The organism is Actinomycetospora sp. C-140 (assembly GCF_054796175.1).
On sequence record NZ_JBTWNF010000005.1, the window covers coordinates 1 to 109,674 of the forward strand.

Here is a 109,674-nt window from a genome sequence, read left to right on the forward strand (position 1 = left end):
ACGACACCCCGGACAGGGCCTCCGCCAGCTCCGCGCCCGACATCGACCCCGAGCGCGCGTCGACCTCGACACCTTCGGCACGGAACGCTTCCGCCGCCACCGGATGGATGTTCTCCAGGAGCAAGACCTTCACACCATGAGCGTAGAGCCTCGGTGACTCCAGTCACATACTGCAGCCCGGTTCACGTCAGTACGGCAAACCGGTGAACCGACCGCCGGCGACGGATCCCGCAGGGGTGCGGGATCCCTCGCCGAGGCGTCAGCCGAGCAGCGGCTTCACCTTGGTGCCGAAGTCGTGCACGCCCTGCTCGAAGTCGTCGAACGTGAACATCATCCCCTGCACGCCGGGCATCTTGGCGACCTCGTCGATCTGCCGCGCGACCGTCTCGTACGACCCGACCAGGGTGGCCATGTTGAAGTTGACCGCGCCCTCGGGGAGGTTGATCGTGCGCGCGGTGCCCCCGCCGTCGGCGGTCTTGTCGGCGCTGCCCTCGTCGCTCATGTAGCCGAGCGCGCCGGCGTCGGCGCCCTCGTTGTAGGAGCGCCACTTCGCCTGCGCCTCCTCGTCGGTGTCGGCCATGATCGCCATGAACAGCGGCAGCGACTTCACGTCACGGCCGGTCTCCTTGGCGAACGACGCGAGCCGTTCGGTGGGCTGGCGGTAGACCTCGGGGTCGTTGACGCCCGGCGAGAGGATGAAGTTGTAGTCGCCGTACTCGGCGCAGAAGCGCATCCCGCGCTCCGACTGCCCGGCGCAGACGATGTCGACCTTGCCCGACGGCCGCGGCGAGAGCACGCAGTCGTCCATCTGGAAGTACTGCCCGTCGAGGTCGCAGCGCCCGGTCTCCCACAGGTCGCGCAGGACCTTCACGTACTCCGTGGAGTAGTCGTAGCGGTAGCCGAAGTACTCGTCGCCGGGCCAGAGGCCCATCTGCTCGTACTCGCCCTTGGCCCAGCCCGAGACGATGTTGACGCCGAAGCGCCCGGGTGCGATCTGGTCGATCGTCGACGCCATGCGCGCGACGAGGGCGGGCGGCAGCGTCAGCACGGCCGTCGACGCGTAGAGCTTGATCCGGTCGGTGACCGCCGCGAGCCCCGCCATCAGCGTGAAGGACTCGAGGTTGTGGTCCCAGAACTCGGTCTTCCCGCCGAAGCCCCGCAGTTTGATCATCGACAGCGCGAACGCGAAGCCCTGCCGCTCCGCCTCCTGCACGACGTTGCGGTTGAGGTCCCACGTCGGCATGTACTGCGGGGAGTTCTCGGAGATGAGCCAGCCGTTGTTGCCGATCGGGATGAAGACGCCGAAGTCCACGGGGGGCCGCCAATCCTTGGAGGGTCAGGAAACGGGGACGGGGAGCGCACGCAGCGCCGGGACCACCTCGCGGGCGAGGAGGTCGAGGGAGGTCCGCGCCGCCTCGACCGGCATGCCGGCCCAGTCGGTGCGGAACACGAAGTGGTCGACGCCGAGCTCGTCGCGCCACGGGAGGAGTGCGGCGGTGCAGTCCTCCGGAGACCCCACCACGAACCGGTCGCGGGAGAGGTCGTCGTAACCGACCCGGAACGACTCGGTTCCGGGCATGACACGGTCCTGGCCCCAGTCCGCGTAGACCTCGTACTTCCGGCTGAGGTGCGGCATGGCCAGCTCGAGGGCCTGCTCCCGGGTGGGGGCGCAGAACACCTCGCGGATCAGGGGGAGCTCGGCGACGGGGCCGCGCCCGGCCGCCGTCCGCTCCGCGTGGAACAGGCCCAGCTGCCGGGCGACGGTCGCCCGGGTGGCGTGCGGGTTGATCATCCACGTGTCGGCGAGACGGGCCGCCCGCCGCACCGCGCCGTCGGCGTTGGCCGCCATCCAGATCGGGGGGCGGGTCTCGCCGTCGGGCCGGGCGACCGGCCGGAACGTCGCCCGGACGCCGTCGAGCCGGCACCACGGCAGGTCGGCGGAGACGGCCTCGCCGCGCCACAGGCCCTCGACGATGCGCAGGTTCTCGGTGAACCGCCGGACCTTGTCCCCCGGCGGCACCCCGAACGCGTCGTACTCCACCTGCCGGTAGCCCAGCCCGATCCCGAAGACCGAGCGGCCGCCCGCGACGACGTCGAGCCCGGCGTAGGCCTCCGCGGTGTCGACGGGGTGGTGCAGCGCGAGGAGGTGGACGCCGCTGCCGACCGTCATCTCCCCGGCCTCGGCGGCCACCCGCGCGAGCCACGGCAGCGGCTGGATGTGTGCCATCGACTCGGCGAGGTGGTGCTGGCCGGCGAACACGGAGTCCAGGCCGCCGTCGCGGGCGGTGCGCACGAGGGAGAGCTGCTCCTCCAGCGCCACCAGCGGGTCGCGGCCCGGCGGCTGCTGATGGGTGAGGAAGACCCCGGCGCGGATCCGCTTCCCGCTCGGGTCGAGCTCCCCTATCGGCGTGCTCCCCTCGATGCTCCGTCTCCCGTCAGACCCCACGGCAGGCCTCGGCGAACTCGGCGGCGGGGCGGTCGTCACCCAGCGAGAGCACGGCGTCCCGCACGCGGTCGGCCGTCGCGGTGTCGGCGACGCGCCCGATGGTGCCGGCGAACTTCTCGTCGATCTCCGCGTTGGTCAGCGGGCGACGGTCGTGGCCGCGGTTGACCTGCTCGCGGTGGGCGACCACCCGGCCGTCGGCGAGCTCGATCTCGACGCGCCCGGAGTAGGCCTCGGGGAACAGGCCCTCGTGGTCGTCGACGACCTCGACGCGCCGCGCCAGCGCGAGGATCCCGGGGTCACCGAGCGCGTCGTCGGAGAGCTCGGCGAGCGTGAACCGTCCGCGCCGCAGCGAGGCCGCGACGGTGAACGGCAGGCTGAACTTGGCGTCGTACTCGTCGCGCGGCACCCACTTGTTCTCCGGCGGCTGGCAGACGACCTTGCCGGGCACGGGGTGGATCGCGCACCGGATCGCGCGCACGTCGTCGGCCGCGATGCCGTGCTCCTCGCGCAGCAGCAGGGCCGCGTCGGCGAACGCGTGGTTGAAGTGGCAGATCGGATAGGGCTTCACCGCCGTGCGCATCAGCTCCCACTGCGTGCCGAGGCCGTCGGCGACCGCCTCGGGCCGGGTCTCCCGCCCGGTGAGGTGGGTGGCGTAGAGACCGAAGCGGCCCTCGTACACCGCGCCGGGCCCGGTCCAGCCGGCCTTCGCGAACGCGGCGGCGGTGAGCCCCGACATCGCCGCCCAGCCCGGGTGCAGGCGCTTCGTCCACGCCCCGTCCTCGAGGAACTCCAGCAGGCCCGCCGCCATGGACCCGACGACGCCCTGTGCCGTCGCGAGCCCCGCGGCGTCGAGCCCGGAGAGCCGCCCGGCCGCGACCGCGGCGCCGAACGCGCCGGCGACGGCGGTCGGGTGGTAGCCGACGTCGTGGAAGCCGCCCGCCCCGCCGAGGCCGACCCGGGCCGACACCTCGACCCCGAGGACGTACGCCGCGAGCAGCTCGCGCGTGCTCGCCCCGGCCACCGTGGCCGCGGAGATCGCCGCCGGGAGCGCGGAGGCCGAGACGTGCGTGACGGCCGGGATGTGCGTGTCGTCGAAGTCCATGCCGTGCACCAGCACCCCGTTGAGCACCGCGGCGTCGCGCGGGGAGAGCCGATCGGGCATGCCGAGCACCGGGTGGCTGCCGCCGCCGAAGGTCGCGAGCGCGTCCCGGGCGATGCCGGGGAACCGGTAGGCGGTGGACGCGAAGGCCAGGCCGACCGCGTCGAGCACGAGGTACCGCGCCCGCTCCAGGACCTCCTCCGGCACGTCGGCGGCGTCGAGGCCGGCCGCGAACTCGGCGACGCGGCCCGCGAGGGCGGTCCGGGTGGGGCTGTCGAGCGACACGAACGGTCCCTTCTACCGGGGTGACCGGGCTCACCGGACCATACGTCAGACGTTTAGACGGCGGAAGGGGCGACCGCGAGGTGGTGGGCGGTGCGCTGCTGGAACACGCGCGCCGCCCACAGCGCCGTCGCCTCGCGGTGCGGCGGGGCGACGAGCTGGGCGGAGACCGGACAGCCGTCCGGGGCCACGCCGGTCGGCACCGCGAGGCCGGGGGCCCCGGTGAGGTTGCCGAGCATCGTGGAGCGCGACTGCGCCGCGTAGAGCGGGTACTCCTGCCCGTCGACGACCACCGTGCCGTCCGGCAGGCGGGGCGCCGTGGACGGGCAGGTCGGGACGACCACCAGGTCGGCGCCGGCGAAGACCGCGTCGAGCTCGTGCTGCAGCTCCACCCGGAACTGCAGCGCCCGCAGGTAGTCGACGGCGGGCGTGACGATGCCCTGGCTGATGCGACGGACGACGACGGGGTCGTAGGTGTCCCAGCGGTCGGCGTCGACACGGTGCAGCGTCGCCGCCTCGGTGAACACCACCTGGTAGCCGATCGGCAGCGCGTCCCCCGCCGACGGCACCTCGCCGGGCACGACCTCCGCGCCGGCGGCCACCAGCTCGTCGACCAGGTGCGCGACCCCGGCGGCCACCGCGGCGTCGCAGAGCTCGGTGAACGCACCGCCGGGGACGGCGATGCGCAGGCCGGTGAGGTCGTGCTCGTCGGGCGTGTCGAACGAGGGCAGCGACGGGCTCCGGGGGTCGGCACCGTCCGGCCCGCGCAGCACGGCGAACAGCCGCTCGACGTCCCGGGCGCTGCGCGCCAGCGGTCCGACGGTCTCGGTCGTCCACGACAGCGGGAACACCCCGGTGCGCGGGATCGCGCCTGCCGTCGGCTTGAGCCCGGTGAGCCCGCACCACGCCGACGGCAGCCGCACCGAGCCGCCGACGTCCGTGCCGAGCGCGCACGGCACCGCCCGCGCCGCGACGGACGCGGCCGATCCCGTCGACGACCCGCCGGCCCACCGCCGCTGGTCCCACGGGTTGCGCACGGCCCCGAAGCGCGGCGGGTGCGGCCCGCCGACGGCGAACTCGGTGGTCGCGTCCTTGCTGACCGCGATCGCCCCGGCGTCCTCGAGCCGGCGGACCACGGTGGCCGACGCGGCGGCCGGCTCGTCGCCGTGGTTCCACGACCCGTTGGTCGTCGGCACCCCGGCGAGGTCGATGACGTCCTTCACCCCGAACGGGACGCCCTCCAGGGGCCGCGCGGTGCCGTCGGCCCAGCGGCGCGCCGACTCCTGCGCGGCGGCGCGGGCCCGCTCGCCGAGCACGGCGATCGTGCAGTTCAGCGCCGCGTGGGCGGCCGCCAGCCTGCTCAGCGCCGCGTCGATCTCCTCGACGGGGTCGGTGTCGCGGGCCGCGTAGGCGGCGAGCAGGTCGGTGGCGTCGTTCACGGGCGCACCCACGCGTCCCCGTGCGCCGGGTCGGCCGCGCCGTCGGCCGCCAGGGGTCGCGCGCGCAGCCGGGCGACGGCCGGCTCGGCAGCCTCGACCGCCGCGCGCAGCACGCCCACGACGTCGTCGTCGATCGTGAAGCCGAGGCGGAGGGCGAGCGCGGCCAGCTCGGCGCGCTCCGGGACGTTCACAGGACCGTCTTCCCCGCCAGCAGCGACGACGCGACGACCGTGCCGAGCATGTCGTTGGTGCCCTCGCCGATCGACATCAGCGGGGCGTCGCGGTACAGCCGCTCGACCTCGAACTCGGTGGAGTAGCCGTAGCCGCCGTGGATGCGCATCGCGTCGGTCGCGCACTCCAGCGCCGCGTCCGAGGCGAAGATCTTCGCCATCCCCGACTCGGTGTCCATGCGCACGCCCTCGTCCATCCGCGACGCCGCCCAGTAGGTCATGAGACGGGCCGCCTGGAGGCGTACGGCGATCGCCGACAGCCGCAGCTGCACGGCCTGGAAGTCGCCGATCGGGTGCCCGAACGCGCTGCGGTCGCGGGCGTAGGCCAGGGACTCCTCGTAGGCGCGCTGGGCGATGCCCACCGAGCGGGCGGCGATGTTCACGCGCCCGGTCTCCAGCGACGACAGCGCCTGCTGCAGCCCGCGTCCCTCGACCCCGCCGAGCAGCTGCGCGGCCGGCACCCGCACGTCGTCGAGCACCACCTCGCACGACTCGGTGCCCTTGTAGCCGAGCTTGCCCATGTCCTTGGTGATCTCGAGGCCGGGCGACCCGGCCTCCACGAGCAGCATGCTCATGCCGCGGTGGGCCGGTGACGCCGTCGGGTCGGTCTTGACCAGCACGGGCAGCGGGTCGGCGTGCCGGGCGTTGGTGATCCACATCTTGGTGCCGCGGACGACGTAGTCGTCACCGTCGCGCCGCGCGGTCGTGGTGATCCCCTGCAGGTCGGTCCCCGCCCCGGGCTCGGTGAGCGCGATCGCGGTGCGTCGCTCCCCCGTCGCCAGCTCCGGGAGGTAGCGCTGCTTCTGCTCGTCGGTGCCGTGCCGGGCGATCATCCAGCAGGACACCGAGTGGCTGCCGAGGATGCCCGCGATGCCCATCCAGCCCCGCGAGATCTCCTCGAAGGTCAGCGCGAAGGAGACGGTGTCCGCGTCGAGCCCCCCGTACTCCTCGGGCACGGCCAGCCCGAACAGGCCGAGCTTGCGCATCCCCTCGACGATCTCGGTCGGGTAGCGGCCCTCGTGCTCCCAGTCGCGGGCGACGGGCACGATCTCGCGGTCGACGAACGAGCGCAGCGTCTCGCGGAAGAGCCGCTGCTCGTCGCTGAGCCGGAAGTCCATCAGGCGTCCCTCCCGAACGCGCCGGCCGCCCGCGCGGCGGCCAGACGCTCGTCGTCGTAGCCGATCCCGCGCAGCACGGTCTCGGTGTGCTCGCCCATCGCCGGTCCGCGGCGGGCCGGCGGGGTGTCGTCGCCCGGCGGCCCGACCCGCACCGGCGAGCGCAGCGACCGCGCGGTGCCCCATGTCGGGTGCTCGGTCTCGGCGACGAGGCCCCGGGCGAGCGTGTGCTCGTCGGTGAGGGCCTCGTCGACCTCGTGGATCGGGGCGCACGGGATTCCGGCGCCGCCCATGAGGTCGATCCAGGTGGCGACGTCCCGGCCGCGGAAGAGCTCCTCGAGCACCGGCAGCAGCACGTCGCGGTGCCGGTCGCGCTCGACGAAGCTCGCGAAGCGCAGGTCCGCGGCGAGGTCGGGGCGCTCGAGCACCACCGTCAGCCGCTGCCAGAACTTCTCCTTGGCGCATCCCACGACGAGCCACCCGTCCGCGGCCTCGAACGCCTGGAACGGCACCAGCGAGGGGTGCGCCGAGTGCCGCGTGCGCGCCGGTTCGTAGCCCGCCGTCATGTGCCAGGTCGCCGGGTACGTCAGCAGGCTGACCGCGGTGTCGAAGAGGGACAGGTCGCAGTCGGTGCCGACCCCGTCGCGGCGGGCCGCGTGGATGCCCGCGAGCAGGGCGATCGCCGCGACGAAGCCGCCGCTGTAGTCCACCAGGGACAGGCCCGCCTTCTGCGGCGCGCCGCCCGGCTCGCCGGTCAGCGACATCCAGCCGCCGAGCGCCTGCAGGACGTAGTCGTAGCCCGGCTCGCGCGACCGCGGCCCGGTCATCCCGAAGCCGGTCAGCGAGCAGCAGACGATCCGCGGGTTGACGTCCTTCAGGTCCTCGTAGCGGATCCCGAGCTTCGCGGGCACGTCGCCGCGCAGGTTCGAGTACACGGCGTCGGCCGAGCGGACGAGGTCGTGGAACACGGCCTGCCCGGCCTCGGTGCGGATGTCGAGCAGCACCGAGGACTTGTTCTTGTTGAACGACTCGAAGAACAGCGAGTCCCCGTCGCCCGCGTAGGGCGGGACGTGGCGGCCGACGTCGCCCCCCGACGTCGGGTCCTCGATCTTGACGACGTCGGCGCCCAGCTCGGCGAGGTGCATCGACCCGAACGGCCCCGCGCCGTACTGCTCGAGCGAGATGATGCGGACGTCCTCGAGCGGCCTCATGCCTCGTTCTCCTGCGGCTCGTTCTCCAGCGGCTCGTTCTCCAGGGACAGGGGGACCTCGGCCTGCGGGAAGTGCGACGCGGCCCGCGGGGCGTCGCGGCGGTGGACGTAGAACGCGCGCTTGAACGTCAGCACCTCGACGCCGTCCTGGTTGAGTCCGCGGCTGCGCACGCGGACGATGCCCGCCTCCGGGCGGCTCGACGAGGCCCGCGTCTCGAGCACCAGCGACTCCGACCACAGGGTGTCGCCCGCGAACACCGGGTTCGTCAGGCGCAGTTCGTCGATCCCGAGGTTCGCGAACGCGTTCTGGCTCGTGTCCGACACCGACTGCCCGAGCACGATGGAGATCGTCAGCGGCGACGCGACGATCATGCGACCGAACTCCGAGTCGGCGCCGACCCGGGCGTTGAAGTGCGCCTGGTTGGTGTTCATCGTCAGCAACGTGAACCAGGTGTTGTCGGTCTCGGTGATCGTGCGACCCAGCGGGTGCTGGTAGACGTCGCCGACCACGAAGTCCTCGAAGAAACGCCCCTGCCACCCCGCGACGACGGCCATGGCGCCGACGCTAAACGTCTGACGTATTGCTCCACAAGCGCCGACGGACCGTCTACGCTGCGACCGTGCCCCCGCAGCCGCCCGCCCCAGGCACGGCCGGGCCCTCGACGCCCGTCGCGCACCTGCGGGTCCAGCGCGTGCGCCCGGCGTACCGGCAGGTGGCCGACGAGCTCCGCACCCAGATCCTCGCGGGCACCCTGCCCGCCGGCACCCGGCTGCCCAACGAGGCCGAGCTCGGCCGCGCCTTCGGCGTCAGCCGCAGCACCGCCCGCGAGGCCCTGCGGGTGCTCTCCAGCCAGCACCTCGTCGAGACCCTCCGCGGCGTGCAGGGCGGCACGTTCGTCAGCGAGCCCGATCCGGCGCGGGTCGTCGAGGACGTCGGCAGCGCCCTCGGCGTCCTCGTCATGACCCCACAGCTGCACGTCAGCGACCTGCTGGAGGCGCGCCTGCTGCTCGAGCCCGCCACCGCCCGGCTGGCCGCGCAGCGCGCCGACGCCGAGACCGTCGAGGCGGTGCGCGCCGCGGCGGCCGCCCCTCGCGACGACCGCGACCCCAGCGGCTTCGTCGGCCACCTCGACTTCCACACCACGCTGCTCATGGCCACCGGCAACCTCATGCTCACGCTCATGGGCCAGCCGGTGAACGACGTGCTGCGCACCCGGCTGCGGCGCGCCGGTGTCGAGGCCGGCGAGTGGGACAAGGTCGACGCCTGCCACCGCGAGATCGCCGAGCACATCGCCGAGGGCCGTGCGGGCGAGGCCGAGGAGTCCATGCGCGACCACATCGTCGAGCTGCGCCGGCTCTACGAGCGCGACGGCTTCTGGACCTGACCGCGGCCGCGGACCAGTGTCCCGCGCGGGACGTTGACCCCTCGCCCGCGCTCCACCACCGTGGCGCCGTGCCCACCGCCCGCACGATCACGTCCCGCGCCATCGCCGCCGACGACCTGACGCCGGCCGCGGCGGCGCGGGTCCGCGAGCAGGCCGCGCAGCACGATCGGGGCGATCCGCTGCCCGACGTCACCGACGGTCTGCGCGTCGACGAGGAGGCCACGACGACGCGCCTGTTCCGCACGCCGCGGACCACGCGCTCCGAGGTGGAGCTGTTGCTGACGCCCGAGCTGCTGGTCGTGGTCGACCACGCCGCCGATCACGACGAGGTGGCCCTCCACCCGCTGCGCCAGGTCGAGTTCTCCGCCGCACCCGCCGAGCTGCTGGCGAAGGTGACCGGGATGCCCGTGGACGTGCCCGACGACCGGCTCCCGGTCACGAGCAGGCCGCTGGGCGGGGAGCGGCGCTCCACCCGCTACGTCCGCGTGGGCACCGGGCCGGACGTGACGGCCTTCCGCGCGGCGCTCACGGCCGCCGTCGAGGCGGCGCGGCCGCGCTCCGACCGGTGAGGGCTCAGCTCGCCTGGCGGTAGCCCGTCGAGCGGCCCGGCGGGATCGACTCGAGCCAGGACGAGAAGCCCGTGAGCACGTCGGGGGCCATCGCGACCTCCCAGGTGCCACCGCGGGTGCGCAGGGACAGCACCGTCGTCGTGGCGGCGTGCATCTCGCCGTCGCGGGGTGGGCGGCGGTCGACGATCTGGAGCTCGGTGCGGTCGAGCACCACCCGGGGCGCGGTCCGCAGGCCGCCGACGTGGAACAGGCGGAACTGGTTGCCCCGGTAGCGGCCGACGCCGGTGCGCCACCCCCGGTCGGAGGGGCGCCCGGTCGCCGCGTCGAGCGGGGGCGACGGGCGCAGGGCCACGTCGACCCCGCCCCGGCGCAGCTGCTGGATGCGCCGCAGCGCCAGCAGCGAGATCACCAGGATGGCCAGCAGCACGACCGCGAGGACGATCTCGACGATCATGCCGGTGGTCAACGGAGCCTCGGTGCTCTCAGTCCTGGCCGGCCGCCGCGAGTCGGGCCTCGGCCCGTGCCTTCGACGCCCGGCCCTCGGCGTCCTCCTCGTTCGCGGAGTCCCGGGCCTGCTGGGCGGCGGAGACGTCGATCTCGTCGGCGAGCTCGGCCTCCTCGGCGAGGATCGTGAGCTTCTCGCCGTCCATCGAGAGGAACCCCCCGAAGACGGCGGCCCGTACCGACTCACCGTCGGTGGGGTCGATCCGCACCATGCCCGCCTCGACGAGCTGGGCGATCAGCGGCTCGTGGCGAGGCAGGATGCCGATCTCACCGACCGCCGTCCGCGCGAAGACGAACTCCGCCGTGCCCGACCAGACCTTGCGCTCCACGGCCACGAGCTCGACCTGCATCTCGGCCACGCGTCGTCATCCTTGTCTCTCGCTGGGGGTGGCACACCGCGCGGCCGGGCTGTCGGGCCCGGCCGCGCGGCGTCTCACTCGGAGTACTTCTTCTGGTTCTCCTCGACGTCGTCGAGGTCACCGCACATCTGGAAGGCCTGCTCGGCGTAGTCGTCGTACTCGCCCTTGGCGATCTTGTCGAACGCCTCGACCGTGTCCTTGACATCCACGTTGGAGCCGGGCTCACCGGTGAACTGCTCGGCGGCGTACATGTTCTGGCCGAGGAAGCGCTCGATGCGCCGCGCGCGGGCGACGGTGAGCTTGTCCTCCTCGGAGAGCTCGTCGATGCCGAGGATGGCGATGATGTCCTGCAGGTCGTTGTACTTCTGCAGGATGCGGATGACCTCGCGCGCCACGCGGTAGTGGTCCTCGCCGACGTACTCGGGGGCGAGGATCGTCGAGGTCGACGTCAGCGGGTCCACCGCGGGGAAGATGCCCTTGGCGAAGACGCCACGGGAGAGCTCCGTGGTCGCGTCCAGGTGGGCGAACGTGGTGGCCGGCGCCGGGTCGGTGTAGTCGTCGGCGGGGACGTAGATCGCCTGCATCGAGGTGATCGACCGGCCCTTGGTCGACGTGATCCGCTCCTGGAGCTCGCCCATCTCGTCGGCGAGCGTCGGCTGGTAGCCCACGGCCGAGGGCATGCGGCCGAGGAGGGTCGAGACCTCCTGGCCGGCCTGGGTGAAGCGGAAGATGTTGTCGATGAACAGGAGGACGTCCTGACCCTCCTGGTCACGGAAGTACTCCGCCATCGTGAGACCCGACAGGCCGACCCGCATGCGGGTGCCCGGCGGCTCGTCCATCTGCCCGAACACCAGCGCGGTGTCCTTGAGGACGTCGGCGTCGGCGAGCTCGACCCAGAGGTCATTGCCCTCACGGGTGCGCTCGCCCACGCCGGCGAACACCGAGGTGCCACCGAAGTTCCGGGCGATGCGCTGGATCATCTCCTGGATGAGCACGGTCTTGCCGACGCCGGCGCCGCCGAAGAGGCCGATCTTGCCGCCCTGCACGTACGGGGTGAGCAGGTCGACGACCTTCAGGCCGGTCTGCAGCACCTCGGTGCGGCCCTCGAGCTGGTCGAAGGGCGGCGGGTCGCGGTGGATCGACCAGCGGTCGAGGTCCTTGCCGTAGCCCGGCTCGTCCAGGCAGTCGCCGAGCGCGTTGAACACGTGCCCCTTGACCTCCTGGCCGACGGGCACCGAGATCGCCGACCCGGTGTCGGTGACCTCCTGCCCGCGGACCACGCCGTCGGTGGGCTGCATGGCGATGGTGCGCACCTGGTTGTCGCCCAGGTGCTGGGCCACCTCCAGGGTGATCATCTTCGTCTCGCCGCCGAGGGTGACGTCGAAGGTGAGCGCGTTGAACAGGTCGGGCACCGCGTCACGCGGGAACTCGACGTCGATGACGGGTCCGAGCACGCGGGCGATGCGCCCGGTCGTGCCGGTGGACTTCTCGGGTGCCTGCGTCATTGGGTCACTCCCCGCTTCCGGCGAGCGCGTTGGCGCCGCCGACGATCTCGCTGATTTCCTGCGTGATCTGGGCCTGGCGGGCCTGGTTCGCCTCGCGCGTCAGATCGTCGATGAGCTCGTTGGCGTTGTCCGTGGCGGCCTTCATCGCCCGTCGACGCGCCGCGGACTCGGACGCCGCGGCGTCGAGCAGTGCCGCGAAGACCCGGGTCCGGAGGTACTTGGGCAGCAGCACGTCGAAGAGCTGTTCGGCCTCCGGCTCGAACAGGTACTCGCCACCCTGCCCCGAGGACTCCGAGTCGGAGCCGGACTCCGACTCCTCCCGGCCCTCCTCGAGCTCCTCCAGCGAGAGCGGCGCGATCTGTCGCGACGTCACGGTCTGGCTGAGCATGTTGGTGAACTGGGTGTAGATGAGGTGGACCTCGTCCACCCCGCCCAGCCCCTCGGCGCCCTCCGGCACGCGCAGGCCCGTGTCGTCGTCGTCATCGGGACGCGACACGGTGTCCTGGCCCCCGGTCATGAAGGCGGCCGCGAGCGCGTCGGCGGCCTCGACCGCGTTCTCGTAGAACGGCAGCTCGGAGAACCCGGTCCAGCTCTGGGCCGGCTCCGTCCCGCGGAAGGCGAAGTAGTCGCGACCCTTGCGGCCGATGACGTAGAGCACGGGCTCCTGGCCCGCCTCCCGGATCTCGGCCAGGCGCCGCTGGGCCGCCCGCAGGATGTTCGCGTTGTAGCCACCGCAGAGGCCGCGGTCGCTGGTGATCACCAGCACGGCGACCCGCGAGACCTCCTCGCGGGCCACCAGCAGCGGGTGGTCGGTGGCCGCGGCCTTGGCGGCCTGCGCGAGCACGTTGGTGAACTCCTCGGCGTAGGGCCGGGAGTTCTCCACCCGGGCCTGCGCCTTGGAGATCCGCGACGTCGCGACGGTCTCCTGGGCCTTGGTGATCTGGGCGATGTTGCGCGACGAACGGATCCGTCGGCGCAGGACGCGGAGCTGTGCAGCCATCGGCGGCCCGTCAGCTCTCGGAGGAGGAGTCGGACGACGCGGACGAGGACTCCGAGGACTCGGAGTACTCCGACGACTCGGACGACGACTCGGACGACGACTCGGACGACTCGGACTGCGACGACGACTGCGACGACGACTGCGACGAGGAGCCGGACTTCGAGTCGTCGACCACCGAGGAGCCGTCGCCGGCCTCGAAGCTGTTCTTGAAGTCGTCGACGAGCCCGCCCAGACGCTTCTCGCCGTCGTCGTCGAGCTTGCCCGACTCGCGGATGTTCGAGAGCACCTCGTCGCCGTTGCGCTGCAGGTAGTCCAGGAACTCCTGCTCGAAGCGGCGGACGTCCTCGGTGGGCACCGAGTCGAGGTAGCCACGGGTGCCGAGGAAGATCGCCGCGACCTCGAGCTCCACCGGGTAGGGCTCGCCCTGGCCCTGCTTGAGGACCTCCATCAGGCGCGCGCCGCGGTCGAGCTGGGCCTTGCTGGCCGCGTCGAGGTCGGACGCGAACGCCGCGAACGACTCGAGCTCGCGGTACTGCGCGAGCTCCACGCGCAGCGACCCGGCCACCGACTTCATGGCCTTGATCTGCGCGTCGCCGCCGACCCGGGACACCGACACACCGACGTTGATGGCGGGGCGCTGGCCCTGGTTGAACAGGTCCGACTCGAGGAAGCACTGCCCGTCGGTGATCGAGATGACGTTGGTCGGGATGTAGGCCGAGATGTCGTTGGCCTTCGTCTCGATGATCGGCAGACCGGTCATCGACCCCGCACCGAGCTCGTCGGAGAGCTTCGCGCAGCGCTCGAGCAGCCGCGAGTGGAGGTAGAAGACGTCGCCCGGGTACGCCTCGCGGCCCGGCGGGCGGCGCAGCAGCAGGGAGATCGCACGGTAGGCCTCGGCCTGCTTGGACAGGTCGTCGAAGACGATCAGGACGTGCTTGCCCTGGTACATCCAGTGCTGGCCGATCGCGGACCCGGCGTAGGGCGCGATGTACTTGTAGCCGGCCGGGTCCGAGGCGGGCGCGGCGACGATGGTCGTGTACTCCATCGCCCCGGCGTCCTCGAGGCCCTGCTTGACCGCCGCGATGGTCGAGCCCTTCTGGCCGATCGCGACGTAGATGCAGCGGACCTGCTTGTCCGGGTCGCCGCTCTCCCAGTTCTCACGCTGGTTGATGATCGTGTCGGTGCAGACCGCGGTCTTGCCGGTCTTGCGGTCACCGATGATCAGCTGGCGTTGGCCGCGGCCGATCGGCGTCTGCGAGTCGATCGCCTTGATGCCGGTCTGCAGCGGCTCGCTGACCGACTGGCGCTGGACCACCGAGGGCGCCTGCAGCTCGAGGACGCGGCGCTCCTCGGACTCGATGTCGCCGAGGCCGTCGATGGGCTCGCCCAGCGGGTTGACGACGCGACCGAGGAACTTGTCGCCGACGGGGACCGAGAGCACCTCGCCGGTGCGCTTGACCTCCTGGCCCTCCTCGATCTGGTCGAAGTCGCCGAGGACGACGACGCCGATCTCGCGCTCGTCGAGGTTGAGGGCGATGCCCACCGAGCCGCTCGGGAACTGCAGCAGCTCGTTGGTCATGGCCGACGGGAGACCCTCGACGTGCGCGATCCCGTCACCCGCGTCCACGACGGTGCCGACCTCTTCGCGCGACGACTCCGCCGAGAAGGACGAGACGTAGTTCTCAATGGCATTACGGATCTCGTCGGACGAGATCGTCAGCTCCGCCATGGCTCCCTGCCTACCTGTGTCGAAATGCTGAAATGGCTCAAAGGGGCTCGAGGATCAGTTCGGCCGCGCGGTCGCCGCGCTCCGCAGACGACCGAGCACGCTGCCGTCGATGACCTCGCCACCCACGCGCACGACGAGACCGCCGAGGATCTCGGGGTCCACGTCCACGTGCACCGAGATGCGGCGCCCGTAGAGCGAGGACAGCGACTCGGCGAGACGGCTCTCCTGCCGCTCGCCCAGCACCACCGGCGAGACCACGCGGGCGATGGACCGGTCGCGACGTGCCGCGGCCGCCTCCGCGAGGACCTCGGCCGTGCGGTCGAGGGGCCGCGCCTGGGGCCGCGCCACGGCCTGGGCCAGCAGCCGGTGGGTGATGGGGTCGACCCGGTCGGACAGGACCTGGTCGAGCAGCCCGACGCGACCGGAGGCCGGCTCCGTGGTGTTGGTCAGGAGCTCCAGCAGCCGCTGCTCGCGGTCGAGCAGCCGGCCGAACCGGAACAGCTCGTCCTCGACCTCGGACAGCGTGTCGGCCTTCTCCGCGCTGGAGAGCAGGGCGTCGCGCCCGAGCTCCTCGACCGCCTCCACGAGGTCGGTCGAGGTGGACACGCGCGAGCGCACCAGCGTGGTGAGCACGTCGAGGGTCGAACCGCCCACCTTGTCCCGCAGGACACCCTGGAGGACCTGCACGCGCCCGTCCTCGGACACGGCCGGGTCCACCAGGTGACGTCGCAGGTCGAGGTGGTCGGCGAGGGCGTTGGCCACCGAGAGCAGCTCGTCACCGACGGTCCGCAGCGTCGCGGCGTCGGACTCCCGCACCACGCTGTCGAGCTGCTCGCTCGCGCGCCCGAAGGCGTCCCGACTGGTCGTGTGCACTAGCCGTCCTCCGCTCCGGTGACGGCGCCGGACCCGGACGCCGCCGTGCCGGCCGTCTCCCGTCCACCGGACGACGACGCGCCGGACCGGCCGTTCGAGTCGGCGTCGATCGAGTTCACGTACTCGTCGACCGTCCGGCTGTGGTCGCCGGACAGCGGCCTGCCCAGGATCTTCTCGGCCAGGCCCGTGGCCAGCTGGGGCAGCTGGCCCTGCAGATCCTGCCGCACGCGGGAGCGCTGGTCGGCGAGCTCGCGCTCACCGCGCTGACGCACCTCCGCGACCTCGGACTCCGCCTGTCCCCGCAGCTCCTCGGCGGTGCCGCGCGCGGACGCGCGGGCCTCGTCGCGGATCTGGGACGCCGAGCTGCGCGCCTCGTGGAGCGTCTCCTCGTGGCGACGCTCCGCCGCGGCGTACTGCTCGTCGGCCTCCTCCTTCTCCCGCTGCGTCCGGCGGACCCGCTCGGCGCGCTCCTCGAGGGCGCGGCGGATCGGCGGGACGATGAAGCGGCTGATCAGGAAGAAGACCAGCACGAACAGGAGGAGTTCGAAGATGAACGTGCCGTTGGGCAGGAGGAAGTTCTGGTTCCCTCCGCCCGCGGCCAGCATCTCCGTCGTCCCGGACACGTCGATCACCCGGAGCCGAGGACGAAGACGAACAGGGCCATGAAGGCGAGGTTGATGAAGTACATGGCCTCGACCAGACCGACGGTCAGGAAGAAGATGTTGAACAGGCGGCTCTGGGCCTCCGGCTGCCGGGCGACGCCGGCGATGGTCTGCGCACCGACGAGACCGTCACCGATGGCCGCACCGATGGCGCCACCGGCGAGGGCGATGCCACCGCCGATGAACGCGCCGCCGGACCGCAGCCCCGTGGTGGGGTCGCCGCCCTGCGCGAGGACGCTGGAAACAACCGACATGACACTCCTTGATCGGGGGTCGTGAGGGGTCAGAAGGGTCGTGCTGGGTCCGTTCGAGGCGGGCCTAGTGGCCTTCCTCGCTCACGGCCGGGCTGAAGAACTGCATGATGGTCAGCAGCGAGAAGATCAGCGCCTGGATCACGCCGATGAACAGGTCGAACAGCTTCCACGCGACGTTCGGCAGCCACAGGCCCCACCAGGGGATCAGCGCGATGACCGCGACCATGATCGAACCGGAGAGGATGTTGCCGAAGAGTCGCAGCGAGAGCGACAGCGGCTTCGCGATCTCCTCGATGATGTTCAGCGGGAGGAGCACCGGATAGGGCTGCACGAAACGCTTCAGCGTCCCGGCGCCCAGCTCGCGGATGCCGAACACCCACGCCGAGACGAAGACGAAGATCGCCATCGCGTAGGCGAGGTTCACGTCCGATGTCGGCGGACGGATCGGGGCCGGCGAGCCGACCTCGAGGAGCACGAAGCTGTTGCAGATCAGGATGAACGCGAACAGCGCCACGCACAGGGGCATGAGGTACTCGGCCGGACGGCGCCCCATCCGGCCCTGCACCTGCTCGACCATGTAGTTGGTCAGCGCCTCGTAGGCCAGCTGCACCTTGTTGGGCACCTCGGAGGTGACCCGCGAGCGCACGAAGAACCCGAGCGCCAGCACGATGGCCGCCGCGAGCACGGAGTTCCACATCGTGTCGCCGTTGAACGTCATCCCGAACAGCTCGAACTGCCCGGCGTGCTCGCTCGGCGAGATCGAGCCCTCGGCGGCGAGGAGTTGGGTCGTCACTGACGGAGCTCCTTGAGCGCGGGCACGGACCCGGCGATCGTGTTGATGCACTGGAAGACGGCGAGACCGAGGAAGGTCCCGAGGCCGTCGGGGAAGAAGGTCAGGGCCAGCACGACGGCGATGCCGGTGATCACGGCCAGTCGCGCCCCGACCCCGCGCACGAGGGCGGCCTTGCTGGGCATGTCCGAGGCCGCCTGGTGCAGTACGGCCCGCTGGACGAGCAGGTTGTTGGCGGCGCCGAGGACGAGGCCGAGGCAGCCGAACGCGGCGGCCGCGGCGAACCCGAAGAGGTAGCCGCACGCGAGCGCGACGACCCCGAGGGCGACGGCGACGATCAGCGAGTTGCGGTACGCCGTGCGCGTCGATCCGGGGACCGTGACGACGGGGGCGTGCTCGGGGGTCTGCTCGGGGGTGTCAGTCATGCCCGCTCCCGAAGGTTCTGCGCACTTCCACGTACGTGTACCGAGCCGCGGAGGCCAGGCCGAGCACCAGTCCCACCATCACGAAGATCGGCAATGTGCCGATGGCGCGGTCCAGCAGCCAGCCGAGTGCCATGGGGACGAGCAGGATCGCGGCGATCGTCGTGCCCATGCCCGCGAGGGCCCACCCACTCGGTGTGGAACCGCCCATCTCTGGTCACCGGTCCGCCCATCCGGGCCGTGGCCACATCGCTCAGGAGCTCCTCGCGTCGGTCCCTGGTGCCGGTGGTCTCAAGCACGGGAAGTGTCGAAACGTGTTGACGTGGGGCGCGGAAAGAACGTGACCCCGACACGGTGACCCCTCGTGCTGCCCGGGACCACCTGGAATGCCCTGTTCTCTCCGGGCGAGGAGGAACCTATCACAGCGTGTAGGAGGCGCACGGCGAGCCGGTTGGTGATCACGACAAGGCTCCTGCCAGCGGATTCAGCGTGTTCGGAGGCGCGGGACCGCCGAAGCGAGGACGGCGACCAGTACTCCGACCGTGACCAGCCAGACCACCACGAAGGCGTTGTCGATCAGGGCCAGCGCGACGGCACCGAACGACAGCACGCCCGCCCAGAGATAGATCAACAGCACGGCGCGGCGCTGGGAGTGCCCGATCTCGAGCAGCCGGTGGTGCAGGTGCATCTTGTCCGGCGCGAACGGGCTCGTGCCCGCGCGGGTCCGCCGGACGACGGCCATCAGCAGGTCGAGCAGCGGCACGAAGACCACCGCCGCGACGACGATCAGGGGCGTGACCAGCGCGAGCGCCCCGGTGGCGCCGGTGGTCGAGTAGTTGGTGCGCCCGGAGGCGGTGGTGGTGGCCGCGGCGAGCGTCAGGCCGATGAACATCGAGCCCGAGTCGCCCATGAACAGGCGGGCGGGCTGGAAGTTGTGCGGCAGGAAGCCGGCGCAGGCCCCGGCGAGCACGGCGGCGATCAGCGCGGGCGGATAGGCGTTCACGTCGCCGTTCTGCTGCCCGAGCAGGCCGAGCGCGAACGCGGCGGTCGCGGTGGCCGCGATCGTGCCGATCCCCGCGGCGAGCCCGTCGAGCCCGTCGACGAAGTTCATCGCGTTCACGAGCAGGACGCAGAGGAACACCGTGATGAGCACGCCCTGGTCCTGGCCGAGCAGCAGCACCGAGCCGGTGCTGCCGCCGGTGCCGCCCCACGGCAGGTACACCGCGGTCCACTGCACGCCCATGAGCACGAGCACCCCGGCGGCCGTGGCCTGACCGGCCAGCTTCGTCAGCGCGTCGAGGCCGAACCGGTCGTCCAGCGCCCCGACGAGGACGATGAGCCCGCCCGCGACGAGCACGGCGACGGTCTCGTTCGAGTAGTCGAAGGCCCGGCGCAGCACGGGCAGCTGGCTCGCGACGAACACCCCGGCGAGCACACCGAGGTAGATCCCGACCCCGCCGAGCCGCGGGATCGGGATCGTGTGGACGTCACGCCCGCGGGGGACGGCGATGGCGCCCCACCGCAGCGCGAGGCGCCGCACCAGGCCCGTGAGCAGGTACGTGGCGACCGCCGCCGTGAGCCCGACCAGGAGGTACTCCCGGATCGGGAGCCCCATCGGGGCGAAGTCCGGTGACGGGCCCACGGGCCCGAGAGTAGACCTGGGGCCGCGGAGCAATCAGGGCAGCACGCCGACAGGGGAGCCGGACCCGTGTCGCAGCCCTGCTCTACCGCGGGTACGCGGGGAACCGCGCCACGAGCGCGCCGACCTCGTCGCGCACGTCGGCGAGCTTCTTCTTGCCGTCCTCGGTGGTCTCGTCCGCGGTCACCGCACCGGCGATCAGCCGTGCCACCTCGGGCATCTCGGTCGGCGTCATCCCCTGCGTGGTGACCGAGGGCGACCCGACCCGGATGCCCGACGCCGTCATCGGGGGCTGCGGGTCGTAGGGGATCGCGTTCTTGTTCAGCGTGATCCCGGCCAGCCCGCTGCGGGCCTCGGCCTCCTTGCCCGTGACCCCGAGCGGCTGCAGGTCGAGCAGCGCGAGGTGGGTGTCGGTGCCCCCGGAGATCGCGCGCATGCCGTGCGACTCCAGCGCCGAGGTCATGGCCTGGGCGTTCGCGATGACGGTGCGGGCGTACTCCTGGTAGCCCGGCGTCGCGGCCTCGGCCAGCGCGGTCGCCTTCGCGGCCACCGCGTGCATCAGCGGGCCGCCCTGCAGGAACGGGAACACGGCCTTGTCCAGGGCCTTCGCGTGCTCGGCCTTCGAGACGAGCATGCCGCCGCGCGGCCCGCGCAGGACCTTGTGCGTGGTGAAGGTGACGACGTCGGCGTGGGGCACCGGGCTGGGGATCGCCTGGCCGGCGACCAGGCCGATGAAGTGCGCGGCGTCGACCCACAGGATCGCGCCGACCTCGTCGGCGATCGCGCGGAACTTCGCGAAGTCGATCAGCCGCGGGTAGGCGGTCGCGCCGGCGACGATCATCTTCGGGCGGTGCTCGAGCGCCAGGTCGCGGACCTGGTCGTAGTCGATGAGCCCGTTGTCCTCGCGCACGGTGTAGGGCACCGGCTCGAACCACTTGCCCGAGAAGCTGACCTTGGCGCCGTGGGTGAGGTGCCCGCCGTGGGGCAGGCTCATGGCCAGCACCTTGTCCCCGGGCTGGCAGAACGCGGCGTAGACCGCGAGGTTCGCGTTGGCGCCCGAGTGCGGCTGCAGGTTGGCGTGCTCCGCACCGAACAGGGTCTTGGCGCGCTCGATGCCGATCTCCTCGGCGCGGTCGACGACCTCGCAGCCGCCGTAGTAGCGCCGCCCCGGGTAGCCCTCGGCGTACTTGTTCGACAGCGTCGAGCCCAGCGCGGCGAGCACCGCGGGGCTGGTGAGGTTCTCGCTCGCGATGAGCTGGAGACCGCCGCGCAGCCGGGTGAGCTCGTCGTCGACGACCTGGGCGATCTCGGGATCGACGGCCGCGAGCGCGTCGTAGTCCGGGCCCCAGAAGTGCTGCGAGTCGGCTGCCATGACGCCTCACGTTACCGGCGCATCACGGCCTCGCGCGGCCCCGGTGGTACACGCGTCACAGTTCGTGTGTGAGCAGTCGGCGCCCCGGCAGGGGCGCCAACTGCTCACAGGGAGACGGGGACGCCGACCACGCGGGAGACGTCGTCGGCGCTGACGGCGCCCTCGCGGCGCAGGCGGGGGGTCTCACCGGTGAGGTCGACGATCGTGGAGCCCACGCCCGACGCGCACACCCCGCCGTCGAGGTAGACCTCGACGCTGTCGCCCAGCTGGTCGCGGGCCTCCTGCGCCGTGGTCGCGGGCGGCTGCCCCGAGACGTTCGCGCTGCTCTGGGCCAGCGGCCCGACCTCGCGCAGCAGCTCGAGGGCCACCGGGTGCAGCGGCATGCGCAGCATCACCGTGCCGCGCGTGGTGCCGAGATCCCAGGCCAGGCTGGGCGCGTGCGGCAGCACGATCGACAGCCCGCCGGGCCAGAACGCCTCGACGAGGTCGCGCGCCACCGGCGGCACGGTGCCCACCAGGCCGTCGATCGTCGACCAGCTGCCGACCAGCACGCCCAGCGGCATGTCCGGCCCGCGGTGCTTCGCGGCGAGCAGGTCGGCCACGGCCTGCCCGTTGAACGCGTCCGCGACGATCCCGTAGAGGGTGTCGGTCGGGGTGACGACCAGCCGGCCCGCGCGCACCGCCGCGGCCGCCGCGGCCAGTCCGGTGGGTCGGGTCGCCGGGTCCTCGCAGTCGTAGACCATCGCCACGGGGCGCCAGCCTAGGACCGGCGCGCCGTGGCCACGCGGGGGCGTCCCGCGAGATCGGGCAGCGTCGTGACCTCGGTGAAGCCGGCGCGGCTCAGCACGCTCCGCACCGCGGCGGGGTGCGACTCGTCGTGCTCGATCCCCACCGCTCCCCCGGACCGCAGCAGCCGGTGGGCCAGCGTCGCGAGGGGCCGGATCACGGCGAGCCCGTCGGGCCCGGCGAACACCGCGCCGTGCGGGTCGGCCGCGACCTCCGGCGACACCGCGACCTCCTCGGGGACGTAGGGCGGGTTGCTGACGACGAGGTCGACGGTGCCGGCGAGGTCGGCGAGCACGCCGGGCGCGGTCACGTCGGCCTCGTGGAGGACGACGCCCGAGCCGGCGAGGTTGCGCCGCGCCCAGGTCAGCGCGTCGGGATCGGCCTCGACCGCGTGCACCGTCGCGTCCGGCCGGGACCGCGCGAGGGCCAGGGCGAGCGCCCCGGTGCCGGTGCACAGGTCGACGACGTCCGCGCCCGCCTGCCGCTGCGCCCACGCGAGAAGGACCTCGGTCTCCGGGCGCGGCACGAACACCCCGGGGCCGACGACGACCTCGACCGGGCCGAGGACGGCGGTGCCGAGGACGTGCTGCAGGGGCTCCCGCGCGGCGCGGCGCGCCACGAGGTCGTCCACGGCACGCTCGTCGTCCGGCGGGTCGGCGAGGAGCAGCCGGCTCCGGGGGACGCCGAGGGCGTGGGCGACGAGCAGCTCGGCGTCCACCCGCGGCGAGTCGACGCCGGCCTCGGTCAGCCGGGCCGTGACCCGCGCGAGGAGGGCCTGCACGGTGCTCAGGAGTGCGTCGCCTCGTCCGCCGCGCGCGCCATCCGCTCGGAACGGTCGGCCGCGCGCAGGGCGTCGAGCACGCCGTCGAGGTCGCCGTCGAGCACCCGGTCGAGGTCGTGCGACTTGTACCCGATCCGGTGGTCGGAGATCCGGTTCTCGGGGAAGTTGTAGGTCCGCACCCGCTCCGAGCGGTCGACGGTGCGCACCTGGCTGCGGCGGTCGGCCGAGGCCTGCGCCTGCTCGGCCTCGTCGGCGATCGCCTGCAGGCGGCTGCGCAGCACCTCGAGCGCCCGCGCCTTGTTCTGCAGCTGCGAGCGCTCGTTCTGGCACGACACCACGACCCCGGTGGGCAGGTGCGTGATCCGGACCGCGGAGTCGGTGGTGTTGACGCCCTGCCCGCCCTTGCCCGACGAGCGGAACACGTCGATGCGCAGGTCCTTCTCGTCGATCTCGATCGCCGAGGCCGCCTCGGCCTCGGGATAGACGAGCACCCCGGCCGCGGAGGTGTGGATGCGGCCCTGCGACTCGGTGACAGGCACGCGCTGCACGCGGTGCACCCCGCCCTCGTACTTCAGCCAGGCCCAGACACCGTCGGGATCGTTGCCGGGTGCGGTCACCGTGACGGTGACGTCCTTGTAGCCGCCGAGGTCGGACTCGGTCGCGGAGAGCACCTCGACCTTCCAGCCGCGGCGCTCGGCGTAGCGGGAGTACATGCGCAGCAGGTCGCCCGCGAAGAGCGCCGACTCCTCGCCGCCCTCCCCCGACTTGACCTCCACGACGACGTCGTTCGCGTCGGCGGGGTCGCGCGGCACGAGCTGCTCGGCCAGGCGCGCCTGCAAGGTCTCGACGCGCTCGGCCAGCTCGTCGGCCTCGGCGGCGAACGCGGGGTCCTCGCCGGCGAGCTCACGGGCGTCGGCGAGGTCGGCCTCGGCGGAGGTCAGCTCACCGACGGTGGCGACGACCGGCGAGAGCGCGGCGTAGCGACGGCCGAGCGAGCGGGCCAGACCCGCGTCGGCGTGCACGCCGGGGTCGGCGAGGCGCGCCTCGAGCCCCGCGTGCTCCTCGAGCAGCGCGGTGACCCCGGGCGACGACGTCATGGCTCCGCTCGACACCCTCGCGGCCTCCCCTCTCCTGGTCCTGTCCCCCGACATGCACGACGCCCGCCGCCCCCGGCCGTGACGGCGCGGGGACGACGGGCGTCGGAGGAGCTACTTGCGGCCGGCGCGCTTGCCGTAGCGGGCCTCGAAGCGGGCCACGCGACCGCCGGTGTCCATGATCCGCTGCTTGCCCGTGTAGAAGGGGTGGCACGCGGAGCAGACCTCGACGGTGATGTTGCCGCCCGGCTTGGTGCTGCGGGTGGTGAACGAGTTGCCGCAGCCGCAGAGCACCTGCGTCTCGTGGTACTCGGGGTGGATGCCGCTCTTCACGGTGATGGGTCCTCTCGCGTCGTGGCGCCGGGTCCCCACGGCCCTCGGGTCGTACCGGGCCGTCGTGTCTGGGGTGAACCGGAACCTGCTGTTGCGGGCCATTCTCGCAGGACCGCCCGCTGATCCCCTCAACCAGGTCGGGGCGGCCGTTGTTCCCGGCCGCCCCGGTGCCGGTCGTGCTAGTCGTCGTCCTTGCCGGGGGTCGTCTTGGCGACCTGCATGAGGAACTCGATGTTCGTGCGCGACTTGCGCAGACGGTCGAGCACCAGCTCGATGGCCTGCTGGGAGTCCAGCGCGGCCAGGACGCGACGCAGGCGGTGGGTCACCGCCATCTCGTCCGGCGAGAGCAGCAGCTCCTCCTTGCGGGTACCCGACGGGTCGGGGTCGATCGCGGGGAAGATGCGCTTGTCGGCGAGCTTGCGGTCGAGCTTGAGCTCGGCGTTGCCGGTGCCCTTGAACTCCTCGAAGATCACCGTGTCCATCGTCGACCCGGTCTCGACCAGCGCCGTCGCGAAGATCGTCAGCGAGCCGCCGTCCTCGATGTTCCGCGCGGCGCCGAGGAAGCGCTTCGGCGGGTAGAGGGCGGTCGAGTCGACACCGCCGGACAGGATGCGCCCGGACGCCGGGGCCGCGAGGTTGTACGCGCGGCCGAGGCGGGTGATCGAGTCGAGCAGCACCACGACGTCGTGACCCATCTCGACCAGGCGCTTCGCCCGCTCGATGGCCAGCTCCGAGAGCGAGGTGTGGTCCGACGGCGGCCGGTCGAAGGTCGAGGCGATGACCTCGCCCTTCACCGAGCGCTGCATGTCGGTGACCTCCTCCGGCCGCTCGTCGACGAGCACGACCATGAGGTGGACCTCGGGGTTGTTCGTGGTGATCGCGTTGGCGATCGCCTGCAGCACCATCGTCTTGCCGGCCTTCGGCGGCGAGACGATCAGCGCGCGCTGGCCCTTGCCGACCGGCATCACCAGGTCGATGACGCGCGTGGTGAGCAGGTGCGAGTCGGTCTCGAGGCGCAGCCGCTCGTTGGGGTAGAGCGGCGTCAGCTTCGTGAACTCCGGGCGCTTGCGCGCCTGCTCGGGGTCCAGTCCGTTGATCGAGTCGATGCGGACCAGCGGGTTGAACTTCTGCCGGTTCTGCTCGCCCTCGCGCTGCTGGCGCACCTGGCCGGTGACGGCGTCGCCGCGGCGCAGCCCGTGCTTGCGCACGAGCGACATCGACACGTAGACGTCGTTCGGGCCGGAGGCGTAGCCCGAGGTGCGGACGAACGCGTAGTTGTCCAGCACGTCGAGGATGCCGGCGACCGGGATGAGGACGTCGTCCTCGCGGACCTCCGGCTCGCCGCCGCCCTGGCGCTCGCCGCGGTCGCCCCGGTCGTTGCGGTTGCGCCGACGGTCGCGGAAGCGCCGGCCGCGCCGGCGGCCACCGCCCTCCTCGTCGTCGTCGTCCTCGCCGCCCCGCTGGTTGGTCTGCTGCTGGCCGCCGCCCTGGCCGCCCTGACCGCCGTTGTCACGGCCGCCCTGGCCGCCGCCGTCACGGCTGTCGCGGTTGTCACGGCCACCCTGGCCACCCTGGCCACCCTGGCCACCGTTGTCGCGGCCGCCGCCCTGCTGCCCGCCCTGACCGTTCTGGTCGGGCCGCTGCTGGCGGTCGCGCTCACGCTGGCGGCGGGACGGGCCGCCGGAGCCGTCACCCTGTCCGCCCTGGCCGCCCTGGCCCTGACGGCCTCCGTCGCCGTCGGGCGTCGTGTCCGGGCGCTCGGTGGCCGGCGCGGTGTCGGTGGCGGTGTCGGTCGCCGCCGTGTCGCTCGCCGTGTCGGTGCTCGTCGCATCGGCGCCGCCGTCGGCGGCGGCCGCGGCCTCGACGCCCGGGCCCGCGTCGCGGCGGGCACCCCGGCGTCCGCGGCGCGAGGAGGACGGCGCGTCGCCACCCGCCGCCGTGTCGGTGGCACCGGCCGACCCGGAGCCGTTCTCGCTGGTCACGGCCGCGCTCGCGGCCGCCTCCGCGCCGGGCACGGCGTCGGACGCGGCGGTCACGTCGGCGGCCGGGGCCGCGGTGTCGGTGCCCGCCGCCGGCTCGTCGGTCGGGGAGGCGGCCGGGGGCACGGCCTGCTCGGTGGCCGGCTCGGCGGGCGAGCCGGTGGCCGCGGTGGCGCGGCGGCGGCCGCCGCGGCGACGAGCCGGCGCCTCCTCGGCCGACGCCTCGGCGGGCGCGGCGGTGTCGGCGGTGCCGCTGCTCGCGCCGTTGGTGCCGGCGGAGGCGCCGCCCTCGGCGAGCGGGAGCTGGTCCCCGCGGTCGGCACTGCCGGACTGCCGCTTCTTGATCTCGGCGATGAGGTCGTTGCGCCGCATCCCGGTGGTGTCGGTGACGCCGAGAGAGGTCGCGAGGTCGCGCAGCTCGGCGAGCACCATGCCGGACACACCTCCCCGCCGGCGCCGCTCGGGCGCGGACGCTCCCGTGGCGGGAGTCTCGGCGTCCGCAGCGCCGTCGGTGGAGATGACGTCGGTCTCGGTCACGCAGGTCCTTCCTGACCGGCTCGGGGACCACCCGGGCCAGCGGACGTGTCCGCCCCGCACGCAGCGGGGCTGCTCGCGGAACCGTGGTGGCCCGATGGACCGACGAAGATCGGCCCCGGGCGGGACAACGGCCCGCGGAATTCTCGTACAGCGATCATGAGTGTCCGTCCGCCGGGACGAGACCCGACGGCTGGGGAAGAGGGTGGCCCCTTGTCGTCAACGGGACCAGGGCACCGACGCGCCACACGCGTGGTCGCTGTGAAAACCAATGTAGACCCCGCCGTGTGCACCGGCAACAACCACCCCCCGCGTGCCGTACCGCGCGACGCGGACGTTCCGGGACGCACGCCCGGAGATCCCTCAGAGCACCTCGGTGCGGGCGCCCTCGGTGTCGACCTCGAGCGCGCGCACGGTGAACCCGGTGGTGTCGAGTCCGTCGGGCAGGCGCCCGTCGAGGGTCAGCGCGAGGACCGTGGGGCCCGCGCCGGAGACCACCGCCGCGACGCCCTCGGCGCGCAGGTGGTCGACGACGGCCGCCGTCTCGGGGTAGGCGGGCCGCCGGTAGGGCTGGTGCAGCCTGTCCTCGGTGGCCTCCAGCAGCAGCTCGGGCTCGCTGGTCAGCGCGTGCACGAGCAGCGCCGCCCGGGCCGCGGTGAACGCCGCGTCCGCGTGCGGGACGCGGTCGGGCAGGAGGCCGCGGGTCGCCTCGGTCGAGCTCGAGCGCTCGGCGACGAGCGCCACCGGCCGCAGCGCCGGGTGCGGGGTCAGCCGCGCCGCCCGCCAGGCCCCCTCGTGCCCCCAGCTGACGACGAGACCGCCGCGCAGGCACGCCGCGACGTTGTCGGCGTGCCCGTCGAAGCCCGCGGCCAGGTCGAGCACCGCGTCGTCGTCGAGCGGGTGGCTCGCCGACAGCAGCGCGCGGGCCCCGGCGATCCCGGCGACGGCCGCGGCCGCCGACGATCCCAGGCCCCGGCTGTGGGGGATGAGGTTGCGACATCGCAGCCGCAGCGACGCCCGCGGGGCACCGGCGCGGTCGAAGGTCGCGTGCGCGGCGCGCAGCACGAGGTGCCGCTCGTCGCGGGGCACGCGCCCGGCGCCCTCCCCCTCGACGTCGACCGTGCAGCCGTCGCCGTCACCGATCGACAGCTCCACGTCGTCCCACATGCCCAGCGCGAGCCCGAGGGTGTCGAAGCCGGGTCCCAGGTTCGCCGAGGTGGCCGGGACGCGGACGCGCACCGTCCCGCCGGCGGGAGGGCTCACCTCCCGCGCGACCTCCGCCCCGGCGCTCAGCGCAGGCCCAGGGCGTCGGCGACGGCGTCCACCTGCGGCGGGAGGACCACCGGGTCCGAGGCGTCCGCGAGCGCGGTCGCCGGATCCTTGAGGCCGTGCCCGGTCACCGTGGCCACGATCAGCGACCCGCTCTCGAGGCGTCCCGCCCGCGACCGCGCGAGCAGACCGGCGACCGACGCGGCCGACGCCGGCTCGACGAACACGCCCTCGCGGGCGGCCAGCAGGCGATAGGCCTCGACGATGGCGTCGTCGTCGACGGCGAGGATCTCGCCGCCGGACTCGTCGCGGGCGGCGATCGCGCCGTCCCAGGACGCCGGCGACCCGATGCGGATCGCCGTCGCCAGGGTCTCGGGATCGCTCACCGGTGCCCCGTGCACGAGCGGCGCGGCGCCGGCGGCCTGCACCCCGAGCATCCGCGGCGTGCCCGCGACGACGCCGTCACCGGCGTACTCGGTGTAGCCGCGCCAGTAGGCCGTGATGTTGCCGGCGTTCCCGACGGGCAGCGCGTGGATGTCCGGCGCGCGGCCGAGCTGGTCGCAGATCTCGAACGACGCGGTCTTCTGGCCCTCGATGCGCGCCGGGTTCACCGAGTTGACCAGCGCGATCGGGTACTGCTCGGCGGAGCGGCGGGCGAGCTCGAGGCACGCGTCGAAGTTGCCCTCGAGCTGCAGGATGCGCGCGCCGTGCACGGTGGCCTGGGCCAGCTTGCCCAGCGCGATCTTGCCCTGGGGCACCAGCACCGCGCAGGTCATGCCGGCCCGCGTGGCGTACGCGGCGGCCGAGGCCGAGGTGTTGCCCGTCGACGCACAGATGACCGCCTGCGCGCCGCCGGCACGGGCCTCCGTCATCGCCACGGTCATGCCGCGGTCCTTGAACGAGCCGGTCGGGTTCGCGCCCTCGATCTTGAGGTGGACCTCGCAGCCGAGGAGGTCCGACAGGTACGGCGCGGACAGCAGCGGCGTGCCGCCCTCGCGCAGCGTCACGACGTCCCAGCCGGGCTGCACGCGCGGCAGGCGCTCGCGGTAGGCGTGGATGATGCCGGGCCACTCGACGCGAGCCCCGAGCGCTGCTTCGAGGGGTCGACTCCGGCTGCGCTCCGTCTCCCGGGCGGGGACCACTCCCGTCACGATCCGCCTCCCAGCTCCGTGACCGGCCGGCCCAGCCCCTCGACCCGCAGGACCCCGGCCACCCCGCGCACCGAGTCGAGCCCGGTGAGCGCGTCCACGGTGGCCGCGAGCGCGGCGTCCGGGGCGGAGTGGGTCACGATCACCAGTGTGGCGTCCTTCGGGCCCGGCGCGCCATCGTCCACGTCACCCTCGCCCGACGATCCGTTCCGCCCCTCCTGGCGCACCGTCGCGATGCTGACCCCGTGCTCGGCGAACACGCCCGCGACCTGCGCGAGGACCCCCGCGCGGTCGGTGACGTCGAGCGCGACGTGGTAGCGCGTGCGGGTCTCGCCCATGGAGATCACGGGCAGGTCGGCGTGGGCGGAGTCGCGCGGGCCGCGCCCGCCGATGACCCGGTTGCGCGCGGCGGCGACGAGGTCGCCGAGCACCGCGCTCGCCGTCTGCGGACCCCCGGCGCCCTGGCCGTAGAACATCAGCTGCCCGGCCGCGGCCGCCTCGATGAACACGGCGTTGTAGGCGCCGGACACCGACGCCAGCGGGTGCGAGCGCGGGATCATCGCCGGGTGGACGCGCGCGGAGACGTGGCCATCTGTCTGCTCGCAGATCGCCAGCAGCTTCACGGTGCACCCGAGCGCCTTCGCCGCGGCGATGTCGGCGGCGTTGACGTCGCGGATGCCCTCGCGGTGCACGTCGTCGGCGGTCACCCGGGTGTGGAAGGCGAGGCTCGCGAGGATCGCGGCCTTCGACGCGGCGTCGTAGCCGTCGACGTCGGCGGTGGGGTCGGCCTCGGCGTAGCCCAGCCGCCCGGCCTCCTCCAGCGCCTCGGCGTAGTTCGCCCCCGAGGACGCCATCGCCGAGAGGATGAAGTTCGTGGTGCCGTTGACGATGCCCGCGACGCGCACGATCCGGTCGCCGGCCAGCGACTGCTGGATGGGACGCAGCAGCGGGATCGCGCCGGCAACCGAGGCCTCGTAGTAGAGGTCGGCGCCGGACTCGTCGGCCGCGGCGGCCAGGGCGGCGCCGTCCTCGGCCAGCAGCGCCTTGTTCGCCGACACCACGGACTTGCCGTTCTTCAGCGCGGTGAGCAGCAGCCCGCGCACCGGCTCGATGCCCCCGACCAGCTCGACGACCACGTCGACGTCGTCGCGGGTCACGAGGCCCGCTGCGTCGGTGGTCAGCAGGTCGGCCGGCACGTCGGGGTGACGCTGCGGGCGCCGGACGGCCACGCCGACCAGCGTCAGCGGCGCCCCTATCCGGGCGGCGAGCTCGTCGGCCTGCTCGGTCAGCAGACGCACCACCTGGGAACCCACGACCCCGCAGCCCAGGAGGGCCACGTTCACGGACTTCATGACACCTCCAGCCGGGACAGGTCGTCGAGGGTCTCGCGGCGCAGCAGCGTCCGCGACGTGCCGTCCGCCACGGCGACGACCGCCGGACGCGGCACCTTGTTGTACGCGCTGGCCATCGCGTAGCAGTAGGCCCCGGTGGCGGCGACCGCCACGAGATCCCCCGGGGCGAGGTCGGCCGGCAGCCAGCAGTCGCGGACGACGACGTCGCCGGACTCGCAGTGCTTGCCGACCACGCGGCTGCGCACCGGGAGACGCAGCGCAGCCGAGCTCGACCCGTCCATGTCCGGGGCTGACCCCGCGGCGCGCGAGACGAGCCGGCAGTCGTAGTGCGCGTCGTAGAGCGCGGTGCGGATGTTGTCGCTCATGCCGCCATCGACGCTGACGTAGCGCCGCCGCAGGCCGCCGCCGAGCTCGACGTCCTTGACCGTGCCGACCTCGTAGAGCGTCACCGTGCCCGGTCCGGCGATCGCGCGGCCGGGCTCGACCGCGATCCGGGGCGGCGCCAGCCCGACGCGCGCGGACTCGCGGTCGACGATCGCGCGCAGCTCGGACGCCAGCCAGGCGGGCGAGCGCGGGGTGTCGGCGGTGGTGTACGCGATGCCCATGCCGCCGCCGAGGTCCACGGTGCCCAGCGCATCGGCGACGGCGTCGGCGTGCTCGTCGCGCATCTCGGCGAGCAGGCCGATCACCCGGCGGGCGGCGAGCTCGAAGCCGTCCGCGTCGAAGATCTGCGAGCCGATGTGGCTGTGCAGGCCGACGAGGTGCAGCCCCGGCGACTTCACCGCGCGGCGCACGGCCTCGGCCGCGTCGCCCGCGGCCAGGGAGAACCCGAACTTCTGGTCCTCGTGCGCGGTCGCGATGAACTCGTGGGTGTGCGCCTCGACGCCGACCGTCACGCGCACCATCACCGGCGCGCGGGTGCCCCGCTCGCGGGCGATCTCGTCGAGCCGCGCGATCTCGGTGTAGGAGTCCAGCACGATCGCCCCGACCCCGGCGTCGAGGGCCGCGGCCAGCTCGTGGCGGCTCTTGTTGTTGCCGTGGACGGTGATCCGCTCGGCGGGGAACCCGGCGCGCACCGCCGTCGCGAGCTCGCCCTCGGTGCAGACGTCGAGCCCGAGGCCCTCGTCGGCGACCCACCGGGCGATCTCGGCGGTGAGGAACGCCTTGCCCGCATAGTGCACGAGCGACGGGTCGCCGTACGCGGCCGCGTGCTCGGCGCAGCGCGACCGGAAGTCGGCCTCGTCGACGACGAACAGCGGGGTGCCGTGGTCGCGGGCCAGCGTGCCGACGTCGACGCCCGCGAGCTCGACGACGCCGTCGTCGCGCCGCACGGCGTGGCGGGGCCAGACCGCGGCGGGCAGGGCGTCGAGGGCGGCCGCGTCCGGGGGCGCCGTGCCGTCCTCGTGGTGGGAGATGACGTCGGCGTGGCGGGGCCCGGCGGGATGGGCGCGGGTCATGGGTGAACGATCTCCAGAGGTCACATGCGCTCGGGCGCGCTGACGCCGAGCAGGTCGAGGCCGTTGGCGAGCACCTGGCGGGCCGCGGAGCACAGCGCGAGGCGCGCCGTGTGGATTCCCGCCGGGGCTTCGTCGCCCTGGGGCAGCACGCGGCAGGTGTCGTAGAAGCGGTGGTACGCGCCCGCGAGCTCCTCGAGGTAGCGCGCCACCCGGTGCGGCTCGCGCAGGCCCGCCGCCGAGCCCAGCACGCGCGGGAACTCCCCGAGGGTGCGGATGAGGTCGCCCTCGCGGGGGTGGGTGAGCAGACCGAGGTCCGGGTCGTCCGCGCTCACGCCGAGGTCGGCGGCGTTGCGCGCCAGCGAGCTCAGGCGGGCGTGCGCGTACTGCACGTAGAACACGGGGTTCTCGTTGGTGCGGCTCGAGATCAGGTCGAGGTCGATCTCGAGCACCTGGTCGACCGACGAGCGCGCCAGCGTGTAGCGGGCGGCGTCCACGCCGACGGCGTCGACGAGGTCCTCCAGGGTGATGATCGTGCCGGCGCGCTTGGACATCTTGACCGGCTCGCCGTCGCGCACGAGGTTCACCAGCTGCCCGATGAGCACCTCGACCCGCGCCGGGTCGTCACCGAACGCCGCGGCGACGGCCTTGAGCCGGTGGACGTAGCCGTGGTGGTCGGCGCCGAGCATGTAGATCGCGAGGTCGGCGCCCCGGGCCCGCTTGTCGCGGTAGTAGGCGATGTCGCCGGCGATGTAGGCGGGCCTGCCGTCCGACTTGATGACGACGCGGTCCTTGTCGTCGCCGTGGTCGGTGGAGCGCATCCACCACGCGCCGTCGGCGAAGTACAGCGCCTCGTCGTCCTTGAGGTCCTGCACCGCCTTCTCGACCGCCCCGGAGCTGTGCAGCGCGAGCTCCGAGGACCACACGTCGAAGTGCGTGCCGAAGGACTCGAGGCTCGCCCGCATCTCGTCGAGCATGATCTCGACGCCGAGGCGCTTGAACGCGGCGGTCTTCTCGTCCTCGGGCTGGTCGAGCACGCCCTGCTCGGCGTCGACCACCTTCTGCGCCACCTCGGCGACGTACGCCCCGCCGTAGCCGTTCTCCGGTACCGGGCGGCCCTCCGCCGCGGCGACGAGGGACTCGGCGAACCGGTCGATCTGCGCGCCGGCGTCGTTGACGTAGTACTCGCGGGTGACCGCGGCACCCTGCGAGCCGAGCACCCGGCCCAGCGCGTCGCCGACCGCCGCCCAGCGCGTCCCGCCGAGGTGGATCGGGCCGGTCGGGTTGGCCGAGACGAACTCGAGGTTGATCGCCTGGCCGGTGAGCGCGTCGGTGTGCCCGTAGCCCGCGCCGGCCGCGAGGACGTCGGCGACGATGCCCGCCTGGGCGTCGGCCGCGAGGCGCAGGTTGAGGAACCCGGGGCCCGCGACCTCGGCGGTGGCGATCCCGTCGGTGTCGGAGAGGCGCGTGGCCAGCCAGCCCGCCAGGTCGGCGGGCGCGACCCCGGCCTTCTTCGCCGAGCGCAGCGCGATGTTGGTCGCGTAGTCGCCGTGCTCGGGGTTGCGCGGCCGCTCCACCGTGACCGTCTCCGGCAGCACCGTCGTGTCGAGGCCGCGCTCGGTGAGCACGTCCACGGCGACGGCGTGCAGGAGATCGGCGAGGGCAGCGGGTGTCACCTCCGAGAGTCTAGGGACCGCCGCACGCGCGATCGGAGGCCGCCGGACTGCATGGTCACGGGCTGTGGCGGCGTTCCGGTGAGGCTTCCGTGAAGGACCGGGATGATCACGCGGCGTGTGCACCCGTCACGAGGGTGTCACCGGGCTCTCCGTAAACTCCGGCCCATGGCGAGTGGTGGGTCCGGCCGTCGGAGCGGGTCGAGCTCGGGGTCGGGACGGTCGTCCTCGGGCCCCTCGCGCGGCGGTCGCGACGGTGCGCGCCCGAACGGGAAGCGGTCGGGCGGGACGGGCGGTTCGTCCCACGGGCAGCGCTCGGGCAACGGCCGGCGCGGCGGTCAGCAGGGCGGTCAGCAAGGCGGTCAGCGCACCGCCACCAAGCGCGGGCCCAATCCCGTCACGCGCGGTAAGCGGCCCGCGGCCGGGACGCGGCGCCAGGTGCCGTGGATGGTGATCGGCGCCGTCACGGTCGTCGTGCTGCTCGCCGCCGGCATCATCGGGTTCGCGCTCATGCGCAACAGCGAGGTCAGCGCCTGGCGCCCCAGCGACGACAATCGCGACCCGTCGCTGGCGATCCCGGGCGTCGTCACCGGGCAGTACGCCGGGCAGCAGCACGTCACCGCCCAGCAGCGGGTGGCCTACGACCGCTCGCCCCCGTTCGGCGGGCCGCACGACGCGTACTGGGCGGCGTGCAACGGCGTCGTCTACCCGAACCCGGTGCGCACCGAGAACATGGTCCACTCCCTCGAGCACGGCGCGGTGTGGATCGCCTACAACCCCGAGCAGGTCACCGGCCCGGCCGTGCAGACGCTCGCGGCCAAGGTGTCGGGCCAGAACTACACGATGATGTCGCCCTACCCGGGGCTCGACCAGCCGATCGCGCTGCAGTCGTGGGGCCACGAGCTCAAGCTCGCCGACGCGAACGACCCGCGCATCGACCAGTTCGTCTCGTCGCTGCGCCAGAACCAGTACGCCTACCCCGAGGTCGGCGCGAGCTGCGACGCCCTCGGCCCGGGCTACTTCGACCCGGACAACCCGCCGCCGTTCGACCCGAGCCCGCCGCCGCCCAACGCGGTGACGATGGACGGGCGCGGCGCCAACGCCGGGAACGGCGCCGGATGAGCGCACCCGCCGACGAGAAGGCCGACACCGACCGCACCGATCCGCCGCCGCCCGTGGACGACGGCGGCGACGGGGGCGACGACGAGGGCGGGCGCGGTCCCGGCTGGTGGGTCGCGAGCCCGCCGTGGGCGAAGGCCTTCGTCGCCGGGGGCCTGGCGCTGCTGCTCGTCCTGGTGGGCGTCATCGGCGGCATCGAGATCGGCCGCTCGACCGCCGAGACCTACGGGCCGGCCGAGGACTCGATCGACGTCGGCTTCCTCCAGGACATGGTCGTGCACCACGACCAGGGCGTGCAGATGGCCGTGTGGGCGCGCACCAACACCGTCGACCCGCAGATCCGCCAGATCGCGTTCGACATCGAGTCGACCCAGACGTCCCAGACCGGGCGCATGGAGGGCTGGCTGACCCTCTGGGGGCAGCCGACCACGCCCCCGGGCGGCCGGTACATGGCGTGGATGGGCATGCCGACCTCGGCGATGCCCGGCATGGCCTCGGCCGACGACCTCGCCCGCCTGCGCGCCGCCACCGGCCGCGACATGGACGTGGTCTTCCTGCAGCTCATGCTGCGCCACCACCAGGGCGGGCTGCCGATGATGCAGGCGGCCGCCGCCGACGCCTCCGTACCGGCGGTGCGCGCGCTCGCCCAGAGCATGGTCACGTCCCAGACCGCCGAGGTCGGCACGATGACCCAGATGCTCGCCGACCGCGGCGCCGCCCCCCTCCCGGCCCCCGACCCCCACGCCGGCATGCCGATGCCCGGCATGCCCATGCCGATGAACTGAGCGTCCTGGCGCGCGCGTCTGTTCGAGCGATGCGGCTTTGCTGGCGTCTGACGCCAGGATCGCCACATCCTCGCTCGCGCGACACGCCGCGGGGCGGCTGACGCACGGGGTGTGTCAGCGTGGCGGCCACGCTGACGCTCAGCGTCAGGAAATCCACATCCTCGGTGTCCGACGTCGACAGGTGGACGTCCCGGCCGCGCGCGGCGTCCCCGATCGCCGTCTCGGTGACGATCGCGGTCAGATGTGCGCGCGATCGTCACCAGGACTCCGATCTCAACGGTCCAGGCGCGCCCGGACCTCCGCTTCCGCGACCGCGAGCGGCGTGGCGTCGGCCTCGCGGCGCAGGGTGTCGAGCCGCTCCCCCGCCTCCGGCCGGCTCCACTCGCGGGCGAAGTCCCCGGACAGGATGTCCTCGTGCATCACGCGGCCGAACCGCGTCGCGAGCTCGCCGTGCTCGTCCAGCGCGGCCAGCGACCGCAGCTGCCCGTACTGCGAGGTCCGGGAGTGCAGCCCCAGCTGCCCGAACAGCCCGTCGCGGGCGATGTGCGCGAACACCTCGGCCGGCTCCGCGGACAGGTACAGCTCGTTGAGCACCGCCTCCTCGGTGAACCCCGCGCCGACGGCCACACGGTGGGCGGTGCGCAGGACGTCGAGGACCGCGGGCCAGATCGCCTGCTCGCTGAACAGGTCGAGGGCGGCCTCCTCGCGGGCGCTCGACACGATCGCGCCGCCGAGCGTCCCGCCGATCGCCCTGGCCACGGCCATCGTCGTGTCCCACGCCCGGCCCGTCGCGTCGCGCTCCACCGAGACGAAGCACGGGAAGCCGTGGCGGTCGACGTAGCGGTCGCGCACCGCCGCGCCGATCATGCGCGGCGCGACCATGACGACGTCGACGCCCTCGGGCACCTCGAGGAGCCCGAACGCCCAGTTGTAGCCGCTGGCGACGACCAGGGTGTCGCCCGCGCGCAGGCCCGGCGCCACCTGCTCCGCCACGAGCGAGGGCTGCACCTCGTCGGGCACCAGCAGCAGGGCCACGTCGGCGGCCGCCGCGGCGTCGGCGATCGAGCGCAGGTCGAAGCCCTCCTCGGCCGCCGACGTCGCGTACTCGTCGTCCCGGTTCCCGACGATCGGCGCGTGCCCCGAGTCGCGCAGGTTCGCGGCCTGCGCCGCGCCCTGGTTGCCGAACCCGAGCACGGCGATCGTGCGCCCGGACAGGGCGGCCAGGTCCGACGCCTCGATGCTGCGGTCCCGGTGGATCTTCGCGTGAGCCATCACCCGAGCGTGGTCGGCGACCCGTCCGCGCACCACCCCGCCCCGCCGATCCGATCACGTCGGTGCGCTAGGCTCGTCGTCGGTACGCCCCCGTAGCTCAGGGGATAGAGCACCGCCCTCCGGAGGCGGGAGCGCAGGTTCGAATCCTGCCGGGGGCACCAGTCGATCACGTGGCCGACGATCGGATGCGCGGGCGACACCCCATCACCTCGATCGATGACCCTGCCCGCGCGCGTCGCCGCTCTCGCGTCGTACGACCTGGTCCTGTCGGCGCTGCTCCGTCGGGCGAGCACGCGCCACGAGCGCCGACGCTGACCCGGCCCCGTCGGCCGGGGCCGGTCACGGGGCCGGCGAGGGTCACGACCTCAGGTCGTGGGTCCGCAACGACGCCGTGGCTGGCGCGCTGCTCGCACCGGTCGCAGGGTGGTCCCATGCCGACGGCGACGACAGCGCACCCCGGAGCCGGGACCAAGCGACCCGACATGCTGGTCCACGAGCAGGAGCCCTACAACGCCGAACCGCCGCGGTCGGCGCTCGCCGAGCACGCGATCACACCGGTGGAGACGTTCTACAGCCGCAACCACGGCGAGCTGCCCGTGCTCGATCCCGAGCAGTGGCGGCTGCGGGTCGACGGCCTGGTCGACGAGCCGCTGAGCCTCTCGCTCGACGAGCTGCAGCGCTTCGAGCACCACGAGGTCACCGCCACCCTGCAGTGCGCCGGCAACCGGCGCGTCGGGCTCCTGGCCGTGCGGGACATCCCCGGCCAGCACCCGTGGACCGACGGAGCGACCTCCACCGCCCGCTGGGTCGGCGCCCGGCTCGCCGACGTGCTCGCCGCCGCAGGCCTGCACCACGAGGCCAGCGACATCGCGTTCCTCGCGCCGGACGTGGCCCCGGAGGCCACCCCGCCGGCGCCCTACGGCGGGTCGATCACCGCCGACAAGGCCAGGAGCCCCGAGGTGCTGCTGGCGTGGGAGATGAACGGCGAGCCCCTCGCCGTCCCCCACGGCGCGCCGGTGCGCGTGGTCGTCCCGGGCTGGATCGGGGCCCGCAGCGTCAAGTGGGTCGAGCAGGTCACCGCCCAGGACCGCCCCTCGGACAACTTCTTCCAGCAGAGCGCCTACCGGCTCCTGCCCCCCGACCACGACGACCCCGCACCCGGCGACGGGGTCGAGCTGACCGCGGTCGCGCTCAACTCCGCGATCCTGCGCCCCGACGACGGCGCCGTCGTCACCGCCGGGCCCACCGACGTCACCGGCTACGCCTTCGCCGGCGGCGACCGCGACGTCGTCCGCGTCGACGTCTCCGGCGACGGCGGCCGCACCTGGCACCAGGCCGAGCTCGACGAGCGGCCCGGCCCGTGGGCCTGGCGGTTCTGGCGCACGACCCTCGACCTTCCCCCCGGTGAGCACCGGGTCGTCGCCCGCGCCTGGGACAGCTCCGCCGCCCTCCAGCCCGAGCACGCCGCCAGCCTCTGGAACCCCAAGGGCTACATCAACAACGCCTGGCCCTCCGTCGACCTCACCGCCGAGGCCTGAGGAACCCGGTCCCGCGCACCCGCCGGAGGGGCACCCCGTGACAGCCGCGCGATGGCGCGCACCATTTCCTCTGTCCGTCGCGAGAACTGTCGGCCGCGCGAAAGGAACGAGACCGAATCCCCTGTGACGGCGACGGGTCCGCGGAGCGACATCGATGACCGCCGAGCGAGTGATGTCGTCCCCGATCTCCGTCACTGATCGACATCGGTTGTCGCGGAACGATCCGGCGCGCCATAGTCGTGCGCACGGAGTACGCGGGGGATGACATGGAGAGACACATTGTTCGGATCGCATTGACGGGCGAGCTCGACGGCACCGCCGCCCACTCTCTGGTGGAGCGGTGTCGATGCATGGCCGACGGGGGCCACACCCGAGCCACCGTCAACGTCGCGGCCGTGTCGGTCTGTCGCGAAGAGGGACTGGCCGCGCTGCGGGAACTACAGCAAGGTCACCTCGGTATTCGGACCCGCGTGATCGGTGCACGGTGGTCGCAGTTCCTCGTGCTCCTGCAAGCCACCCCGATCCGACGTCTGCGGGAGACCCAGGACGACATCCGCATCGTGCTCCGCCAGGACGGGTCCGACGGCGGAAGCGCTGCTCCCGGCCGTCGCCGTGGCCGCCACCGCCGGGCACGGGACGGCGCGTCGGCCGACGTCGCCGGGCGCCTCGGAGTCGACCCGGCCGGAAGCCCGACCCCCTCGGCAGGCACCGATGACGACAGTTCCTGGCGCATCGCCGTGACCCGGTGAACCCCGGCAGTCGCGACGACTCGTGACGACATTCGGGGCCTCCGACCGACGCACTCCGGTGAATCACGATTCGCAGTGACCTGGACGACAGGAGATCATGCTCAGGACAGCGCGGGACATCACGGCCGATCTGGTCGATCTCGGCGGTGAGGCGGTGGCCGCCCTCGCCATCGGCACCGTCACGACACTTTCCACCGCTCTCGGGGCCTCGTCGACCCGCGCGTCGATCTCCCGCCGGGAGCGGCGGCGCGAGGTTCTCCCGGTCGCACGAGAAGTGCCGACCACGGCGACCTCGACGAACGCGAGGAGGAATCAGTGAGTGTTCAACCGGATCGGGTGGTCGCCACCAACTACATGTTGGTGTTCAACCCTCCGGCCGGTTGGCTGCTCGCGGGCTATCGGCACGGACGGCGTTGCTGGGTCATGAACCTCGCCGCACACGGCGCGAGTCCGGACGCCGCCACCCGGATCGCTCAGGCGGTGGCCGTCCGCGTGCTCGACGACCGCGGCATCACCACGCGCGGCTGGCTCGCCGTCGACGCCACCGACGAGCACGGCCCGTACCGCGCCGCTCTCTGAACGCCCGCGCCGCATCGTCGTCGGTGCCCTCGGGAAGACTGCCGCCATGAGTGCCGTCTACGCGCTGAACCTCTTCGATCTCGCCCCGAACGACGATTACAAGGCCTACTCGAAGCGGTCCGCGGCCGCGGTCGGCAAGCACGGCGGCCGCGTCGTCGCCCTGGGCAAGCTGAGCGACAGCTCGCCCAGCACGGGGGGCTCGCCGCGTCAGGTCCTCGTGCTGGTCGAGTGGCCGTCCGCCGAGGCCTTCCAGGCGTTCAAGGACGACCCCGACCACATCGACCTCCACCCGCTCCGCGAGGGCGGGACCGAGAACTACCTCTGGTGGGCCTACGACAAGCTCGAGGACCTGCGGCCGGTGGTGAACGGCCGGGACCGGTGAGGCCGAACGGCAGCGGGCGCGGCGGCGAACCCCCCGGCATGAGACCGAGCTCCGCGCCCCCGGAACCCGACCGCGATCACGCCCCGGCCCGTCGCCGCGGACGGATCCTGCTCGGAGCGGCGCTCGCGCTGGTCGTCCTCGCCGTGCTCGCGGTCCTGACGGTGGACACCTCGACCGCTCCGACGGGCTCCGACGGCCCCGCGGCCCAGGACCCCACGGCCGCGGCCCGGCTGACCGTCCCCCGCCGGGAATCGGGCGACCCGCTCGCGCTGGGACGCCCGGACGCCCCGGTCGTGGTCTCCGAGTGGGGCGACTTCCAGTGCCCCTTCTGTCGGCTCTACACGGCCACCACCGAGCCGGCGCTGCTGCGCCAGTACGTCGACAGCGGGCAGGTCCGCGTGGAGTGGCACGACTTCGCCTACCTCGGCCCGGAGTCCGTCCTGGAGGCCCGGGCGGCCCGGGCCGCCGGCCGGCAGGGCCGGTTCTGGGACGTGCACGCCGCCCTGTACCGCGACCAGCCACCCGAGAACCGGGGCGAGGTCACCGACGCCTCGCTGACCGCGCTCGCGGGACGGCTGGGTCTCGACGTGCCCCGGTTCGAGCGCGACTACGCCGACCCGCGCATCGCCGCGGCGGTCGCGGACGATCAACGGCTCGGTGCCCGGCTCGGGGTGGGCGGCGTGCCCAGCTTCGTCATCGGCGACCAGCTGATCTTCGGCGCGCAGCCCCTCGCGACGTTCCAGCAGGCCATCGACGCCGCGCTCGCGCGGAGCCGCTGACGTGCTCGACATCGGCTACGCGGCGGCCTTCGCGGGCGGTGTGCTCGCGCTCCTGAGCCCGTGCAGCGCCCTGCTGCTGCCGTCGTTCTTCGCCTACGCGTTCAGCGGGCGCACCGAGCTCGTGGCCCGGACCGGGGTGTTCCTGCTCGGCCTGGCGGTCGTCCTCGTCCCGCTCGGCGCGGGGTCGGGGGCGCTGGCCTCGCTGCTCACCGAGTACCGCGCGACCGTCATCACCGTCGCCGGAACGGTCATCGTCGGGTTCGGCGTCGTGCAGATCCTCGGCGGCGGCTGGGCCCTCGCCGCCGCGGGACGGCTCCAGAACCGGATGGCCCGCCGCGGGACCTGGCTGGCGACCCTCGGACTCGGGGCGGCCTATGGCCTCGCGGGGTTCTGCTCCGGCCCGGTCCTCGGGGCGGTGCTCACCGTCGCGGCGGCCGGCGGCCAGGCGCTGCGCGGGGCCGCGCTCCTGGCGGTCTACGCCGCCGGCATGGCACTGCCGTTGTTCGTGCTCGCCGCGCTGTGGCAGCGCTTCGACCTCGGCCGGCGGCGCTGGCTGCGCGGCCGGTCCTACCGGCTCGGGCCGCTGCACCTGCACACGACGACCACGATCTCCGGGCTGCTCTTCGTCGTCATCGGGGTGCTGTTCGTGGTCTTCGACGGCACCGCCGGGCTCACCGGTGCCGACGCGTCCACCGCGGCCGCCGCCGAGAACACGGTCCTGTCGATCGGCGACGCCGTCCCCGACCTCGCCCTGCTCGGGGCGGCCGCGGTGGTGATCGGGCTGATCACGTGGTGGAGCCTGCACCGCCACCGCGCCCCGAGCGCTCCGGCCGACACCGACCGGGACCCGCTCGACGACGGGGTCACCGAGCCGGGTGCAGCACCTCGCCCAGGCTCGTCTGACCCCGGTGGCCGCCCGACAAGGGCTCGCCCAGGACGACCTCGACGCCGGTGACGAGCAGCAACGCCAGGACGAACACGATGAAGGCCGCGGCGGAACCGGCGAGGACCTTCCGGGCGGGGCTTCGCGGCCGGCCGTGCGCGGGTCCGTCGGACCGCGCGGTGCTCGTCCAGCGGGTCGCGGGCGCCGCCACCGGGGTGACCGACGACCGGCGCGGGGGCCCGGGAACGCGGCGGGGCGCACCGGCCGGCGGTGGTCGGCGGTGGGTCCGGTCCATGCACCGGAGTACCCCCGTGACCGGCCCGTGACTCCCGCACGATGTGGGGTCACGCCAGCAGGGCGCGTCGGCCCTCCAGGAACGTCTTCTCCGTGTCGTTGCCGGCGAGCCCGATCGCCTCGTCGTAGGCCCGCCGCGCCTCGTCGGTCCGCCCCAGGCGGGTCAGCAGGTCGGCGCGGGTGGCGGGCAGCAGGTGGTAGCCGGGGATGTCCAGCTCGTCGACGGCCGCGAGCGCGGCCGCCGGCCCGTGCACCTCGGCGACGGCGACGGCACGGTTGAGCGCGACGATCGGGGTCGGGTTGTGCTCCAGGAGCTGGTCGTAGAGCGCCAGCACCTGCGCCCAGTCGGTGGCCTCGCCGTCGGTGTGCACCGCGTTGATCGCGGCCTGGATCTGGTACGGGCCCGGGCGGTCGCGGCGCAGGCACCGGCGGACGAGCGCGTGCCCCTCGGCGATCAGCTCCTGGTTCCACAGCGCGCGGTCCTGCTCGGCCAGGGTCACCAGCTCGCCGGACGGTCCCACCCGCGCGGGGCGCCGCGCCTCGGTGAGCAGCAGCAGCGCGAGCAGGCCGAGCGCCTCCGGCTCGTCGGGCATGAGGTCGGCGAGCGCGCGGGCCAGGCGGACCGCCTCGGCGGACAGATCGGTGCGCAGCAGCGGGCCGGCCGTCGCGGTGTAACCCTCGTTGAAGATCAGGTAGAGCACGGTGAGCACCGGGGGCAACCGGTCGGGGAGCTCAGCGGGTCCGGGGACACGGTAGGGGATAGCGGCGTCACGGATCTTCTTCTTCGCGCGGACGATGCGCTGGGAAATGGTCGCCTCGGGCACGACGTACGCCCGGGCGATCTCGGGGACCTCGAGCCCGCCGAGGAGCCGCAGGGTCAGCGCGGTCTGCGCGAGGGGCGACAGCGCCGGATGGCAGCAGGTGAAGATCAGTCGCAGCTGGTCGTCGCGCACCGGTCCCACCTCCTCGGTCTCGTCCGGTTCGTGCAGCAGGAGGGCCTGCGCGTGGCGGGCCTCGCGGGTCGACTCGCGACGGAGGCGGTCGAGTGCCCGGTTCCGGGCCGTGGTGACGATCCAGGCGCCCGGGTTGCGCGGGACCTCGTCCCGCCACTTCTCCATGGCCGTCGCGAACGCGTCCTGGACGGCCTCCTCGGCGAGCCCGATGTCGCCGAGGAGGCGGGTCAGGGTGGCGACGCAGCGGCCGTACTCGGCCCGGTAGACGCTCGTGAGGTCCATCGGCTCGGGAGACGGAGCGGAGCGGGGCTCGACCATCGTGGCGGTCAGGCGATGCCGTCGAAGGGGCGCACCTCGATCGGCACACCGCAGGCCTCGGCGACCTTCTCGGCCCAGGGCAGCAGCGCGTCGAGATCGTCGACCTCGACGACGTAGAACCCCCCGAGCTGCTCCTTCGTCTCCGCGAACGGCCCGTCGGTCATGGCGGTGCGGCCGTCCTCGACGCGGACCACGGTGGCGCTGTCGGAGGGCCGCAGCCCCCCGCCGAAGACCCAGATCCCGGCGGCCTTCATCTCCTCGTTGACGGCGCCGACGCGGGCGAAGCTGGCCTGCATCTCCTCCTCGGAGTACGGGAGCGCGCTCTCGTCGATCCGGACACCCATCAGGTAGTGCATGGCTCTCTCCTCGTGCGTGCGGGGGTCGGTCAGGACAGCCGGCGGGCGACGGCGGGGATCACGATGGCCGCGGCGACGACGTGGGTCAGCATCAGCAGCATCCTGGTGGCGACGGTGGCTTCCGCGAGCACGTCGGGCACGAACGACAGCACGGTCAGCGCGACGGTGGTGCGGATCCACGCGGTGCGCGGGTGGCGGGCGAACCGGCGCAGCGCCGTCGCGATGACCAGCCCGACCACCGAGAAGATCGCCGTCAGGAACGCGAAGCCCGGCGCCGGGATCGTCGCCCCGGACACGGCGGTGCCGATGCCGACGGCCTGCCCGGCGGCGGCCACGGCGGCCGTGGCGATCGCGGCGGCGACGGTGGCCCCGGCGCCGGTCAGCAGCACCGAGCCGAGCGTCGGCGTGGTCGCGGGCGCGTCGGTGGTGGGGACGGTGGTGGTGGCGGTGGTGGACACGGGGACCTCCGGTGGGTGCGGGACCGGCGCGGTTGCCGGTCTCTCACCCACGCGACGAACGGGGACGACGTCTTTTCGACACGGCCCCGGAAATTTCTGGAGGAGAATCTTCGAGGGCCCGACGGCATGACCCGCGGAGGTCGGCTCAGGCCGCGCGCAGGGCGGGCGTCCCGGTCGCGCGACCGCGGCGGTCACGGACACGCTCGGACACCGTGCCGGGTCCCGACCGCGCCATGAGCGCCCGCCGGGTCTCCTCCGGGGAGGGCCCACGGACGGCGTCGACGACGCCCGCCGCGACCAGCCCGACCGCGTTGAGCGCCCCGAACCCGAGGAGCCCGACCTCGACGATCTCGTCGGTGCCGACGGCCGGGACGCCGGGGACGAGCTGTCCGCCGTACGGCAGTGCCTCGGCGACGGGCGAGGGTGCGAGCGCGGGCTCGTCGACGTGGGCCGTGTCGACGTGGACCGCGTCGGCGTGCGCGACGCCCGGGACCAGCGACGCGGACGCGCCCGCCATCAGCGCGAGGAGCGCCGTCCTGTGCCTCTCCACCACGTCCACCCCCCCCGGGTCGGTGACCCAGAGCCAGTACCCCCGGGCCGTCCGAGGCAACCCGCGATGGCCGAGGATGACGCGATGCCCCAGGTCGAGGTCGGCCGCGTCTACGACCCGCGCACGGATCCGGCGGCCCTGCGCGTCCTCGTCGACCGGGTCTGGCCGCGCGGGCTCGCCAAGGACCGGGCCGACCTGGACCGGTGGTGCCGCGACGTCGCCCCGTCGACCGACCTGCGCCGGTGGTACGGCCACGCCCCCGAGCGGTTCGACGACTTCGCGCGCCGCTACCGCGCCGAGCTCGACGAACCGGAGCGGGCCGCGGCGCTGCGGGACCTCACCGACTGGGTCGGCGGGCAGCGCCTGACCCTCCTGACCGCGACCCGGGACGTGACGATCAGCCACGCCACCGTCCTGGCGGAGGTGCTGCGGTCGACCGGATCGGAGGACGCCGGACGGTCCCGGTGAGCGGGATCCGCGGTGGCGGCCGGGTCGGCGCGGCGCGACCGTCGGCGGATGACCGGCGCGCCGAGGCCCGAGCTGCTCGCCGCGCACCGGTCGGTCCGCACCCGTGACGTCGACGAGGCCCAGGAGCGTCTGAGCACCGTCTTCAGCCCGCACGTGCTCGACACGCCCCGCTCGGCGGGGTTCTGCGCGCGGGCCAACGCCGTCCGTCTGGGCGGCACGCGGATCGTCTACCTCGAGCTGGGCGCCCCCGTGACGATCCGTCCCGACCCGCTGGACTACTACGCGGTCAACATCGCCCTCAGCGGACGCGCCGAGGTGCGCCAGGGCGCCCGGGCCGTGCGCGTCGGCGACGGTGTCGCGGGCTCGGTGGTCCACCCGGGCACCGCGTTCGAGATGCGCTGGAACCCCGACATGCGCCAGCTCTCGGTGCTGGTGGACCGTCCCCGGCTCGACGCCCGGGCCCGGGTCACCGGGACGGGCTCGCGCCTCGCGCCGACCCTCGACGCCCGGAGCCCCGCCGTCCGGAGCTGGCTGCACCTGGTGCGCTGGGTCGTGGCCGACGCCGAGAGCGGCGCCCTGACGGCGAACCCGCTGGCCGCCGCGCAGGCGGAGGACCTGCTGATCGCGGGCCTGCTGACCGCGCAGGCGCCGGCCGACGACGCCCCGACGGAGACCCGCGGGCGGACCGCGCGCGCCGTCGACCTCGTGCACGGGCACCTGGACGAACCGATCACCGTCGCCGACATGGCGCGCGCCGCCGGTGTCGGCGTCCGTGCACTGCAGGCGGCGTTCCGCGACGAGCACGGTGTCCCGCCGGGGGTCTATCTGCGCGACGCTCGCCTCGACCGCGTCCACGCCGAGCTCTCCGGCCGTGGCGGCGCGCTCCCCGCCTCCGTGACCGAGGCCGCGGGCCGGTGGGGCTTCACCCACGTCCCCCGGTTCGCCGCGCAGTACCGGCGCCGGTTCGGCGCCCCGCCGTCGGAGGTGCTGCGCCGCACCCGCGGTGCGTAGCTGCGCGTTCCGGATCGGCGACGCGTTCCGGATCGTCCCCGGGACACCGGCGTCCCTAGCGTCCCGGCCTCGACGCCGAGGAGCCGGCGAGGAACGGAGACCGTCATGGCCCTGCCCACCACCGTCGTCGGGTCGTGGTGGCCCTACGACGACCAGGTCGAGGAACTGCAGCACGCCCGCCGCGCCGACCCGACGGGCGACGCGGCCCGCAAGGTCACCGACGCCTGGGCGACCCGCGCCATCCGCGAGCAGCGGAGCTACGGGTTCGCCGACTGGACCAGCGGCGAGTACTTCGTCGAGAACTTCGTGGCCACCCTGCCGCAGTTCCTCACCGGGATCACCGTCGACGAGGCCCCGCCGTTCGAGGAGTACGACTACGACGACTTCGGCCACGTGACGATCGACGGCGAGATCACCGCGCCGCGCGGTCTGGGCTACGCCGCGGCGTACGAGCACGACCGCACGCTTCCTGGCGGCGTCACGAAGGCGACCGTCGTGACGCCGTTCGAGATCCTGGTGCCCGCGCTGCTCGACCAGCAGGGGGCGATCCAGGAGGCGATGCCCGCCGTGCTCGGGATCGTCAACGCCGAGCTCCGGGCCCTCGCGGCGGCCGGTTGCCCGCACGTCCAGCTCGACGCCCCGATCATCGCGACGCTCGTCAACGAGGGGCACCTGACGGCCGACGCGGGCGCGGACATGATCGCGGCCTGCTTCGACGGCGTCGAGGGCACGACACGCGGCGTGCACTTCTGCAACGGCAACAACAAGGGCCGGCCGATCTCGAGCGTCCTGCGCCTCGCCCCCTGGGTGCCGATCCTCCAGCGGCTCGACGGCGTGGTCGACGACGCGCTGCTCGAGGCGACGTACTGGAGCGAGTGGGCTGAGCGCGACGCCCTCGCCGACGTCCCGCGCAGCATCTCGGTCACCGTCGGTCTCGTCGACGAGGCCGACTACTCCCCCATGCCGGTGTGGAAGATCCGCGAACGCGCCGCGGGCTGGGCGCGGGCCGTCGGCGAGGACCGTCTCCGCCTGTCGATGTCCTGCGGGTTCGGGCGCCACCCGGCGTCCGACCGCCCGCTGTTGGAGCAGAAGGTCACCAACCTGGCCGAGGCCGCGGCCTCGTTCTGAGCCCTCACCGCGCCACCGAGTACGCGACGTCGCGGTGGGCGTCGTGCTCGGCGAGCCGGGCGACGAGCGAGGCGCGCACGTCGTCGTAGGTGTCCGTGCCCAGCGGCAGGCGCAGGGGCGTCTCGCCGGAGTCGACGAGGTCGATCACCGCGCCCGCGATCTTCGCCGCGTCGTTGGGCAGGGTGAAGGTCCCGCCGGTCAGCGCCCGGCGCACCTGCCCCGCCGGCGTGTCCTCGTACTCGGGCATGACGGGCGCGGTCGACAGCGCGGCGCCGAACCCGGTGGGCGTCGCGCCGGGCTCGACGATCGTCATACCGATGCCGAACGGGGCGATCTCCCGGGCGACCGTCTCGGCGAAGCCCTCGATGCCCCACTTCGAGGCGTGGTAATAGGCGAAGTTCGGGTAGGTCGTCTGCCCGCCGGCCGTGGTGATCTGCAGGATGCGGCCGTGCCCCTGGGCCCGCAGGTGGGGCAGCGCGGCGCGGACGACGTGGATCGACCCGAGCAGGTTGGTGTCGACGACCTGCCGGATCTGCTCGTCGCTCGCCTCCTCGACCGACGCGAACACCCCGTATCCGGCGTTGTTGACGACGACGTCGATGGTGCCGAGCCCGGCGAAGGCGTCGTCGACGACCCGGCGGACCTGCACGGCGTCGGTGACGTCCAGACGCCCGGCCCAGAGCCGGTCGCCGTGCTCGACGCGGAGGTCGTCGAGCGCCTCGGGGCGGCGCAGGGTGGCGGCGACGCGGTCGCCGCGGGCCAGCAGGCGCTCGGTGAGCAGCCGCCCGAAGCCGGAGGACGTGCCGGTGATGAACCACGTGGTAGCCATGCCGGCGACGCTAGGAGTTGAAGTCGACTTGAAGTCAAAGCCGTAGGCTGGGACCTGTGACCACCGAGACAGAGACGCTCCTGAGCATCGGCGAGGTCAGCGAGCGCACCGGCCTGCCCACCCACACGCTGCGGTTCTACGAGCAGGAGGGCCTGTTCGCCGGGCCGGTGCGCCGCAACGCCGCGGGTCGGCGCCTCTACACCGCCGAGCAGGCGCACTGGGCGCGGGTCTGCACCAAGCTGCGCTCCTCGGGCATGCCGCTGCCCGAGATCCACCGCTACGTCGCACTGGTCCGCGAGGGTCCGGGGAACGAGGAGGAGCGGTTCGCGATCCTCCGGGCGCACGAGCGCACGGTGCAGCAGCAGGTCGCCGACCTGCAGGAGGCTCTCGCCGTCATCCACACCAAGGTCGAGATCTACGAGAACGCCCTCGCCGACGGCACCGCCGACCAGCTCTGGCGCGACGGCCCCACCTGCGAGTGAGCGGTCAGGAGAACACGAGCACCGGGTCGCCGATCTCCAGGTGCTGGAAGTAGGCGGTGGCGTCGGCGCCCTCGAGGTGGACGCAGCCGTGGGACGAGTCGGTGAGGCTGCCCTCGTGGAAGGCGATGCCGCCGGGGGCGAAGAACACCGCGTGCGGCATCGGTTCGTCGTACTCGCTCGAGACCTCGTCGGCCTTCTTGCGCTGGACGTGGAACAGACCCGTGGGCGTCGCGGAGCTCGTCGGCCCGGGCGCGACCCGGCCGGTCTCGGCGCCGGGGAGGAACGGGACGGGGCCGTAGACCACGGTGCCGTCGTGCTGGAGCCAGCTCTGGTGGGTCCGCAGGTCGACGCACGCGACCACCTGGCGGGGGCACGAGGTCTTGTCGGCGATCACGGCCGGTTCCGCGCCCAGGGGTGCCGGGGCAGCGGGAGCCGGTGCGACGTGGGCCGCCGCCGCGGCGGGCCCGGCGTCGTCCGCCCCACCCCGCAGGAGCCCGACGACCGCGATCGCGGTCAGGGCCACGAGAGCCACGAGGGCGGCGACCGTCAGGACCGGCCGCGCGCGACGCCTCCGATGTGTTGCCACCGCGGGTCAGTATGACCCCGCCGCCGACATCCCTTCGCGGACGCCCCGGCACGGTCCGATTCGCGGAGAACGAAGGCCGACGATTCGTGCACATTCTTCGGAAATCGACGGAAATGCCGGGGCTTCGCCGCCGCGACACTCCCCCGGCACCGATCACGACGGGTCGAGCAGGAGGCGGATCAGGGAGTCGGCCAGCCAGACCTCGAACGCGTCGGCGCTCCATCCGTACTGCTCGGTGAGCAGCGAGAACGTCCCGGGATTCGCCATGGCGGCGTACGTCGCGGCGGCCTCTCCGACGTCGAGTCCCTCCCGGAGCGGGCCGTTCGCCCGGAGCATCTCGATGTAGGCGGCTTGAACCGTTCCGCGGCGTTCGACATCGCGCCGCCGCAGGTCCGCGGCGCCGGGATCGACGGCCGCGGCGAGCGCCAGGATGTGCTGGACGGGCGCGGCGCGCTCCAGCAAGGTGCGCGAGAAGCGCGCGAGGAGACGCATCTGTTCGCGCTGGTCGGTGCTCGCACGGACCTCGGCGATCGCGGGCAGGTCGAGGATGTCGAGGCCTTGATCGTTGCCCACCACCGCCGGCTCGAGGACCGCGTCGAGCACCCCCGCCTTGTTCCGGAAGCGGGCATAGACGGTCTCGACGGCGACGTCGGCGCGCTCGGCGATCGCCGAGATCGTGGTCGCGGCGTAGCCGGGGTCGGCGAACAGCGCGGTGGCGGCGTCGACGATCCGCCGGCGGGTCTGCGCCGCCTGCTGCTCGCGGCGCGTCCTGGGAGCTCTCTTGACCGGCGGCATCGACTCGATACAGTAGCACTGTATTAATGCATCATCGCTGCACCCGGGGGGAACCACCATGACCGCACCCACGACCGACCTCGTCCTCGACCCGGCCCGCACGGCCGTCATCGACGTCGACATGCAGCGCTGCTTCGTCGAGGACACGCCGCTGGCAGCGCCGGGCGGGCGGGCACTGGTCGACCGGATCAACGCCCTCACGAGGGCCTGTCGCGACGCCGGCGCGCTGATCGTGCACACCCGCGGGTGGATGCGGCCGGACCGCTCCGACGTCGGCCCGGTGATGGACCGCCTCGTCCCGCCGTTCATCGTCGAGCTGTACACCGCAGGGGTCCCGACGGCCGAGCTCCACCCGGCGCTCGAGGTCGGCGCGGACGACGTCGTGCTCGACAAGCCGCGCTACGGCGCGTTCCACGCCACCGAGCTCGAGCTCATCCTGCGCCATCGCGGCATCGACACCGTGATCATCACCGGCATCGCGACCAACATCTGCTGCGAGACCACCGCCCGCGAGGCGGCCGTCCGCGACTTCCACGTGCTCTTCGTCGACGACGCCACGGCGACCCGCGAGATGGCCGGCGTCGATGCATCGACGTTGCAGGCCGCCACCTGCGCGAGCCTGAGCATGGTGTTCGCCCGCATCGTGCAGACCGCCGACGTCGTGCGCGCCGTCGTCGCCGAACGGGCCGGGACGCCCGCCTGATTCAGGACGGCTGGTAGGGCGGCGCGACGCCCCAGCCCCACCGCGGCACGGGCGCGCGCTCGACCACCGCCGCGTCGGGCTGGGAGTTGTGCAGCGCCAGCCGCGTGCCCCACTCGACGTAGCCGACGAAAGCGGCACGGAACTCCGGGTCGTCGGGCAGGCCCGCGTCGTCGGCGGCGCGGCTCATGGTCTCGGCGAACCGGCGGCGCTCGCCGGCCGTGATCCCGAGGTCGCGGTGGTGGGCGAGCATGCGCTCGTAGCCGCCGAGGGTCGCGGTGTACTCCGCGGGGCCGCCGAACACCTCGACCCACCAGGTGGTCACGTGCGACCGGTGCTCCTCGGAGACCCCGCCGGGGAACAGGCGGCCCAGGAGGTCGTCCTGCTCGACGCGGTCGTAGAACGCGTCGATGAGACGACGGAACGCCTCGGTCCCGCCCGCCCACTCGTAGAGCGTCGGCGTCATTGCAACACTGTAATCAGAGGTGGGACGGGAGAGCCAGCACCGCGGTCGGCGTGGTCGAGGTCACACCATCGTGCGACCGCTCCGTAGACACGTCGCCCCCGCGAGCGGCCCTCCGCGTCCACGTCGGAGGCGTCCCGGGGCCCGCCGTAGCTGCGGTTCGCGCCGCGGCCCGCCGGTGCCGCGCGCACGGCTCCGTCACCTCTAGCCTGGCCGTGACCAGGACCGATGCCGCGCCGCCCCCCGGTGCCGCCGCGGTTCCTGGTCCTCATCACCGTCACGTCGAGGAGGTCCTGGAGTGTCCGTGTCCGCAGGCGGGTCGGCGGGGCTCGCCGAACTCGCCGACCTGCTGAGCAGCCGCTCGCTCGACGACGCCGGGCTGGCCGCGCTCAGCGACGAGGCGCCCGACACCCCGGTGTTGCCCGACGTCAGCGTGCTCAAGATCGGCGGCCAGAGCGTCATGGACCGCGGTCGGACCGCCGTCCTGCCGCTGGTCGACGAGCTCGTGGCCGCGACCGCGCAGCACCGGATGCTCATCGGCACCGGCGGCGGCACCCGCGCCCGCCACGCCTACGCACTGGCCGGCGAGCTGGGCCTGCCGACCGGCGTCCTCTCCGAGATCGGCTCCGCCGTCGCCGGGCAGAACGCCACGATGCTCGGCTACCTGCTCGCGCAGCACGGGATCCCGGTCGTCGAGCCCAACGCCTTCGCGACGCTGCCGCTGCGCCTCGCCGAGGTCGGCGCGGCGATCTTCCCGGGCATGCCGCCCTACGCCCTGTGGCAGCGCGTGCCGGCCGAGGGGGTCGTCCCGCCCTACCGCACGGACGCGGGCTGCTACCTCGTCGCCGAGACCTACGCCTGTCGCCAGATGATCTTCGTCAAGGACGAGGACGGCCTGTTCACGGCCAACCCGAAGACCGATCCGTCCGCGACGTTCATCGGCGAGATCACCGTCGACGAGCTGATGGCCCGCGACCTGCCCGACGTCGTCCTCGAGCGGCCGATGCTCGAGCTGCTGCGCGACGCCCGCCACGTCCGATCCGTGCAGGTGATCAACGGGCTCGTGCCCGGCAACCTCACCCGCGCCCTCGCCGGCGAGCACGTCGGCACGATCATCCACGCCGGAGGAGCGCGATGAGCCGCGCCATGGACCCCGCGAACCGTTCGGGCCGCGACGTCGAGTCGGCCTTCGTCCGCCAGACCCTCCTCGACCGCGACCTCGTGCGCGCCGCGGGCACCGACGACGTCGCGCCGGTGCGCCTGCTGCCGTGGCTCGAGGTCGTCGTGCTCGGCGGCTCGACGATCGTCGACCGCGGCCGGGAGGTGCTCGCGCCCCTGGTCGACGAGCTGCGCGGTCTGATCACGAGCGGCGACCACCGCATGCTGCTGCTCACGGGCGCCGGCATCCGCGCCCGCCACGTCCTCGGCGTCGGGCTCGACCTGGGCCTGCCCGCGGGCGCCCTGGCCGGGCTCGCGGCGACCGAGGCCGAGCAGAACGGCCGCCTCGTGGCCTCGCTGCTGGCCGCCGAGGGCGTCTCCTACCTGCCGCACGCCACGGTCGCGGCCCAGCTGCCGGTACACCTCGCCGCCGCGAACGCCGCGGTGTCCAACGGCTACCCGCCCTACGGCGTCCACGAGTTCCCGGCGAGCACCGGCCGCCTGCCGGTGCACCGCACCGACACCGGCGCGCTGCTGCTCGCCGACGCCTACGGCGCGTCGCGGCTCGTCTACGTGCGCGACGCGGCGTCGCTGCGGGGGCTCCCGGAGGAGGTGTCGGCGAAGGAGCTGCTCTCCCGCGACGGCGACCTGCCCGTCGACCGGCTCGCCCTCGAGCTCCTGGGCGCCGCCAAGCACGTCCGGTCGATGACGCTGGTCGACGGCACCTCCGCGGGAGCGCTGACCGGCGGGCTCGCGGGCGACGGCGGCGTCACCGTCACCGCGGTCTGAGCACGGCCCGGGGACGGGTCACGGCGGACCTGGCGACCCGTCCCCGGTCGCCGCTCAGAAGGTGATGAGCGGCTTGACGATCCCGTCGCGCTTCTCGCTCATCATCGCGAAGGCCTCCTCGACCTGGTCGATGCCCATCCGGTGGGTGGTCATCGGGGTCGGGTCGACCTTGCCGTTGGCCAGCAGGCGCATGAGGCGCTCCATGCGCAGCCGCCCGCCCGGGCACAGGTCGGTGGCGATCTTCTTGCCGGCCATCCCCAGACCCCAGGCGTCGAGCGGCATCGTCACCGTCGGGCCGGACTCACCGTGGTACCCGACGTTGGACAGCGTGCCGCCGGGCCGGGTGGCGTAGAGCGCGCCCTCGAAGGTGACCTGGTTGCCCAGCGCCTCCACCGTGGAGTCGGCGCCGCCGTCGGTCATCGACAGGATCTGCTCGGCGACGTTGCCCGACGACGGGTCGATGACGACGTCGGCCCCGAAGCGCTTCGAGAGCTCGGCCCGGTTCGGCAGGCCCTCGACGGTGATGATCAGCCCGGCGCCGCGGAGCTTCGCCCCGATGGTCGCCGAGAGGCCGACGGCGCCCTGCGCGAAGATCGCGACGCTGCCGCCGATCGGGATGTTCGCGTTCTCGGACCCGATGATCCCGGTGGAGAGCATGTCGCAGGCGTAGACCGCGACGTCGTCGGCGAGACCCTCCGGGATCGGCGCGAGGTTGTAGTCGGCGTCGTTGACGTGGAAGTACTCGGCCATGTTCCCGTCCTTCTGGACGGTGAAGCGGTAGCCGCCGAGCGGTCCACGGCACTGCGAGGTGTAGCCCGCCTGGCAGTTGTCGCAGGTCCCGTCGGGCGTGACGGCGTTGACCGCGACCCGGTCGCCGACCTGCACGGAGGTGACGCCCTCGCCGACCTCGTGGACGATCCCGACGCTCTCGTGCCCGAGCAGCCGCCCCTCCGGCACCGGCAGCAGGCCGGCGACGGTGTGGACGTCGGAGGTGCAGATCAGCGCGGCCGTGGTCCGGACGATCGCGTCGCCGGGCCCGGCCTGCGGGATCTCCCGCTCGACCAGCCCGACCTTGCCCGTGCCCAGGAAGGCCAGCGCCTTCATCGTGTCCGCCATGGTGTCGGTGTCCCTTCTAGAGCGACGAGTAGAGGGCGCCTTCGAAGTCCTGGTAGAGCTTCCAGGCCTCGTTCTCGGTGATGAACGGCAGCGAGTTGGTGTAGATCGACGCGCAGATCCCGGTGGTGCGGTCGATCCAGAAGTGCGTGTTCAGCAGGCCGGCCCACGCGCCGCTCCAGGCCCGCCGGGCCCCCGGGACGTCCTGGGTGTTGAGCAGGAGCCCGTAGCCCCAGGTCCAGCCGGGGCCGAGGGTCAGCGTGTCGGTGATCGGCGGGTCCGCGGTGGCGATCTCGGTGGGGAACGGGATGCCGCCCAGCTGGTCGCTGAACGCCGCGTCCACCGTGTCCTGGCGCAGGATGCGGGACCCCAGCAGCTCGCCGCCGCGCAGCAGCGCGCGCTCGAAGCGGATGTAGTCACGGGGCGTGGAGTGCATGCCGTGGCCGCCGGACCACCACTGCGGCTCGTCGGGCAGCAGGTCGCCCGCCGAGGTCCACCGGCCGTCCTCACCCTTCATGTGCACGGCGGTCTTGGTGGCCTTCCGCCCGTGGTCGAGCAGGAACATCGTGTCGTCCATCCCGAGCGGCCCGGTGATGTGCTCCTTGATCACGACGTCGAGGGTCTTGCCCTCGACCGCCTCGACCACCAGGCCGAGCCAGTCGGTGTTGATGCCGTACTCGAAGCGCGTCCCCGGGTCGGCGACCAGCGGCGCGCGGAGCGCCGCCCGGTCACCGGGCACGACGTTGGGCAGCCCGGTCAGCTCCTCGTACCGCTTGATGTCCGCGTTCCAGAACCAGTACGAGAGCCCGGACGTGTGGGTCAGCAGGTGCTTCACCGTCGCCCGGGACGCCGGCGGGCGCAGCCGCGGGGTGTCGCCGTCGAAGCCGTCGAGCACCTGGAGCTCGTCGAACGCGGGCACGTACTCCGCCACCGGGGCGGCGAGGTCCAGCTCGCCACGCTCCATCTGCTGCAGCGCGGCGACGGTGGCCACCATCTTCGTCATCGACATGATCCGGAACTCGGTGCGCGTCGACACCGGCTGCGTGCCGCCGTCGGTGATCCGCACCCCCGCCGCGCCCTCGTAGAACACGCCGTCGGCATCCGCGGCGATCGCCGCGACGTGCGGGACGGCGCCGCGGTCGACCGCCTCCGAGAGAACCTTGTCGATACCGGTGCCGTCGATGGTCCTGCTCATGTCACCGATCCCTTCCTCCGGGGAACCACCGCCTCCCATCAGACCGCCGGGTGGTGCGACATCACCCACCCCAACGGGTGGGCATCGTGATCGCGGTCACGCCGAACCTGGGCAGGAGCACGCGAGGAGGCGGCCATGACGACGACAGAACCCACCACCCTGGAGCTCGACGCCGTGGTCCTCGGCGCCGGCGTCGCGGGGCTCTACCAGCTCCACCAGCTGCGGGAGCAGGGCCTGCGCGTGCGGGCCTACGACGCCGCGGGCGACGTCGGCGGCACGTGGTGGTGGAACCGCTACCCCGGCGCCCGGTTCGACTCCGAGGGCTACATCTACCAGTACATCTTCGACGAGCGGCTCTACAAGGACTGGAGCTGGAGCCAGAAGTTCCCCGGTCAGCCCGAGATCGAGCAGTGGCTGCACTACGTCACCGACCGGCTCGACCTGCGCCGCGACATCCAGTTCGCCACGAGGATCACCGCGGCGCACTGGGACGACGACCGGGGCCGGTGGACCATCCGCACCGATCGCGGCGACGTCGTCGACACCCAGTTCTTCGTGTCCTGCGCGGGCATGCTCTCGGCGCCCGTCAAGAACATCGAGGGCACCGACTCGTTCGCCGGCGAGCTCGTGTTCACGTCGTCGTACCCCGAGCAGGGGCCGGACCTCGCCGGCAAGCGCGTCGGCGTCGTCGGGATCGGCGCGACCGGCATCCAGGTCATCCAGACGATCGCGCCCGAGGTCGGGCACCTCACGGTGTTCGCGCGCACCCCCCAGTACGCGCTGCCGATGAAGAATCCGACGTACGGCCCGGCCGAGCAGGAGTGGTACAAGAACCGCTTCGACGAGCTGCGCTCGACGATCCCGCACACGTTCACGGGCTTCGAGTACGACTTCGAGCACGCCTGGGCCGACTGCAGCCCGGAGCAGCGCCAGGAGATCCTCGAGGAGATCTACCAGGACGGGTCGCTCAAGCTCTGGCTCGCGTCGTTCGGTGAGATCTTCTTCGTCGAGGAGATCAGCGAGGCCGTCTCGGAGTTCGTGCGGACCAAGATGCGCGAGCGCCTGCGCGGCGACCAGCACCTCATCGACACCCTCGTGCCGACCGACTACGGGTTCGGCACGCACCGGGTCCCGCTCGAGAACGGCTACCTGGAGGTCTACCACCGGGAGAACGTCGACCTGGTCAACGTCCGGGACAACGCGATCGCGCGCATCCGGCCGGAGGGCATCGAGCTCGCCGACGGCACCCTCCACGAGCTGGACGTGATCATCCTGGCGACCGGTTTCGACGCGGGGACGGGGGCGCTGACCCGCATCGACGTCCGCGGCCGGGAGGGCCGGTCGCTGGCCGAGGAGTGGGGGCAGGACATCCGCACGACGATGGGGCTGGCCAAGCACGGCTACCCGAACCTGCTCACCACCGCGGTGCCGCTCGCGCCGTCGGCCGCGCTGTGCAACATGACGACCTGCCTCCAGCAGCAGACCGAGTGGATCACCGGCGCGGTGCGGGATCTGCGCGCCGCGGGCAAGTCGACGATCGAGCCGACCGCCGAGGGCGAGGACGCCTGGGTGGCCCACCACGAGGAGATCGCGAGCTCGACGCTCGTGCCGAGGACGACGTCGTGGTACCTGGGCTCGAACATCCCGGGCAAGCCGCGCCGCCTGCTGTCCTACATCGGTGGGGTCGGCACCTACCGGCAGAAGTGCGAGGAGGAGGCGGCGGCCGGCTACCCGGCGTTCTCCCGACGCTGAGGAGCGGGGCCTCCTACACACCCGGCAGGACGCCGCCGCGGCGCGCCACCGACACCGCCTCCGTGCGGTTGGAGGCGTCGAGCTTGCTGTAGATGTTCTTCAGGTACCACTTCACGGTGTTGACCGTGACGGTCAGCGCCCGGGCGATCTCCTGGTTGGTCCCGCCGACGTCGAGCATCCGCAGGATCTCGAGCTCCCGGCCGCTGAGGTCGAAGCTCGCCGCCGCGACCGGCCCGTGGTCGTCGGTCATGGTCCCGAGCAGGGCGGTGAGCTGCGCGGCCGGCGGGAGCGGCTCCTCCCCGGCGGGCCGGGCGGCGCCGGCCCGCGCGACGAGGCGTTCCAGCACCGGGGCGACCTCGGGCCCGCCGTCGCGCACGAGCTGGGGCACCCCGGCCGGGAGCGCCGCGTGCAGGGCCGCGGCGAGCGACCGCTCGGCGGCCACCGACCGGGTGGCGCGCTCCTCGACGACGGCGAGCGCCACGGTCACGGCGGCCTCGGTCCGGCGCTGGCCCCGGCGGCGGGCGTCGTCGATGACCTCCTCGAGCAGCGCCGCCGCGGCGCCGTGGTCGCCCTCGGCCGAGAGCACCGCGGCCAGCCCGCGCGACCGGAGCTGGTCGATCACCACGCCGATGCCGCCGGGCCGGTCGGCCCCGTCGGGCAGCTCCTGGGCGACCCGGCGCGCCTCGCGGACACGGCCGGCGGCCAGGAGCTGGTCGATGCGCTCGACACCGACGGCGGACCCCAGGCGCGGCAGGTCCAGCCGGTCGGCGACCCGGCTGCCCTCGGCGAGCAGCTCGGCGGCCTCGGTCGTCGCGCCCCGTCGGGCCTTGATCCTCGCCAGGAGCGCGTAGCTGGCGGTCATGAAGTCGACGACGCCGCTCTCGGCGCCGAGCTCGCCGCTCTCCTCGAGCAGCCGCTCGGCCTCCTCCTGCTCACCGCGGGCGTCGAGGAGCTCGCCGAGCAGCGCGGCCGCCAGCTGCGCGGCGTGGGAGCGCCGGCCCGCCGACTCCCGGGCCAGGTCGACCGCATCGCGCAGGTACTCGCCGGCGCGGCGGACGTCGAGCTCGGCGAAGGCGGCGATCCCGGCGAAGCACCGCCCGTAGACGGCGGCGAACGGGCCGCCGACACGGTCGTGGAACGGCCGCGCCCAGCGCTGCCGGTCCTGCGCCGACCCGTAGCGCATGGCGTGGATGTCGCAGAAGGACTGGATGTTCGCGGCGACGGCCACCACCCACGGCCGGTAGACCGGCGCGCGGTCCAGGCTGCGCCGCACCAGGTCCTCGGCGCGGTCGGTGCGGTCGTCGTAGACGTCGATGCACGCCTGGACGACGTCGGCTTCGCTGCGGCGCTCCTCGTCCCCACCGGACGGCAGCGCCGCCCGCACGCGGTCGAGCGCCGCGCGCGCCGCTCGGGTCCGCTGGAGCAGGCAGTTCGCCCACGCCACGGCCATGAGCAGCGCCGGGCGGTCGTCGGCGGCGGCCGCGGGCAGGCGCCCGAGCAGCCCGAGCAGGCTGACCATCCGGCTGTGCTCCACCAGCGGCATCGCGTGGGCCTCGACCAGGTCGGTCGCCCGCCGCACGTCGCCCGCCGCGAGCGCGTGGTCGACGGCCTCGGACACCAGCCCGTGCTCGGCGAACCACGCCGACGCCCGCGCGTGCAGGCCGGGCACCTCGCGTGGCCGGTCGCGCTCGAGCCGGCGACGCAGGTGGTCGGCGAAGAGGTGGTGGTAGCGGAACCACTCCCGCTCGGCGTCCAGGGGGCGCAGGAACAGGTCGCGGGTCTCGAGCTCCTCGAGCATCGCCTGGCCGTCGGCGCGACCGGCCAGGGTGCCGGCGAGGTCACCGCAGAGGCGGTCGCACACCGACGTCGCGAGCAGGAAGTCGAGGATCCCGGGGGGCAGCGCGTCGAGCACGTTCTCGGCGAGGTACTCCCCCACCGAGTGGTGCCGGCCGGAGAAGCCGCGGATGAGGGCGGCCGGGTCGGCGCAGTCCCGCAGCGACAGCGAGGCGAGCTGCAGGGCCGCGACCCATCCGTCGGTGCCCGCGGAGAGCCGGGCGACGTCGTCGCCGTCGAGGGGCAGGCCGTTGAGGTCGACGAGGAACTCGGTGGTCTCGGCGAGGTCGAACCGCAGAGCCTCGGAGTCGATCTCCACCAGCTGGCCCCGCACCCGCAGGCGGCTCAGCGGCAGCGCAGGGCGCCGGCGGCTCGTGAGGACGAGGCAGAGGTTGGGCGGGGCGAAGTCGAGCAGCCGCACGAGGGCGCGGTGCACCTCGGCGTCCTCGACGAGGTGCCAGTCGTCGAAGGCCAGCACGAAGCGGCCGCCGTGGTCGGCGATCCGGTCGAGCAGCACCGAGAGCGTGTAGCCTGCCACGTCCTCGGCGTTCTGCTCGATCAGCTCGACGAGGTCGTCGATGACGTCCGCGGCGGCCGGCAGGACCCGGCGCACCGCCGTGAGCAGGTGCGACAGGAACCAGTGCGGGTCGTTGTCGTCGCGGTGCAGGCCGAGCCAGGCCACGACGGCCCCGTCCTTCTCCAGCCGGTACAGCCACTGCACGGCCAGCGTCGTCTTCCCGTACCCGGCGGGGGCGTGGACGACGACGAGCTGGCGCGCCCCGCCCTCGCACAGCAGTCCGAGGAGCCGGCGGCGCTCGATGACGTTGCGGACGTGGGTCGGGGCCCGGAACCGGGCCACCGCTTCTCTGGTCACCGCTTCCCGGGCCACCGCCTCGGGGGGCACGGCCTCCCGGGGCACGGCACGGGGATGGGTGATCGTCCGACGCCGGGTGATCGCCATCGGCCACCGCGCCTCTCCCGCCCGCCCTCCGCCCGGGGCGAGACGGCGACCGGCGACCGTCACGTGACGTGCCGTGCCGGCCCCGACACCCACCGCACGAAGTGACCGAGACCACCGTGGCACCCGCCGCGGCGCTCCGGCCCACCCGTTCGGGTAGGGCCGTTCGCGCGGCGACCCTCAGTCGACGAGGGCCGGGGTGCGCCCGGCGGCCGCCTCCCGAGCCGTCTCCTCGACCGTCTCCTCGACGGTCTCCTCGACGTAGACGAGACCGTCGACGACGGACACGGGGTGGGTGCGCACGGCCTTCTTCGCGGGCGGCCCGCTGGGACGGCCGGTGCGGAGGTCGAAGCACGCCGCGTGGAGCGGGCACTCGACCGCGCAGCCCTCGAGCCAGCCGTCGGAGAGCGACGCGTCCTGGTGCGTGCAGGTGTCGTCGATCGCATAGAGCTCGCCGTCGGCGTTGAAGACGGCGATGGGTACCGAGCCCTGCACCCGGACCGACTCCCCGACGGGGATGTCGGCCAGCTCTGCCACGTAGATCATGTCCGGCTCCTGTTGCGTATTACGCATCGTGTCCTGCTGTCCGCAACACAAGGGTGAGGCTTGCGGGAATCGGCGTCAATGGGCACTGGCCGATGAGGCCCCGATGACCCATGCTGTTGACACATCGCACTGATACGACGCTGGTATGTCAGTCGGGTTACCGCGGTGAGGCCACCGGGGTGACACACTGCCCGGCGGACGAGGCCGCCGACCGGGGCGGCCCGGGGAGTGACGCATGACCGAGCACGCGCAGCCGCGGGGGCGCGGCGGCGCGTTCCGCGCGATCGAGGGCGAGCACACCCTGCGCCGCGCGACGGCCGCGGCCGCCGTCGGGAACGTCGCCGAGTGGTACGACTTCGGGATCTACTCCTACCTGGCCGGGGCCGTCCTCAGCCGGGTGTTCTTCCCCGAGGCGGGTCCGTGGGCCGCCGTCTACACCCTCGGCGCCTTCGCGGCGGCCTTCCTCATGCGCCCGCTCGGCGGGCTCGTCTTCGGCCCCCTCGGCGACCGCATCGGCCGCACCAGGGTGCTGTCGGTGACGGTGGTGCTGATGGCGGCGGCCACGGTCCTGCTCGGCCTCATCCCGAGCTACGGCGCGATCGGCGCCGCCGCCCCGGTCCTCGTGCTCGTCATGCGGATGCTGCAGGGGTTCTCGGCGGGCGGCGAGTACACCGGTGCGCTCACCATGATCGCCGAGTACGCCCCGGACCGGCGTCGCGGCCTGTTCGGGAGCTGGCTGGAGTTCGGCACGCTCACCGGCTACACGCTGGGCGCGGGCGTCAGTGCCACGGTGATCGCCCTGCTGGACGACGCCGACCTGCTCGCCTGGGGCTGGCGGCTGCCGTTCATGCTCGCGCTGCCGCTGGGCGTCGTCGGCATCTACCTGCGGCTGCGGCTGGAGGACACACCGGCGTTCCGCCAGCTCATGGAGCGCTCCCCCGCCCTCGCGACGATGCCGCTGCGCCGGGCGCTGCAGATCCTCCGGGTCCGCTACCGGCGCGCCATGCTCGTCGCGGGCGGGATCGTCGTCGCCTGGAACATCACCAACTACGTCCTGACCAACTACATCCCCACCTACCTGACGTCCACGCTCGGCGAGCACGGCGAGACCGGCACCGCGACGGCGACGTCCACGGCGCTGCAGGTGATCGTGATGCTGGTGATGCTGGCCGTCGTCACGTCGCTCGGGCGCCTGTCGGACCGCGTGGGGCGCCGGCCGATCCTGCTCACCGGCAGCGTCGCGCTCGTCGTGGTCGGGCTGCCCGCGGTCTGGCTCCTGCGCCAGGGCTTCCTCGGGCAGCTCGGCGGCCTGTTCCTCATCGGCGCGTGCCTCGTGTGCTTCGCCGCCGTGGCCCCGTCCACCCTGCCGGCGATGTTCCCGACGCTCGTGCGCTACGGGGGGCTCGCCCTGACGTTCAACGTGGCGGTCTCGCTGTTCGCCGGCACCGCGCCCACCGTGATCGCGGCGGCGACGACCGCGACGGGCAACCTGGACTGGCCGGGGTACTACCTCGTGGCCGCCGGGGTCGTCGGCGTCGTCAGCGTCGCCCTGCTGCCCGAGACGGCGGGACGCCCCCTCGCCGGCGCCGCGCCCCTGACGTCGAGCGCCGAGCTCCCGCCGCCCGCGACCTCGCCCGACGGCGTGCCCCTGGAACCGCCGCGGCACTGACGCCGGGGGCGTGACGCGGTGACTCGCTCGGGGTGTGACGCAGCAGCGCCTCGCTCCGGGGGTGGAGCGAGGGCGTCCTTCGCTGCGTCCTGAGCAGCGAGGGACGCCTTCGCTGTGTCGCGGCGACGCGACGCGCGCGAGAGGGACCTCGCGCACGACCGACAGGCGCACCGACCGGCCGAACGTGCCCTCGCGCGCCCACGCCCACGCCCCCACCCCCGCACCCAACGGAGCGAGGGCGTCCCTCGCTGCGTCCCAGGCAGCGAGGGACGCCCTCGCTCCCCACTTCGGCGAGAAGGGGCGGCGCGTCAGCTCGCGGCGCGCGGGAGCTCGGTGCGGCGCAGGCGCCCGAACAGGCGCGGGTTGCCCATGGCGAAGACGCCGGTGGTGGTGCCCGCGCCGTCGGTGTAGCGCGCGACGAAGCGGCCCTCGTCGGGAGCCCCGTCGACGATCTCGACGTCGTCGTGCGCCGACGGGTGGCCGGCGAGCTGCAGCATCCGCCCGTACTGCTCGGACCAGACGTAGCCGCTGGGCCGCACGGTGGCCCCGGTGGCGCCGCCGAGCAGGTTGCTCGCGGCGACGGCGGCCTGCTCGCCCGCACTCGTCCAGTGCTCGTGGCGACGGCCCGCGGCCCGGGCGACGTCGCCGACCGCGACGACGTTCGGCAGGTCGGTGACCATGCCGGCGTCGGTGCACACCCCGTTCTCGAGGCGGACCCCGGAACCCTCGAGCCACTCGGTGTTCGGCGCGATGCCGATGCCGACGACCACCACGTCCGCCTTCACGGTGCTGCCGTCGCCGAGCTCGACGCCGACGACGCGGCGGCCGTCGCCCGCGGGCACGGTCGCGAGCCCGGCCACCGTGGTCGAGGACAGCAGCTCGGTGCCGTGCGCGGTGTGGAGGTCGACGCACCCGCGCGCGACCCGCTCGCCGAGCACCGGGGCGAGGGGCAGCGGCAGGCCGTCGAGGACGGTCACCTCGAGCCCCATCGCCCGGCAGGTGGACGCGACCTCGGCGCCGATGAACCCGGCGCCCACGATCACCACCCGCGGGCTGCCCTCGCGCAGCGCGCGGCGCAGGGCCCGGGCGTCGTCGAGCGTCCGGAGCGTGTGCACGCCCTCGACCCCCGCGGTGCCCGGCAACCGGCGGGCGCGCCCGCCGGTGGCGATCACGACGCCGTCCGCCCGGACGTCGGTGCCGTCGGCGAGCACGACGCGACCCCCGGCGGCGTCCAGGCGGGTCGCGGTCGCGCCGAGCCGCAGGTCCAGGGCGAGCTCGGCCTGCTCGTCGTCGTCGAGCAGGTCGAGGGCGTCCTCGTCGGCGCCACCGTCGAGGAACGCCTTCGACAGCGGCGGCCGGTCGTAAGGCCGGTGGACGTCGTCGCCGACGAGCACGAGCCGGCCGTCGAACCCGGCGCCACGCAGGGCCTCGGCGGAGCGGACGCCAGCGACGGATCCGCCGACGATCGCGATGGTCTTCATGGGGCCTCCTCGGGGCCTCGCCGTGGGGAGGGAGAGGACCTCCTCGAGCCACGGGCTCGCTCCTCGTCAGGGAAGGGACCGGTGGGAACGACACCCCGCGTGCTGGAGTGAAGAGGTTGCGATATGAGCAACACAGTGCTTCATACGCAACTCAGAACGGTGGGAGAGGCGGAGCCGCTTGTCAAGGGGCACGCCGGGGTCGTCACGAGAGGTTCACGGACGAGAACTCGTCCACTCGCACCCTTGACAGGCGATCCGGCAGTCGCGGACCGTGTGTTGCGCATTGAGAGTCACGTTGCTCATTGCGCAACATAGCCAGAGACCCACGGTGCCGGACCAGCTCCGGACCGTGACCGCCCCGGGACGCGACCGTCCCCGGCCCGGTGCGGAGGCCCCTACCCCACCGCCGCGCCCTCGAGGAGCACGGATTCATGACCACAGGAGAGATGGCACCGGCGATCGTGGGGTCGCAGCTGCCGGCGAGCCTGCGCGGGACGCTGTCCGGCCGGTACTACACCGACCCGACGATCTTCGCGGCCGAGCAGGCGCTCATCTTCGAGACCGGCTGGTTCTGCGCGGTCCTCGCGGCGGACATCCGGTCGCCCGGCGACTTCGAGACCGTGCAGATCGGGCGGGAGAGCGTGATCGTGGCCCGCGCTCGCGACGGCGCCGTGCGCGCCCACCTCAACGTCTGCCGCCACCGCGGCGCGCGCATCTGCACCGAGGAGAAGGGCTCCGTGCGCCGCGCCTTCCAGTGCCCATACCACGCCTGGACCTACGGGCTCGACGGCTCGCTCGTCTCGGCCCCGCACCTGCGCGAGATGCCCGACGTCGACCGCGCCGACTTCGGACTCCGGTCGGTGCACCTGCGCGAGTGGCTCGGCTACGTCTGGCTCTGCCTGGCCGAGGACCCGCCGTCGTTCGAGGACACGGTGATCGGCGACGTCACCTCCCGCCTCGGCTCCCCCGACGCGATCGTCGGCTACCAGGTCGCGGACCTGAAGCTGGGCCGGCGGATCGAGTACGACGTCAAGGCGAACTGGAAGCAGATCGTCGAGAACTTCATGGAGTGCTACCACTGCGGCACGATCCACCCCGAGCTCACCGAGGTGCTGCCGGAATTCGCCGACGGTCTCGCGGCGCAGTACTTCGTCGGGCACGGCGCCGCGTTCGGCGAGGACGTCGACGGATTCACGGTCGACGGTTCCGCGGGGCTCGAGCGCATTCCCGGCGTCGGCGACGACCAGGACCGTCGCTACTACGCCATCACGGTGCGGCCGCAGGTGTTCGTCAACCTCGTCCCCGACCACGTCGTGTTCCACCGCATGTTCCCGCTCACCGCCGAGCGCACCCTCGTGCGCTGCGACTGGCTCTACCTGCCCGGTGTCGTCGACTCCGGGGCGGACATCGACCGCTCCGTCGAGCTCTTCGACCGCGTCAACCAGCAGGACTTCGACGCCTGCGAGCGCTGCCAGGTGTCGATGGACTCCCGCTCCTACGCCCGCGGCGGGGTCCTGGTGCCGAGCGAGCACCACATCGGCGAGTTCCACGACTGGGTCCTGCAGAAGATCAGCTGAGCCGTTCCTTCCCCCGAGGAGAAAGCACATGTCCGTCACCCCGGAGAATTCCGACCCGTCGGGTTCCGACCTCGCCACCCGCGACTACCGCGACGCCTTCGCGGTCGCCGACGAACTGAACGTCCACGGCAGCGGCTGCGTCTGCCCGACGTGTGCGGCGCGTCTGCCGGGCCTGCTCGTCGAGCTCGCCCGGGCTCTCGGGAACGACGCCGCCGACCGATAGCGTCGCGGCGATGTCCCCGACGAGAGAAGGGTCCGCGGTCCAGTCGGTCGACCGGGCCGTGTCGATCCTGGAGATGCTCGCCGCCCGCGGGGACCTCGGCATCACCGAGATCGCCGAGGAGCTCGAGGTCCACAAGTCGACCGCCTCGCGTCTCGTGGCGGCGCTGCAGTCGCGCCACCTGCTCGAGCAACAGGGCGAACGCGGGAAGTACGCGCTGAGCTACGGCATCGTGCGGCTCGCGGCGGCCACCACCGCCCGACTCGACGTCGCGCGGCTCGGGCAGCCGATCTGCGGGCGCCTGGCCGAGAGCCTCGGCGAGACCGTGAACGTGGCCGTCTCCGACGGCGAGGTCGCGATCACGGTCGCCCAGGAGGACGGCGCCGCGGCCATCACGTCGCAGAACTGGGTGGGCCGCCGGACGCCGCTGCACGCCACGTCCGCGGGCAAGGTGCTGCTCGCGTGGATGGACGAGGACGACCGCCGCCCGCTGCTGCGCCGGGCGCTGCACCGCTACACCGACGACACCATCGTCGAGAACGCCGCGCTGCGCGCCGAGCTCGCCCGGGTGCTCGACGAGGGCCACGCCCGGTCGTTCGAGGAGCTCGAGGTGGGGATGCACGCCGTCGCGGTGCCGGTGTTCTCCGGTGACGGCACCGTGGGCTCCGCGCTGTCGGCCACCGGCCCGTCCTACCGGCTGCCCCGCCGGCGGGCACGCGCCGTCGTCGCCGACCTGCGGGAGGGCGCCGCAGAGCTCTCGGCGGCGCTCGGGTACCGGGCCGGGTAGCCCCTCAGCGGAACACCACCGTCCGGTGGCCGTCGAGCAGCACCCGCCGCTCGCAGTGCCACCGCACGGCGCGGGAGAGCGCGAGCGCCTCCGCGTCGCGGCCGACCGTCTGCAGCGCCGCGGGGTCGTGGGTGTGGTCGATGCGCACGACCTCCTGCTCGATGATCGGGCCCTCGTCGAGGTCGGCGGTGACGTAGTGCGCCGTCGCGCCGACGAGCTTGACCCCGCGGTCGTAGGCCTGGTGGTAGGGCTTCGCGCCCGCGAAGCCGGGCAGGAACGAGTGGTGGATGTTGATCGCGCGCCCGCGCAGAGCGGCGCAGGTGCGGTCGGAGAGCACCTGCATGTAGCGGGCGAGCACCACGAGGTCGGCATCCCACGCGTCGACGAGTCGCAGCAGCTCCGCCTCCGCCTCGGCCTTCGTGGCGGGCGTGACCGGCACGTGGATGTAGAGCAGGCCCGCCGACTCGGCCATGGCGCGCAGGTCCTCGTGGTTCGACACCACGCCGACCAGCTCGCCGCCGAGGCTGCCGGAGCGCCAGCGGAAGATCAGGTCGTTCAGGCAGTGCCCCGACCGCGACACCATCGCGAGGACACGCACCGGCCGGGGCGCGTGGAACGCGTACTCCATCGCGAACGCGGCGGCGACGGGCGCGAAGCCGGCCGCGATCGCGTCGAGGTCGGCGCCGTCCGGGACCGCGACGCGGGTGCGCAGGAACAGCCGCCCGCTCACGGCGTCGTCGAACTGCTGGTGCTCGACGATGTCGCCGCCGTGCGCGGCGAGGTGGCCGCTCACGGCGCGGACGATGCCCGTGCGGTTGGGGCAGCTCAGGGTCAGCACGAACGCGGTCACGCGGGGTTCCTCAGCACTCGACGACGGTGAGAGCGAGCCCGCCCCGGGCCGTCTCCTTGTACTTGACCTTCATGTCGGCCCCGGTCGCGCGCATGGTCCGGATGGCCTTGTCCAGCGAGACGTGGTGCACGCCGTCGCCGCGCACCGCCATGCGGGCCGCGGTGATGGCCTTGACCGACGCGACGGCGTTGCGCTCGATGCACGGGATCTGCACGAGGCCCCCGACGGGGTCGCAGGTGAGTCCCAGGTTGTGCTCGATCCCGATCTCGGCGGCGTTCTCGACCTGCTCGGGCGTGCCGCCCAGGAGCTCCGCGAACGCGCCCGCGGCCATCGAGCAGGCCGAGCCGACCTCGCCCTGGCAGCCGACCTCGGCGCCCGAGATCGAGGCGTTGCGCTTGAACAGCTGGCCGATCGCCGCGGCGGTGAGCAGGAAGCGGGCGACGGCGTCGTCGTCGAACCCCGGCACGGTGCGGGCGGCGTGGTGCAGGACCGCGGGCACGATGCCCGCCGCGCCGTTGGTGGGCGCGGTGACGACCCGGCCGCCGGCGGCGTTCTCCTCGTTCACCGCGAGCGCGTCGAGCGTCACGCGGTCCATGTCCGTCGCGCCGGCGCCCTCGGCCTCGAGGTGGCCGCGCAGCTCGGCGGCGCGGCGTCGCACCCGCAGTCCACCCGGGAGCACGCCGGACGTCGTCGTGCCGCGCTCGACGCACTCGCGCATCACCGACCACAGGTGCAGCAGCCCGGCGCGGGTCTCGGTCTCGGGTCGCCACGCCGACTCGTTGGCGAGCACCACGTCGCTGATCCGCAGGCCGTGCGTGCGGGCGAGCGCGACGAGCTCGTCGCCGGAGGCGAACGGGTACGGCACGGGGGTCGTGTCCTCGCGGATCACGCTCTCCCCGGTCTCGTCCTCGTCCAGCACGAACCCGCCGCCGACGGAGTAGTACTCGCGGCGCTCGAGGACGTCGCCGGCGGTGTCGCGGGCGGTGAACACCATGCCGTTGCTGTGGAACGCGAGCCGCCGGGTGCGGTGCAGCACCACGTCGCGGTCGACCGAGAACGCGATCCGGTGCTTGCCCGCGAGCGCGATGCCGTGGGCCTCCCGGACGGCGGCGACCACCGGCTGCGCCTCCACGGGGTCGACGAGGTGGGGCTGCCGGCCGGTGAGCCCGAGGACGACGGCCGGGACGCTGCCGTGCCCGTGGCCGGTGGCGCCGAGCGAGCCGAAGAGCTCGCAGCGCACCGACACGACGCGCGGCAGGAGGTCGGTGTCGTGCAGGCGCGAGACGAACAGGTACGCCGCCCTCATCGGCCCCACGGTGTGGGAGCTGGACGGGCCGATACCCACCTTGAACAGGTCGAACACCGAGATGGCCACGGACACCCCCTGGGTCGGGAACGGGGCGCTGCGGTGCGCAGGAGATCGTCTTAATATATCAGTTGTCGCCGCGTGGGAGAAGTATTGCTCCGTCTGTTGTAGGCTCCGGCTGTGAGTGTGCTTCCCGACGAGCAGGAGACGAGCCCTCCGCTGTCGCTGTCCGAGCGCGCCTTCGCGGCGATCCAGGACAAGCTGATCATGCTGGAGATCCCCCCGATGGCACCGATCGACGAGGTCGCGCTCGTCGAGTCGCTGGAGGTCGGGCGCACGCCCGTCCGCGAGGCGCTCAAGCGGCTCGAGAGCGACCGGCTGGTGATCTCGTACCCCCGCCGCGGCACCTTCGCGACGGCCGTCGACATCACCGACCTCGCCTACATCTCCGACATCCGCGTGCAGCTCGAGCCCCTCGCCGCGCGCCGCGCCGCGGAGGACGCGGGCGACGCCGTGCGTGCGGACCTCCAGGAGCTGGCCGAGGCCACCGAGGCCCTCGACGTGCGCTCGCTCTCGCGCGAGGAGCTGATGCGCTGGGACATGCGGGTGCACCGGGCGATCTACCACGCCGCCGGCAACCCGCACCTCGAGGACACCCTCGTGCGCTACGACAACCTGGCGACGCGGATCTTCTGCCTCTTCCTCGACCGCATGTCCGACTTCGTCTCGCACGTCGAGGAGCACGCCGGGCTGCTGCGCACGATCGCCGCCGGCGAGGCGGACGTGGCCGCCCGCAAGGCCCGCCAGCACGTGCAGGGCTTCGAGAAGGCGATCCGCGCGGTCATCTGAGTTATGTGAGCGAACTCTGGGCCTATGGGCCCAGAGTTCGCTCACATACGGAAGGCCTGCTCGCGCACCACGGCGGTGAGCTTGGCGGCGCGCAGGACGAGGTCGTCGACGGGCTCGATCGCGACCAGCATCTCCGCCCGCACGCCCGGGCCTGTGACGCCGGCGAGGTCGGCCTCGACGTCGACGCGCGCCGTCCCGACCGCGGCGCGCAGGGCCTCGGCCGCCGCCGCGATCCCCGCGACAGCCGCCCGGGGCGCCGTCGACCGCACGGCCTCGGCCAGCCCCAGCGTGCGGTCGGCGAGGGCGAGGAGCTGCATCGGCCCCGCGCCCGCCAGGGCCTCCGCCCGCAGCGCGTCGGCCTCCGCCGCCCGCTCCCCCGACCCCGCGCGCGCCACCCGCGCCACGAGCGCCGCGCCGAGGGCGACGTGCAGCGCCGCCCCCGCCCGGGGATCGCTCTCGGGATCCCCGGACGCGAGCGACGCCAGGAACTGCTCCACCGTGCTCAGCGCCGGATCCGCGCCATCTCGGGGTCGACGAGCGGCTCGCTCGCCACCGTGGCCCGGATCGGCTGCCCGAAGTACCGGATGTCGACCGCCGTGCCGACCTCCAGCCCGGCCGGCAGCCAGGCGTAGGCGACCGGCCGGCCCACGGTGTGCCCGAAGGCCGCGGAGGTGACGTAGCCGGCCGCCTCGCCGTCGACGAGGACGGGCTCGTGCCCGAGCACCACGCTGCGGCCGTCGTCGATCGTGAGGCAGGTCAGCCGGCGGGTGGGCTCCGGGCGGTCCTCCAGGGCGGCCCGCCCCACGAAGTCGCCCTTCGTCGCCGGCCGCACCGCGAAGCCGAGGCCCGCCTCGTCCGGCGTGTGCTCGGAGGTCATGTCGGCGCCCCAGGCGCGGTAGCCCTTCTCCAGGCGCAGGCTGTCGAACGCGGCGCGCCCGCCGGCCACCACGCCCAGCGGGGCGCCGGCCCGCCACAGGACGTCCCAGAGCCGCAGCCCGTGCTCGGCACTCGTGTAGATCTCCCACCCGAGCTCGCCGACGTAGGACACCCGCATCGCGAGGACCGGGACCCCGCCGATCTCGGCGCGTACGCAGCGGAAGTACTTCAGCCCCTCGTGCGAGAGGTCCGTCGAGGTCAGAGGCTGCACCAGATCGCGGGCCAGCGGGCCCCACACGCCGACGCAGCACGTGCCGCCGGTGACGTCGCGGACGCTGACGTCGAGGCCGGCCGCCTCCTGCTGCAGGTGGTGCACGTCGAGGGGGCCGTTGGCGCCGACCTGGAACAGGTCCTCGCCGAGCCGGGCGACGGTGAGGTCGCTGCGGATGCCGCCGGCCTCGTCGAGCACGAGCGTGTAGGTGACCGCGCCGACGGACTTGTCCATCTTCCCGGTGGTGAGCCGGTCGAGGAACGCGAGCGCGCCGCGCCCGGACACCTCGATCCGCGTCAGCGGGGTCATGTCATACATCGCGACCGCCGTGCGCGTCTTCCACGCCTCGACCGCCGCGATCGGCGAGTGGAACCGCGCCGACCACGGGTCGCGCGACGGCGGCGCCCACTCCGGGGGCAGCTCGGCGACCAGCGGCGCGTTGGCCTCGAACCACTGCGGCCGCTCCCAGCCGCGGGCCTCGGAGAACACCGCCCCCAGCTCGGACTGGCGGGCGTGGAACGGGCTCACGCGCACGTCGCGGGGCGAGAGCCGCGGCTGCTGCGGGTGCACGACGTCGTAGATCTCGACGAAGTTCTGCTGCGCGGTCTCCGACACGTACGCCTCGGCCGTCTGGAACTCCTCGAAGCGGTGCACCGAGCAGCCATGCAGGTCGATCTCGCTGCGCCCGTCGACGAGCAGCTGGGCGACGCTGCGCGCGACGCCGGCCGAGTGGGTCACCCAGACCGCCTCCGCGACCCAGAACCCGGCCACCTCCGTCGACTCGCCGACCAGCGGACCGCCGTCGGGGGTGAACGAGAAGACGCCGTTGAAGCCCTCCTCGACCTTGGTGTCGCCGAGCCCGGGCAGCAGCGCGACGCTCTGCTCCCACTGCGGCGCGAAGTCCTCGTCGGTGAACGGCAGCATCGAGGGCTGGCGCGCCTCGCTGACGTCGTCGACCTCGGGCAGCTCGGCCAGCGACACGGGCATCGGCCGGTGGGCGTACGAGCCGATGCCGAGGCGGTCGTGGTGCTCGCGGTAGTAGAGGTCCTGGTCCTGGTGGCGCAGGATCGGCAGGCGCGCCTCGATCCGCTCGTCGTTGCGGCCGACGAGCTGGGGCACCTGGCCGGTGAACGCGTACTGGTGCGCGAGCGGGAGCAGCGGCACGCGCATCCCGACCATCTCGCCGATCGCGGGGCCCCAGAAGCCGGCGCACGACACCACGATGTCGGCGGGCACGAGGCCCTGGTCGGTCTCGACGCCGGTCACGCGCCCGCCCTGCTGCGCGACGCCCGTGACCCGCGTCGAGCCACGGAACTCCGCGCCCCGGCCCTGCGCCCGCCGCATCAGTGCCGTCACCGCTCGCGACGCCTTCGCGAGGCCGTCGGTCGGCGTGTAGAGCCCGCCGAGGATGCGCGACGGGTCGATCAGCGGGTGCCGCCGCACGCACTCGTCGACGTCCACCACCTCGGCGGGGATGCCGCGCGAGAGCGCCCAGCCCCGCTTGCGGTGCAGGTCGGCGAGGCGCTCGACGGTGGTGGCCACCTCGAGCCCACCGACCTGGTTGAAGCACCAGGCCCCGTCGACGTCGAGGCCGAGGAACTTCTCGACGGTGTAGGACGCGAACGCGCTCATCGCCCGCGAGGCGTTGGTCTGGAACACCAGCCCGGGCGCGTGGGAGGTCGACCCGCCGGTGAGCGGCAGCGGGCCCTGGTCGAGGACGGTGACGTCGGTCCAGCCGCGCCCGGTGAGCTCGTCGGCGAGGTTCGCGCCGACGATCCCGGCTCCGATGACGACGACGCGAGGGGTGGTGCTCATGAGCGTCTCTTCTCAGGCAGGTGGGGTCGTGATCAGAAGTCGTGCGCCGCGTCGACGAGCAGGTCGGCGACGTACCCGGCGAAGGAGGTGCGGACGAACAGCTGCAGGTCGTCCGTGTCGTGGGCGACGAGCAGCACGGCGGACTGGCCGAGCAGGGTCTGGGCGCAGCGGCCCCGGGGGAACGACGCGGGGCGCAGGTCGAGCGCGCAGCCGGTCGCGAGCAGGTCGCGCGCCCGCTCGCCCCGCAGGCGCAGGATCGTGCGCTGCGCGGACACGTCGACGGCCGTGCCGCCGTGGGCGGTGGCGGTCTCGTCGACGTGGAACTCCCACTCCTGCGGGTCGGCGGTGGTGCTGGTGAGCAGCCACTCGTCGGGCCCGAGGCGCAGGGCGAGCCCCGTCGGGAGCGCGGTCCAGGTGTCGGGCCGGTCGGGCAGAGGCCCGCCGACCGCCGCGGCGACCGCGGCCGGCCCGGCGCCGGCCGGGTCGAGGCGCAGGTCCACGGCCGCGACGGGCCCGGCGAGCTCCAGCCGCACGGCCGACACGTCCTCGAGCAGGGTCCGGCGGCTCTCGAGCGGGTGGGTCCACGGCAGCGTCGCCACAGTGAGATCAGCCATCGCGACGAGCTCCTTCGGGGTCGACGAGGACGGAGGAACCGATGAGGGCGGGCACCAGCTCGCCCTCGACGGGGACGTGGACGACCTCGCCGACGCGGTCGCGGCCGCCCTTCACCAGGGCGAGCGCGAACGGGCGGGCGAGCTCGGCGCTGTGGTAGCTGGAGGTCACGTGCCCGAGCATCGGCACCGGCGCCGGGGGCAGGGCGCCGTCGTCGCAGAAGCGCACGATCTGCGAACCCTCGGGCAGCTTCGTGGCCGCGTCGGTGGGCAGCAGCGAGACCAGCTGCTTGCGCAGCGGGTTGCGGTTCTCCGGCCGGGCGTAGGACCGCTTGCCGACGAAGTCGTCCTTCTTCGTCGACACCGCCCAGCTCATACCGAGGTCGTGCGGGGAGACGGTGCCGTCGGTGTCCTGGCCGATGATCGGGTAGCCCTTCTCGGCGCGCAGGACGTGCATGGTCTCGGTGCCGTAGGGCGTGATGTCGTACGCCGCCCCGGCCTCGACGAGCCGCGCCCACACCGCCGGCGCGTACCAGGAGCTGACCGTCACCTCGTACGCGAGCTCGCCGGAGAACGAGATGCGCGCGAGCCGCACGGGCACGCCGTCGAGGGTCGTGTCCTGCCAGGTCATGAAGCCGAACGTCTCGTTGCTGACGTCCACGTCTCCGAACACCGCGCCGATGACGTCCCGCGAGCACGGGCCCGCGACCGCGGCGATGAACCACTGATCGGTGACCGAGGTCAGCCGCACCCGCAGGTCGGTCCACTCGGTCTGGAGCCACTCCTCCATGGAGTCCAGCACGGCGGCGGCGTTGCCCGTGGTGGTCGTGACGAGGTAGCGGTCCTCGGCGAGGCGCAGCACGGTGCCGTCGTCGACGACCATGCCGTCGTTGCCGCACATGACGCCGTAGCGGACGCGGCCGACCTTCAGGCTCGACATCATGTTCGTGTAGAGCCGGTCGAGCAGGACCGGGGCGTCGGGGCCGCGGACGTCGATCTTGCCGAGCGTCGAGGCGTCCATGATCCCGACCGAGGTGCGCACCGCCGCGCACTCGCGCAGCACGGCGGCGGTCATGTCCTCCCCGGCGCGCGGGTAGTGCCGCGCGCGCTTCCACGGCCCGACGTCCTCGAACTCGGCCCCGGCGGCGACGTGCCACGCGTGCAGCGGCGTGGTCCGCACCGGGTCGAAGAGGTCGCCGCGCTCGCGCCCGGCCAGCGCCGCGAACGCGACCGGGACGAACGGCGGGCGGAACGTCGTGGGTCGCATCGCCGTGACGGGCCGTCCGGTGAGCTCGGCGAGGATCCCGATCGCGAGCATCCCCGAGGTCTTGCCCTGGTCGTGGGCCGTGCCGATCGTCGTGTAGCGCTTGACGTGCTCGGGGTGCGTGAGGCCGGCGCCGACGGCCCGGGCGATGTCGGCGACCGTCGCGTCGCGCGCGACGTCGACGAACTGCCGGGCCGGGTCGCCCTCGGTGCGCCAGAGCACCCGCGGCGGTGTGACGTCCTCGTCCGGAGCGGTCGGCGCCTCCGGGCCGCCGGCCTCGCGCAGGACGTCCGCGAGCGCGAGGGTCCCGTTGGCGGCGCCGACCACCTCGACGCCCGGGAGGTCCTCGCCGGGCACGAAGCCGCCGAGGGCCTCGTCGTAGGTCAGGGAGCCGCCGACGTGGCTGAACAGGTGCGCCGCGGGCGTCCAGCCGCCGGACAGGAGCAGGAGGTCGCAGGGGATCTCCGTCCCGTCCCCGGTGACCGCCGCCGTGACGCGCTCGTCGCCCCGGGTGCCGCGCACGGTGCTCGCGGGCGTGACCGGGATGCCGCGCTCGGCGCACCGGGCGACCCAGGTCTCGGGCCCGCGGTCGCGGGCGTCGAGCACCCGCACGCCGGCCCCGGCCTCGTGCAGGTCGAGCGCGGCGGCGTAGGCGGAGTCGTTCGTCGTGAACACCACGACCTCGCGCCCGGGGAGGACGCCGTGGCGGTGCAGCAGGTCCCGGGCCGCCGACGCGAGCATGACCCCGGGGCGGTCGTTGTCCTCGACCACGACGGGCCGTTCGATCGCCCCCGTGGCGATCACGACGCGGGCGGCGCGGATGCGGTGCACGCGCTGGCGGGTCCGCGCCGTGTCGCCGCGGTGCTCGAGGGCGAGCACGAAGCCGTCGTCGTAGTGCCCGAAGGCGGTGGTGCGCTGGAGGTGGGTGACCTGCGGGGCGGCCGCCAGCTCGTCGGCGACGTCGGCGACCCAGGACAGGGCCGGGCGGTCGTCGACGGTCTCCGTGCCGGTGAGCGTGCCGCCGGGCTCGGCCCGGTCGTCGACGAGCACGACGCTCTCCCCGCGCCGCACGGCCGCGCGGGCGGCGACGAGGCCGGCCGGGCCCGCGCCGACGACCAGCACGTCGCCGTGCGTGTGCTTCCGGTCGTAGCGGGCGGTGTCGGCGACCTCGGCGAGGCGGCCCTGGCCGTTGACCCCGCGCACGACGAGCCCGTCGGTGGCCTCGACCGTGGTCGCGAGCAGCATGGGCTCGGGGAAGGGCTCCTCGACCTGGATCAGGCCGGTCGGGTCCTCGGTCCACGCGCCGGTGATGCCGCGGGGGCGCCCGAGCTTGACGCTGGTGGTGCGGGGGTGGACGTCGTGGGCCAGCAGCACCGACGCCACGGTGTCGCCGGGGTGCCCCGTGTAGGGCACGCCGTCGACGGTGATCGTGATCGTGCGGCGGCGGTCGACCCGGCCGTACCCGTCGATCCGGCTCATCGGGGCACCTCCGTGGTGAAGCGGTGCGTGCGGGTGTCACGGACGGCGGTGAACCAGCGCCGGCAGCCCGCGGCGTGGACCCAGCGCTCGGCGAACGGGCCCTTCGGGTTGGCGCGGAAGAACACGAAGTGCGCCCACTGCTCGTCGGTCAGCGACGCGGGGTGCGCGGGATAGGGCACGTGGGCCTGGCCGCCGTAGGAGAACTCCGTCTCCTCGCGGGGGCCGCACCAGGGGCAGGCGATGAGCTGCACGGCGATCTCCGTTCAGTGCGCGACGGCGGCGGCGCCGTGCTCGTCGACGAGGGCTCCGGTGACGAAGCGGTCGAGCCCGAAGGGCGCGACCAGGGGGTGCGGGCGGCCGTGCGCGACGGTGTCCGCGAACGCCCAGCCCAGGCCGGGTGTCGCCTTGAACCCGCCGGTCCCCCAGCCGCAGTTGAGGAACACGTTCTCGTAGGGCGTCGCGCCGACGATCGGGCTCGCGTCGGGGGTGACGTCGACGACCCCGGCCCAGCTGCGCAGCAGGTGGGCGCGGGCGAAGACGGGGAAGAGCTCGACGGCCGCGGCCATCTGGCGCTCGATGACGTGGAACGCGCCGCGCTGGCCGTACCCGACGGGCGCGTCCACACCCGCGCCCATCACCAGCTCGCCCTTGTGGGCCTGCGAGACGTACACGTGCACCGCGTTCGACATGACGATCGTCGGGTGCACCGGCTCGAGGAGCTCGGAGACCAGCGCCTGCAGCGGGTGCGACTGCAGCGGCGCGGGCACGCCGAGCATGTCGAGCAGCACCGAGGTGTGCCCGGCGGCGCAGAGCGCGACCGTGCCGGCGGCGATGTCCCCGCGCGTGGTGCGCACGCCCGTCACGCGGTCGCCGTCGGTGGCGAAACCGGTGACCTCGCAGTGCTCGATGATGTCGATGCCGGCCTCGTCGGCGCGGCGGGCGAAGCCCCAGGCGACGTAGTCGTGCTTGGCGATGCCGGCCCGCGGCTGGAACGTCGCGCCCTGCACCGGGTAGCGGATGTCGGCGGAGACGTTGACGATCGGGCAGACCTTCGCGACCTCGTCGGGCCCGAGCCACTCGGCGTCGATCCCGTTGAGCTTGTTCGCCTCGACCCGGCGCACCGAGTCGCGGACGTCCTGCTCGGTGTGGGCGAGGTTGAGCACGCCGCGCTGGCTGAACAGGATCGGGTAGCCGAGGTCGTCCTCGAGCCCTTCCCAGAGCCGCAGCGCGTGCTCGTAGATGCCCGCCGACTCGTCCCACAGGTAGTTCGAGCGGATCAGCGTGGTGTTGCGCGCCATGTTCCCGCCCGCGAGCCAGCCCTTCTCGAGCACCGCGACGTTCGTGATGCCGTGGTTCTTCGCGAGGTAGTGGGCCGTGGCGAGCCCGTGGCCGCCGCCGCCGACGATCACGACGTCGTACGACTTCTTCGGCTCGGCCGTCGTCCAGAGGTGGTCGGGGTGCTCGGGCAGGTGGGCGCCCGGCGGGGTCGCAGTCGTCATACCGGCAGCTCCGGGTAGAGGGGGTGGCGGTCGGCGAGGACGGCCGTGCGGTCGGCCAGGGCGTCGAGCTCGGCGTCGGTGACGTCGGGGCGCAGGGCGCGGGCGATGACGTCGGCGACCTCGGTGAAGTCGTCGGTGCCGAACCCGCGGGCGGCGAGCGCCGCGGTGCCGACCCGGACCCCGGAGCTGACCATCGGCGGCCGGGGGTCGAACGGGACGGCGTTGCGGTTGACGGTGATGCCCACGCGGTGCAGGCGGTCCTCGGCCTGCTGCCCGTCGAGGGCGGAGTCCCGCAGGTCGACCAGCACGAGGTGGACGTCGGTGCCGCCGGAGACGACGCCGATGCCCTCCTCGGCCCGCAGGCGGTCGGCGAGGACGCGGGCGCCGGTCAGGGTCCGTTCCTGGCGCTCGCGGAACGCGGGCTCACCGGCGAGCTTGAACGCGACGGCCTTGGCGGCGATGACGTGCTCGAGCGGGCCGCCCTGCTGGCCGGGGAAGACCGCTGAGTTGACCTTCTTGGCGACGGCGGCGTCGGACGACAGGACGAAGCCGCCGCGGGGCCCGCCGAGCGTCTTGTGCGTCGTCGAGGTGACGACGTGGGCGTGCGGCACCGGCGACGGGTGGAGACCCGCGGCGACGAGGCCGGCGAAGTGCGCCATGTCGACCATGAACCAGGCCCCGACCTCGTCGGCGATCGCGCGGAAAGCCGCGAAGTCCAGCTGCCGCGGGTAGGCCGACCAGCCTGCGATGATCAGCTCCGGTCGGCGCTCGCGGGCCAGGCGGGCGACCTCGTCCATGTCGACGCGGTGGTCGTCGGCGCGCACGTGGTAGGCCGCGACGTCGTAGAGCCGGCCCGAGAAGTTGAGCTTCATGCCGTGCGTGAGGTGGCCGCCGTGCGCGAGGTCGAGGCCGAGGATCGTGTCGCCCGGCGTCAGCAGTGCCGCCATCACGGCGGCGTTGGCCTGGGCGCCCGAGTGCGGCTGCACGTTGGCGTACGCGGCGCCGAACAGGGCGCGGAGCCGGTCGATCGCGAGCTGCTCGACGACGTCGACGTGCTCGCAGCCGCCGTAGTAGCGCCGGCCCGGGTAGCCCTCGGCGTACTTGTTGGTGAGCACCGAGCCCTGGGCGGCCATCACCGCGAGCGGCGCGAAGTTCTCGCTCGCGATCATCTCCAGCGTGCGGCGCTGCCGGCCGAGCTCGCGGCCGATCGCAGCGTGCACCTCGGGGTCGGCCGCGGCGAGCGACCGGTCCAGAGCCTCGGGAGCGGGGGCGACCGTGGTCATCCGCGGACCTCTTCGTGAGAGACTGATATATCTAACGGCGACGACTGTAGACACGGGCGTCGGACGGGGTCAACACTCGGCGAGGCACGGACATCCGAGGACCGGAGGGATCGCGACATGACGACGACGGAGGCCGACGGCCGGACCACCGGCGACGAGATGCGCCGCCTCGACCGGTGGCTCGCGGCACGGACCCCGCGCGAGAAGGTCGGGCTGACCATCCGCGACGAGCACCGCGCCGAGGCCGCCGACCTCGCCCGGCGCCACGGCTACGCGCTGCGCCTCACCGAGCTCGCGGAGCCCGGCGGCGTGTGGGCGGAGTTCTGGCCGGCCTGAGGCTCACCGACGGAGCAAGATCGCTCCAGGTGCTCCGCTGACCCGATGTCATGGGGTCAGAGGAGCAGCTGGGCGGATCATGCTCCGAGCGACGGCGTGACCGCGGCCGTGATCGTCGCCAGCACGGCACCGGGGTCGGCTTCGAGGTCGTGCCACGTGACGCGCAGGACCGTCCACCCCGCGAGGACGAGCGCGTTCTGCCGGGCGACGTCGCGGCGGAAGGCCGGCAGGTCGCGGTGGTAGGCCCAGCCGTCGATCTCGACGAGGACCCGGGCGGCGGGGAAGGCGAGGTCGAGGAGCGCGCGCCCGTAGCCCGGCACGACGACGGGGTGGTCGGCGAACCAGCCGCCGATGCCGGCGTCGCGCAGGAGCCGATGCATCCCCCGCTCGGCCTCGGAACGCGCGCCGCCCGCGGCCAGGACGAGCAGCCGCGCCACCGTGGCCGATCCCGGACGACCGAGCCGCGAGCGGTGCGCACGCTGCAGGCCCTCGAGGGTCACCCGTCCCGAGAGCAGGGCCCGGTCCATGAGCTCGGCGCCCTTCCGCAGCCCCAGCTCGGCGCAGGCGTCGACCACGGCGTACGCCCGCGGGACGACCGGCACCCCGTCCACGATGCTGCGCCGCCCCGGAAGCAGGCGGCGCACGATCCGCACCTGGGCGCGGGAGCGCACGCGCCGTTCGGGGGGTACCGCGAACCGCAGCACGTCCGGCGGCTCGTCGAGCAGACGCAGCCACCAGGCCGCGCCGGCGCCGATCAGGGTGGCGGTCGACCCGAGCCACAGGGACGCCGCCCGCACCCGCACACGCGGTCCCCGGACGTGCGCGGCCGAGAGGTAGACGCACGGCCAGAGCAGGGTCCACAGGCCACGCGCGAGCAGGTGGTCGACGGCCGCGTGCGAGAGACCGCAGGCCAGGGCCTGAGCCCGCGAGATCACGCCGTCCTGGCGGCGCAGGAGGGCGGCGAGGTCGTTCTCCGAGTCCATACCTGGTTCGACGCAGCGCTCGGCCCGACGGATCCGTGCGCTTCGCCCTCATGATCCGCCCAGCTGCTCCTCTGACCCGATGTCATGGGGTCAGAGGAGCACCTGGAGCGATCATGGCCCCTGGCAGCACCGTCCCGGGACCTGTCTCCCGGCCCGTGCGACGGTGATGGACGGGCCGGGTCCGCGCGGGCAGGATGCCGAACCGGACATCGAGATCCCGTGGGGAGGCCGTGGACACCCAGCGCCTGGAGGACCTGGCCCGGCTGCGGCGTGTCCGCGACCGGATCGACCGGGACTACACCGAACCGCTGGACGTCGAGGCGCTCGCCCGCGGGGTGCACTGGTCGGCCGGGCACCTGTCCCGCGAGTTCCGCCGCGCCTACGGCGAGTCGCCCTACAGCTACCTCATGACACGGCGCATCGAGCGGGCGATGGCGCTGCTGCGCCGCGGGGACATGAGCGTCACCGAGGTCTGCTTCGCGGTCGGGTCGTCCTCGCTGGGCACGTTCACGACGCGTTTCACCGAGCTGGTCGGCATGTCGCCCGGCGCGTACCGCAAGCAGGCGCCCGGCCCCGGCGCGGGCATGCCTCCGTGCGTCGCCAAGCAGGTGACCCGACCGGTCAGGAATCGAGAAGTCCCGGCGGCCGGGCCGCCCCTAGCGTGACCGGCATGAGCACACCGGACCTCACCATCCACAACGCCTTCCTCCCGCACACCGACAACGACGCCTCCCTCGCCTTCTACCGCGACACCCTCGGCTTCGAGGTGCGCAACGACGTCGAGTGGAACGGGCTGCACTGGCTCACCGTCGGCCCGGTCGACCAGCCCGGCACGTCGATCGTGCTGTACCCGCCGTCGGCGCAGCCCGGGATGACCGACGAGGAGCGGAAGACCGTCGGCGAGATGATGGCGAAGGGCACCTACGCCTCGATCAACCTCGCGACGAAGGACCTCGACGGCACCTTCGAGCGTCTCCAGGCCGGTGACGCCGAGGTCGTCCAGGAGCCGACCGACCAGCCCTGGGGAATCCGCGACGCCGCCTTCCGCGACCCCGCGGGCAGCATGATCCGCATCTTCGAGGTCAAGTGACCGCACGACCGGCCAGAACGGAGTCTCGATGAGCTCGGCCACGATGCCGGAGACGACCGCGCCCGATCACGCCGCGGACGGGCACGACCTGATCCGCGTGCACGGTGCCCGCGAGAACAACCTCAAGGACGTCGACGTCGCGCTGCCCAAGCGGCGGCTGACCGTGTTCACCGGCGTCTCCGGCTCGGGCAAGAGCTCCCTGGTCTTCTCCACGATCGCCGCCGAGTCCCAGCGGATGATCAACGAGACCTACAGCACGTTCGTCCAGGGCTTCATGCCCACGCTCAACCGGCCCGACGTCGACATCCTCGACGGCCTGACCACCGCGATCATCGTCGGCCAGGAGCGGATGGGCGGCGACGTCCGCTCCACGGTCGGCACCGCCACCGACACGGGCGCGATGCTGCGCATCCTGTTCAGCCGGGTCGGCGTGCCGCACGTCGGCGGGCCGCAGGCCTTCTCGTTCAACGTCGCCTCGCTGTCCGGCGCGGGCGCGGTGACGTTCGAGAAGGGCGGGCGCGAGATCAAGGAGCGCCGCGAGTTCAGCATCACCGGCGGGATGTGCCCGCGGTGCGAGGGCCGGGGCACGGCGTCCGACTTCGACCTCACCGCGCTCTACGACGACAGCAAGTCGATCAACGATGGCGCGATCACGATCCCGGGCATGAGCATGGACGGCTGGTTCGGCCGCATCCTGCGCGGCTGCGGGTTCTTCGACCCGGACACGCCCATCCGGGACTTCACGAAGAAGCAGCTGAACGACCTGCTCTACAAGGAGCCCACCAAGCTCAAGATCGACGGCATCAACCTGACGTACACCGGGCTGATCCTCCAGATCCAGAAGTCCATGCTGAGCAAGGACCCGGAGGCGATGCAGCCGCACATCCGGGCGTTCGTCGAGCGCGCCGTGGTGTTCGCCGCGTGCCCCGAGTGCGGCGGCACCCGCCTGTCCGAGGCGGCGCGGTCGTCGAAGATCGACGGAAAGCACATCGGCGACGTCTGCGCGATGCAGATCAGCGACCTGGCCGACTGGGTACGGGGGCTGGACGCGCCCGGCGGAGACGGAGCCCAGCGGAGCTCGACCCTCGTCGGCGTGGGTCCCCTGCTCCGGTCGCTCTCGGAGACCCTCGACTCGTTCGTCGAGATCGGGCTGGGCTACCTCTCGCTCGACCGTCCGGCCGGCACGCTCTCGGGCGGCGAGGCGCAGCGCACGAAGATGATCCGACACCTCGGGTCGGCGCTGACCGACGTCACCTACGTCTTCGACGAGCCCACCATCGGGCTGCACCCGCACGACATCGACCGCATGAACTCCCTGCTGCTGCGGCTACGGGACAAGGGCAACACCGTGCTCGTCGTCGAGCACAAGCCCGAGACGATCGCGATCGCCGACCACGTCATCGACCTCGGACCGGGCGCGGGCACCGCCGGCGGCGAGATCGTCTACGAGGGGTCGCTCGACGGGCTGCGGGCCAGCGGCACGCTCACCGGGCGCCACCTCGACGACCGGGCCGTCCTGAAGACGTCGGTGCGCGCCCCGTCGGGGGCGATGGAGATCCGCGGCGCGGACGCGCACAACCTGCGTTCGGTGGACGTCGACATCCCGCTCGGCGTGCTCGTCGCGGTCACCGGCGTCGCCGGCTCCGGCAAGAGCTCGCTGATCACCGGCTCGGTCGCCCCCCGGGACGGGGTCGTCGTGGTCGACCAGGCCCCGATCAAGGGCTCGCGCCGCAGCAACCCGGCCACCTACACCGGCCTGCTCGAGCCGATCCGCAAGGCGTTCGCCAAGGCCAACGGCGTGAAGCCCGCCCTGTTCAGCGCCAACTCGGAGGGCGCCTGCCCGAACTGCAACGGCGCCGGGGTGATCTTCACCGACCTCGGGATCATGGCCGGGATGTCGACGGTCTGCGAGGTCTGCGAGGGCCGGCGGTTCGACGCGGCGGTGCTCGAGTACCGGCTGGGAGGCAAGGACATCAGCGAGGTGCTCGCGATGCCCGTCGACGAGGCGGTGGCGTTCTTCGGTACGGGGGACGCCCGCACGCCGGCCGCCCACAGGGTCCTCGAGCGGCTCGCCGACGTCGGGCTCGGCTACCTCACCCTCGGCCAGCCGCTGACCACGCTGTCGGGCGGCGAGCGCCAGCGCCTCAAGCTCGCGACGCAGATGGGCGAGGCCGGCGGGGTGTACGTGCTCGACGAGCCGACCACCGGCCTGCACCTCGCGGACGTCGAGCAGCTGCTCGGCCTGCTCGACCGGCTCGTCGACGCCGGGAAGTCGGTGATCGTCATCGAGCACCACCAGGCGGTCATGGCGCACGCGGACTGGATCGTCGACCTCGGTCCCGGCGCGGGCCACGACGGCGGTCGGGTGGTGTTCGAGGGCACGCCCGCCGACCTCGTCGCGGCGCGCTCGACGCTCACCGGCGAGCACCTCGCGGCCTACGTGGGCGCCTGAACCAGCAGCGGCACCCGCTGCTCCTCGGCGCTCACCGACCCGTGCTGACCCGGCAGCCGTGACAGCACGGGCTCGGCCTCGGTGCACACCACGGCCGCGGTGCCGCGCAGGGCGACGACGACGTCGGGCAACCGGTCGGCGGGCGGGCCGGACGGTCCGAACCAGCCGCCCTCGACGGCCTCGGCGCCCGGGATCACCCAGGCGTCGTCGCCGAGCACCCCGCGCCAGGTGGCGAGCACGTCGCCCGCGGCGCCGGGCTCGGCGTAGACCAGCCGCGCCCGGGGGTCGCCGCCGACGAGGGCGACGCCGGCGCGCAGGTCGGGGTCGGTGTCGGCGTCGTGGCGCCGGTCGATCGTGACCATGCCGTGGTCGGCGGTGACCGCGAGCAGCGCGCCGGGCGGCAGCTCGGAGACGAGGCCCTCCACGAGCCGGTCGATCTGGCGCAGCTGCCAGCGCCAGGCCGGCGAGCCGGGACCCCGCAGGTGCCCGAGCTGGTCGAGGTCGGCGTGGTAGCCGTAGACCAGCTGCGGTCCGGGCTGCCCCAGCGCGTCGAGCAGTTCGGCGGCGAGGTCGCCGAACGCGCCGACCCCGCGGTAGCGCGCGCCGCGCAGGGCCGAGCGGGTCAGGCCGGACTCGCGGAACGCGCGGTCGGAGACCACCGTCGCGCCCACCCCGGCGGCCACGGCGCCCTCGAACACCGTCGGGCGCGGCTGGACGGCCTCGGGAGCGAGGCTCTCGCGCACGTCGGCGCCGCCGCTGGTCCAGGTCAGGGAGTCGAGCAGGCTGCCGTCGACGCGGAAGCGGACGCCGATCGTGCCGTGGGCGCCGGGCGGGAGGCCGGTGCCCAGCGAGGTCACGCTGATCGGGGTGCTGCTCGGGAAGCCGACGGTCAGGGGTCCGTGGTCGGCCATGGCGGCCAGGAACGGGGCGTCGTCGGCGTGCTCGTGCAGCAGCGTGTGCCCGAGCCCGTCGACGAGCAGGAGACCGACGGCGCGGGCCGGCGGGAGAGCGAAGGCGGGCTCCCCGCCGCCGATCACCGACGGTCCGCGTCCGCTGCGCTCCGCGTCCGGGAGGCACGCCAGCAATGACGGCAGGACGTCGGGGAGACCGGGTCGGGCGGGATCGGGCAGAACGGGGTCCGCGGCCACCTACGCATTCTGGCGGACGGGCGGTGTGGTCACCTCACGTCGTCGCCGCGGAAATACGTACGGCCGAACGAGTGATGGACGCTGGCGTTCTTGGGCACTCACTGTCACCGTCGAAGCTCTGCGTGACCGAAGGAGGCCACCATGTCCGTCGAGGCACCCGCCCGGCCCACCACCGCCCGGCGCGGGCACGTCCACGACCGGTCCTGCTACTGGGACGTCATGGAGTGCCGCTGGGCCGGGCCCGCCCACCCGGTCGCCCGCGACCCGCGCGTGCCCGCACCGAGGCCGGCACCGGAGGCCTGACCCGCGCCGCGTCAGCGCGCCTCGCGCCGCATGCTCAGCGCGAGGCCGATGTCCATGGCGCCGCGGAACAGGAAGCCCAGCGCGATGAAGATCGCGATCAGCCCGACGGCGGTTCCCGGCGAGACGATGAGGACGAACGCCAGGATCAGCGTCAGGACACCGAGGACGATGTTCCACAGCCGGTGCTCGCTCTGGGAGAAGCCCACGAGGAGGTCGTTGATCCCGGCGATCACGAACCACAGGATGATGCCCCAGGCCAGGACGAGGATGCCGCCGCCGGGCTGGAACAGCACGAGGATGCCGGCGAGCAGCGCCAGCACCCCGAACGCGGCCAACCAGCCGCGTCCCGTCGACCCCGTCTCGGCGCGCCAGGCGACGCCGATCTCCAGGGCCCCCTGCACGATGAGCCCGATCCCGAGCACGAACGCCGCGGTGAGGATCGCGAGGCCCGGGAAGAACAACGCGATCACCCCGACCAGGATGCCGAGGATCCCGGACGCCAGGACCCAGCCCCACCCGCTCGACGCCCGACGCACGCTCATCCCACTCGCCGCGCTGGTCATCCCTGCTCCCCTCTCGTCACCCTCCCCCGTCGACGAACATCGAATCGCCGTGCGCGGTCCGTGTCGAGAGGGCGCGCTTGACCGGTCTGCTGCGATGACGCGATGGGAGACGCCGCGGCGCGGAACTCGACCCGTGCGGGTGGCGATCCGCTGCTCGATCCCGCTGTCGATCTCGACGCCCACGTGGCCGGGCGCCTCGCCGCCGAGCCCGTGCTCTGGCTCGGCACGGTCGACGCCGGCGGCCGGCCGCACTCGGTCCCGGTGTGGTTCGCGTTCGACGACCCGGTGGTCACGGTGTTCAGCCGCCCCGACACCGCGAAGATCGGCCACCTGCGCGCCCACAGCGAGGTCAGCGTCGCGCTCGACGACACCCACGGCGGCGGCGACGTCGTCACCGGGGGCGGCCGGGCCGTGCTCTCCGAGCTCGGGAAGGTGGAGCCCGCGCTCGACGCGTTCGGCGGCAAGTACGCGCCGCTGCTCGGCGACCAGCCCCTCGACGCCTGGCTCATGACGTTCTCGCTGCCGATCGTGGTGACGCTCGAGCGGCTCGTGGTCTGGCGCGGGACGTCCGCCGGCCTCGAGTACCGCTCGCTACCCTCCCGCGGGTGATCACTCCGACCCGTCGCGCGGTGCTCCTCGGCGGGGTCGCGGCGGTGGCCGCGGGGTGTGCCGCGCGGCCGGCTCCGGCGCCCGTGCCCCCACCGGACGCCACGACGCTCCTCGCCGACCTCGAGCGGCAGTCGGGGCGCCGGATCGGGCTGGTCGCGCTGGACACCGGCACCGGACGGGCCGTGCGCCACCGCGCGGGCGAGCGGGTGCTGATGTGCTCGACGGCGAAGGTCCTCGTCGTCGGGGCGGTCCTGCGCCGGCGTCTCGACGACCCGGGTCTGCTCGACCGCACGATCCGCTACACCCCGGCCGACCTCCTGGAGTACGCGCCGACGACCTCACGGTTCGTCGCCACCGGCATGACCGTCGCCGCGCTGTGCGAGGCCGCGATCGTCGTCAGCGACAACACCGCGGTCAACCTGCTCACGGGCCTGCTCGGCGGCCCGGCCGCGAGCACGGCGTTCGTCCGCTCCCTGGGCGACACCGTGACACGTCTCGACCGCCTCGAGCCGGAGCTCAACGAGGCCGCGACCGGCGACGAGCGCGACACGAGCACGCCGGACGCCGTGGCCGCCGACGTGCGGGCGCTGGTGCTCGGCGACGGCCTCGACCCCGCGGGAGGCGACCTGCTCACCGGCTGGATGGTCGCGACCGTCACCGGGACGCAGCAGATCCGCGCCGGGCTCCCGGGTGGCTGGCGCGCGGGCGACAAGACAGGCTCCGGCGCGCAGGGCGAGAGCCACGACGTCGCGGTCGTGTGGCCGTGGGACCGGGCGCCGCTGGTGATCGCCGTGTACACGACCCCGGCCGACCCGGCGAGCACGAACGGCAAGGAGACGATCGCGGAGGCGACGCGGATCGCTCTCGGCGAACTCTGACGGGCTCCCGCCGTCGGGACCGGCGCGGTAGGACGGGACGCGTGGAGTACACGGTCAGCAGGCACGTCGACACCCCGGCGGACGCGGTCTGGGCGGTGATCGCGGACGTCGAGCGGATGCCGGAGTGGACGCCGACGGTGCGGCGCGTGCGGGTCGTCGAGGGCACGACGCTGGCGGTCGGCGCCCGGTTCCGCGTGGAGCAGCCCCGGCTGCCGCCCGCGACCTGGGAGGTCACCGAGCTCGAGCCCGGGCGCTCGTACACGTGGTCCTCGCCCGCGCCCGGGCTGCAGAGCGTCGCGTGGCACCAGGTGGAGCCGACCGGCGAGGGCCGCAGCCGGATCACGCTCGGCATCCGGCAGACCGGACCGTTGTCGTTCGTCGCCGACCTGCTCGGCGGGATGACCCGGCGCTACGTCGACACCGAGATCGCCGGGCTCGCCGAGGCGGCGACGCGTTAGAGCTCCCGCGTGAGGTGGACGCTGTGGCGGTCCGCGCGGTACTCGCCGAACGGCGCGCACGGCACGAAGCCGTGCCGTGCGTAGAGCCGCCGCGCCGGGGCGAAGTGGTCCGCCGCGCCGGTCTCGAGGCTCAGACGCCGGTAGCCGCGGCGACGGGCCTCGGCGACGACGTGCTCGACGAGGCGCGCGCCGACACCTCGCCCCTGGTGAGCCGTCGCCGTGCGCATCGACTTGATCTCGCCGTGGGTGGGGTCGAGCTCGCGCAGCGCGCCGCAGCCCAGCAGGGTCGCGCCGTCCCACACCGTCCAGACGGTCATGTCGGGGCCGCGCAACCCGTCGAGGTCGAGCGCGTGCTTGCTCTCCGGCGGCGAGACCGCGCGCATCTCGGCGAGGTGCTCGTCGAGCAGGGCGGCGATCTCGGGGCCGGCGAGGTCGTCGGTCCGGATCCTCATGGGACGGGCCTCACGGGACGGGGGCGAGCTCCGGGCGCTTCGCCGTGCGCTCGTCGCCGGTGCTGCGGCCCTGCGCCCGGCGCTGCACCCAGGGCAGGAGGTGCTCGCGCGCCCACCGGACGTCCTCCGCGCGCCGGTGACCCCAGCTCGTGGACTCGACGGGCGGCCACGGCGCGTGCCAGTCGATCTCCGGCGGGAGGCCGAGGACCTCGCTGACGCGGGCGGCGACACGGGCGTGCCCGCCGGCGTTGAGGTGCAGGCGGTCGTCGGTGCGGGCGCGCATGTCCGACAGCGGCGGCATCACCCAGAGGTCGACGAGGTACGCGCCCTGCCGGTGCGCGATCTCCCGGATGTGGTCGTTCATCGCGGCGAGGCGCTTGCCGATGAGGTTGAGCAACGGGCTCTCGCGGGTGTCGAAACCGGTGAAGACCAGGACGTCGGCGCCCGTGGCGCGCAGCGTCGCGACCGCGCCCTCCAGACGCTCGGCCAGCGCGGCCGGGTCGGCGCTCGGACGCAGCAGGTCGTTGCCGGCGGCGCAGATGCTCACGAGGTCGGGGCCCATGCGCACGGCCTCGGGCACCTGCGTGCGGATGATCGGGTCCAGCAGCAGCCCGCGGATCGCGAGGTTGGCGTAGCGGAAGCCCGGGTCCTCGCGGGCCAGGCGGGCGGCGACGCGGTCGGCCCAGCCGCGCTCCCGCCCGGTCGTCGGGTCCGGGTCGCCGACGCCCTCGGTGAAGCTGTCGCCCAGGGCGACGTAGCTGCGCCAGCGGGTCGAGACGGTGTCGGTGTCGGCGGTGGTGTCCTGCTCCCCCTTCATGACCACGCCGGCGATTCTGCTCCCCGCCGGGACGGCCGCGGGAGGCGACTCCCGTTTCTAGCGACCGCCGGCCACGTCGAGGACGCTGCCCGTGCAGTACGACGCCTCGTCGCCGAGCAGCCACACGACGGCCGCGGCGACCTCGTCGGCGGCGCCCGCCCGGCCCACCGGCACCGCGGGCCCGATCCGGGCGACCCGGTCGGGCTGCCCGCCGGACGCGTGCAGCTCGGTGTCGATGATCCCGGGACGCACGACGTTGACGCGGACGCCCTCGTCGGCGACCTCCTTCGCCAGCCCGAGCCCCAGGGTGTCGACCGCGGCCTTCGACGCGGCGTAGTCGACGTACTCCCCCGCCGAGCCCAGCCGTGACGCGGCCGAGGACACGAGCACGATCGACCCGCCCGGCCCGTCGTGCGCGGTCGAGAGGCGCCGGACGGCCTCACGGCAGGAGACGACGGCGCCGACGACGTTGACGGCGAGCATCTCGCTGACGCGCTGCGCCGACATCGCGTCCACCCGGGACTTCGGCACGACGACGCCGGCGTTGACGACGACTCCGCCGAGCGGGCCCACCGCGTCGGCCGCGGCGAAGGCGGCCTCGACGTCGGCCTCGACGGCGACGTCGGCGCGGACCGCCGCCGCCTCGACACCCGCTCCCCGCGCCGTGGCGACCACCCTGTCGGCCGCCTCGGCGTCCCCGCGGTACGTCAGGCACACCGACCAGCCCGCGGCGGCCGCACGGGCCACGACCGCGGCACCGATGCCCCGGCTGCCGCCCGTGACCAGGAGGACGGGGCTCGTGCGGCTCATACCGTGAACGCCAGCGACGAGTCGCGGCCGGCGGCCCGGGCGGCGCGGTGCTCGACGATCGTGGTGTGGTCGGCGAGCGAACGGCCCGCGCCCATGCCGGCGAGCACGGCCGCCTCCGCCCGCTCGACCTCCTCGGCGCCCGCGAGCGCCGCGCGCAGCTGGTCGGGCGTCGCCACCGCGAGCCCGTCGTCGTCACCCAGCACGACGTCCCCCGGCCGCACCGGCACCCCGCCGAGGGCGACCGGACCCTCGTCGATCCCGCGCGGGTCGCGGGCGCTCCCGGACGCCGGCGTCGAGCCCCGTGCGTAGACGGGCAGCCCCAGCCGGCGCAGGCCGGCGACGTCGCGGCAGTACCCGTCGATGACGACCCCGGCGAGGCCGCGCCGCGTCGCCTCGGCGGCCACCAGCTCGCCGGCGACGGCGCGGGCGCCGCGCAGCGTGGTCACCACGAGGACCGACCCGGGCGGCGCCTCGCCCGCCGCGACGAGCACCGGGAGGTGGTCGTCGGGGGCGACGACCGTGACCGCGGGGCCGGCCATCCGCACGTCGGGCACCATCGCCCGGATGGCGGGGTCGGGCAGGAGCAGGGTCTTGTCGGCGTCGCAGAGCGAGGACGTGGCGAGGGCACGGACGCGGCCGATCTCCTCGGCGGTGAGGGGTTCCACGGGCCGCATGATGCTCGACGCGGACCCCGCGGGCGACCATGCTCGTGGCCCGTGCCGTCCCCCGTGATCCTCGAGGTGGCCGTCAACGGCGCCACCCCGCGCTCGGTGAACCCCCACGTGCCGCTGAGCCCGGCCGAGGTCGCCGACGAGATGCTCGCCTGCGTCGCCCGCGGGGCGAGCATCGCGCACGACCACCACGAGGCGATGTTCGTGCCCGACGGCGTGCACCCCGTCGAGCCGTATCTCGAGGCCTGGGCGCCGGTGCTCGAGCGCCACCCCGACCTGCTGCTCTACGCGACGATGGCCGCCGGCGCGCGCGGCATCCCGATCGAGACGCGCTGGGCCCACCACGAGGAGCTCGCGCGCCGCGGTCTCGGGGGTCTGAGCCTCGTCGACCCCGGCTCGGTGAACCTCGGCCTGACCAGCGACGGCGCCGTCGCCCCGGCCGCCGCCCCCGGGCCGTACCAGAACAGCCTCGCCGACACCGAGCACATGTTCGCCCGCTGCGCCGCGCACGGCACCGGTCCGTCGATCTCGATCTTCGACCCGAGCTTCCTGCGGGTGGCGCTGACGATGCACCGGCACGGGCGCGTGCCGCCGGGCGCGATCGTCAAGCTGTACTTCGGCGGGAAGCTGGAGTTCGGGCTCCCACCCACCGAGGCCGCGCTCGAGGCCTACCTCGAGATGCTCGCGCCCAGCGGGCTGCCGTGGTCGGTCGCCGTGCTCGGCGGCGACGTCGTCGCGTCCGGGCTCGCCGAGGCGGCGGTCCGCCGGGGCGGGCACCTGCGGGTCGGGCTGGAGGACTTCGCGGGTCCGTCCACGCCGACCAACACCGAGCTCGTCGACGACGTCGTGGCGCTGCTCGCCGACCTCGGGCGGCGACCGGCGACCATCGCCGAGACCCGCGGGATCCTCGGGGTGCCGGCGCGGTGAACGACGCCCTCGCCGACCGCCTGCGCGCCGCCGGCTGCGTGTTCGCCGAGGACGAGGCCGCGCTGCTGCGGATGGCGTACCACGAGGGGCGCGGCGATCTCGAGGAGCTGGTCGTCCGCCGGATCGGCGGGGAGCCGCTGGAGCAGATCGTCGGCTGGGCGGAGTTCGCGGGGCTGCGGGTGGCCGTCGCGCCCGGGGTGTTCGTGCCGCGGCGGCGGAGCGAGTTCCTGGTGTCGTGCGCGCTGCAGGTGATCGGGCCGGGAGCGGTCGTCGTCGACGTGTGCTGCGGGACCGGGGCGATCGGTGCCGCCCTGCTCGCCGCCCGACCGGACCTGGTGCTCCACGCGGCGGACGTCGACCCCGCGGCCGTCGCCTGCGCGCGCACCAACCTGCCCGGCGCCGCGGGGGTCCACACCGGCGACCTGCTCGACGCCCTCCCGCCGGACCTCGTCGGTGGCGTGGACGTCGTCGTCGCGAGCACCCCGTACGTCCCAACCGGCGCCGTCGCCGCCATGCCCGCGGAGGCCCGCGAGCACGAGCCGCTGGTCGCCCTCGACGGCGGGGGCGACGGCATCGACGTCGTCCGCCGGCTCGCGGCGACGGCGACGCGGTGGCTGCGCCCGGACGGCGGCCTGCTCGTCGAGTGCGCGACCCACCAGGCCACGACGGCCCGCGACGCCCTGGAGGGGGTCGGTCTCCTGACGATCGTCGCGCACGACGACGACCGCGACGCCACCGTCGTCGCGGGGGCCCTCGCTGACCCTGCGTGACCAGCGGGTGGGTCAGCGACGCGCCGTCACGGACGCTGAGTGTCCGCAAAGGCACTTCGCTGACACAGGGCGCCCCGCAGACGGTCACTCCCCGCGTTCGGCGGCGCGCTTGCGGCGCTTGCCCTCGTGCATCGCCTGGACGCGGGCGACGGGGATGGTCCGGCCCTCGGCGACGAGCTCGTCGGGCAGCGGCTGGGGCGCCGGGCGGGAGGCGGGGTCCGCCCAGGGGTCGGGCCGGTCGGGCGCGGTGCGGACCGTGATCTCGGACGGCACGACCCTGTCGAGCTCGTCCCAGGAGACCGGGAACGACACCGGCAGGCCGGGGCGCACGCGGGGGCTGTAGACCGCGGCGATCGTCGAACCGCCGGCGCGCGTGGGGTCGACGAACACCTTGCCGCCGCGGTCGGCGCGGATGAACGCGGTCGTCGCGACGTCCGGGTCGAGGCGCTCGACCCGCACCGCGAGCGCCCGGGTGGCGCCGGCGACGTCCTCGTGGGCCGGGCCCGGCGCGAGCGGGACGAGCACGTGGACGCCCTTGGCGCCGGTGGTCTTCACGACGCCCGCGAGGCCGGCCTCGTCGAGGGCGCGGCGCACGAGATGGGCGGCCGCGACGACGGCGTCGAACCCGGCGTCCTCGGGCGGGTCGAGGTCGAGCACGAGGTGCTCGGGCGTGCCCATCGACGCGGCGCGCACGAGGGTCGGGTGGTACTCGATGGCGCGCTGGTTGGCGAACCACAGCAGCGTGCGGCGGTCGTCGCACAGCGCGTAGGCCACCTCGCGGTGCGAGGTCTCGGCCCAGAACGACACCGTGCGCACGAAGTCCGGCGCGTACTTCGGGACGTTCTTCTGCATGAACGGCTTCTGCCCGCGCAGCGCGCGCACCACGGACAGGGGCCGGCCCGCGAGCGCGGGCAGCAGGCGCGGGGACATCACGTCGAGGTAGTCGACGAGCTCGCGCTTGGTCACCCCCGCGCCGGAGAACAGCTCCTGATCGAGGTTGGTGAGGGCGACGCCGTCCCGCTCCTCGGCGGGTCCGCGTCCGGGGGATCCCGTTCCGGCCACCGCGTCACCTTCCTGCTCAGGGGCACATCGGGCAAGGCTCGGCGACACGGCGGGGGGTCCCGGTCGGGCGCCACCGGAATGAGAGAGTCCCCGCCCGGCAGCGCGGGAGACCACGGAGAGCATCCGGAGCGTCACCCCGAGGGACCACCCGGACAGACCACTCGTCCGTGGGAGCCGCGGTGCCGTTGAGAGGGATGCGCCGCCGACACCCGTCGCGGCGCGAACCGTCCGAGAGGAGCACGGTGGGTCGGCACACGTGGATGGGCATCGCGGCTCGAGCGCAGGACACGCGCCGCCGCCTGGGCGGGCGCGTCGTCGCGATCGTCCTCGGCCTGATCGCGATCGCGGGTCTCGGCGGCGGTGCCGTCGCGATGGCCGCGCCCCGGGCGGCCATGCCGTGCGAGGACAACGTCAAGGCCTGCGCCCGCCTGTCGACGAACGAGGCGTGGCTCTCCGACGGCAAGGGCAACATCATCCGCGGCCCGGTGCGGATGAACCACGGCTCGCCCGGCAACGAGACCCCCACGGGCTTCTTCGCCGTGCAGCGCAAGGAAGAGGTCCACCTCTCCAAGGAGTACAACAACGCGCGGATGCCGTGGTCGGTCTTCTTCGACGGCAACGGGCGCGCGTTCCACGGCGGCGACCCCGCCCGCCAGTCGGCCGGCTGCGTGCGCCTCGCCGACCCCGACGCCCAGGCCTTCTTCAACGGCCTGAACGTCTACGACCGCGTGCAGATCGTCCCGTAGCCCCACGTGAGCGAACTTTGGGCCTATAGGCCCAAAGTTCGCTCACATACGCTTGAGCCGCAGCGAGCGCAGGCGGTTCAGGGCGGCGGCGACCTCGTGGCGCCGGGGGCGGGCGAGGTCCTCGGAGCGGCCGTCGAGCAGCGCCGCCAGCCCCCGCCGGCCGAGCTCGGCGTCCAGCAGGTCGAGGCCCTCGGCGAGTGTGATCGTCCCGTCGAGCACCCCGTCGCCCAGGAGCGCCAGCGCCCGCCCGATGCCGGCGACCTGCGAGCGGTCGGTGATCTGCTCGACCGCGCCCAGGTCGATGTCGTCCTCGCCGAACGTCAGCCGGTCGCGCCCGCGCGCGGTGACCCGGCGCCTGCCCTTCGCCGTCGGGTCCAGCGAGGCCGGGTCGACGACGCGCGGTGCGACCGCCGGGAAGCCGGTGTGCTCGACGGTGCGCGACGGGCCGGCCGCGGCGATCTCGTGGGCCCGCCCAGTGACGTCCGACGCCCGGTAGGCGTCCATCATGATCACGGTGTCGGCGACGCCGAGGTAGTCGCCCGACCCGCCCATGACCAGCACCGTCGACACCCCGCGCTCGGCGTGCAGCGGGCGCACCCGCTCCACGAAGGGCACGAGCGGCTCGGTGGCGATCAGCTGCTGCATCCGCCCGTCGCGGATCATCATGTTCGTCGCCGAGGTGTCCTCGTCGATGAGCAGCACGTCCGCGCCCGCCTCGACCGCCTCGACCGTCGACGCGGCCTGGCTGGTGGAGCCCGAGGCGTTGGTGGTCGAGAAGTCGTCGGTGGGTTCGCCGGAGGGCAGGTGGGCGACGAACGCCGAGACGTCGTCGTGGACGACCGCGCGCCCGTCCTCGGCCCGCAGCTTGACCGCGTCCGGCCGGGTGACCACCTGCTCGCGGCCGTCACCGGGCACGTGGTCGTAGACGCCGGCCTCCAGGGCGCGCAGCAGCGTCGACTTGCCGTGGTACCCGCCGCCGACGATCAGCGTGACGCCCTCGGGCACGCCCATCCCGGTCACGCGGCCGGCGTTCGGCGCCTCGAGCGTCACCGCCAGGGACGCCGGACCGCCGAACGGCGTCGCGCCCTCCATCGGACGGTCGTCCACGCCGCTGCGCCGGGGCAGCACCGCGCCGTCGGCGACGAACGCGACGAGCCCGCGGTCGGCCAGCGCGCCGCGCAGCGCGACCGCGTCCTCGACGGTCTCGACGAAGGCCCGCGCCGCGTCCTGGTCGACCGACGACCAGGACAGCGCGGTGCGCGCCGCCTCCGGGAGCGTCTCACCCAGCAGCGTCGCGGCCTCGCGCCCGAGGATGCGTCGCTTCGGCCCGGGGAACGGGACGCCGACCTCGACGGTCACGGCGCCCCCGGCGTCGACCGTGCCCGCGCTGCGCTCGAGCACCTCGGGCCCGCCCGCGTCGACGTGCACCGGCGTGCCCCGCAGCCGGCGGCGCAGCCCGCGCAGCAGGAACCCCGCGAGCGCACGGCGTCGGTCGGGGGTGGCGACGAGGTCGGCGGGGATGCCGGTGTCGTCGAGGGTCAGGCGGACCCGGCTCGGCGGCGCGAACGGGTCGGCCTGGACACGGAGGACCTCCAGGCCGATCGCTCCCGACGGGTCGGGCTCCCCTATCGGCGTGCTCCCCTCACTGCTGCGCCTCCCGGACACCGTCCACTGACCGGACAGCGACTTGTAGCGCCCGTAGCTCGCACCATCGAGGGAACGCAGGGCGGCGGCGAGGTCGTCACGACGGGACATCGACGGCCGGAGTGCCCATCGCGGACACGTGGCAACCCGCCGCGACCTCGGACGTCTCACGAAAGAACCGATCATCCTCCACGACCCGACCCCGATGCGCAGCAGCGAAGTTGCGCCCGCCATAGTGGAAAGAGACCCGACACAGACGTCGTGCACCGTCGGCGCGGAGCCGCTGCGCCGCCCACCTCCGGGGGGAGCACCCGTGATCGTCCTCGGCCTCTCAGGCCTCCCGCACTCGCAGGACCACCTCCGTCGTACGCACCCGGGCATCTCGAAGCTCGACGAGCGCATCTGCCAGGGGCTGGACAGCGCGGCGGCGATCATCGTCGACGGCCGGCTCGTCGCCGCGGCCGCCGAGGAGCGGTTCACCGGCGACAAGGGCACCGGGGCGCTGCCGCTGTCCGCCATCGACTACTGCCTGCGCGAGGCCGGCGTGTCCCGCGAGGACGTCGACCTCATCGCCCACGGCTTCGACTACGAGCGCCACCGCCGCGCCTTCGAGATCACCGGCGCGCCGTTCGACGAGGTCTACGCCAGCGCGACGGTGATCGACGGTCTCACCGAGGCCGGCTGGACGCGCGTCGCCGAGCGCTTCCGCCCCGTGCGCCACCACGTCTCCCACGCCGAGTCGGCCCTGGCGGCGAGCGGCTTCGACTCCGCGCTGGTCGTGGTCAGCGACGGCATGGGCGAGGCCGAGTCGATGACCATCTACCGGGCCGCCGGCGGCGAGCTGGAGAGCCTGCACACCCAGTCGATCGCGACGTCGCTGGGCATCCTCTACGGCATCGCGACGCGGTTCCTGGGCTTCCAGTTCAACTCCGACGAGTACAAGGTCATGGGCCTCGCGCCCTACGGCGACCCGGAGCGCTTCCGCCCGGTGTTCGAGAAGCTCGCCCGCTTCGACGCCGACCGTGGCGCCGTGGTCGTCGACTGGCCGGCCGGCGCCCTCGCCGAGCCCGAGAACGGCTACCCGCACGCCCGGGCGTTCCTCGCCGAGGCCGCGTTCACCCCCTCCGAGCCCGACGGGTCGATCCAGCGCGACGAGGCCGACTTCGCGGCGTCGCTGCAGGCCCGGCTCACCGACCTGCTGGTCGACCTCGTCTCCTACTGGCTCGAGCGCACCGGCGAGCGGCACCTCTGCCTCGCCGGTGGCACGTTCCTCAACTGCAAGTCCAACCAGTCGATCGCCGACCTGGCCCTCGACGGGATGTTCGTGCAGCCCGCCTCCGGCGACGACGGGTCGGCGCTCGGCGCCGCGTACCACGTCGCCCGGACCGAGGGCGGCGGGCTCGCCCCGGTCACCGGGCCGTTCGACCCGTACCTCGGCCCGCAGTACACCGAGGACGACGTCCGCGCCGCGCTCGAGGCCCGCCCCGACCTGACCTGGCGGTACGTCGGGCAGACCGACGAGTACTACGCGGCCGCCGCCGACGACATCGCCGCCGACCGGATCATCGCCTGGTTCTCGGGCCGGATGGAGTTCGGCCCGCGCGCGCTGGGCAACCGCTCGATCCTGGCCCGCCCCGACGGCGAGCGAATCAAGGACCGGATCAACGGCGCGGTGAAGTTCCGCGAGGCCTTCCGGCCGTTCGCGCCCGCGGTGCTCGACGAGGACGTCGACCGCCTGTTCGTCACGCGGAACTTCGAGCCCGACCGCTACATGCTCTGCACCGCGCACGTCCGCCCCGAGGCCCGCGGGACGGTCGACGGGATCGTCCACGCCGACGACTCGGCGCGGATCCAGACCGTGCGCCCGGACCTGGCGCCGGGGTTCCACCGCCTGCTGACCGGCGTGCGCGAGCGCACCGGCGCCGGCGTCACGGTGAACACCTCGTTCAACGTCAAGGGCCAGCCGCTGATCATGGACCCGGCGACGGCGATCGACACGTTCGCCGGGATCGCGCTCGACAGGCTCTACATCGAGGGCTTCGTCGTGGAGGGGAAGACCCAGTGAGCCTGACCGTCTACTCGACCTGCCCGCAGTCCAAGGACGTCGCCCCCGGCGAGTACCTCGACGCCGTGGCCGCGACGGCCCGGTGGAGCGAGGAGGCCGGCTGCGCGGGGATGCTGGTCTACACCGACAACTCGATCGCCGACCCGTGGCTGGTCTCCCAGACCGCGATCGCGGCGACCGAGCGGCTCGCCCCGCTCGTCGCCGTGCAGCCGGTGTACATGCACCCGTACACGGCGGCGTCGATGGTGTCGTCGCTGGCGTACCTGCACGGCCGGTCGGTGCACCTGAACATGCTCGCGGGCGGGTTCAAGAACGACCTGGTCGCGCTCGGCGACCGCACCGAGCACGACGACCGCTACGCGCGCACCGTCGAGTACACCCAGATCCTCACCGGCCTGCTGCGCGGCGAAACGGTGACGCGTGACGGTCGTTGGCACCAGGTGGAGAACCTCAAGCTCACGCCGGCGTGCCCGCCGGAGCTGCTGCCCGAGGTGCTCATCTCCGGGTCGTCGCCGGCCGGGCGCGCCGCGGCCGAGGAGATCGGCGCGACGCCGATCCGCTACCCGGAGCCGCTGGCCGAGACCGACCCGGCGGACGCCCCGAGCGGCGGCGGGGTGCGGATGGGGATCATCGCCCGCGAGGACGCCGACGAGGCCTGGCGCGTGGCGCACGAGCGCTTCCCGGCCGACCGCAGCGGTCAGGTCGCCCACGCGATGGCCATGCGGGTCTCGGACTCGCACTGGCACCACCAGCTCGCGCGCCGCACGAAGACCGCGACCCCGCCGGCCGAGCTGGGCAGCGAACCGGAGCCGTACTGGCTCGGCCCGTTCGAGAACTACCAGTCCTTCTGTCCCTACCTCGTCGGGTCGCACGACCGCGTCGCGGCCGAGGTCGCCCGCTACCTCGAGCGCGGCGTCGAGGTGTTCGTGCTCGACATCCCGCCGGACCCCGAGGACCTGGGGCACGCGGGCGAGGTGTTCTCCCGGGCCGGCGCGGCGGTGGGCGCGTGACCGCGTTCGACGGGGCGACCCACCTGCAGGACCTCCTCGCGTCGTCCGCCGAGCGCCACGCGGACCGCACCGCGATCGTCGGCGCCGACGAGACGATGACCTACGCCGAGCTCGACGGCGCGGTCAACCGGATCGCCCACGTGCTCCTCGCGCACGGCCTGCGCCCGGGCGGCCGGGTCGGCGTGCTCGCGGAGAAGGCGCCGTGGACGATCGCAGCGCTCATCGGGACGCTGCGCGCGGCCGGGGCCTACGTGCCGATCGACCCGGCGGGCCCGGCGTCGCGGGTCGCGCGCATCGTCGCGGCCGCCGAGCCGGAGATCGTGCTCGTCGACGCGGCCTCGCGCCCGCTGCTCGACGAGGTCCTCGCCGAGCTGCCGCCCGACGCGACGCCGGTGATCGGCGCGCTCGACACGCAGGACGGGGTCGCCTTCACGCGCGCCGACCTGCTCGGGGCCTCCGCGGAGACACCGGGCATCGCCCCGGTCGACCTCGCGCACCTGCTGTTCACGTCGGGATCCACCGGCGTACCCAAGGGCGTGATGATCACCCACGACACGGTGCTCGCGTTCGTCGACTGGGCGGTGCGCCACTACGGCACGAAGCCCGGCGACCGCGTCTCCGGGCACCCGCCGCTGCACTTCGACCTGTCGACCTTCGACATCTACGGGACGCTGTCCGCCGGCGCCGAGCTGCACCTCGTGCCGGCGTCCCTGGGCGTCGACCCGCGGGCCACCGCGGCGTTCATCCGCGACCGGGCGCTCACGCAGTGGTTCTCGGTGCCCAGCGTGCTGACCTACCTGGCCCGCTTCGAGGCCGTCGCGCAGGACGACTTCCCGGCCCTCGAGCGGCTCCTGTGGTGCGGCGAGGTGCTGCCGACCCCGGTGCTCGCGCACTGGATGCGCCGGCTGCCCCACGTGCGTTTCTCCAACCTCTACGGGCCGACCGAGGCCACGATCGCGTCGAGCGTCTACGACGTGCCGGAGGTCCCCGCCGACGAGACGGTGCCGGTCCCCATCGGGCGGGCCTGCGACGGCGAGGAGCTCCGCGTGCTCGACGAGTCGATGGCGCCGGTGCCCCCGGGCGAGATCGGCGACCTGTGGATCGGCGGCGCCGGGCTCTCACCGGGCTACTGGCGCGACCCGGAGAAGACCGCGGCGGCGTTCCGCCCGGACCCCTCCGGTGAGCGGCTCTACCGCACCGGCGACCTCGCGCGGGTGGACGACCGGGGCGTGACGCACTTCCTGGGGCGCGCCGACTCGCAGATCAAGAGCCGGGGCTACCGGATCGAGCTCGGCGAGATCGAAGCGGCTCTCGCCACCGTGCCGGGGATCCGTGAGCTGGCCGTGGTCGGCGTCGATACCGGCGGCTTCGAGGGCACGACGATCTGCTGCGCGTACTCGGTGGCCGAGGGGCACGTCCTGCCCGCCACCGACGTGCGCCGCCAGGTCGGCGAGCTCGTGCCGAAGTACATGGTCCCGGCGCGGTGGGCCGAGATGGACGACCTGCCCCACAACGTCAACGGGAAGATCGACCGGCCGGCGCTGCGGGAGCACTTCGCGCCCGTGGGTGCCGCGACAGGAGGACGCTGACGATGCCCGACGCCACCACCGGTGCGTTGACCGACCAGCTCACCGACCTCGTCCGAGACCGGCTCGGAGTCGAGGTGCCGTCCTCGGACACCGACCTCGTCGCCGACGGCCTGCTGGACTCCCTGGCCCTGGTCACGCTCATCGTCGGGATCGAGGACACGTTCGGCTGCAGGCTGCCGCTCGACGACTTCGACATCGACCGCTTCCGCAGCGTCGACGCGATGGCCGCGTTCCTCACCGAGAGCGGGGTGACCGCGTGAGCGCGCCCACGGCGGACCAGGCCGACCTCGGCGAGATCGACGGGCACCTCTCGGCGGTGCTCGAGGCGCTCAGCGCGCCCCCGGCCGACCGCGACCCCCTGCTGTGGGCCGCGCACGAGGCCGCGCTGTGCGCCCGGGAGCTGCTCGCGATGCGCACCGGCGGCGACGAGGCCGACTGGGCCTCGGTGCTCGCGTCGGCGCGGGCCTCGATGGCCGCGGTGTCGTACGCCCGCCGGGAGGCCGGTTCCTGAAGCCGCCGCGGGCCGCTCGTAGGCTCGCGCCGTGATCGTCGGCCTGACCTTCGCGGTCCTCGCGCTCGCCCTGGCGTGGGCGCTGTGGTGCGCGGTCTCCGCGGCCGTCGGCCAGGCCCCGACGATCCGGCACCGCGTCGGGCTGCTGGTGCTCGAGGCCGTCGCGCTCGTGCAGGCGCTGGTGCTCGTCGTCGGGCTCGTCGTGCTGGGCGGGCGGACGACCGGCGCCGTCGTCGAGATCGTCGGCTACCTGATCGCGACCCTGGTGGTCCTCCCGATCGGGGCGGCGCTGGCCCACGGCGAGCGCACCCGGTACGGCTCGGTGGTGCTCGCGGTCGCGGGCGTCACGCTCGCCGTGCTCTCCCTGCGGACCGGGCAGGTCTGGACGGTGACGGGTGCCTGAGCGTCGCTTGAGCGCCGGCCCGGGCCGCGTGCTGCTCGTCGTCTACGTCGTCTTCGCGATCTCGGCCGGTGCCCGGGCGCTGTACCAGATCGCGGTGCAGTTCGAGCGCGCGCCGGAGGCCTACCTGCTCTCGGCGTTCGCCGCCGCCGTCTACCTGGTCGCCGCGGTCGCGCTCGGGCGGGGCGCCCGCCGGGTCGCCCTGGTGGCGGTGGTCGTGGAGCTCGTCGGCGTGCTCGGGATCGGGACGCTGTCGCTGCTGCGCCCGGAGGACTTCCCCGACCCGACGGTGTGGTCGGACTTCGGCATCGGCTACGGCTTCGTCCCCGTCGTTCTCCCGATCCTGGGCCTGCTCTGGATCCGTCGCGTCTCGCCCACGTGAGCAGTTGGCGCCCCTATCAGGGCGCCAACTGCTCGCGGAGGAGGTCGGTGAACGCCTCGGGCTGCTCCAGGTTCGGGTAGTGCGCGGCGTCGGGAATCTCCACGACGCGGCCGTCCGGTGCTTCCGCCGCCAGCTCCCGGGCCAGGCGCCGGTGGTCGGGCCAGTCGAGCTCGCCGACCACCGCGAGGACGGGCACCGCCAGCGCCGTCGAGCGCTCGCGGGCGTCCGGCACCGGCGTCGGCGGCACCGGCGGGCCGTCGGGGACGTGGCGCTGCAGCGTCGTCCGGACCATGGCGCGGACGTGGTCGATCACGGCGGGCTCGATGTCGGCGAGCGCACGGTCCGGGCCGGAGCTCAGCCGCAGGAAGATCTCCACCCACGCGTCGGGGTCGCGCTCCTGCTCCGCGCGGGCCCAGCGGGCGAACAGGTCGAGGATCGCGGGGTCGCGGAACTCGGGCTCCCCCGCGCCCGCACCGCTGACGACGAGCCGGTCGACCAGCTCGGGCGCCTCGAGCGCGACGTCGACGGCGGTGCGCGCGCCGAGCGAGATGCCCACGAGCGCCGCCGGCCCCGTGTCGAGGGCGCGCAGGAGGGCGACGACGTCGTCGGCGTGGCGGAACGGCGAGTCGGGGGTCGGCGACCACCCGTGCCCGCGCAGGTCGGGGACGACGACGCGGCGGCGGCGCGCGAGCTCGGCGACCTGGGGCTCCCAGAGCCGGTGGTCGAGGGCGCCGGCGTGCAGGAGCACGACGGGCGGGCCGTCGCCGCGGTCGAGGTGGTGCAGCATGACACCCAAGGTGTCATGTCTCGGCCACTGTGACAACATGGGTGTCATGACCGACCCCGGGGCCCGGCTGGCCGAGGTGTTCGACGTGCTCGGCCCGCTCTACCGCCGCGGCGTGCGGGCCGTGGAGCGCGAGGGCGGCATGCCGGTGGGCGTGCGCGCGGTGCTCGACGCGCTGGCGGGGTGCGGCGCGACGACGGTGCCGGCGCTCGGGCGCACGCTCATGCTGAGCCGGCAGTTCGTGCAGCGCTCGGTCGACGACGCCGCCGGCCGGGGCTGGGTGCGCACGCGGGAGAACCCGGCGCACCGCCGCTCGGTGCTCGTGGAGCTGACGGAGGCCGGGGACGAGGTGCTCGCCGACGTGCGCGACGGCGAGCGCCGCGAGCTCGCGGCGGCCGCCGCCGACCTCGATCCCGCCGACCTCGACGCCTGCCTGCGCGTGCTCCGGACCCTGAGCGCCCGTCTGCTGGACCACCCGATGTGAGCGGAATCCCCGGCGATGGCCGGGAAGTCCGCTCACGGAGGCCGGTCAGCCCAGCCCGGTGCCCGCGACGCCCCGGCGCCAGTAGCCGTCGAGGTCGACGGCGGCGGTGGGGAGCAGCGCGCGCAGGCGCCGGCGCACGGGGCGCAGCGCGCCGGCCTCGGCACCCATCCACGCGAACCCCTCCCCCGCCGGCGGGGTGAAGGCCGCGACGGCGTCGTCGAGCAGGGTCGTCGTGCCCGGCGCGGCGCCGTCACGGTGGCGCCAGTCGACCGTCACGTGCGCCGGCAGGTCGCCCAGATAGGCCTCCTCGACGGCGTCGGCGACCTCCACGACGACGTGCACGGGCACCGTCGGCAGCTGGTCGATCCAGCGCGCCAGTGCCGGCAGCGCGGTCTCGTCGCCGCCGAGCAGGTACCAGGCGCGCGGCGCGACGACGGCGCTCGACCGCGGCCCGTAGATCCACAGGGCACCCCGCGGGTCCTCGGCCCACGTCCCGGCGAGCCCGCCGCCGTGGCGCACGAGGTCGACGTCGACCGTCCCCGCGGCGGGATCGAGGCGGCGCAGCGTGTACTCGCGGTACGGCCGGGGCGCGCCCGCCGGCGGGGCGACCAGTCCCCGCGCGGAGAACTGCGGCTCGGGCGGCTCCTCTCCCGGCGCCGGCGGGAAGAAGAGCTTCGCGTGGTCGGTCGGGCCCGTGACGGGCAGGTCGTGCAGGTCACCGGCCAGGCGCACGCGGCGGATCCGCGGGGTCACGTCGAGCACCTCGACGACCTCGACACGTCGCGGCCGCCGGGCGTGCTCGGAGTGCTCGACGTGCGAGACGACCGGGGCGTCGCGGACCACCATGCCCGCCACGCTAGCGAGCGGCCCCGCGGGGACCGCCGGCACGGCTCACGCCGTCCGCTCCGGCGACGCGGTGAACATCGCGAGGATACCGCGCGGCGCGTCGTCGCCGAACATCAGCCCGTAGAGCTCGGAGCCGTCGGTGGCGGCTGCCTCGCCGCGGACGAACATCGCCTCCTCGTACGCGGCGAGCGCGGCCTCGACGTCGTCTGGGTGTGCGGCGAGCACCAGGCCGAGCTCGGCCCCGTCCTCCATCGCGATGTTCGCGCCCTCGCCGTTCGGGGGCGCGAGGTGGGCGGCGTCGCCGACGAGCGTCACGCCCGGCACCCGATCCCACCGGTGCCCGATCGGCAACGTGTGCAGGGGGCGCAGCACGGGGTCGGTGTCGCTGTCGGTGATCAGCGCCGTGAGCTCCGGCGCCCAGCCCGCGAACTCCCGCGCGACGGCCGCCGTGGCCGCCGCCGGGTCGTCGAAGTCGATCCCGCGGAACCACTCCCGCGGCCGGGCCAGCGCGACGTAGGTGTGCAGGGTCCCGCCGCTCTCCCGGTGGGCCTGGATGCCCTGGCCCGGCGCCAGCGCCATGAGCGAGCCGCCGCCGACGACCGCCGCCGCCGCCGGATGGCGGGTGTCGCCGTCGTGCAGCCAGGTCTCGACGAAGGAGCAGCCGCTGTACTCCGGGATCGCGGCGGAGAGCAGCGGACGGACCCGCGACCACGCGCCGTCGGCGCCGACGAGCAGCTCCGTGGTGACGCTCGTGCCGTCGGCGAGGGCGACCTCGTGGCGTCCTCCGCCGAGCGGGCGCACCGCGCTGACCTTGTGGCCCCAGCGGACGGCACCCGCCGGCAGGGAGTCGAGCAGGAGGCGGCGGAGCTCGGCGCGCTGCACCTCCGGGCGCCCACCCTCTCCATCGTCGGGCACGTCCAGCAGGACGGTGCCGTCCGGCTCCAGGACGCGCATCGCCTCGCGGCCCTCGAGGACGAGCGCGCGGAACGGCTCGGTGAGGCCAGCCGCCTCGAGGGCGGGCTGGCCGTTCCCGGCGTGGATGTCGAGCATCCCGCCCTGGGCGCGCGACGTCGGCGAGGGTTCGGCCTCGTAGACCGTGACCCCGACGCCGTGGACGTGCAGGACGCGGGCCAGGACGAGCCCGCCGAGGCCGGCGCCGATGATCGTGACGTGGGTGGTGGTCATGGTGGCTACCCGTCTCTGGAATGTCGTTCCAGGACAAAGATTGGAACGCCGCTCCAGAGATGTCAAGATGAGGCATGGCACGGCGGACGGAGGCGCTCTCCCGCGCGCGGATCGTGGACGCGGCGGTGGAACTGCTGGACGCCGCCGGCGAGGGCGGACTGACGTTCCGGGCCCTCTCCGAGCGGCTCGCGACCGGCCCCGGCGCGATCTACTGGCACGTCGCGAACAAGGACGAGCTGCTGGCCGCCGCGACGGACGCGGTGGTGGACGCCGCGCTGGCCGACGAGCCCTGCGTCGCATCCCCGCGCGACGCCGTCCGCGCGGTCGCCCTCGGCCTGTTCGACGCGATCGACGAGCACCCCTGGGTCGCGGGGCAGCTCTCCGCCGGCTCCTGGCAGGCGACGGCACCCCGCATCTTCGAGAGCGTCGGCCGGCAGGTCCGTGCCCTGGGTGTGCCGCAGCGCGAGTGGTTCACGGTGGCGTCGGTGGTGGTGCAGTACATCCTCGGCGCCGCCGCGCAGAACGCCGCGAACGCCCGAATCCTCGGCCCGGACGTCGACCGCGGGGAGTTCCTCGGCACGGTGGCGTCGACGTGGGAGGAGCTCGACCCCGAGGACTACGCGTTCACCCGCACCGTCGCCGACCAGATGCGCGAGCACGACGACCGCGAGCAGTTCCTCGCGGGGATCGACCTCGTGCTCACCGGCGTCACGACGACCCACCCACCGCGCTAGTCGCGCACCCGGTAGCGCAGGTGGACGGCGCCGCTCGGGAACCGGCGCTCGCCGACGAGCTCGAGTGACCGGCGCAGGCCGTCGGGGAGGAAGCGCGTCCCGCCGCCGACGACGACCGGGAGCACCACCGGCGCGATCTCGTCGACCAGGCCGGCCGCGAGCGCCGCCGACGCGAGCCCCGGCCCGTCGACGGTGACGTCACCGGCCTCCTTGAGCACCTTCACGGCGTCGGCGTCGAACTCCCGCTCGATCCGCGTCCGGGCGCTGGAAACCGCCTCGAGCGTCCGGGAGTAGACGATCTTGTCGGCGGCCTGCCAGGTGCGGGCGAACTCCGCCATCTCCGGCGGCTCGTCCGGCAGCTCGTGGGCGGTCTCCCAGAACACCATCGTCTCGTACATCCGCCGCCCGTAGAGGAACGTGCCGACGTCGCGGACGGACTCCTCCATGGCCCGGTGGAGCTCCAGGTCCTCGGTGATGCCCCAGCCGAACTCGCCCTCGGCGTCGGCGGTGTAGCCGTCGAGCGTGGTCATCATCGAGTAGATCAACCGACCCATCGGCCCTGCTCCGATCTGGTTGCGTTCTGCAAGTGGTCCGGAGCGTAGCGGTTCGTGCTACATCTCGGGAATGCTTCACGACCTCGTCGACGCGGTCGGCGCCGAGCACGTGGTGGCGGGCGACGACCCGAGGGTCGCCGACCTCTGCCGCGACGAGGCGCTCGGCGTCCCCGCCGGCAAGCCCGCGTACGTGGTGTGGCCCGCGGACCGCGACGAGGTCGCGGCCGTCGTCCGGGTCGCGCGGTCGACCGGGGCGAGCGTGACGGCGCGCGGGGCGGGCACGGGCCTGTCCGGCGCCGCGACGCCCGACGACGGTGCCGTGCTCGTGTCGTTCGCGCGCATGGACCGCGTCCTCGAGGTCGACCCGGTCGACGCCGTGGCCGTGGTCCAGCCCGGCGTCACGCTCGGCGACCTCGACGCGGCCGCGGGCGAGCACGGGCTGACCTACCCGGTGCACCCGGGCGAGCTCTCCGCGTCGGTCGGCGGCACGGTCGCGACGAACGCGGGCGGGATGCGCGCGGTGCGCTACGGCGTCACCCGCGCGCACGTGCTCGGGCTGGAGGCGGTGCTCGCCGACGGGTCGGTCGCGCGCACCGGGGGGCGGCTGGTGAAGGTGTCGTCGGGCTACGACCTCACCCAGCTGCTGATCGGCTCCGAGGGCACGCTGGCGCTGGTCACCGAGGTCGTCGTCCGGCTGCACCCGCAGCTGCCCGCGCGGCGCACGGTGCTGGCCCCGTTCCCGTCGGCCGAGGCGGTGACCGCCGCGGTCGGGCAGGTGCTGGCGTCCGGGCTCGCGCCCTCGGTGTGCGAGTACCTCGACGGCCCGACGATGCGGGCGGTCTGCGACGCCGCCGACCTCACGCTGGGCCTGCCCGACGACCTCGTCGACGCCGACCACCTGCTGGTCGAGCTCGCCGGCCGGCGCCAGGAGCGGGTCGACGAGGACGCCGAGGAGCTCGCGGCCCTGCTCGGCGCGGCCGGCGCCGCCGACGTCTTCGACCTGGCCGCGGGTTCGGCGCGCCGGCTGGTCGAGGCGCGGGAACGGGCGTTCTGGGCGGTGAAGGCGGCGGGCGCCGACGAGATCGTCGACCTCGTCGTGCCCCGGTCGGCGATGGCGACGTTCCTGGCCCGTGCCCGCGCCGCCGGCGACGCCCACGGCGCCCGGGTGCTGGGCTGCGGCCACGCGGGCGACGGCAACGTCCACCTCGCCGTCTTCCAGTCCGACCCCGCGCGGCTGGCCGCGACGCTGCACGACGTGTTCGCCGCCGGTGTCGCGCTGGGCGGTGCGATCTCCGGTGAGCACGGGGTCGGACGCGCCAAGGCCGGACACCTCGCCGACCTCGGCGACCCCGTCGCGCTCGACGTCGTCCGACGGGTCCGGGCGGCCCTCGACCCGGACGGCACGCTCAACCCCGGCTGCGGGCTGCGCCGCTAGGGTGACCGCCGTGGCGGAGCTGGTCATCGCCCGCAACCCCGACCCGGGGTCGTCGCTGGGCTACCTGATCTGGCTGCCGCTCGGCGACGGCCTGGTGTTCCGCACCTCGGACACGTGGCCGCGCACCAAGGCGCTGTACTGCCACCCGGCCGAGCCCGAGGAGTGGCCGGCCGACCCCGACGTCGTCGAACGGACCCCGTTGCGCTCGTGCGCCCGGCGCGGCGCCGCCATCGACGTCGTGCTCGACCGCTCCCGCGAGAACCGGTCCCAGATCGTCTACACGCGCGGCCGCGGGCGCGACATGGTGTTCTGGCAGTCCCCACGCACGCGCAAGCAGGCCCGGCCCCAGGTCCGGACGCCCACCGCGCGGCCCGCGGGCCTGGACGACGACGGGATCGAGATCGTCGTCGACGCCCACGAGCGCTACCCGTACACGTTCTCCGCCCAGCGGGCGGGCACCGTCCGGCGGACGCTCCCGGCCGGCGACTACGGCGTCGTCCTCGACGGGACGCTGGTGGCCTCGGTCGAGCGCAAGTCGCTGTCGGACCTCATCTCCAGCGTCGCGAGCGGGCGGCTGCGCTTCGCGCTGGGCGAGCTCGCGGCGCTGCCGCGGGCGGCCGTCGTCGTCGAGGACCGGTGGTCGCGGGTGTTCGCCCAGCGCCACGTCCGTCCCGCGCGGGTCGCCGACTCCCTCGCGGAGCTGCAGGTGCGGTGGCCCGCCGTCCCGATCGTCTTCGCCGAGACGCGGCCGCTGGCCGAGGAGTGGGCCTACCGCTATCTCGCCGCCGCGCTGGCGTGGGCCCGCGACGAGCACGCCATCGGTGCCCGCCTCCCCGGCGCGGCCCCGGAGCTGCCGGCGGGGACGGCACCCGAGCCGTCCACCGCCGAGGTCCGCGCGTGGGCGCGGGACCAGGGCATCGACGTGCCGGACCGGGGCCGGCTGCGGCCCGAGGTCTGGGCGCGCTACCGGGAGGCACACGGTTGCCCCGACGCGGCCGCCGACCGAGACTCGTGAGCATGGGCAACGATCCCGAGGTCCTCGTCATCGGGGCCGGCTTCGCCGGGCTCTACACGATCCACCGGCTCCGCGGGCTCGGGATCGCCGTCCACGGGCTGGAGGCGGCCGACGACGTCGGCGGCACCTGGTACTGGAACCGCTACCCCGGAGCCCGGTGCGACTCCGAGAGCTACTACTACTGCTACTCCTTCTCCCGCGAGCTGGAGCAGGAGTGGGAGTGGTCCGAGCGCTACCCCGGCCAGGCGGAGATCCTCTCCTACCTCGAGCACGTGGCCGACCGGTTCGACCTGCGGCGGTCCTTCTCGTTCTCGACCCGCGTCGTCGCGGCGGAGTGGGACGGCGACCGGTGGGTGGTCGACACCGCGGACGGCACGCGGTGGACCTGCCGGTGGCTGGTGACCGCGGTCGGCTGCCTGTCGTCGGCGAACGTCCCGGACATCCCGGGGCTCGAGTCCTTCGCCGGGACCTGGCACCACACCGGGCAGTGGCCGCACGAGGGTGTCGACGTCACGGGGCAGCGGGTCGGCGTCGTCGGCACCGGGTCGACGGGTATCCAGGCGATCCCGGTGCTCGCGGCGGCCGCCGGGCACCTGACGGTGTTCCAGCGGACGGCGAACTTCTCGATCCCCGCCCGCAACGCGCCGCTCTCGGCCCCCGAGGCGGCGGCGTACAAGGCGGACTACCCGTCGATCCGCGCCGTCCAGCAGGCCTCGACGAACGGGCACCCGTTCGTCGTCAGCGACGTCGACACGCTGGCCCTGCCCTCCGACGAACGCCGCGACCTGTTCGAGCGGGCCTGGGAGCGCGGCGGGCTGCGCTTCCGCGCCGCGGTGCGCGACGTGCTCACCGACCCCGCCGTCAACGAGCAGGCCTCCGACTTCATCCGCTCGAAGATCCGCTCGACGGTGCGCGATCCCGAGGTCGCCGAGACGCTGCTCCCGCGCGACCACCCCTTCGCGACCAAGCGCCCGCCGATCGACACCGAGTACTTCGAGACCTACAACCGCCCGAACGTGACGCTGGTCGACGTGCGGGCCGACCCGATCGCGGAGATCACGCCGGACGGGGTGCGCCTCGCGTCCGGCGCGGAGCACGGGCTCGACGTGCTGGTCTTCGCCACCGGCTTCGACGCGCTGTCGGGGCCGTTGCTGCGGCTCGGGATCCGCGGTCGCGACGGGGTCGCGCTCGCCGACGCGTGGGCCGAGGGCGCCGCGACGTACCTGGGGCTCGGCGTCGCCGGGTTCCCGAACCTGTTCACGATCACCGGCCCGGGCAGCCCGTCGGTGCTGACGAACATGCCGACCTCGATCGAGCAGCACGTGGACTGGATCGCCGACCTCGTTGCGCACCTGCGGGCCCGCGACCTCGACGCCGAGCCGACGCCGGACGCGCAGGAGCGGTGGGCCGAGCACGTGCGCGAGGCGGCGGACGCGACGCTGCTCCCGCAGGCGGCGAGCTCCTGGTACCTGGGCGCGAACGTGCCGGGCAAGCCCCGCGTCTTCCTGCCCTACGCCGGCGGCTTCGCGCGGTACCGGGAGATGTGCGACGCCGAGGCGGGCGCGGGGTATCCGGGCTTCGCACTCCGGGAGCGGCAGGAGCGGGCGAGCGCCTGACGGCGCGGGTGTTCTGTGACGCCGTCGCCGGTGATCAGGAGCGCGTGGTGCACCGGGGCGCGCGGACCGGAGTCGATGACGCGCCCGTGATCTCCGGTGAGGGCTTGCGGCCCGGGTGAGCGCCGGCGAGAGGCGCTCTGCGCGTGATCCGGACGGTTGGCGACCTGCCGAACGTGCTCCTCGCGTGTCGTGCCGCGGTGCTCGCGCGGCGTGCGGCGATGCTCGCGCCCCGTCGTCCCCGGCTCGGCGTGTCGCGCCGGCGAGCATGTGGCGATCCTGGCGTCACACGCCAGGAAAGCCGCATTCCTCGCACACCCCGGGCGCCGGTGTGCCCCTCGCCGCGACGAAGGCCCGGGTGATCGTGGTGGCTTTCCTGACGTTCAGCGTCAGCGTGGACGCC

Annotated in this window: 112 protein-coding genes, 1 tRNA gene and 1 pseudogene; 47 read left to right on the forward strand and 67 right to left on the reverse strand. The window is 73.8% G+C overall.

Features of this window, described 5'->3' with window-relative positions; genetic code table 11:
• Nucleotides 1-259: 259 nt before the first annotated feature.
• Genes rutA through ACR9E3_RS09935 form a run of 8 tightly spaced genes read right to left on the reverse strand, consistent with a single transcriptional unit; the run spans nucleotide 260 to nucleotide 8,376 of the window.
• Nucleotides 260-1,312, reverse strand: coding sequence for a pyrimidine utilization protein A (gene rutA / locus ACR9E3_RS09900; protein WP_460380074.1), 1,053 nt, complete (start codon nucleotides 1,310-1,312; stop codon nucleotides 260-262).
• Between the two features lie 24 nt (nucleotides 1,313-1,336).
• Nucleotides 1,337-2,446, reverse strand: coding sequence for an LLM class flavin-dependent oxidoreductase (locus tag ACR9E3_RS09905; RefSeq protein WP_460380075.1), 1,110 nt, complete (start codon nucleotides 2,444-2,446; stop codon nucleotides 1,337-1,339).
• Nucleotides 2,436-3,830: an MmgE/PrpD family protein gene (locus tag ACR9E3_RS09910; protein WP_460380076.1), complete on the reverse strand. Its 1,395-nt coding sequence runs from the start codon at nucleotides 3,828-3,830 to the stop codon at nucleotides 2,436-2,438. Before ACR9E3_RS09910 ends, ACR9E3_RS09905 begins: the two co-directional genes overlap by 11 nt.
• Before the next feature lie 53 nt (nucleotides 3,831-3,883).
• Nucleotides 3,884-5,266: an amidase gene (locus ACR9E3_RS09915; RefSeq protein WP_460380077.1), complete on the reverse strand. Its 1,383-nt coding sequence runs from the start codon at nucleotides 5,264-5,266 to the stop codon at nucleotides 3,884-3,886.
• Nucleotides 5,263-5,457 carry a hypothetical protein gene (locus ACR9E3_RS09920; RefSeq protein ID WP_460380078.1) on the reverse strand — a complete coding sequence of 65 codons (195 nt, stop codon included), beginning with the start codon at nucleotides 5,455-5,457 and terminating at the stop codon, nucleotides 5,263-5,265. The genes ACR9E3_RS09915 and ACR9E3_RS09920 overlap by 4 nt, the downstream gene beginning before the upstream one ends.
• On the reverse strand, nucleotides 5,454-6,614 hold the full coding sequence (locus ACR9E3_RS09925) for an acyl-CoA dehydrogenase family protein (RefSeq protein ID WP_460380079.1): 1,161 nt from the start codon (nucleotides 6,612-6,614) through the stop codon (nucleotides 5,454-5,456). Before ACR9E3_RS09925 ends, ACR9E3_RS09920 begins: the two co-directional genes overlap by 4 nt.
• Nucleotides 6,614-7,822 (reverse strand): CaiB/BaiF CoA transferase family protein, encoded by a 1,209-nt coding sequence (locus tag ACR9E3_RS09930; RefSeq protein ID WP_460380080.1) that lies wholly within the window; start codon nucleotides 7,820-7,822, stop codon nucleotides 6,614-6,616. The genes ACR9E3_RS09925 and ACR9E3_RS09930 overlap by 1 nt, the downstream gene beginning before the upstream one ends.
• On the reverse strand, nucleotides 7,819-8,376 hold the full coding sequence (locus tag ACR9E3_RS09935; RefSeq protein ID WP_460380081.1) for a MaoC family dehydratase: 558 nt from the start codon (nucleotides 8,374-8,376) through the stop codon (nucleotides 7,819-7,821). Before ACR9E3_RS09935 ends, ACR9E3_RS09930 begins: the two co-directional genes overlap by 4 nt.
• A gap of 65 nt (nucleotides 8,377-8,441) precedes the next feature.
• Between ACR9E3_RS09935 and ACR9E3_RS09940 the strand changes: the two genes are divergently transcribed.
• Nucleotides 8,442-9,206, forward strand: a complete 765-nt coding sequence (locus tag ACR9E3_RS09940; protein WP_460380082.1) for a FadR/GntR family transcriptional regulator — start codon at nucleotides 8,442-8,444, stop codon at nucleotides 9,204-9,206.
• Between the two features lie 68 nt (nucleotides 9,207-9,274).
• On the forward strand, nucleotides 9,275-9,775 hold the full coding sequence (locus ACR9E3_RS09945) for a hypothetical protein (protein WP_460380083.1): 501 nt from the start codon (nucleotides 9,275-9,277) through the stop codon (nucleotides 9,773-9,775).
• Between the two features lie 4 nt (nucleotides 9,776-9,779).
• Here the strand turns inward: ACR9E3_RS09945 and ACR9E3_RS09950 are convergent, their stop codons facing one another.
• From ACR9E3_RS09950 to argS, 23 genes and pseudogenes are all read right to left on the reverse strand, one after another.
• Complete coding sequence (locus ACR9E3_RS09950; RefSeq protein WP_460380084.1) at nucleotides 9,780-10,241, reverse strand: DUF2550 domain-containing protein; 462 nt, start codon at nucleotides 10,239-10,241, stop codon at nucleotides 9,780-9,782.
• A gap of 16 nt (nucleotides 10,242-10,257) precedes the next feature.
• Entirely contained in the window at nucleotides 10,258-10,638 is a 381-nt protein-coding gene (locus tag ACR9E3_RS09955) for a F0F1 ATP synthase subunit epsilon (protein ID WP_285656285.1), read from the reverse strand.
• Nucleotides 10,639-10,712: 74 nt separating this feature from the next.
• Nucleotides 10,713-12,143 (reverse strand): F0F1 ATP synthase subunit beta, encoded by a 1,431-nt coding sequence (atpD, locus tag ACR9E3_RS09960; RefSeq protein WP_460380085.1) that lies wholly within the window; start codon nucleotides 12,141-12,143, stop codon nucleotides 10,713-10,715.
• A gap of 4 nt (nucleotides 12,144-12,147) precedes the next feature.
• Entirely contained in the window at nucleotides 12,148-13,143 is a 996-nt protein-coding gene (locus ACR9E3_RS09965; RefSeq protein ID WP_460380086.1) for a F0F1 ATP synthase subunit gamma, read from the reverse strand.
• Nucleotides 13,144-13,318: 175 nt separating this feature from the next.
• A pseudogene (gene atpA, locus ACR9E3_RS09970) lies at nucleotides 13,319-14,872 on the reverse strand (F0F1 ATP synthase subunit alpha); the annotation flags it as partial.
• A gap of 54 nt (nucleotides 14,873-14,926) precedes the next feature.
• Nucleotides 14,927-15,745 carry a F0F1 ATP synthase subunit delta gene (locus ACR9E3_RS09975; protein ID WP_460380087.1) on the reverse strand — a complete coding sequence of 273 codons (819 nt, stop codon included), beginning with the start codon at nucleotides 15,743-15,745 and terminating at the stop codon, nucleotides 14,927-14,929.
• Entirely contained in the window at nucleotides 15,745-16,368 is a 624-nt protein-coding gene (locus ACR9E3_RS09980) for a F0F1 ATP synthase subunit B (RefSeq protein ID WP_460380088.1), read from the reverse strand. Before ACR9E3_RS09980 ends, ACR9E3_RS09975 begins: the two co-directional genes overlap by 1 nt.
• Nucleotides 16,369-16,373: 5 nt before the next feature.
• Nucleotides 16,374-16,661: a F0F1 ATP synthase subunit C gene (locus ACR9E3_RS09985; protein ID WP_285656301.1), complete on the reverse strand. Its 288-nt coding sequence runs from the start codon at nucleotides 16,659-16,661 to the stop codon at nucleotides 16,374-16,376.
• Between the two features lie 64 nt (nucleotides 16,662-16,725).
• On the reverse strand, nucleotides 16,726-17,454 hold the full coding sequence (gene atpB / locus ACR9E3_RS09990) for a F0F1 ATP synthase subunit A (protein ID WP_460380089.1): 729 nt from the start codon (nucleotides 17,452-17,454) through the stop codon (nucleotides 16,726-16,728).
• Entirely contained in the window at nucleotides 17,451-17,876 is a 426-nt protein-coding gene (locus tag ACR9E3_RS09995) for an ATP synthase subunit I (protein WP_285656305.1), read from the reverse strand. Before ACR9E3_RS09995 ends, atpB begins: the two co-directional genes overlap by 4 nt.
• The gene (locus tag ACR9E3_RS10000; protein ID WP_285656308.1) at nucleotides 17,869-18,045 is read right to left on the reverse strand and encodes an AtpZ/AtpI family protein; all 177 of its coding nucleotides are present in this window, start codon (nucleotides 18,043-18,045) and stop codon (nucleotides 17,869-17,871) included. Before ACR9E3_RS10000 ends, ACR9E3_RS09995 begins: the two co-directional genes overlap by 8 nt.
• A gap of 312 nt (nucleotides 18,046-18,357) precedes the next feature.
• Nucleotides 18,358-19,488, reverse strand: coding sequence for a glycosyltransferase family 4 protein (locus ACR9E3_RS10005; RefSeq protein WP_460380395.1), 1,131 nt, complete (start codon nucleotides 19,486-19,488; stop codon nucleotides 18,358-18,360).
• A gap of 109 nt (nucleotides 19,489-19,597) precedes the next feature.
• A complete protein-coding gene (locus ACR9E3_RS10010; protein WP_460380090.1) occupies nucleotides 19,598-20,884 on the reverse strand; it encodes a serine hydroxymethyltransferase in 1,287 nt (428 codons plus the stop codon).
• Between the two features lie 104 nt (nucleotides 20,885-20,988).
• Nucleotides 20,989-21,633 (reverse strand): L-threonylcarbamoyladenylate synthase, encoded by a 645-nt coding sequence (locus ACR9E3_RS10015; RefSeq protein ID WP_460380091.1) that lies wholly within the window; start codon nucleotides 21,631-21,633, stop codon nucleotides 20,989-20,991.
• 11 nt (nucleotides 21,634-21,644) lie between these two features.
• On the reverse strand, nucleotides 21,645-22,451 hold the full coding sequence (gene prmC, locus ACR9E3_RS10020) for a peptide chain release factor N(5)-glutamine methyltransferase (RefSeq protein WP_460380092.1): 807 nt from the start codon (nucleotides 22,449-22,451) through the stop codon (nucleotides 21,645-21,647).
• 5 nt (nucleotides 22,452-22,456) lie between these two features.
• Complete coding sequence (gene prfA, locus ACR9E3_RS10025; RefSeq protein WP_460380093.1) at nucleotides 22,457-23,548, reverse strand: peptide chain release factor 1; 1,092 nt, start codon at nucleotides 23,546-23,548, stop codon at nucleotides 22,457-22,459.
• Nucleotides 23,549-23,659: 111 nt separating this feature from the next.
• Entirely contained in the window at nucleotides 23,660-23,878 is a 219-nt protein-coding gene (gene rpmE / locus ACR9E3_RS10030; RefSeq protein WP_285656314.1) for a 50S ribosomal protein L31, read from the reverse strand.
• Nucleotides 23,879-24,057: 179 nt separating this feature from the next.
• Nucleotides 24,058-26,289, reverse strand: a complete 2,232-nt coding sequence (gene rho / locus ACR9E3_RS10035; protein ID WP_460380397.1) for a transcription termination factor Rho — start codon at nucleotides 26,287-26,289, stop codon at nucleotides 24,058-24,060.
• A 465-nt stretch (nucleotides 26,290-26,754) separates the two neighbouring features.
• Nucleotides 26,755-27,654, reverse strand: coding sequence for a homoserine kinase (gene thrB, locus ACR9E3_RS10040; RefSeq protein WP_460380094.1), 900 nt, complete (start codon nucleotides 27,652-27,654; stop codon nucleotides 26,755-26,757).
• A 26-nt stretch (nucleotides 27,655-27,680) separates the two neighbouring features.
• On the reverse strand, nucleotides 27,681-28,721 hold the full coding sequence (thrC, locus tag ACR9E3_RS10045; RefSeq protein ID WP_460380398.1) for a threonine synthase: 1,041 nt from the start codon (nucleotides 28,719-28,721) through the stop codon (nucleotides 27,681-27,683).
• 86 nt (nucleotides 28,722-28,807) lie between these two features.
• On the reverse strand, nucleotides 28,808-30,160 hold the full coding sequence (locus ACR9E3_RS10050; RefSeq protein ID WP_460380096.1) for a homoserine dehydrogenase: 1,353 nt from the start codon (nucleotides 30,158-30,160) through the stop codon (nucleotides 28,808-28,810).
• Nucleotides 30,157-31,617, reverse strand: coding sequence for a diaminopimelate decarboxylase (gene lysA, locus ACR9E3_RS10055; RefSeq protein ID WP_460380097.1), 1,461 nt, complete (start codon nucleotides 31,615-31,617; stop codon nucleotides 30,157-30,159). Before lysA ends, ACR9E3_RS10050 begins: the two co-directional genes overlap by 4 nt.
• A 20-nt stretch (nucleotides 31,618-31,637) precedes the next feature.
• Nucleotides 31,638-33,290, reverse strand: a complete 1,653-nt coding sequence (gene argS / locus ACR9E3_RS10060; protein WP_460380098.1) for an arginine--tRNA ligase — start codon at nucleotides 33,288-33,290, stop codon at nucleotides 31,638-31,640.
• Nucleotides 33,291-33,734: 444 nt separating this feature from the next.
• On the opposite strand from argS, the gene ACR9E3_RS10065 reads away from it, so the two are divergent.
• Both ACR9E3_RS10065 and ACR9E3_RS10070 read left to right on the forward strand, forming a co-directional pair.
• Nucleotides 33,735-34,409, forward strand: coding sequence for a DUF3105 domain-containing protein (locus tag ACR9E3_RS10065; protein ID WP_460380099.1), 675 nt, complete (start codon nucleotides 33,735-33,737; stop codon nucleotides 34,407-34,409).
• Nucleotides 34,406-35,191, forward strand: a complete 786-nt coding sequence (locus ACR9E3_RS10070; RefSeq protein ID WP_460380100.1) for a DUF305 domain-containing protein — start codon at nucleotides 34,406-34,408, stop codon at nucleotides 35,189-35,191. Before ACR9E3_RS10065 ends, ACR9E3_RS10070 begins: the two co-directional genes overlap by 4 nt.
• A 273-nt stretch (nucleotides 35,192-35,464) precedes the next feature.
• Here ACR9E3_RS10070 and ACR9E3_RS10075 read toward each other — a convergent pair whose 3' ends face one another.
• Nucleotides 35,465-36,463: an NAD(P)-binding domain-containing protein gene (locus tag ACR9E3_RS10075; protein WP_460380101.1), complete on the reverse strand. Its 999-nt coding sequence runs from the start codon at nucleotides 36,461-36,463 to the stop codon at nucleotides 35,465-35,467.
• An 86-nt stretch (nucleotides 36,464-36,549) separates the two neighbouring features.
• On the opposite strand from ACR9E3_RS10075, the gene ACR9E3_RS10080 reads away from it, so the two are divergent.
• From ACR9E3_RS10080 to ACR9E3_RS10110, 7 genes are all read left to right on the forward strand, one after another.
• Nucleotides 36,550-36,624: transfer RNA gene (locus tag ACR9E3_RS10080), tRNA-Arg, on the forward strand.
• Nucleotides 36,625-36,894: 270 nt separating this feature from the next.
• Nucleotides 36,895-38,001, forward strand: a complete 1,107-nt coding sequence (locus ACR9E3_RS10085; RefSeq protein WP_460380102.1) for a sulfite oxidase — start codon at nucleotides 36,895-36,897, stop codon at nucleotides 37,999-38,001.
• Nucleotides 38,002-38,351: 350 nt separating this feature from the next.
• A complete protein-coding gene (locus tag ACR9E3_RS10090; RefSeq protein ID WP_460380103.1) occupies nucleotides 38,352-38,750 on the forward strand; it encodes a hypothetical protein in 399 nt (132 codons plus the stop codon).
• A gap of 315 nt (nucleotides 38,751-39,065) precedes the next feature.
• Nucleotides 39,066-39,329, forward strand: coding sequence for a hypothetical protein (locus ACR9E3_RS10095; RefSeq protein WP_460380104.1), 264 nt, complete (start codon nucleotides 39,066-39,068; stop codon nucleotides 39,327-39,329).
• A gap of 46 nt (nucleotides 39,330-39,375) precedes the next feature.
• Nucleotides 39,376-39,711 (forward strand): DUF1330 domain-containing protein, encoded by a 336-nt coding sequence (locus ACR9E3_RS10100; RefSeq protein ID WP_460380105.1) that lies wholly within the window; start codon nucleotides 39,376-39,378, stop codon nucleotides 39,709-39,711.
• A 38-nt stretch (nucleotides 39,712-39,749) separates the two neighbouring features.
• Nucleotides 39,750-40,490 carry a DsbA family protein gene (locus ACR9E3_RS10105; RefSeq protein WP_460380106.1) on the forward strand — a complete coding sequence of 247 codons (741 nt, stop codon included), beginning with the start codon at nucleotides 39,750-39,752 and terminating at the stop codon, nucleotides 40,488-40,490.
• Nucleotide 40,491: 1 nt separating this feature from the next.
• On the forward strand, nucleotides 40,492-41,445 hold the full coding sequence (locus ACR9E3_RS10110; protein WP_460380107.1) for a cytochrome c biogenesis CcdA family protein: 954 nt from the start codon (nucleotides 40,492-40,494) through the stop codon (nucleotides 41,443-41,445).
• 272 nt (nucleotides 41,446-41,717) lie between these two features.
• On the opposite strand, the gene ACR9E3_RS10115 is transcribed toward ACR9E3_RS10110, so the two are convergent.
• From ACR9E3_RS10115 to ACR9E3_RS10130, 4 genes are all read right to left on the reverse strand, one after another.
• Entirely contained in the window at nucleotides 41,718-42,902 is a 1,185-nt protein-coding gene (locus ACR9E3_RS10115) for an RNA polymerase sigma factor (protein WP_460380108.1), read from the reverse strand.
• A 44-nt stretch (nucleotides 42,903-42,946) separates the two neighbouring features.
• Entirely contained in the window at nucleotides 42,947-43,294 is a 348-nt protein-coding gene (locus tag ACR9E3_RS10120) for a YciI family protein (RefSeq protein WP_460380109.1), read from the reverse strand.
• 29 nt (nucleotides 43,295-43,323) lie between these two features.
• Entirely contained in the window at nucleotides 43,324-43,752 is a 429-nt protein-coding gene (locus ACR9E3_RS10125) for a DUF6069 family protein (protein WP_460380110.1), read from the reverse strand.
• Nucleotides 43,753-43,897: 145 nt separating this feature from the next.
• On the reverse strand, nucleotides 43,898-44,302 hold the full coding sequence (locus ACR9E3_RS10130) for a hypothetical protein (RefSeq protein WP_460380111.1): 405 nt from the start codon (nucleotides 44,300-44,302) through the stop codon (nucleotides 43,898-43,900).
• Nucleotides 44,303-44,386: 84 nt separating this feature from the next.
• Between ACR9E3_RS10130 and ACR9E3_RS10135 the strand changes: the two genes are divergently transcribed.
• The 3 genes from ACR9E3_RS10135 (at nucleotide 44,387) to ACR9E3_RS10145 (ending at nucleotide 46,909) form a co-directional block, all read left to right on the forward strand.
• Nucleotides 44,387-44,770, forward strand: a complete 384-nt coding sequence (locus ACR9E3_RS10135) for a DUF488 domain-containing protein (RefSeq protein ID WP_460380112.1) — start codon at nucleotides 44,387-44,389, stop codon at nucleotides 44,768-44,770.
• Between the two features lie 48 nt (nucleotides 44,771-44,818).
• The gene (locus tag ACR9E3_RS10140) at nucleotides 44,819-45,781 is read left to right on the forward strand and encodes an AraC family transcriptional regulator (protein WP_460380113.1); all 963 of its coding nucleotides are present in this window, start codon (nucleotides 44,819-44,821) and stop codon (nucleotides 45,779-45,781) included.
• Nucleotides 45,782-45,886: 105 nt separating this feature from the next.
• The gene (locus tag ACR9E3_RS10145; RefSeq protein WP_460380114.1) at nucleotides 45,887-46,909 is read left to right on the forward strand and encodes a hypothetical protein; all 1,023 of its coding nucleotides are present in this window, start codon (nucleotides 45,887-45,889) and stop codon (nucleotides 46,907-46,909) included.
• Between the two features lie 4 nt (nucleotides 46,910-46,913).
• Here the strand turns inward: ACR9E3_RS10145 and ACR9E3_RS10150 are convergent, their stop codons facing one another.
• The gene (locus ACR9E3_RS10150) at nucleotides 46,914-47,738 is read right to left on the reverse strand and encodes an SDR family oxidoreductase (RefSeq protein ID WP_460380115.1); all 825 of its coding nucleotides are present in this window, start codon (nucleotides 47,736-47,738) and stop codon (nucleotides 46,914-46,916) included.
• A 56-nt stretch (nucleotides 47,739-47,794) separates the two neighbouring features.
• On the opposite strand from ACR9E3_RS10150, the gene ACR9E3_RS10155 reads away from it, so the two are divergent.
• Nucleotides 47,795-48,220 carry a MerR family transcriptional regulator gene (locus tag ACR9E3_RS10155; RefSeq protein WP_460380116.1) on the forward strand — a complete coding sequence of 142 codons (426 nt, stop codon included), beginning with the start codon at nucleotides 47,795-47,797 and terminating at the stop codon, nucleotides 48,218-48,220.
• A gap of 4 nt (nucleotides 48,221-48,224) precedes the next feature.
• Here the strand turns inward: ACR9E3_RS10155 and ACR9E3_RS10160 are convergent, their stop codons facing one another.
• Both ACR9E3_RS10160 and ACR9E3_RS10165 read right to left on the reverse strand, forming a co-directional pair.
• Entirely contained in the window at nucleotides 48,225-48,752 is a 528-nt protein-coding gene (locus ACR9E3_RS10160) for a L,D-transpeptidase (protein WP_460380117.1), read from the reverse strand.
• A 207-nt stretch (nucleotides 48,753-48,959) separates the two neighbouring features.
• Nucleotides 48,960-49,601: a TetR/AcrR family transcriptional regulator gene (locus ACR9E3_RS10165; RefSeq protein WP_460380118.1), complete on the reverse strand. Its 642-nt coding sequence runs from the start codon at nucleotides 49,599-49,601 to the stop codon at nucleotides 48,960-48,962.
• A 58-nt stretch (nucleotides 49,602-49,659) separates the two neighbouring features.
• On the opposite strand from ACR9E3_RS10165, the gene ACR9E3_RS10170 reads away from it, so the two are divergent.
• Entirely contained in the window at nucleotides 49,660-50,304 is a 645-nt protein-coding gene (locus ACR9E3_RS10170) for a cysteine hydrolase family protein (RefSeq protein WP_460380119.1), read from the forward strand.
• A gap of 1 nt (nucleotide 50,305) precedes the next feature.
• On the opposite strand, the gene ACR9E3_RS10175 is transcribed toward ACR9E3_RS10170, so the two are convergent.
• Complete coding sequence (locus ACR9E3_RS10175; protein ID WP_460380120.1) at nucleotides 50,306-50,767, reverse strand: group II truncated hemoglobin; 462 nt, start codon at nucleotides 50,765-50,767, stop codon at nucleotides 50,306-50,308.
• Between the two features lie 295 nt (nucleotides 50,768-51,062).
• On the opposite strand from ACR9E3_RS10175, the gene ACR9E3_RS10180 reads away from it, so the two are divergent.
• Nucleotides 51,063-51,902 carry an amino acid kinase family protein gene (locus tag ACR9E3_RS10180; protein WP_460380121.1) on the forward strand — a complete coding sequence of 280 codons (840 nt, stop codon included), beginning with the start codon at nucleotides 51,063-51,065 and terminating at the stop codon, nucleotides 51,900-51,902.
• A complete protein-coding gene (locus ACR9E3_RS10185) occupies nucleotides 51,899-52,711 on the forward strand; it encodes an amino acid kinase family protein (RefSeq protein ID WP_460380122.1) in 813 nt (270 codons plus the stop codon). Before ACR9E3_RS10180 ends, ACR9E3_RS10185 begins: the two co-directional genes overlap by 4 nt.
• A gap of 54 nt (nucleotides 52,712-52,765) precedes the next feature.
• On the opposite strand, the gene ACR9E3_RS10190 is transcribed toward ACR9E3_RS10185, so the two are convergent.
• Nucleotides 52,766-53,827 (reverse strand): alcohol dehydrogenase catalytic domain-containing protein, encoded by a 1,062-nt coding sequence (locus ACR9E3_RS10190; protein WP_460380123.1) that lies wholly within the window; start codon nucleotides 53,825-53,827, stop codon nucleotides 52,766-52,768.
• A 16-nt stretch (nucleotides 53,828-53,843) separates the two neighbouring features.
• Nucleotides 53,844-55,019 carry a serine hydrolase domain-containing protein gene (locus ACR9E3_RS10195; RefSeq protein ID WP_460380124.1) on the reverse strand — a complete coding sequence of 392 codons (1,176 nt, stop codon included), beginning with the start codon at nucleotides 55,017-55,019 and terminating at the stop codon, nucleotides 53,844-53,846.
• 135 nt (nucleotides 55,020-55,154) lie between these two features.
• On the opposite strand from ACR9E3_RS10195, the gene ACR9E3_RS10200 reads away from it, so the two are divergent.
• The gene (locus ACR9E3_RS10200; protein WP_460380125.1) at nucleotides 55,155-56,771 is read left to right on the forward strand and encodes a flavin-containing monooxygenase; all 1,617 of its coding nucleotides are present in this window, start codon (nucleotides 55,155-55,157) and stop codon (nucleotides 56,769-56,771) included.
• A gap of 13 nt (nucleotides 56,772-56,784) precedes the next feature.
• Here ACR9E3_RS10200 and ACR9E3_RS10205 read toward each other — a convergent pair whose 3' ends face one another.
• Together ACR9E3_RS10205 and ACR9E3_RS10210 are read right to left on the reverse strand one after the other, a co-directional pair.
• On the reverse strand, nucleotides 56,785-59,565 hold the full coding sequence (locus ACR9E3_RS10205) for a LuxR C-terminal-related transcriptional regulator (protein WP_460380126.1): 2,781 nt from the start codon (nucleotides 59,563-59,565) through the stop codon (nucleotides 56,785-56,787).
• 177 nt (nucleotides 59,566-59,742) lie between these two features.
• Complete coding sequence (locus ACR9E3_RS10210; RefSeq protein ID WP_460380127.1) at nucleotides 59,743-60,108, reverse strand: bifunctional 3-phenylpropionate/cinnamic acid dioxygenase ferredoxin subunit; 366 nt, start codon at nucleotides 60,106-60,108, stop codon at nucleotides 59,743-59,745.
• A gap of 235 nt (nucleotides 60,109-60,343) precedes the next feature.
• Between ACR9E3_RS10210 and ACR9E3_RS10215 the strand changes: the two genes are divergently transcribed.
• Nucleotides 60,344-61,777: an MFS transporter gene (locus tag ACR9E3_RS10215; RefSeq protein ID WP_460380128.1), complete on the forward strand. Its 1,434-nt coding sequence runs from the start codon at nucleotides 60,344-60,346 to the stop codon at nucleotides 61,775-61,777.
• A gap of 308 nt (nucleotides 61,778-62,085) precedes the next feature.
• On the opposite strand, the gene ACR9E3_RS10220 is transcribed toward ACR9E3_RS10215, so the two are convergent.
• Nucleotides 62,086-63,258 (reverse strand): NAD(P)/FAD-dependent oxidoreductase, encoded by a 1,173-nt coding sequence (locus tag ACR9E3_RS10220; protein ID WP_460380129.1) that lies wholly within the window; start codon nucleotides 63,256-63,258, stop codon nucleotides 62,086-62,088.
• Between the two features lie 431 nt (nucleotides 63,259-63,689).
• Between ACR9E3_RS10220 and ACR9E3_RS10225 the strand changes: the two genes are divergently transcribed.
• The 3 genes from ACR9E3_RS10225 to ACR9E3_RS10235 are packed head-to-tail and all read left to right on the forward strand — an operon-like array spanning nucleotide 63,690 to nucleotide 65,842.
• Nucleotides 63,690-64,835 carry an aromatic ring-hydroxylating oxygenase subunit alpha gene (locus ACR9E3_RS10225; protein WP_460380130.1) on the forward strand — a complete coding sequence of 382 codons (1,146 nt, stop codon included), beginning with the start codon at nucleotides 63,690-63,692 and terminating at the stop codon, nucleotides 64,833-64,835.
• Nucleotides 64,836-64,863: 28 nt separating this feature from the next.
• Nucleotides 64,864-65,058, forward strand: coding sequence for a hypothetical protein (locus tag ACR9E3_RS10230; RefSeq protein WP_460380131.1), 195 nt, complete (start codon nucleotides 64,864-64,866; stop codon nucleotides 65,056-65,058).
• A 10-nt stretch (nucleotides 65,059-65,068) separates the two neighbouring features.
• Nucleotides 65,069-65,842 carry an IclR family transcriptional regulator gene (locus tag ACR9E3_RS10235; protein ID WP_460380132.1) on the forward strand — a complete coding sequence of 258 codons (774 nt, stop codon included), beginning with the start codon at nucleotides 65,069-65,071 and terminating at the stop codon, nucleotides 65,840-65,842.
• Nucleotides 65,843-65,846: 4 nt separating this feature from the next.
• On the opposite strand, the gene purU is transcribed toward ACR9E3_RS10235, so the two are convergent.
• Both purU and ACR9E3_RS10245 read right to left on the reverse strand, forming a co-directional pair.
• Complete coding sequence (gene purU, locus ACR9E3_RS10240; RefSeq protein WP_460380133.1) at nucleotides 65,847-66,692, reverse strand: formyltetrahydrofolate deformylase; 846 nt, start codon at nucleotides 66,690-66,692, stop codon at nucleotides 65,847-65,849.
• A gap of 10 nt (nucleotides 66,693-66,702) precedes the next feature.
• Nucleotides 66,703-68,067, reverse strand: coding sequence for an L-serine ammonia-lyase (locus tag ACR9E3_RS10245; RefSeq protein WP_460380134.1), 1,365 nt, complete (start codon nucleotides 68,065-68,067; stop codon nucleotides 66,703-66,705).
• Nucleotides 68,068-68,178: 111 nt separating this feature from the next.
• Here ACR9E3_RS10245 and ACR9E3_RS10250 point away from each other — a divergent pair, with 111 nt between their 5' ends.
• Nucleotides 68,179-68,847, forward strand: a complete 669-nt coding sequence (locus ACR9E3_RS10250; RefSeq protein ID WP_460380135.1) for a GntR family transcriptional regulator — start codon at nucleotides 68,179-68,181, stop codon at nucleotides 68,845-68,847.
• A gap of 41 nt (nucleotides 68,848-68,888) precedes the next feature.
• Here ACR9E3_RS10250 and ACR9E3_RS10255 read toward each other — a convergent pair whose 3' ends face one another.
• From ACR9E3_RS10255 to glyA, 7 genes are read right to left on the reverse strand one after another with little or no spacing between them, the layout of a single operon-like run.
• The gene (locus ACR9E3_RS10255; protein WP_460380136.1) at nucleotides 68,889-69,344 is read right to left on the reverse strand and encodes a hypothetical protein; all 456 of its coding nucleotides are present in this window, start codon (nucleotides 69,342-69,344) and stop codon (nucleotides 68,889-68,891) included.
• A 5-nt stretch (nucleotides 69,345-69,349) separates the two neighbouring features.
• Nucleotides 69,350-71,809: a GcvT family protein gene (locus ACR9E3_RS10260; RefSeq protein ID WP_460380137.1), complete on the reverse strand. Its 2,460-nt coding sequence runs from the start codon at nucleotides 71,807-71,809 to the stop codon at nucleotides 69,350-69,352.
• A 32-nt stretch (nucleotides 71,810-71,841) separates the two neighbouring features.
• Complete coding sequence (locus ACR9E3_RS10265) at nucleotides 71,842-72,423, reverse strand: sarcosine oxidase subunit gamma (RefSeq protein WP_460380138.1); 582 nt, start codon at nucleotides 72,421-72,423, stop codon at nucleotides 71,842-71,844.
• Complete coding sequence (locus tag ACR9E3_RS10270; protein WP_460380140.1) at nucleotides 72,416-75,163, reverse strand: 2Fe-2S iron-sulfur cluster-binding protein; 2,748 nt, start codon at nucleotides 75,161-75,163, stop codon at nucleotides 72,416-72,418. Before ACR9E3_RS10270 ends, ACR9E3_RS10265 begins: the two co-directional genes overlap by 8 nt.
• Nucleotides 75,160-75,414, reverse strand: a complete 255-nt coding sequence (locus tag ACR9E3_RS10275; protein ID WP_460380141.1) for a sarcosine oxidase subunit delta — start codon at nucleotides 75,412-75,414, stop codon at nucleotides 75,160-75,162. Before ACR9E3_RS10275 ends, ACR9E3_RS10270 begins: the two co-directional genes overlap by 4 nt.
• A 12-nt stretch (nucleotides 75,415-75,426) precedes the next feature.
• Complete coding sequence (locus ACR9E3_RS10280; RefSeq protein WP_460380142.1) at nucleotides 75,427-76,662, reverse strand: sarcosine oxidase subunit beta family protein; 1,236 nt, start codon at nucleotides 76,660-76,662, stop codon at nucleotides 75,427-75,429.
• Complete coding sequence (glyA, locus tag ACR9E3_RS10285; protein WP_460380143.1) at nucleotides 76,659-77,945, reverse strand: serine hydroxymethyltransferase; 1,287 nt, start codon at nucleotides 77,943-77,945, stop codon at nucleotides 76,659-76,661. The genes ACR9E3_RS10280 and glyA overlap by 4 nt, the downstream gene beginning before the upstream one ends.
• A 117-nt stretch (nucleotides 77,946-78,062) precedes the next feature.
• Between glyA and ACR9E3_RS10290 the strand changes: the two genes are divergently transcribed.
• Complete coding sequence (locus ACR9E3_RS10290) at nucleotides 78,063-78,281, forward strand: hypothetical protein (RefSeq protein WP_460380144.1); 219 nt, start codon at nucleotides 78,063-78,065, stop codon at nucleotides 78,279-78,281.
• A gap of 77 nt (nucleotides 78,282-78,358) precedes the next feature.
• Here the strand turns inward: ACR9E3_RS10290 and ACR9E3_RS10295 are convergent, their stop codons facing one another.
• Nucleotides 78,359-79,264, reverse strand: coding sequence for an endonuclease domain-containing protein (locus ACR9E3_RS10295; protein ID WP_460380145.1), 906 nt, complete (start codon nucleotides 79,262-79,264; stop codon nucleotides 78,359-78,361).
• Nucleotides 79,265-79,458: 194 nt separating this feature from the next.
• Between ACR9E3_RS10295 and ACR9E3_RS10300 the strand changes: the two genes are divergently transcribed.
• Genes ACR9E3_RS10300 through ACR9E3_RS10310 form a run of 3 tightly spaced genes read left to right on the forward strand, consistent with a single transcriptional unit; the run spans nucleotide 79,459 to nucleotide 82,806 of the window.
• On the forward strand, nucleotides 79,459-79,929 hold the full coding sequence (locus ACR9E3_RS10300) for a helix-turn-helix transcriptional regulator (protein WP_460380146.1): 471 nt from the start codon (nucleotides 79,459-79,461) through the stop codon (nucleotides 79,927-79,929).
• Between the two features lie 5 nt (nucleotides 79,930-79,934).
• The gene (locus ACR9E3_RS10305; RefSeq protein ID WP_285657758.1) at nucleotides 79,935-80,354 is read left to right on the forward strand and encodes a VOC family protein; all 420 of its coding nucleotides are present in this window, start codon (nucleotides 79,935-79,937) and stop codon (nucleotides 80,352-80,354) included.
• Nucleotides 80,355-80,382: 28 nt separating this feature from the next.
• Nucleotides 80,383-82,806, forward strand: a complete 2,424-nt coding sequence (locus ACR9E3_RS10310) for an ATP-binding cassette domain-containing protein (RefSeq protein ID WP_460380147.1) — start codon at nucleotides 80,383-80,385, stop codon at nucleotides 82,804-82,806.
• Here ACR9E3_RS10310 and ACR9E3_RS10315 read toward each other — a convergent pair.
• The gene (locus ACR9E3_RS10315) at nucleotides 82,791-83,954 is read right to left on the reverse strand and encodes an alkaline phosphatase family protein (RefSeq protein ID WP_460380148.1); all 1,164 of its coding nucleotides are present in this window, start codon (nucleotides 83,952-83,954) and stop codon (nucleotides 82,791-82,793) included. The genes ACR9E3_RS10310 and ACR9E3_RS10315 overlap by 16 nt on opposite strands.
• A gap of 141 nt (nucleotides 83,955-84,095) precedes the next feature.
• Between ACR9E3_RS10315 and ACR9E3_RS10320 the strand changes: the two genes are divergently transcribed.
• Nucleotides 84,096-84,257, forward strand: a complete 162-nt coding sequence (locus tag ACR9E3_RS10320) for a hypothetical protein (RefSeq protein WP_460380149.1) — start codon at nucleotides 84,096-84,098, stop codon at nucleotides 84,255-84,257.
• Between the two features lie 11 nt (nucleotides 84,258-84,268).
• On the opposite strand, the gene ACR9E3_RS10325 is transcribed toward ACR9E3_RS10320, so the two are convergent.
• Nucleotides 84,269-84,820, reverse strand: a complete 552-nt coding sequence (locus ACR9E3_RS10325) for an HdeD family acid-resistance protein (protein ID WP_460380150.1) — start codon at nucleotides 84,818-84,820, stop codon at nucleotides 84,269-84,271.
• A gap of 102 nt (nucleotides 84,821-84,922) precedes the next feature.
• Between ACR9E3_RS10325 and ACR9E3_RS10330 the strand changes: the two genes are divergently transcribed.
• Genes ACR9E3_RS10330 through ACR9E3_RS10340 form a run of 3 tightly spaced genes read left to right on the forward strand, consistent with a single transcriptional unit; the run spans nucleotide 84,923 to nucleotide 86,765 of the window.
• Complete coding sequence (locus ACR9E3_RS10330) at nucleotides 84,923-85,429, forward strand: pyridoxamine 5'-phosphate oxidase family protein (RefSeq protein ID WP_460380151.1); 507 nt, start codon at nucleotides 84,923-84,925, stop codon at nucleotides 85,427-85,429.
• On the forward strand, nucleotides 85,426-86,307 hold the full coding sequence (gene bla, locus ACR9E3_RS10335) for a class A beta-lactamase (RefSeq protein ID WP_460380152.1): 882 nt from the start codon (nucleotides 85,426-85,428) through the stop codon (nucleotides 86,305-86,307). Before ACR9E3_RS10330 ends, bla begins: the two co-directional genes overlap by 4 nt.
• A gap of 41 nt (nucleotides 86,308-86,348) precedes the next feature.
• Nucleotides 86,349-86,765: an SRPBCC family protein gene (locus ACR9E3_RS10340; protein WP_460380153.1), complete on the forward strand. Its 417-nt coding sequence runs from the start codon at nucleotides 86,349-86,351 to the stop codon at nucleotides 86,763-86,765.
• Here ACR9E3_RS10340 and ACR9E3_RS10345 read toward each other — a convergent pair.
• From ACR9E3_RS10345 to ACR9E3_RS10360, 4 genes are read right to left on the reverse strand one after another with little or no spacing between them, the layout of a single operon-like run.
• Nucleotides 86,762-87,217, reverse strand: a complete 456-nt coding sequence (locus ACR9E3_RS10345; RefSeq protein WP_460380154.1) for a GNAT family N-acetyltransferase — start codon at nucleotides 87,215-87,217, stop codon at nucleotides 86,762-86,764. The two genes, ACR9E3_RS10340 and ACR9E3_RS10345, sit on opposite strands and share 4 nt — an antisense overlap.
• A 10-nt stretch (nucleotides 87,218-87,227) precedes the next feature.
• Complete coding sequence (locus ACR9E3_RS10350; protein ID WP_460380399.1) at nucleotides 87,228-88,034, reverse strand: SGNH/GDSL hydrolase family protein; 807 nt, start codon at nucleotides 88,032-88,034, stop codon at nucleotides 87,228-87,230.
• 57 nt (nucleotides 88,035-88,091) lie between these two features.
• Nucleotides 88,092-88,844: an SDR family oxidoreductase gene (locus tag ACR9E3_RS10355; protein WP_460380155.1), complete on the reverse strand. Its 753-nt coding sequence runs from the start codon at nucleotides 88,842-88,844 to the stop codon at nucleotides 88,092-88,094.
• A complete protein-coding gene (locus ACR9E3_RS10360) occupies nucleotides 88,841-89,509 on the reverse strand; it encodes an RraA family protein (RefSeq protein WP_460380156.1) in 669 nt (222 codons plus the stop codon). Before ACR9E3_RS10360 ends, ACR9E3_RS10355 begins: the two co-directional genes overlap by 4 nt.
• A 51-nt stretch (nucleotides 89,510-89,560) precedes the next feature.
• Between ACR9E3_RS10360 and ACR9E3_RS10365 the strand changes: the two genes are divergently transcribed.
• Together ACR9E3_RS10365 and ACR9E3_RS10370 are read left to right on the forward strand one after the other, a co-directional pair.
• Nucleotides 89,561-90,442, forward strand: a complete 882-nt coding sequence (locus ACR9E3_RS10365; protein ID WP_460380157.1) for a beta-keto acid cleavage family enzyme — start codon at nucleotides 89,561-89,563, stop codon at nucleotides 90,440-90,442.
• The gene (locus ACR9E3_RS10370; protein WP_460380158.1) at nucleotides 90,439-91,212 is read left to right on the forward strand and encodes a putative protein N(5)-glutamine methyltransferase; all 774 of its coding nucleotides are present in this window, start codon (nucleotides 90,439-90,441) and stop codon (nucleotides 91,210-91,212) included. Before ACR9E3_RS10365 ends, ACR9E3_RS10370 begins: the two co-directional genes overlap by 4 nt.
• A gap of 84 nt (nucleotides 91,213-91,296) precedes the next feature.
• Here ACR9E3_RS10370 and ligD read toward each other — a convergent pair whose 3' ends face one another.
• A complete protein-coding gene (gene ligD, locus ACR9E3_RS10375) occupies nucleotides 91,297-92,274 on the reverse strand; it encodes a non-homologous end-joining DNA ligase (protein ID WP_460380159.1) in 978 nt (325 codons plus the stop codon).
• Nucleotides 92,275-92,516: 242 nt separating this feature from the next.
• On the opposite strand from ligD, the gene ACR9E3_RS10380 reads away from it, so the two are divergent.
• Complete coding sequence (locus ACR9E3_RS10380) at nucleotides 92,517-93,020, forward strand: L,D-transpeptidase (protein WP_460380160.1); 504 nt, start codon at nucleotides 92,517-92,519, stop codon at nucleotides 93,018-93,020.
• Nucleotides 93,021-93,062: 42 nt separating this feature from the next.
• Here the strand turns inward: ACR9E3_RS10380 and ACR9E3_RS10385 are convergent, their stop codons facing one another.
• Entirely contained in the window at nucleotides 93,063-94,775 is a 1,713-nt protein-coding gene (locus ACR9E3_RS10385; protein WP_460380161.1) for a P-loop domain-containing protein, read from the reverse strand.
• 202 nt (nucleotides 94,776-94,977) lie between these two features.
• Here ACR9E3_RS10385 and ACR9E3_RS10390 point away from each other — a divergent pair, with 202 nt between their 5' ends.
• The 7 genes from ACR9E3_RS10390 to ACR9E3_RS10420 are packed head-to-tail and all read left to right on the forward strand — an operon-like array spanning nucleotide 94,978 to nucleotide 100,621.
• A complete protein-coding gene (locus ACR9E3_RS10390; RefSeq protein ID WP_460380162.1) occupies nucleotides 94,978-96,729 on the forward strand; it encodes a carbamoyltransferase family protein in 1,752 nt (583 codons plus the stop codon).
• Nucleotides 96,726-97,739: an LLM class flavin-dependent oxidoreductase gene (locus ACR9E3_RS10395; RefSeq protein ID WP_460380163.1), complete on the forward strand. Its 1,014-nt coding sequence runs from the start codon at nucleotides 96,726-96,728 to the stop codon at nucleotides 97,737-97,739. The genes ACR9E3_RS10390 and ACR9E3_RS10395 overlap by 4 nt, the downstream gene beginning before the upstream one ends.
• Nucleotides 97,736-99,328, forward strand: coding sequence for an amino acid adenylation domain-containing protein (locus ACR9E3_RS10400; RefSeq protein ID WP_460380164.1), 1,593 nt, complete (start codon nucleotides 97,736-97,738; stop codon nucleotides 99,326-99,328). Before ACR9E3_RS10395 ends, ACR9E3_RS10400 begins: the two co-directional genes overlap by 4 nt.
• A 2-nt stretch (nucleotides 99,329-99,330) precedes the next feature.
• Nucleotides 99,331-99,588 (forward strand): acyl carrier protein, encoded by a 258-nt coding sequence (locus ACR9E3_RS10405; RefSeq protein ID WP_285657731.1) that lies wholly within the window; start codon nucleotides 99,331-99,333, stop codon nucleotides 99,586-99,588.
• Complete coding sequence (locus tag ACR9E3_RS10410; RefSeq protein WP_285657729.1) at nucleotides 99,585-99,839, forward strand: hypothetical protein; 255 nt, start codon at nucleotides 99,585-99,587, stop codon at nucleotides 99,837-99,839. Before ACR9E3_RS10405 ends, ACR9E3_RS10410 begins: the two co-directional genes overlap by 4 nt.
• 31 nt (nucleotides 99,840-99,870) lie before the next feature.
• Nucleotides 99,871-100,242: a hypothetical protein gene (locus ACR9E3_RS10415; protein ID WP_460380165.1), complete on the forward strand. Its 372-nt coding sequence runs from the start codon at nucleotides 99,871-99,873 to the stop codon at nucleotides 100,240-100,242.
• Between the two features lie 7 nt (nucleotides 100,243-100,249).
• Nucleotides 100,250-100,621 (forward strand): hypothetical protein, encoded by a 372-nt coding sequence (locus ACR9E3_RS10420; RefSeq protein ID WP_460380166.1) that lies wholly within the window; start codon nucleotides 100,250-100,252, stop codon nucleotides 100,619-100,621.
• A gap of 16 nt (nucleotides 100,622-100,637) precedes the next feature.
• Here ACR9E3_RS10420 and ACR9E3_RS10425 read toward each other — a convergent pair whose 3' ends face one another.
• Entirely contained in the window at nucleotides 100,638-101,408 is a 771-nt protein-coding gene (locus ACR9E3_RS10425) for an alpha/beta fold hydrolase (protein WP_460380167.1), read from the reverse strand.
• Nucleotides 101,409-101,454: 46 nt separating this feature from the next.
• On the opposite strand from ACR9E3_RS10425, the gene ACR9E3_RS10430 reads away from it, so the two are divergent.
• The gene (locus tag ACR9E3_RS10430; RefSeq protein ID WP_460380168.1) at nucleotides 101,455-101,889 is read left to right on the forward strand and encodes a MarR family winged helix-turn-helix transcriptional regulator; all 435 of its coding nucleotides are present in this window, start codon (nucleotides 101,455-101,457) and stop codon (nucleotides 101,887-101,889) included.
• A 45-nt stretch (nucleotides 101,890-101,934) separates the two neighbouring features.
• Here ACR9E3_RS10430 and ACR9E3_RS10435 read toward each other — a convergent pair whose 3' ends face one another.
• Together ACR9E3_RS10435 and ACR9E3_RS10440 are read right to left on the reverse strand one after the other, a co-directional pair.
• Entirely contained in the window at nucleotides 101,935-102,735 is an 801-nt protein-coding gene (locus ACR9E3_RS10435; RefSeq protein WP_460380170.1) for a siderophore-interacting protein, read from the reverse strand.
• 45 nt (nucleotides 102,736-102,780) lie between these two features.
• On the reverse strand, nucleotides 102,781-103,920 hold the full coding sequence (locus ACR9E3_RS10440; protein ID WP_460380171.1) for an FAD-dependent oxidoreductase: 1,140 nt from the start codon (nucleotides 103,918-103,920) through the stop codon (nucleotides 102,781-102,783).
• A gap of 74 nt (nucleotides 103,921-103,994) precedes the next feature.
• Here ACR9E3_RS10440 and ACR9E3_RS10445 point away from each other — a divergent pair, with 74 nt between their 5' ends.
• Nucleotides 103,995-104,654, forward strand: coding sequence for a TetR/AcrR family transcriptional regulator (locus tag ACR9E3_RS10445; protein ID WP_460380172.1), 660 nt, complete (start codon nucleotides 103,995-103,997; stop codon nucleotides 104,652-104,654).
• Here the strand turns inward: ACR9E3_RS10445 and ACR9E3_RS10450 are convergent.
• A complete protein-coding gene (locus ACR9E3_RS10450) occupies nucleotides 104,651-105,208 on the reverse strand; it encodes a dihydrofolate reductase family protein (protein ID WP_460380173.1) in 558 nt (185 codons plus the stop codon). The genes ACR9E3_RS10445 and ACR9E3_RS10450 overlap by 4 nt on opposite strands.
• A gap of 61 nt (nucleotides 105,209-105,269) precedes the next feature.
• Here ACR9E3_RS10450 and ACR9E3_RS10455 point away from each other — a divergent pair, with 61 nt between their 5' ends.
• The 3 genes from ACR9E3_RS10455 to ACR9E3_RS10465 are packed head-to-tail and all read left to right on the forward strand — an operon-like array spanning nucleotide 105,270 to nucleotide 109,274.
• A complete protein-coding gene (locus ACR9E3_RS10455; protein ID WP_460380401.1) occupies nucleotides 105,270-106,643 on the forward strand; it encodes an FAD-binding oxidoreductase in 1,374 nt (457 codons plus the stop codon).
• 10 nt (nucleotides 106,644-106,653) lie between these two features.
• Entirely contained in the window at nucleotides 106,654-107,658 is a 1,005-nt protein-coding gene (locus tag ACR9E3_RS10460) for an ERCC4 domain-containing protein (RefSeq protein WP_460380174.1), read from the forward strand.
• Between the two features lie 2 nt (nucleotides 107,659-107,660).
• Nucleotides 107,661-109,274 (forward strand): flavin-containing monooxygenase, encoded by a 1,614-nt coding sequence (locus ACR9E3_RS10465; RefSeq protein ID WP_460380175.1) that lies wholly within the window; start codon nucleotides 107,661-107,663, stop codon nucleotides 109,272-109,274.
• Nucleotides 109,275-109,674: the final 400 nt, after the last annotated feature.

What these genes read in the sequence shown, in the direction of transcription:
- ACR9E3_RS09925 (WP_460380079.1), bottom strand. Translation starts at nt 6,614, where the DNA reads ATGGACTTCCGGCTCAGCGACGAGCAGCGGCTCTTCCGCGAGACGCTG.
- ACR9E3_RS09930 (WP_460380080.1), bottom strand. Translation starts at nt 7,822, where the DNA reads ATGAGGCCGCTCGAGGACGTCCGCATCATCTCGCTCGAGCAGTACGGC.
- ACR9E3_RS09935 (WP_460380081.1), bottom strand. Translation starts at nt 8,376, where the DNA reads ATGGCCGTCGTCGCGGGGTGGCAGGGGCGTTTCTTCGAGGACTTCGTG.
- atpD (WP_460380085.1), bottom strand. Translation starts at nt 12,143, where the DNA reads ATGACGCAGGCACCCGAGAAGTCCACCGGCACGACCGGGCGCATCGCC.
- ACR9E3_RS09965 (WP_460380086.1), bottom strand. Translation starts at nt 13,143, where the DNA reads ATGGCTGCACAGCTCCGCGTCCTGCGCCGACGGATCCGTTCGTCGCGC.
- ACR9E3_RS09985 (WP_285656301.1), bottom strand. Translation starts at nt 16,661, where the DNA reads ATGTCGGTTGTTTCCAGCGTCCTCGCGCAGGGCGGCGACCCCACCACG.
- ACR9E3_RS09995 (WP_285656305.1), bottom strand. Translation starts at nt 17,876, where the DNA reads ATGACTGACACCCCCGAGCAGACCCCCGAGCACGCCCCCGTCGTCACG.
- ACR9E3_RS10000 (WP_285656308.1), bottom strand. Translation starts at nt 18,045, where the DNA reads ATGGGCACGACGATCGCCGCGATCCTGCTCGTCCCCATGGCACTCGGC.
- ACR9E3_RS10005 (WP_460380395.1), bottom strand. Translation starts at nt 19,488, where the DNA reads ATGGGGCTCCCGATCCGGGAGTACCTCCTGGTCGGGCTCACGGCGGCG.
- ACR9E3_RS10010 (WP_460380090.1), bottom strand. Translation starts at nt 20,884, where the DNA reads ATGGCAGCCGACTCGCAGCACTTCTGGGGCCCGGACTACGACGCGCTC.
- prfA (WP_460380093.1), bottom strand. Translation starts at nt 23,548, where the DNA reads ATGACGTCGTCGCCCGGGGTCACCGCGCTGCTCGAGGAGCACGCGGGG.
- rho (WP_460380397.1), bottom strand. Translation starts at nt 26,289, where the DNA reads ATGGTGCTCGCCGAGCTGCGCGACCTCGCGACCTCTCTCGGCGTCACC.
- ACR9E3_RS10050 (WP_460380096.1), bottom strand. Translation starts at nt 30,160, where the DNA reads ATGAAGTCCGTGAACGTGGCCCTCCTGGGCTGCGGGGTCGTGGGTTCC.
- lysA (WP_460380097.1), bottom strand. Translation starts at nt 31,617, where the DNA reads ATGACCCGCGCCCATCCCGCCGGGCCCCGCCACGCCGACGTCATCTCC.
- ACR9E3_RS10065 (WP_460380099.1), top strand. Translation starts at nt 33,735, where the DNA reads ATGGTGATCGGCGCCGTCACGGTCGTCGTGCTGCTCGCCGCCGGCATC.
- ACR9E3_RS10070 (WP_460380100.1), top strand. Translation starts at nt 34,406, where the DNA reads ATGAGCGCACCCGCCGACGAGAAGGCCGACACCGACCGCACCGATCCG.
- ACR9E3_RS10075 (WP_460380101.1), bottom strand. Translation starts at nt 36,463, where the DNA reads ATGGCTCACGCGAAGATCCACCGGGACCGCAGCATCGAGGCGTCGGAC.
- ACR9E3_RS10085 (WP_460380102.1), top strand. Translation starts at nt 36,895, where the DNA reads ATGCCGACGGCGACGACAGCGCACCCCGGAGCCGGGACCAAGCGACCC.
- ACR9E3_RS10090 (WP_460380103.1), top strand. Translation starts at nt 38,352, where the DNA reads ATGGCCGACGGGGGCCACACCCGAGCCACCGTCAACGTCGCGGCCGTG.
- ACR9E3_RS10100 (WP_460380105.1), top strand. Translation starts at nt 39,376, where the DNA reads ATGAGTGCCGTCTACGCGCTGAACCTCTTCGATCTCGCCCCGAACGAC.
- ACR9E3_RS10105 (WP_460380106.1), top strand. Translation starts at nt 39,750, where the DNA reads ATGAGACCGAGCTCCGCGCCCCCGGAACCCGACCGCGATCACGCCCCG.
- ACR9E3_RS10115 (WP_460380108.1), bottom strand. Translation starts at nt 42,902, where the DNA reads ATGGACCTCACGAGCGTCTACCGGGCCGAGTACGGCCGCTGCGTCGCC.
- ACR9E3_RS10120 (WP_460380109.1), bottom strand. Translation starts at nt 43,294, where the DNA reads ATGCACTACCTGATGGGTGTCCGGATCGACGAGAGCGCGCTCCCGTAC.
- ACR9E3_RS10135 (WP_460380112.1), top strand. Translation starts at nt 44,387, where the DNA reads ATGCCCCAGGTCGAGGTCGGCCGCGTCTACGACCCGCGCACGGATCCG.
- ACR9E3_RS10140 (WP_460380113.1), top strand. Translation starts at nt 44,819, where the DNA reads ATGACCGGCGCGCCGAGGCCCGAGCTGCTCGCCGCGCACCGGTCGGTC.
- ACR9E3_RS10145 (WP_460380114.1), top strand. Translation starts at nt 45,887, where the DNA reads ATGGCCCTGCCCACCACCGTCGTCGGGTCGTGGTGGCCCTACGACGAC.
- ACR9E3_RS10150 (WP_460380115.1), bottom strand. Translation starts at nt 47,738, where the DNA reads ATGGCTACCACGTGGTTCATCACCGGCACGTCCTCCGGCTTCGGGCGG.
- ACR9E3_RS10165 (WP_460380118.1), bottom strand. Translation starts at nt 49,601, where the DNA reads ATGCCGCCGGTCAAGAGAGCTCCCAGGACGCGCCGCGAGCAGCAGGCG.
- ACR9E3_RS10170 (WP_460380119.1), top strand. Translation starts at nt 49,660, where the DNA reads ATGACCGCACCCACGACCGACCTCGTCCTCGACCCGGCCCGCACGGCC.
- ACR9E3_RS10175 (WP_460380120.1), bottom strand. Translation starts at nt 50,767, where the DNA reads ATGACGCCGACGCTCTACGAGTGGGCGGGCGGGACCGAGGCGTTCCGT.
- ACR9E3_RS10185 (WP_460380122.1), top strand. Translation starts at nt 51,899, where the DNA reads ATGAGCCGCGCCATGGACCCCGCGAACCGTTCGGGCCGCGACGTCGAG.
- ACR9E3_RS10190 (WP_460380123.1), bottom strand. Translation starts at nt 53,827, where the DNA reads ATGGCGGACACGATGAAGGCGCTGGCCTTCCTGGGCACGGGCAAGGTC.
- ACR9E3_RS10195 (WP_460380124.1), bottom strand. Translation starts at nt 55,019, where the DNA reads ATGAGCAGGACCATCGACGGCACCGGTATCGACAAGGTTCTCTCGGAG.
- ACR9E3_RS10200 (WP_460380125.1), top strand. Translation starts at nt 55,155, where the DNA reads ATGACGACGACAGAACCCACCACCCTGGAGCTCGACGCCGTGGTCCTC.
- ACR9E3_RS10205 (WP_460380126.1), bottom strand. Translation starts at nt 59,565, where the DNA reads ATGGCGATCACCCGGCGTCGGACGATCACCCATCCCCGTGCCGTGCCC.
- ACR9E3_RS10210 (WP_460380127.1), bottom strand. Translation starts at nt 60,108, where the DNA reads ATGATCTACGTGGCAGAGCTGGCCGACATCCCCGTCGGGGAGTCGGTC.
- ACR9E3_RS10215 (WP_460380128.1), top strand. Translation starts at nt 60,344, where the DNA reads ATGACCGAGCACGCGCAGCCGCGGGGGCGCGGCGGCGCGTTCCGCGCG.
- ACR9E3_RS10220 (WP_460380129.1), bottom strand. Translation starts at nt 63,258, where the DNA reads ATGAAGACCATCGCGATCGTCGGCGGATCCGTCGCTGGCGTCCGCTCC.
- ACR9E3_RS10225 (WP_460380130.1), top strand. Translation starts at nt 63,690, where the DNA reads ATGACCACAGGAGAGATGGCACCGGCGATCGTGGGGTCGCAGCTGCCG.
- ACR9E3_RS10230 (WP_460380131.1), top strand. Translation starts at nt 64,864, where the DNA reads ATGTCCGTCACCCCGGAGAATTCCGACCCGTCGGGTTCCGACCTCGCC.
- ACR9E3_RS10235 (WP_460380132.1), top strand. Translation starts at nt 65,069, where the DNA reads ATGTCCCCGACGAGAGAAGGGTCCGCGGTCCAGTCGGTCGACCGGGCC.
- ACR9E3_RS10260 (WP_460380137.1), bottom strand. Translation starts at nt 71,809, where the DNA reads ATGAGCACCACCCCTCGCGTCGTCGTCATCGGAGCCGGGATCGTCGGC.
- ACR9E3_RS10265 (WP_460380138.1), bottom strand. Translation starts at nt 72,423, where the DNA reads ATGGCTGATCTCACTGTGGCGACGCTGCCGTGGACCCACCCGCTCGAG.
- ACR9E3_RS10270 (WP_460380140.1), bottom strand. Translation starts at nt 75,163, where the DNA reads ATGAGCCGGATCGACGGGTACGGCCGGGTCGACCGCCGCCGCACGATC.
- ACR9E3_RS10280 (WP_460380142.1), bottom strand. Translation starts at nt 76,662, where the DNA reads ATGACGACTGCGACCCCGCCGGGCGCCCACCTGCCCGAGCACCCCGAC.
- glyA (WP_460380143.1), bottom strand. Translation starts at nt 77,945, where the DNA reads ATGACCACGGTCGCCCCCGCTCCCGAGGCTCTGGACCGGTCGCTCGCC.
- ACR9E3_RS10290 (WP_460380144.1), top strand. Translation starts at nt 78,063, where the DNA reads ATGACGACGACGGAGGCCGACGGCCGGACCACCGGCGACGAGATGCGC.
- ACR9E3_RS10295 (WP_460380145.1), bottom strand. Translation starts at nt 79,264, where the DNA reads ATGGACTCGGAGAACGACCTCGCCGCCCTCCTGCGCCGCCAGGACGGC.
- ACR9E3_RS10300 (WP_460380146.1), top strand. Translation starts at nt 79,459, where the DNA reads ATGCCGAACCGGACATCGAGATCCCGTGGGGAGGCCGTGGACACCCAG.
- ACR9E3_RS10305 (WP_285657758.1), top strand. Translation starts at nt 79,935, where the DNA reads ATGAGCACACCGGACCTCACCATCCACAACGCCTTCCTCCCGCACACC.
- ACR9E3_RS10310 (WP_460380147.1), top strand. Translation starts at nt 80,383, where the DNA reads ATGAGCTCGGCCACGATGCCGGAGACGACCGCGCCCGATCACGCCGCG.
- ACR9E3_RS10320 (WP_460380149.1), top strand. Translation starts at nt 84,096, where the DNA reads ATGTCCGTCGAGGCACCCGCCCGGCCCACCACCGCCCGGCGCGGGCAC.
- ACR9E3_RS10325 (WP_460380150.1), bottom strand. Translation starts at nt 84,820, where the DNA reads ATGACCAGCGCGGCGAGTGGGATGAGCGTGCGTCGGGCGTCGAGCGGG.
- ACR9E3_RS10330 (WP_460380151.1), top strand. Translation starts at nt 84,923, where the DNA reads ATGGGAGACGCCGCGGCGCGGAACTCGACCCGTGCGGGTGGCGATCCG.
- ACR9E3_RS10345 (WP_460380154.1), bottom strand. Translation starts at nt 87,217, where the DNA reads ATGAGGATCCGGACCGACGACCTCGCCGGCCCCGAGATCGCCGCCCTG.
- ACR9E3_RS10350 (WP_460380399.1), bottom strand. Translation starts at nt 88,034, where the DNA reads ATGAAGGGGGAGCAGGACACCACCGCCGACACCGACACCGTCTCGACC.
- ACR9E3_RS10355 (WP_460380155.1), bottom strand. Translation starts at nt 88,844, where the DNA reads ATGAGCCGCACGAGCCCCGTCCTCCTGGTCACGGGCGGCAGCCGGGGC.
- ACR9E3_RS10385 (WP_460380161.1), bottom strand. Translation starts at nt 94,775, where the DNA reads ATGTCCCGTCGTGACGACCTCGCCGCCGCCCTGCGTTCCCTCGATGGT.
- ACR9E3_RS10405 (WP_285657731.1), top strand. Translation starts at nt 99,331, where the DNA reads ATGCCCGACGCCACCACCGGTGCGTTGACCGACCAGCTCACCGACCTC.
- ACR9E3_RS10425 (WP_460380167.1), bottom strand. Translation starts at nt 101,408, where the DNA reads ATGCTGCACCACCTCGACCGCGGCGACGGCCCGCCCGTCGTGCTCCTG.
- ACR9E3_RS10430 (WP_460380168.1), top strand. Translation starts at nt 101,455, where the DNA reads ATGACCGACCCCGGGGCCCGGCTGGCCGAGGTGTTCGACGTGCTCGGC.
- ACR9E3_RS10435 (WP_460380170.1), bottom strand. Translation starts at nt 102,735, where the DNA reads ATGGTGGTCCGCGACGCCCCGGTCGTCTCGCACGTCGAGCACTCCGAG.
- ACR9E3_RS10440 (WP_460380171.1), bottom strand. Translation starts at nt 103,920, where the DNA reads ATGACCACCACCCACGTCACGATCATCGGCGCCGGCCTCGGCGGGCTC.
- ACR9E3_RS10445 (WP_460380172.1), top strand. Translation starts at nt 103,995, where the DNA reads ATGGCACGGCGGACGGAGGCGCTCTCCCGCGCGCGGATCGTGGACGCG.
- ACR9E3_RS10450 (WP_460380173.1), bottom strand. Translation starts at nt 105,208, where the DNA reads ATGGGTCGGTTGATCTACTCGATGATGACCACGCTCGACGGCTACACC.
- ACR9E3_RS10465 (WP_460380175.1), top strand. Translation starts at nt 107,661, where the DNA reads ATGGGCAACGATCCCGAGGTCCTCGTCATCGGGGCCGGCTTCGCCGGG.